Source organism: Floridaenema fluviatile BLCC-F154 (assembly GCF_041929135.1).
GTDB lineage: Bacteria > Cyanobacteriota > Cyanobacteriia > Cyanobacteriales > Aerosakkonemataceae > Floridanema > Floridanema fluviatile.
Map to the genome: position 1 here is coordinate 1 of NZ_JBHFNS010000036.1, position 98,797 is coordinate 98,797.

The following is a 98,797-nucleotide window of genomic DNA, read 5'->3' on the forward strand; positions in this document are numbered from 1 at the left end:
CTCCCAGAGCAATGTAAGCAGCACCCAGATTTCCCAGTGCTGTTCCTTCACCTTTGCGATCGCCAATTTCTCGATAAATAACTAACGCTTGTTGCCAAGACTGTAATGCTTCTCTAAATTTACTTGTTTGAAACTGCTGAATCCCTTGCTGTAAAAGTCGATCTGCTTCAGCTTTCTTTTCACTATTAGTCTGCGCCAAAACTTTTGGCACTGGCAAACTTGTCAAGGAATAGAAACTAATAGAAGTATCTGCAACAACAGTGAGTAAAGCAATAAATGTAGCAATTGAGAGTTTTGGTAAACGCATAGCGGTTAATTAAAAAGCTCCTCAGTGGCATATATATCTAGCACCTGAGAACTTATGCAGTTAAAAAGATTTTCCCAAAAGTATAAATTATTAACCCGTCTCTGTCATCCGTAATCTACTTCAAATCCCCTTGCCAAAAGGAATTTAGATTCAAGTCCCCCTTACCAAAAGGAATTTAGATTCAAGTCCCCCTTGTTAAGGGGGATTTAGGGGGATCTCTTTCGCTGAAATCTTGCCCCTACGATTTTAGCTAATAGCAGTAAACAATACGGGCGGGTTTTGTTGTGAGGTTATCTGTAAGAAACAAAATATACTTTCTAAACCCGCCCCTACAACTAACTATAAAAATCAATCCACCTAAGTTTTCCCAGAATTATTATTATGTTCTCGAACTTTTGCCAAAGCTTCCTCAGCTAACTGTTCCAACTTCGCATCTTTAAGTTCCCTAGCAATAGCTAAACCCTGCTGCGCCGATAAAAGAGCTTTCTGATAATCACCCAATTTAGCATAAGTAAAACTCAGCAAAACCAAAAGAGTTCCTTCCCGTTCGCGATCGCCAATCTCTCGATAAATAGCTAACGACTGTTCCCAAAACTGCAATGCTTCTTGAAACTGATCAACTTTAGACTTTTGCAGACCTTGATAAAACAGTTGAAAAGCCTCTTTGTCCTTTTCCGTATTCGTCTGCGCCAACACTTTCGCCGCTGGCAAACTTGTCAAGGAATAGAAACTAACAGAAGTATCTGTAATAACTGTGAGTAAAGCAATAAATGTAGCAATTCCGATTTTTGTTAAACGCATCGTTATTAATCAGAGAAGTTAGTATTAGTTTACTCAAATTTTGCAGCAATCCCAACCTCCCCCAGTACGTTGTTGGGCTTTAGCCCTACAGTAACGCTAAAATTCTAGAACCCCGAATTCTTCAATAAGTCGGGATTTGAACAAAAAATAAGCTGTATAATAAAGTAATTACAACTCATTTTCTATGCGAATTACCTTAAACTTATGACCGAAATATTTACTAAATCTGATATACCTCCAGCATTTCCAGACCATACTCAACTACCAGAATCAGACGGTACATTCGTGAAGAATTTTCAAGAACATCCCCAGTGTATTATTCTCACTGAATCAATTACTCCTGTGTTGCAAAACTTACATCCAGATGGACAATATTGTATTGGTCAAGATTGCGGAATTTACTGGCGAGAAACTGAACCACCGGAAAAAGGTGCTGAAGCGCCAGATTGGTTTTATGTCCCTGGAGTACCACCAAGATTAGAAGGACAAATTCGACGTTCTTACGTATTTTGGCGCGAATATACACCGCCAATGATTGCTATTGAATTAGCTAGTGGAAATGGCGAGGAAGAACGAGATGCAACTCCTTTATCTCGCACTGGAGAAGGTACTCGTCCCGGTAAATTTTGGGTTTATCAACAAATTATTCGTATTCCTTATTACGCCATTTATGAAGTTAACAATGGTAAATTGGAAGTTTATCATTTAACTGATTTTACTTACCGGAAAATTCCCCCAAATGAGAGAGGTCATTACCCAATTTTACCATTAGGTGTAGAACTAGGTCTTTGGCAAGGAAGTTTTTTAAATAACCCGGAACAACTTTGGTTACGCTGGTGGGATTTAGATGGTAATTTGTTACTTGTAGGTCAAGAAATAGCTGAATTAGAAAGACAACGTGCCGAACAGGAAAAGCAACGTGCTGAACAAGAAAGACAACGTGCTGAACAAGCAGAAAGAAAAGCGGCAATTTTAGCCGAAAGGTTAAGGGCAATGGGAATAGATCCAGATATGGATATTTAAAAATACAATAATTAATCATTTATCTGTAGAGATGTTGCCTGAAACGTTTCTACAAAATTCACGCTTGCAGTATTTCTCTTTTCGCCAAATTCAACGATGATTAATATTGTAAATATTGCTGCTAGTGTTAATTTCGACCAATTCATAACTGTAAACAACTTTAGCTCTTCACTAATGTATATGTCTAGCCTTTGAGGACTTATGCAGCAATTAAGTTGATTTCTTTATTAGAGTTCTGGCAAAAGTCGGGAATTTAGGATTTTTTTTACCACAGATGTCCACAGATGAACACAGATGAACACAGATGAAGATGGAGATTGTCTATTTTTTCCAGAGGTTTATGGGTTATGATTATTTGCTAAAGGTGTGAAGGAGAGAGGTAGTAATGAAAGATTTAACTCGTCGGAAATTTATTATTGTTTCTAGTTTAGCTGCTGGTTTTGCTTTAGCTGTTCGCCCCATTTCTGCACAAGTTATCACCACAGATAGTAAAGGTTTAATGGCGGGAGAAGTGAAGATTCCGATTGCTGATGGCGAAATTCCAGCTTATCGCGCAATGCCTGCAACTGGGGAGAATTTTCCTACTGTTTTAGTGATACAAGAAATCTTTGGGGTTCATGAACATATCCAAGATATTTGTCGCCGTTTTGCTAAGTTGGGATATTTAGCTATTGCCCCGGAAATGTTTGCCCGTCAAGGCGATGTTTCCCAAATGTCAGACATCCAAGAAATCGTTTCTAAAGTGGTTTCTAAAGTTCCTGATTCTCAAGTTATGTCCGATCTAGATGCTACTGTAAAATGGGCTGCACAGTCAAGTAAAGGCAATACCAAAGAGTTAGGAATTACAGGTTTTTGTTGGGGTGGCAGAATTACTTGGTTGTATGCTGCACATAATCCCAGTGTGAATGCTGGTGTTGCTTGGTATGGGCGTTTAGTTGGGGAATCTACTGCTTTAACTCCGAAATATCCGATCGACATCGCTCCTAATTTAACAGTACCAGTTTTAGGACTTTACGGCGGAAGTGACGATTTAATTCCTAACGATACAGTTGAACAAATGCGAAAAGCTTTAAAAGCCGGAAGTAGCAATTCCGAAATTATCCTTTATCCCGATACTCCTCACGGTTTTCTGGCTGATTATCGTCCAACTTATCGCCAAGAACAAGCCGAAGATGCTTGGAACAAAATGTTAGCTTGGTTTCAAAAATATGGAGTTGCTTAAATAATTGCTTGTTCGGTTTACGAGTTGTCCACAAAGGAGGGAATGAATTATTGTTAATGACAACGATCCTGTTTTTGAATCAACTGAAGAAATAACTCGCGCCGTTGTAGTCAGAAATCCTGATGGAACGTTAAAGTCAGCCTATCCTGTAGATAATACTGTGACTTTGAAGCAAATTAAATAGGAGTAAAATCAATGAATTATTCCACTAGTTTTAATCTTAAAATAGAAGAACCCTGGATATGGGAAGGTTTAAAACCACCTGACGATCCACTTAATGAACTTTCGGATTTAGAAATCGGGTTAAGACTTTTTTGTTTTGAGTGGAATCATAGAATTTCACTAGAAGTTGGCGATGCTAAAAAAGATATATTTTTAGATCCTGATATTGTTTTGGTAATAGAAGAATTACCAAATAAAATTGCACAATTATCTAAAGGGAAAAAGGTTAATATAGACTTTCCCGAAAGCTATTTAATTCTGGAGTTAGTACCTTTAGAAAATACGATCGACTGCCACATCAGAAATTTTGGCTATTCAACTGAACAGAAAAGTTTTCCATTAAATAAGTCTCAAGTCTTGGAAGTTCTCACCAATTTTGTCACCGAACTTATTAACAAAGCTGTAGCAGGAGGTTACATCAAAGCAACAGAGGGAGAGGAGTTTCTCCAACCAATCTATCAAAATCGGATATTACCACAAAATATTTAAGTAATCAAATCTTTGGGCAAAAAATCTACTCGATTCAAATAAATTAACCTAATTTTGCCACCTTCAAAGTCAATTCTACTGATGGCAGCATTGTTCAAAATGAAAGAAAAACAATGTCCTGGGGGGAAATTTAAAACGGTTGCTAAAAAGCAATTGTAAAAACCTCCATGACTGACAATGGCTACTCTGTCATCGCTATTTCCATGTTTTTCTAATAGTTCTTGAAAAACTAACTTTGCCCGAACAAACCATTGTTCTGTTTCTTCGGCTGGACGATTCCACCAACCTTTTTCTCCCAAATAATCTGGTAAAATTAATTCGGGATGGTTGGCGGTAAAGTAAGCTCGGTTTTTCCCTTCGGTGGCGATCGTTTCATCAGTTCGATCGTCCCGAATATAAGGCCCTCGACATTCATGAATATCCACCCAAGCTGTTAAGGGTAAATTTAACGCTTGGGAAATGAAAGTTCCAGTAATAACCGATCGAATCATTAAGCTGGAATATAAATGAGTAAAGTGAAAACCTCTGGCATTTTGAAAGTCTCTTTCTAGGACGGGTATGGGAGAATAATTGTTCCTGAGAAATTCGGCTAAAATTTGAGCTTGTTCTTTACCTGTGGCGGTTAATTCTGGATCGTCCGATCGACCTTTACTTGAACCTCTCACCCGTCTGTTGTAATTATTTGTAGATTCGGCGTGTCTAATAAAATAAAGCTGCATACTGTAGTAGATATAATCAGAGAATTAATACATTAAATTACAGGATATCATAGATGGACAATGAAGAATGATTACTTTTGTTAATTAACGATCGCTAACCTTAAATAAGTATTTTTACAAATAATATTAGAGGATAATTTATAATTTTCATTGGGAACCTAAAATCAAGATATGCGTCAACCAATTTAGAAAGACTTCCCAATAAATTCAATAATTAACTAGCAAAAAATAGGAGGAAATTATGAAAAAGCTAGTAACTTTAGCTTTGGTAGGTTTGGCAGCTAGTTCCTTAGTAATAAGTAGTGCAGTTGTCCAAGAAACTGCGATCGCACAACAACCCAGTATTCGCAGCGTTAATCCTAACGTTGCTTTAGATGGAAATTGGCGTTTACAGTGGCGTGTTAGCGGCATTAACCATCAAGCCAGACTTTCCATGAATGGCAATTATGGTCGGATGATTGTCAATGCCAGAATGCCTAATGGACGAGTCATAAATGCCGAACAAAGAATGACACTGACACCAACGCGAGATGGTTTTATTTTGCGAGGTAGTAGACCAACTTATCCGGGAACTAACAGACGAGTTCCTAACTATAACCCTGACACATTTCGCATTCAACCTGTAGGGCGAAATCAGTTAAGAGTGACAAATTGTAGCAGTGGTGTCTGTGTTCCCGTTAATATGAGGAGAATCTAAGGCTAGAAAAATTACTAATTTTTGGGCTGGAATAAAATTTATTATCTAGATGTAGAGAGGTTTCCTGAAACCTCTCTACATTTTATTTAGCTAATTAAATTAAGTAAGAGTGCGCCTACTATTCTCTAAGAATAAAGTACCCCGATCGGGTACTGACGCAACTTATTTCAGAAATTTAAGATAAACATATTCAAAGAAAATCCGAGAAAGACTGACAAACAAATCCAAACATTAAACTTATAAAGAACTGGAGTAGGTTATGAAAAAATTTGCAGCTTTAGCTTTGGTAGGTTTAGCAGCTAGTACTTTAGCAATTGGCAGTACAATTAGCAAAGAAAGTGCGATCGCACAACAACCCGAAACACAACGTAGCATCCAACAACCCACAATCCGCCCCTATAGCGTTAATCCTAATGTTGCCCTTGATGGAAATTGGATATTACGCTGGCGTTTAAGCGGGATTACTCATCAAGCTAGACTTTCCATGAATGGCAATTTTGGCAGAATGAGAGTCAATGCTAGAATGCCTAACGGAAATTTAATCGCTGCGGAACAAAGAATGACACTGACACCAACGCGAAATGGTTTTATTTTACGCGGTAGCAGACCAACTTACCCAGGAAGTAGAAGACCAGTTCCTAACTATAATGCTGACGCATTTCGCATTCAACCAGTAGGGCGTAATCAATTAAGAGTGACAAATTGTAGCAGTGGCTTCTGCGTTCCCGTTAGTATGAGAAAATACTAAGGCTAGAAGAATTGCTGATTGTTTATGTTTAAATGTAGAGACGTTGCATGAAACGTCTCTACATTTGATTTAGGGAACACAGATTTATCAATAAAGAAAGAGGCTGAAGGTAAAAAAGCTTGATAAACTGAGCTTTGTAGCATTAATTTGAGGTGAAACCATTGTTAGACGAACAGGCAAAAAAAACGATACTGCGGATGATTCCTCATGGAATCTACGTTTGCGGCGTTAAAGATGGCGAAGACGTTAACGGTTTCACTGCTAGCTGGGTCATGCAAGCTTCTTTTGTGCCGCCATTGGTAGTAAACTGCGTCAAGCAGGATTCTAAATCCCACGCCATGATCGAGGCAAGCGGCGTGTTTAGTCTCAGCGTTTTGGCAGCTGGACAAAAAGACTTAGCACAGACATTTTTTAAACCTCAACGGCGGGTAGGAAATAAATTTGAAGATGTAGAATTTTACCTGGGACAAGAAACAGGTTGTCCAATTATTTCCGACGCTTTGGGTTATGTAGAGTGTAAAGTTGTCGGTGCGGTGCAAAAAGGAGATCACACCGTTTATGTGGGCGAAGTGATTGGTGCAGGTGTGCATCGAGAGGGAGAACCTCTGTTGCTGGAGAGCACTGGTTGGCAGTACGGTGGTTAGAAAAATTTATTAATTCTTTGTGGCTCTATCATTTGTTCCTTTGTTGACAAAGGAACAAATGATAGAGTCGGATTTTAATAGTAAGATTTTGTTTGTTCGATCGCTTAAATACCCCTTTTGAGATTTAAGTTATGCCTTTAATTAAAGTCCAAACCTCTGTCCCAGCACCAGAGAAAACCAAAATAGAAACCTTACTCAAAACCCTTTCCTCTGGATTAGCCAAACACTTAGGGAAACCAGAATCTTATGTAATGACGGCATTTGAACCAGATGTCGCCATGACTTTCGCAGGCACCACTGACCCAGTTTGCTACATTGAAATCAAAAGTATCGGCACCATGACTTCGGCACAAACTAAATCGATGAGCCAGGATTTTTGCCAGCAGATTAATCAAACGCTGGGTGTACCAGCTAATCGCATCTACATAGAATTTGCCGATGCTAAAGGCGCGATGTGGGGTTGGAATAACTCGACATTCGGCTAATGACTTATGGCTTATAATCGCGGTGAGTATTTCTGAAACCCTTTTTTTCGTGATTGCAATTTATCCTGGCAGCTTCGATCCAATAACCCTTGGACATCTGGATGTGATTTCCAGAGGCAGTAAGCTGTTTGAACGAGTCATAGTAGCTGTGCTGCGAAATCCTAGCAAATCACCTCTATTTACCATGCAAGAGCGAATGGACTTAATCCGGCAATCTACCAGCCATATTTCTAATGTGGAAGTAGATTGTTTTGATGGTCTAACTGTAAATTATGCTCAAATGCGAGGAGCTAGTGTTATTATTCGAGGTTTGCGGGTGCTTTCTGATTTTGAAAAGGAGTTACAGATGGCTCACACCAACAAGACTCTTTTAGAAGAAATTGAGACGGTTTTTTTGGCAACCTCGACGGAATATGGCTTTTTAAGCAGTAGCGTGGTAAAAGAGATAGCAAGATTTGGTGGCTCAGTGGATCATCTTGTCCCTAAGCACGTTGCTATTGATATATACAAAAAATGTTACGCCAAGATACCTCAAGAATCGACCCCGACAGTGACGAACCCAACACCGAAGAGCAATTAAACCAACAGGGAACAACAGGTGTAGACATTCAACGAGAACTCAATCGCCTAGAGGAGATGATTCTCGATAGTCCGCGAATTCCCATGTCTCGACGCACTTTGGTGGATGAAGAACAGTTGTTAGAACAATTAGATTTGGTGCGGCTAAATTTGCCAGCGGCTTTTGCGGAAGCGGAAACGATTGTCCGTCATAAAGATGAAATTATTTTGGCGGCTGAGCAGTACGCTCAACAAGTAGTGGAAGCGGCTGAGCAACGTGCTGCCCAAATTTTGGAAGAAAGCAGTGTGGTCAGACAAGCCAAATCAGAAGCACAGCAACTCTGGCAAACTGTCCAGCAGGAATGTCAGTCAGCGCAGGAGCAAACTTTGGCTGAAATTGAAAGTATGTACCGACAGGCGCAAGAGGAGTTACAGGAGGTACGTGCTAGAGCGATCGCTGAAGCCGAAGCCATCCAAAATGGTGCAGATGACTATGCTGACCAAGTTCTGTCTAATATCGAACAGAATATTAGCGAAATGTTGCGGATCGTCCGTAATGGTAGACAACAACTGCAACCTCCCGATTTTCCTCCCGCTGCTTCCATTCGGTCTTCTCCGATTCCACCGAAGAAGATTTGAGGCAGGGGTTTTGGTGCAGGGGTGCAGAGGGGCAGAGGGGCAGGGGGGCAGGGGGGCAGGGGAGACAAGGGGATGGAAAAGACATCTCGAATAACTCTTGTAGGGTAGGCATCCTGTCTGCCTTTGAGATTCTTTTTTGGAGAGGTCTAAAGAATTATTTAACTACCGCTTCCTCTCTCCTCACCTCCTTACCTCCCCACCTCCCTTTCTGCCTTCTGCCTTTTTTCGCCAAAAGCTTATATATTCAAAAATCTCTAGGTTGCTTTCAGGGGTGGTGATGAAGTTACTTTGTTTGAGTAATGGTCATGGGGAAGATGCGATCGCAGTAAGAATCTGCCAAGAATTACAACAACTTCCCACTTCTCCGAAAATAGCAGCTTTGCCGATCGTTGGTGAGGGACAAGCTTACATCGATCGGGGAATCCCGATGATTGCACCGACACAAAAAATGCCCTCTGGTGGCTTTGTTTATATGGACTGGCGACAGTTGTGGCGGGATGTTCAAGGTGGTTTGTTGGAATTACTATGGCAGCAATTCCAGGCGGTGCAAGCTTTTGCTGCACAAGGTGGGGCGATTATTGCTGTTGGTGATATTGTGCCGCTGTTTTTTGCTTGGTTGAGTGGCGCACCTTACGTTTTTGTGGGGACGGCGAAATCGGAATATTATTTGCGGGATGAGATTAAGAGTTTCCGCAGTTTTAAACGGCGTTGGGAAGGTTGGTCTGGTTCGGTTTATTTGCCTTGGGAACGTTGGTTAATGAGTCAACCTCGCTGTAAGGCGGTGTTTCCCAGAGATAGTTTAACGGCTGAAGTGTTACGGCAATGGTCGATCCCGGCTTTCGATCTGGGAAATCCGATGATGGATGATTTAGAATCTTTAACTCCTGAGTCGGTGTCTTCGCCTCTGGGTTGGCGAAGGGATTCGCTTACTGTTTGTCTTCTCCCAGGTTCTCGTACTCCTGAAGCTTACGAAAATTGGCGGCAAATTATTGCAGCTGTGGGGGGAATTTTGGATGGTTTTCGCGATCGCACAGTGTTGTTTTTAAGCGCGATCGCTCCTAGTGTAAGTTTAGACTTATTACAAGAAACCTTGGAAACTCAAGGTTGGCGATCGCGATCGACACAATTTTCCCCTGTAAAATTGCCCATTCAAGATGCAACGGCTTTAGTGTTTAGTCAAGGGAAAAATCAGTTAATTTTGACGCAGAAAGCTTTTAATGATTGCTTGCAAGCGGCGGATTTTGCGATCGCAATGGCGGGAACCGCAACCGAACAATTTGTCGGTTTAGGTAAACCTGCAATTACCATCCCTGGAAAAGGGCCCCAATTTACTTATGCCTTTGCTGAAGCTCAAAGCCGTCTCCTTGGCCCTTCGATATTATTAGTCGAAAAACCCAGCCAAGTTGCTCAAAGCTTAAAGTATTTGCTGAAAAATCCCGATCGACTCCAATTAATCGCCGCCAATGGCCCTCGCCGCATGGGAAAACCAGGTGCATCCCACCGCATCGCTGAATGTTTAGTGGAAAAATTAGAAAACAATTCGTAGTAACCACTTCAGTAGGAGTCGCGCTGAAGCGGCTACTACGAACATTTCCAGAAAACTTCGGATACAATACTGCTCGGTTTGCCAAAGCAACCTAAAATTTAACTCGGAGTTGATGTCAATTCTGAATTTAATTGTTTCTTACGCAACTTATGACTATAACTTCTTGGCTACTGGATATTCCCATTTTGCCCTTAGCATTTGAATTTGCTTCTCCAGGGCCAATAATCTTTAAACTAGGGCCATTTACCTTGCGCTGGTACGGTGTATTAATTGCTTCAGCAGTTTTGATTGGAGTTGCACTTTCCGGCTACTTAGCCAAACGTCGTCACCTCAACCCAGAAATTATTGCTGATTTAGCTATTTGGTTAGTGTTTGCGGCAATCCCAAGTGCCAGACTTTATTATGTATTATTTGAATGGCAAGAATATGCCCAAAATCCAGCAGATATCTTTGCCATTTGGAAAGGAGGAATTGCCATTCATGGTGCAATTTTAGGAGGATTAATTGCCAGTTTAATTTTTGCGCGAGTTCGTCAAGTTCCCTTCTGGCAATTAGCAGATATTGTCGCTCCTTCCTTAATTCTTGGTCAAGCAATTGGTAGATGGGGAAATTTCTTTAATTCCGAAGCTTTTGGTGCGCCAACAAATTTACCTTTGAAGTTATATATTCCTCCCCCACAACGTCCCCCAGAATACGCTAATTTTGAGTACTTTCATCCGACTTTTCTTTATGAATCTGTCTGGAATTTAATGGTTTTTGGGATTTTAATGTTTTTGTTCTTTCGCGGTTTACAGGGAAAGCCACCTTTAAAAGTGGGAACTCTATTTTTAACTTACCTGGTATTTTATAGTATTGGTCGGTTTTGGATTGAAGGGCTACGAACTGATAGCCTAATGTTAGGGCCATTGCGAATAGCGCAAGTAGTGAGTTTAGTGGGAATTATTTTAGGTTCAGCTGGTTTAGTTTGGCTTTACTTGTTTAAACGTAATTTGCCTGATGTCGTTTCAGCTAACGGTAATAATTTAGAATCAGACTCGGAAAATTACTAAGCTGAATTTTAGTTCGTTTCCTCCCCATTAAAATTTAAATTGCTGAGTTGTTTATCCACACACTTTCATGACTTATTGCCTTGGCATCATTACCAAGTACGGGTTAGTTATGGCGGCTGATTCCCGTACTAATGCAGGAGTTGATTACATTTCCACTTACCAAAAACTTTTTGATTTTTCTCAACCCGGAGAAAGGGCAATTTTATTATGTAATTCTGGTAATTTGTCTTTTACTCAGGGTGTACTTACTTTGATTCGGAAAGATTTAAAAGCTCAGGAAGAATCAAATCTTCATTCTTTGCCAACTATGTACGAAATTGCTCGTTATGTTGGCAACAAAATTCGCCAAATTCAAGAACAAGACCGCAGTTGGTTACAAAAGGATAATATTGATTACAAATGTAGCTTTCTTTTGGGTGGTCAAATTAAAGGCGAAGATATGGAACTTTATCATATTTATAGCCAGGGTAACTTTATTCAAGCTACTCCCGAAACGCCTTTTTTACAAATTGGAGAAACTAAGTACGGTAAACCAATTTTAGATCGAACGCTGAAGTATGATACTCCTTTGGAAGCTTGTGCTAAATGTGCGTTGCTTTCGATCGACTCGACTATGAAATCTAATATTTCTGTTGGTCCACCAATTAATATGGTTATGTATGAAAGGGATACTTTGGTGGTGGAGAATAAATTACAATTGCGTTTAGGAGATCCCTATTTGGTGAAAACTCGTAAGTGGTGGGAAGAGTCTTTGCGAAATGCTTTCGATCGAATGCCGAATATTGAATGGGAACATTATTCGCCAGACTCGCACGACAATGTAGAACTTGATTAATATGCTCACTTCTTTGTATGTAGTTGGGCTTTAGCCCTGATAAAGCTTGGTAAAACAAGTTAAAATCAACAGATGTTATCCTTGGGAGCATCGTTTCCCTAATGCCACGCAAAAAATCACAACCCAAAACTGCTACTCCTACCCCAGCAGCAACATTAGCACTGTCGGAACTTCATCTTCGTGTTGATGCTTTAGAGCAGGAAAATCAGAAGTTAATCAAACAGATTAAGAAAAAACGCACGGAACTGAATAATTTTGTCGAACAAATGCGATCGATAGCTACACAGATGTTCCATCGAACTATTCCGATTATGAAGCAAATGACGGAAATCGATCGACAAATTCATTCCCTATTTGATGAGATTTTTCAGCGGAAGTTTGGCAAACAAAGCAAGCGAGATATTGAGGAGGTTTATGAAACACTGCAAAACCAAGGAATAATTAGTCCTAAATCATCAGAATCTCAGGATATGCCTGAATTAGATGAACTTTTTGGCGCAGCAGGAAAAGGAAAAGGAAAAGCTGATTTTTTTCCAGGTGGTGAAACTCAAGAAGAACAATCTCCAATTTCTCAACCAGCTGTCAAAACTGAAGATTCCCAAAAAATTAGGCAAACCTTTTTGAAGTTAGCAGAGATCTTTCATCCTGATAAAGTGACAGACAGCGAAACGCAAATGCGTCACACAGAAATTATGAAAGAACTAAATAAAGCTTATCAAGAGGGAGATTTAGCTAAACTGCTAGAGATTGAACAACAACATTTAGCTGGCGAAGATATCGAGAATTTCAGCGAAGATGATTTAACGCGAAAGTGCCAGATCTTGTCGCAGCAAAATTCCTTATTGAAAAAACAGTATGAAAGTCTGAAAAAGGAACTAAGATTAGTCAAAAAAACACCGGAAGGTGCTTTGATTTCGGAATTTCGACAGGCAAGTAAAATGGGAATCGATCCGGTGGAAATGCTCTTGAAAGAAATGAAAAAACAAATCTTAGTTATTGAAGAACTTAGGGATTTTGTGCAAGAGTTTCGGGATAAGAAAATGACAATTAAAGAGTTTATTGAAGGGCCAGATTGCTTAGATACAATAATCAATCAGTCTCTCCACGACAAAATGATAGAAGAATTGTTTGAGATGGGAGTAATTAAGTTTTGAAGTTTGTTGTTCCCAATTAAGTGGGAACAACGAACCTAATTTTGGTTAGATTTAATGGAGATTTTGGGTGTCATGGAGAAGTGTGTTCCGGGGGGGGAAAAACTGCCGGAAATGGGGACGGTATAGTTGGGAAAGGCGCTGGCGACTAGGGGGATGTGGCGATCGCTAACTGCTAACCCATGCGTCGGATCGTAACCTCGCCAACCTGCTCCAGGCAAATATACTTCTACCCAAGCGTGTAAGTCTCTTTCTATTTGATCGGGATCTCCTTCTTGATAACCACTGACAAATCTTGCTGCTAAACCAACAGCACGACAAACTTCCATAAATAAAACGGCAAAGTCACGACAGGAACCAGCTTTTTGTTTCCAAGTTATTCCTGCTGGCAAAGGATCGCCTGTTTCCCGAATTAAATATTGACAAGTTTCGTAAATTTGTTGATTTAATTTACTTAAAAATGTCGTTGTTTGATGGGAACTAGCAACTAAAAGTTCTTGCGCTAATTGAGTTGCTATTGGGTCGATATTTCCGGGATATTGTCTTTGTAAGTACGGAGAAAGTAGCGTTAATAGCGATGCTGAGTAATCAATTGGCAATTTTAAAGCGAAGGATTCTAACAGGTAGTCAAAGGGATTTTCTCGAAAAGTTTCTACCTCTGAACTAACTTCTACTTTCAAAAAATTTGTCGGTTCTTTGAACCAAGTTTGGACTATTACATTGTTTTCTAAGTCGGAATTATAGCAAATTCCCAGTGGTTTTGGATCTATTTCTAAGGAAAATTTATGCAATTTTTGCTCGGCATCACTGCGGGGAACTAGTCTAATTGTGTGTGGTCTTAAAGTGACGGCTTCCTGATAGTTGTAAGTGGTAGTATGGACAATGTGGTAAAGCATTCTAACTTAATTCTCTGGAAAATTGTTGTTGTAATTCTGCGGTGCGAAGTTTGGTAAGTTCGTAACTCTTTTCGTGAATTGGTTTGAGGGCAAAGAAGGTTTCAAAAATATTGTTTCCTACGCCGTAAATTTGTTGTAATAAGTGGGTCAGATATTCATGTAATCCGTTTTGAATTATGTCTTCAGTGGTGATATAATCCAATTCGGAACGTAGGCGACCTAAAGAACGTTCCGCGGCATTTGTCCAATTACCTGAAGGAATTCCGGTGATGGCATTTAGCGATCGCTCTGCATGAATTATACAAAAGCGGATCGATCGAGGAAACTCCCGATCTAAAATTAAAAAATCGGCAATTCCAAAGGGCGTAATTCGATGTTCTCCCCGTTTGCGATACATCTCATAAGCACTCGCCGATCTTAACAAAGCTATCCATTGCAATTCATCCAAAGTACTACCAACATCTTTCACCGAAGGTAGTAACACAAAATATTTTACATCTAAAATTCGCGCCGTCTTATCTGCCCTTTCTAAAAATCTGCCAATTCTGCCAAAATGCCATCCTTCATTGTGACTCATTGTTGCATCAGTCACCCCAGCAAATAAATGGCTAGCCATTTTTACCTCGGCAAAAAATTCTTCTGCTTTAAAACTTTCTTGCTGGTGATAAGCATCTTGCACCATGAAGTAAAAAGAGTTGACTTGTTCCCACATTTCCGAAGAAATGATCTCGCGAATTGAACGAGCATTTTCTCTAGCTGAACGTAAGCAAGAAAGAATCGAATTAGGATATTCGCTATCAAATGTGAGAAATTGAATTACACTTTCTGCGGTAGCTTTGCCATATTTTTCTTTAAATCTGGGCAAGTCTCCGGTTGTAGTAATTAATGGTTCCCACTGTTGTTCTATCACAGCGGAAGAATCCAAAATCAATTTCAAATTCACATCAATGAATCGGGCAATATTTTCTGCCCTTTCCACATAACGATTTAACCAGTAAATAGCATCAGCAACGCGACTTAACATAGTTTTAATTGGGATTAGTAGGGACTGGGGATTGGGGACTGGGGATTGGGGACTGGGGATTGGGGACTGGGGATTGGGGAAGTTTTGAGTTGTAGGGGCGGGTTTAGCAGAAAATTCCCTGGTTACAGTAGAAGAGTTGACAACAAAACCCGCCCTTACAGAGTTTTGAATTCTCCTCCCCCCTGCCCTCTGCTTAGCAGAGTACCCAAGTATCTTTACTTCCGCCACCTTGGGAGGAGTTAACTACTAAAGAGCCTTTTTTTAAGGCAACTCTAGTTAATCCACCGGGATGAACGTAGATGTCTTTACCATATAAAATGTAGGGGCGTAAATCTACGTGACATCCGGTAAATTCTCGGTCTACAATTGTGGGAACTCTTGATAAGCAAATGGTGGGTTGGGCGATGTAATTTCGGGGGTTTGCTTTGATTTTTTCGGCAAATTCTTGTCTCTGTTCTAAGGTGGATTGAGTACCGACTAACATTCCGTAACCGCCGGATTCGTTAGCAGCTTTGACGACTAAAGTTTCTAGGTTAGATAATACATGACTGAGGTCTTTTTCTCGCCAACAAAGGTAGGTGGGAACGTTTTGTAAAATGGGGTCTTCTTGAAGGTAATAACGAATCATTTCGGGGACGTAAGCGTAGATGACTTTATCATCAGCTACTCCGGTTCCTAGTGCATTAGCGATCGCTACTTTTCCCGATCGATAAACATCCATTAATCCCGGTACACCTAACGTTGAATCTCGCCGGAAACTTAGGGGATCGATAAAGTCATCATCGATGCGGCGATAGACTACATCAACTCTTTTTAAACCCTTAGTAGTTCGCATTTGTAAATAACCATCAGCAACTACTAAATCTCGACCTTCCACCAATTCTACACCCATTTGTTGCGCTAAAAAAGAATGTTCAAAATAGGCAGAATTGTAAGTTCCGGGAGTTAACACTACTACCGTGGGATTTGGTAAACTTTCCGGGGCTAAATTCAACAAAGTATCTAACAAATGACTGGGGTAATCATCAACAGGTTTAATTCCCATTGTCTCGAAAACTTTAGGAAAAGCAGACTTCATTACCCGGCGATTTTCCAAAACATAAGAAATTCCCGAAGGACAGCGCAAATTATCTTCTAAAACGTACCATTGTCCATCTTTATCTCTGACTAAATCTGTGCCAGTTATATGACACCAAATTCCCCCAGGCGGTTTTAATCCGATGCAGGGTTTTAGCAATCCTTTGGAAGTGGCAATTAAGTCGGCAGGAATTACTCCATCTTTGACAATTTTTTGCGCGTCGTAAATGTCAGCAATAAAGCTGTTCAAAGCATAAATCCGTTGCTTCAATCCTGCTTCTAAAACTTGCCATTCTTGAGCGGAAACAATTCGGGGAATCACATCAAAAGGAAAAATTCTTTCTGTTCCTTGATTATCGCTATAAACATTAAATGTAGCGCCCAATTTAAACAAAGCTTGCTGTGCTACTTCTTGTCTTTGTAAAATCTCATCTGGTGGCAAAGAATTGATCCTTTCTATTAAAGGTATCACCTCTGGTCGGGGTTGATTTTTGGCAATAAACAATTCGTCGTAAAAGTCCCCTGGTTCGTAATGCTCAAAATTCATAATCTATTCAGTAATCTGTTGTTAATTTTTAACTGTTCCTGTGTTTTTGCGTCCGTTTCTTCTCAGTCCCCAGTACCCGATCGCCAGTCCCTATATATATTCTTGCTGGTTTGCCTGGGAATTCGTATACAGGGATACATTTTTTCCAGATTAATGTAACTTTTTGCTACTAATGGGCATCTTGGCTAATCGATCGGCAAATGACTGACCATTTAAGATTAAAGTCAGAATTGCTGAGAGTAGAGTATGTTAAAAATGTCTTAGCTTTCTGCAACTGTTGTATCTTGCTGCTTCGCCAATTAAGGATTTTTGGGAATGACACTGACGCAAGTTTGGGGTGTGTTGTTAATTTTCGTCTTTTGTCCCTTGTTGGGGGGACTACCCCTAGTTGCTTGGATTACTTATGCGCTGACCGGACGGAACTTGGCGAGACTGGGTACGGGAAATATTGGCGTACAAGCAGCTTTTTATCACGGGGGAACTGTTGTAGGAATTGTAGCAGTTCTTTCGGAAGCTTTTAAAGGAATTTTTGCGGTTGTGTTGGCGCGGTTGTTTTTTGCGCCGGAAATTTTTACTCAGACATCAACGGGATTTTTGGGTTTTTGGCAAAACTTTTTTCAGGTTTACCCATCAGAATGGGAGGTAATTGCTTTAATTGCTTTGGTATTAGGACGTTATTGGATTGGTAGAGGTGCGGGAACTACTAATGTTGTTTGGGGTTTTATTGTTCATGATTGGTTAGTGTCTTTTTTGGTGTTTGTGATTGGGGGAATTAGCTTTACAATTATCCGGGAAAGAAAGGCGGGAAAACTTAGTGTTTTAGTTTTACTGCCTTTGATTGTAATCTTGTTGTATCCCCAGGATCGATCGCGAATTATGGCAACGATCGCACTTGCTATAATTATCGGTTGGATCTATCAGAAACTTCCTGACGATTTAGACCTTCCGACTTCGGGGGGAAGACCGGAATCTCAAAAAATGTTTCGCTTTTTTCGAGGCGACAGATCGATGATTTCTTTAGACCAAAAACTGAATGCGGCAAAAGTTGGACAAAAAGCAGCGACTTTATCTCAATTAAAACGCTGGGGTTATGCGATTCCTGATGGTTGGGTGCTGTTACCTGGAGACGATCCTGAAGTAATAGTTGATTCGCTGCAACCTGATTTAGAAAATCCTTTAGTGGTGCGGTCTTCTGCTGTTGGTGAAGATTCCGAAACTGCTTCGGCGGCGGGACAATATGAGACGGTTTTAAATGTTAGCGATCGCACTACACTAAGACAAGCAATTATCAGTTGTCAAACTTCTTACGATCGACCAGGTGCAGTACAATATCGCTTAGACCGAAATTTACCAGAAGCAGCAATGGCGGTGTTAATTCAAAAACAGATTCGCGGTGCTTTTTCGGGTGTAGCTTTCAGTCGAGATCCCATTACTCAAACTGGCGATCTGGTAATCATCGAAGCTTTACCGGGTGGTGCTTCTCAAGTAGTTTCAGGACAAGTTACGCCAGAACAATATCGGGTAAAAATTGGCGATTTGGCAACTGCACAAAATTCTGATTTATCATCAATTACTCTCCAAGGAGAGGGGGATGTTCCATTAGGTTTAATTCGCCAAGTGGCAATTTTAGCGAGAGAATTAGAAAATCGTTATCATGGGATTCCCCAAGATGTTGAATGGAGTTATGATGGCGATCGCTTATGGCTTTTGCAAACTCGTCCAATTACTACTTTATCCCCAATTTGGACAAGAAAAATTGCCGCAGAAGTGATTCCGGGTTTGATTAGTCCGTTAACTTGGTCAATTAATCGTCCTCTCACTTGTGGCGTTTGGGGAGAAATTTTTACTCTAGTTTTGCGCGAAGGAGCGCAAGGATTAGACTTTAACGAAACTGCAACTTTGCACTATTCTCGCGCTTACTTTAACGCTACACTTTTAGGACAAATCTTTCGCCGAATGGGTTTACCTCCTGAAAGTTTGGAGTTTTTAACTAGAGGAGCAAAATTTAGTAAACCGCCGTTAATTTCCACTTTGCGAAATGTGCCCGGTTTACTCAATTTATGGGGAAGAGAAAGAGATTTAGAGGCGGATTTTGCTCGGGACGATCGCCAACACTTCGCCCCTGGTTTAACTAAATTAAAAAAATCCCAGAATACCACAGAATCTCAAGCTTTGTTAAACCGGATAGATTTAATTTTGACATTACTCCGCAAAGCTACTTATTATAGTATCCTTGCTCCTTTGAGTTTTGCCCTAAGAAAAGCAATTTTTCGGGTAAAAGATGCGGAATTAAATGCTGGGGAAGCACCAGAAGTTGCTTCTTTGCGGAGTTTAACTTCACTCGCTTTTGAGGCAAGAAATTTGCTGATTAATCAAGGAGTTACCCCGGAAGAAATATCTCAGATATTTGTCAGTTTAATCAAAACTGAAGCAGGACAAAAACTGTTACAACAGTTTGAGCAAATCTTAGAAAGTTATGGTTATTTGAGTGATGTTGCTACAGATATTGCGGTTCCGACTTGGCAAGAAGAACCCGATCATGTAAGAGAAATTTTCGCTCAATTTATTATTAATCCACCGCCAAAAGTAAGATTACCAAAAAAACAAAGATGGCAAGCAAAATTAGTGCAACGTCGCTTGGATTTAAAAGGTAGAGTTACGGAAATATATAGTCAATTCTTAGCTGAATTAAGGTGGAGTTTCTTAGCATTAGAAAAAAGCTGGTTATCATCAGGTTTACTTAAAGAACCAGGCGATATATTTTTCTTGGAGATAGCAGAAATTCGCCAAATTATCAATCAAACAGACAGCGAATTAACGAATCAAATAATCCGGTTAATTGCCAAAAGACGATCGCAATTATCCCAAGATCGACAATTAGAAACCGCACCTTTTGTAGTCTACGGAAATGCGCCGCCAATTACTATCCTCAAAACTGCTTCCTTACAACCAACAGAACTTTTACAGGGAATAGGTGCAAGTGCAGGACAAGCAGAAGGAAGAGTTAAAGTGTTAAGAAATTTGCAATCTGTGCCGGAAATTAATCGTGAAACTATACTCGTTGTGCCTTATACTGACTCTGGTTGGGCACCGCTTTTAGCTAGGGCGGGTGGACTAATTGCTGAAGTAGGAGGACGTTTATCTCATGGTGCGATCGTCGCTCGTGAATATGGTATCCCAGCAATCATGGATATTCAAGATGCAACCCGTTTGTTAAAAGATGGTCAGCTAGTGCGAATTGACGGTCAACTCGGAACTGTGGAAATATTATAATTTAGGTTGGCAATTTTTAATTAATTATGGCGAACGATAACATATCTTTGCAAGAATCTCAGCCAGTAGCTTTAGGAAGTGAGTCAAAAACGGAAACCGAATTAACGGTGAAAGATCCGACTTTTTTAAAGCAAGCATTGTTGGAAAAACTCAAAAGCTTGATGAATGTACAAGGGGAAATTTCTTTACCCTGTGTTCCAGCAATGTTAGATGAATACTTGCAGTTAGTTCAGAATTTGCTGAAAACATTAGGGCAAACTTTAACTGAAGATAATTTTAATAATTTAAAAGAATTAATTACTAAAGGTTTAGTAGAGGGATATAAAATTTCACCTCATGCACGTTTATTAGTGAGCTTTTTACCTGCGGAAGAAGCTAAAGGTTTGGCAAGTGGAATTACAATTAATACCAAAGTTTTAGTAGAATCAGTTGCCGATAAGTATCAAAAATGGCCGCAAATTCGCCAAGAACCTTTATTTGGTAGTCATCCTGATGCTAAAGTAATGAAAATTGCTGGGGAATTAGGCGATCGAGAAACGACAAAAATTTTAGATATTGGTGCGGGAACAGGTCGCAATACTATTCCTTTAGCAAAGTTAGGTTATCAAGTAGATGCGATCGAACTTACCCCCGCATTTATGGAAAAATTGACCGCTGAAGTAAACAACCAAAATTTACCTGTAAAAGTGATTCAAGGAGATATTTTAGAACCACTTTTACGCATGAAAGCAGCTTACTATAAATTAGCGATCGCCTCCGAAGTTTTATCCCACTTTCGCTACACCGATCAAGTCCGTTTATTCCTCGCTAAAATGTGCGACGCTTTACGCAGCGGCGGTTTACTTTTATTCAGCGTCTTTTTAGCAGTTGATGATTATGAACCAGATAATTTTGTGAAAGAAATGTCCGAAGTTTCCTGGTCTTATATTATCACTAGAAAAGAACTCCAAGCCGCAATGGAAGATTTACCATTAGAGCTTATTTCCGATGAATCAGTAATAGAATACGAACAAAAAAACTTACCTACAGAAGCATGGCCCCCAACCACTTGGTATGTCAATTGGGCAATGGGACGCGACTTATTTCCGATTAGTAAAAATCCGCCAATGGAACTCCGTTGGATACTTTTAAAAAGAACTTAAATAATTGGTTGTGTAAATGAGTCAGAAAACTAAAGGAATATTGGCTTACTTGGCGATCGCTTTTCTTCCAGCTTGGCTATACTGGACTATAGTTTACCTAGCCGGATTTTCAGGCACTAACCCCGCCTTTCAAGCAGTCGCCTTACCAGGAGCATTTGCCCCCGCATTAGCTTGTTTTGTAGTTCGCAAATGGGTAACTAAAGAAGGTTTTGCCGATGCTGGACTGTCACTCAATTTAAAAAGAAATTGGGGTTATTATTTATTTGCTTGGTTATTACCGCTAGGAGTAACCGCAGTCATTATTCTATTAGCAACTCTCTTTAATTTAAGTCAACCAGACTTTTCCTTACAGAGGTTTTTCACGAGTCTAAACTTACCAAATGGAACTCCAGAAACTCCCGATAATCTATTCTTTATCCTCTTACCTACCTTATTAATTCAAGCAATTATAATTGCCACACCTATTGTTTGGGGAGAAGAATTTGGCTGGCGAAGTTACTTACAAATTCGTTTATTTGCCGATCGTCCATTAATCGCCGCAATTTCTACGGGAATAATTTGGGGAATCTGGCATTACCCGCTAGTTTTTTTCGGCTATGAACGATATGAAAATCAATTTTTAGGACTGATAATTTTCACTGTATTTACAGTCTTGTTATCAATTATTTTCGGTTGGTTAAGGTTAAAAACTGGTAGTGTTTGGGCGGCTAGTTTAGGACATGGGGCGACAAATGCGATCGGCGGTTCATTAACATTAATGCTATTTTCTGGAGGAACAAATTGGCAATGGGTAGGCTATAACGGCATTCTCGCTTGGATTCCTTTAGGGTTGGTTTGTATTTGGATTATTTTTACTGGGCAACTTGGAGAGCGATCGTGATTTGAAAAAAGGTTTCAGAACTACTAAATATTGCGATCGAGGTTGGACAAAATATCTTCTAAATCCCTTAACTCATGTTTCTTGTTGATTTGCATTCAACACTGATGCCCGCAAATTCTGCCAATAAGTAGGTGTCAACATCGGATTTAATATGACAAAAAAATCACCCTTTTCCAAAGGTGATTTTAATGGCAAGAAGGTTTGATTGACTTGGCAAAAATTTAGGTATTTGGGGTGTAAGTGGTATTGTAATTGCGAGGACTGTGAGCGCCTACAGTTGCGCCAACTAATGATGCGATTAAACCTAGCAAAGAACCAAATAAAAACCACCAACTTGCTCTAGCAGCGTTACCTGCAATAGCTCTAGCTTCTTGAGCAGTAATATTAGTAGTATTAGCCGGAATATTTAACCTATTTCTAGCCGCTAATTCTCCCAGATTAGAAGCAGCAATTCCGAAAGTACCTGCTACGCCATTTGCAATTAACCAAGAGCCAATTGTCAGAGTTGCTGCCCAAAGAATTGCGCCGTTTAAAAGGGCTGTATTTCGATTCATCGGACCACTAGCACGGGCTGCTACCCAACCACCCACAAATAAGCCAATTAATAAGCTAATAATTGACCAAATTCCCACGCCAATACCAACATCATCTGCATTACTTCTAGGAGCGCCTGAATTAGCTAAACTAGTTAGACCGATCGCACTACCTAAAGCACTTAAAACTAGTTGCGTTGCTAAAGCAATTAAAATACCTGAAACGATCGGACCCCATCTGACGCGATCGTGATAATCAACAACTCGATTTGTTACCATTGGATCGGCAACATCAACTGGTCGATTTCCATAAGCCATAATTTATTCCTCCCTTGATTCCTTTGTGATAGAGTTTTTAAAGCAGATAGTATCAACTAATGTAGTTATACTTTAGGTCGATCAATGCTAAACAATATCTATCAAGGGTAGGAACTAGCTTCTCTATCGAAAGAAATAGGAAAAATAAGTTTACAAGAGTTTACTAAAAGTAACTATAAATACCCTTTAGTAAACTCCGAATAATTAAGAAAGTTAATCAGAAACAATTAACATTAAACAGGCAAAATTTATCGTAGTTTAACGGCAGTTCCGATCGCCGTAATCAGCAACAAAGCTCCTTTCTGATCCACATTAATTGTCCCCGTATCTATTTCGACACCGATCACGCCATTAGCGCCCATACTTTGTGCTCGTCTTTGCAATTCTGCGATCGCTTCCCTCTGACCTTTCTCAAAAATCTGCTCATAACTGCCAGTTCTTCCCCCAACAATATCGCGAATTCCCGCAAAAAAATCACGCAAAGCATTAGTGCCATAAACTACTTCAGCGGTCACAATTCCCAAGTAAGCATCAATCTGAGCGCCTTGAATCACGTCAGTTGTAGTAATAATCATTCCCCTACCTCAAACAGTAAAAAATATTACAATGAAAAATTTACTTAGCGACAAAAAGTAAAGATACTTTCCTCTCCAGGGTATCAAAATTTCACAATTTCTGATTCAATATCCCAAAGTGAACTCAATACTCTCGCAATGGCAGAATCCCAGGAAAAATCTACTATGCAAAAGCAAAAGCAGAGCTACTTGATGGTTAGTCTCTTGCTATTGGGAGGGTTAGCGGTAACGACGCCGCAATTAGCAAAAGCAAATGAAACTCTCCCAATTCCAGACAACCAAACTTCCCCAAATAGCGAAGTGGAAAAACTATTGCGCGAAGCTCAAATGTTGCAACGGACAGGAAATGTCGATCGCGCATTAGCCACATACCAACAAGCCGCTAAATTAGATAACACAAATCCGCGCATTTACTCAGCAATAGGCTTTATTTATGCGCGACGGCAAGATTTTCAACAGGCGATCGATCATTATCGCAAAGCAATTAAGTTAGATAAGAAAAACCCCGAACTACACTCGGCACTAGCCTTTTGTCTCGGTAAATTAGGAGATAACGAAGGTGCCGCAACTGCTTACCGACGCGCCACCGAATTAGACAAAAATAATGTCAATGCTCACATCGGATTAGCAACTGTACTCTTCCGTAAAGGAGATCTCCCAGGAGCAACAGCAGCTTATCAACAAGTAATTGCTCTCGATCCAAAAAACTGGCAAGCTTATCAGTTAATGGCAGCAATCTTAACTGAACAAAATCGTTACCCAGAAGCAGCAGATATTTTGCAGCGAGGGATCGCATACACCCCAAATAACCCAAAATTACATTTAAATTTGGGTGCAGTTTTATTCAAACAAGGCAATAAAACCGCCGGAATTGCGTCCTTACAACGAGCAATTAAATTAGCCAAACGCGACGCAAAAGTTCACTTACAAATCGCCAACGTTTTTCGGGCTAACAACCAACTTGTACCCGCTTTAAATGCTTATCGTCGGGTATTAGCAATTAAACCGAAATCCGTAGAAGCACTTTCTGGAGTTGGCGAAATTTACCTACTACAACAAAAATTCCCCGAAGCGATCCGGATTTATCGGCGCGTCATTGCGCTAGACAAACAAAATGCCGCTGCTTACTACAACTTGGGCGTAGTTTTCGCCAGACAAAGAAAGATTAAAGATGCCCTCTCGGTTTTTAACTATGTCCGCAGTCTCTACCTAAGCCAAGGCAACAACGAAAGAGCCCAGCAAGTAGAAGCCGCTATTCGGCAGTTACAGCAGTAGAGGCAGAGGGGCAGGGGGGCAGGGGGGCAGAGGGGCAGGGGGGCAGAGGGGACTTTTTAACTCAAAACTCAAAACTGAAAACTCTCCCAGTACCTAGTCCCCAGTACCTAGTCCCCAGTCCCCAGTACCTAGTCCCCAGTACCTAGTCCCCAGTCCCCTGCCTTTGGCGCAAAATGTATTCAGCGATCGCTAAATCTACAGGTGTCGTTACCTTTAAATTTGTCTCTTCTCCCTCGACAATTTTCACGGGTAAACGGCACTTTTCAAATAAAGCGGCATCATCTGTGACTTCCCAACCAGATTTATGTCCGGTTTCGTGACATTGTTTTAATAGCTGAACGTCAAAACCTTGGGGTGTTTGGGCGGCCCAAAGATTAGTGCGATCGGGAGTATCTTTAATTAAACCAGTGCGATCGACAACTTTAATCGTATCCTTCACGGGCACAGCCGCAATCAAACCCTGACATTTCTGTAAAGCTTCGGCACATCTGTCCAACAAATCAGGCGTTGCCAAACATCTTGCCCCATCGTGAATTAATACATGACGGGCATTGTGGGGTAATCCCTGCAAACCGTTGTAAACTGACTCTTGCCTGGTTTTTCCGCCTTGGATAAACCGCACGGGCTTAGTCAAAGCCATTTCTTCAGCGATCGCCTTTAAATCGGGCAAATCTTCCAATTGGCAAATTATCCCAATCCAATTAATGTGGCGAGAGGCACAGGCGGCTTGCAGAGTCCAAAAGATTAAAGGTTTGCCTAATAACGTCAGTAGGAGTTTGTTTCGATTACTCCCCATACGACGACCCATTCCGGCTGCTGGAATCAATAAATGCACTGCTTTCTCGATTTTTGCGCTACTTATTACTATATTCCACTAAAATGAGGTGCGGATAAGCCTATTTAGATCAATATGCGAATAGTAGCTCTTGTCCCTGGCGGGATTAGCGATCAAATTCTGTTTTTTCCTACTCTCGATGACCTCATTCAAAATTACCCTGAAGCTGAAATTGATGTAGTCGTCGAACCTAAGTCAGTAGGTGCCTATCGAGTCTGTAAGTCTGTCAATGATGTGTTTGCCTACGATTTTACAGACCGCAATAGTCTGGCAGATTGGGGCAATATCTTAGGTACGATCCGCGATCGCGAATATGATATCGCCATTTCTTTGAATCAAACTTGGTTAGCAGGTTTGTTAATTTGGTTGACTGGAATTCCGAAACGTATTGGCTATCGTGGTCAAGGTCAACTATTTCTCACTGATTCTATCCCCAAGAAATCAGAACAATACACTGCGGCGATGTACCACGATTTGCTACAAGGATTAAGCATTACTTCCGCTTGTCCTGAAGTAGCAGTTAATGTACCAAAGCAAGATATTCAATGGGTAGAAGCGGAACAGAAACGGTTAGGAATTTCTGATAGTGGCTATGTTTTAATTCAAGTTACTCAAGGTGAAAATTCTTACCCAACAGAAAGTTGGCGACAAATTATTCAAGATTTTCAACAGCGTCAGCCTTCTTTACCTGTGGTCTTAATCTTGGATGCTAATAACCAAGTTGTGGTTAGTCAATTGTTGCAAACTTTCCCAGATTTGAAGGTAACAGCCCCAGAAGATTTGGGTAAACTAGCGGCAATGATTGCTGGGTCGAGTTTGTTGCTTTGTACTGATGGTGCAGCAATGCAGTTAGGCATAGGAGTACAAACTTATGTGATTGCTCTTTTTGGTGCTACCGATCCAGAAAAGGTGCTGCCAAAAAGCGATCGCATTCTCGTCATTCAATCTCCCAGTGGAAAACTGTCAGATATCTCACCCAACACCATTTTAGAAAAGGTTTGGGCCGGATAAATCTATTTTGGATTTTGGATTTTGGATTTTCGATTTCAGCTAAAATCTGAAATTGATCAAGTCAAAGGAAGAATAACTTTTGCATCCTAACTCCGAAATCCAAAATTATCACTCTTCTCGACCTGCTGTTTTTCTCGATCGCGATGGTGTTTTAAATGTCGAAGCAGGTTACATTCACAATATTGCTGATTTACATTTAATTCCCGGTGTCGCTCAAGCAGTCCGTCGCTTAAATGATTTAGACATTTTTTGTTGTTTAGTTTCTAATCAATCTGGTCCTGCGAGAGGTTATTATCCAGTCGATCACGTAGAAGCATTACATCAGCGATTATGTCAATTATTGCAAACTGAAGCAGATGCTCATTTAAATGCTTTGTATTATTGTCCTTATTTGAGCCCACCAGAAGGAGGTACTAACCCAGAATTTAGCCTTTGGAGTACCTGGCGTAAACCTAATACTGGAATGTTAATCGCCGCTGCTTGGGAACATAATTTAGACCTCAGTCAAAGTTTTATGATTGGCGACAAAGCAACCGATGTGGATATGGCGCATAATGCGGGTTGTTGCGGAATTTTAGTGGAAACTGGTTTTGGTAGCAGGGTGTTAAGTGGCGCTTACCAACATCATACTCAACCGGATTATATTGCTACAGATTTAAGTGCTGCGATTGCATGGATCTGCGAACAATTGGGTAACTTAGAAATAGAGAGATAATTAAACAACTTTACGATGAATACTACCACAAATTTACCGAAAACTAGCCCGGTTGGTACTTGGACAATTACAGAGGCAAAAACGATCGATCTAACTCCCTATTCTGGTACGGTACAAATTCATCAGATGGGACAACTTTATAGTATGTCTTGGTTGACTACTTTGGGCGATTATCCGGGAATTGCTTTTTTTGAAAATGGCAATCTTTATGCTAGTTGTAGTTCTCATCCAGCTTACGGAATTAGCCTTTATCAGATTAATTCTGATGGGACTTTAGATGGAAAATGGTTTGCGGCTAATAATATTGGAATTGTTGAGACAGAAAAAGCTGTAGGTGGTATCCCTAAGCAAGTTGCAGGTACTTATAATGTTCGGGGCACAATGGGTAAATCTGGCAGTTACGAAGGTACTCTCCAAGTGACTCCTTTAGGGGAAATTTATCAGATTTCTTGGTTGGTGGGAGTTGAGTATCAAGGTGTAGGTTTGCAAGTTAACGATCGCTTAATTGTTGCTTGGGGTGAAGATGAAGTTTTTGGCTTACATTACCAAATTGAAGGTGATAAAGCTTTTGGTAATTGGGCAATGCGAGAACATTCTACTCTCGGTACAGAAACTTTATACCGGATTTGTTGAAATCAAGTCAAAAAAGGCATCATCCATTTCAATTCCAAAGGTTAATGCCATTGCTTTTAATTTGGATTTACTAGGTATGCTTTGATGATTTAACCAATCGGTTAAAACAAAGATTTTTTGCACGATAAAAAGTTCTAAGGCTTGGGGATTATATTGAATTTCATGGCTGCGAGGATGGAATTCATGGGGTACTAGCATGGCGGCGTAACGTGCTAGTTCTCCGTTTTGCCAGTTTAATAAAAAGGGTAGCCAAGGGTAAAGGGTATCGAGGCGAATAAACCACAATCTTACTTCGTCAATTTCGGAAAGTTCTCTGGGATCGTCATCTGAACGATCGTAGTTAATCTCGAAAGAAAGTTGTTGTTCGGATTTGGCGATCGCGTCTGTTTGCAATAGTTTTTCGATGACTGTTTTAGCGGGGGATAAGTCTAAGTTATTTATTTGTTCTGTGTTTAGGGTAATGGCGATCGTCATAAGAATAATTTACCAGAATTTTTCACTTTAAAATTTATTATCTACTATAACAGGTGACTGGTTATCTGCTGAAATAATCCGATTTCTCCCTTGAGATTTAGCCTGATATAATGCCCGATCTGCTAACTTAATCAAGTAAGTACACGATCGAGCGTGAATAGGAATAGTGCTGGCAATTCCTAAACTGAGAGTGACATATTTACTCACTGGCGATCTTTCATGGGGAATTTTTAAATTCGTCACCGCACGATGAATTTTTTCGGCAACATTCATGGCTCCAGTAATTTCCGTGTTTGGTAAAATGATGGCAAATTCTTCTCCGCCATAACGGGCGACTAAATCAGCTGGGCGGTTGACGGCTTTCCCGATCGTGCTGGCAATTTGTTGGAGACAAGAATCACCGACTACATGACCATAATTGTCATTGTAAAGTTTAAAAAAGTCAATATCACAAAGAATTAATGATATTGCTTCTTGTTGTCTGGTTAAACGCTGCCATTCCTCTTGTAAAACTATATCAAATTGACGGCGATTGGCTAAATTTGTTAAGCCATCTGTTGTGGCAAGAAGTTGTAATTTTTGATTGGCTACTTCTAATTGCTGGTAAAGTTCTGATTGTTGAATGGCGATCGCTATTTGATTAGCTAAGTGTTGCAAAAATTCTATTTCCCATTGTTGCCATTCTCTAGGACTTTGACAATGATGAACGCTTAATAATCCCCAAAGTAATGGTGTATTATCTGCTCGATCCCGATGAAATTCTAAAATTGGGATGACGATCGTTGCTTGAGTTTGCAATCTGGTGAAGATTTCCACATGGCAGGGATTTACTTCCGAGTCACGCAAGTCATTTATTACTTGAATTTCGCCTCTTTGATATCGAGCAATATAATTTTTCTTAAAACAAGTTTTGTTAATTTTAAACCCTAGTATTGACATGATTTCGGGGTTAACTGATTCCACAATCACTTCTCCATTCCAGTCAGAATTGAAGCGATAAATTACTGTGCGATCGGTTTGAAAAAATTGCCGTACTTCGGCTACAGAGATATTCAATATTTCTTCTATTTTCAATGATTGACGAATCCGTTCTAAGATTTTTCCTAATAACTGTTCTCGCTTTACTTGTTGGCGCAACTTTTCTTCGATTTGCTGACGCTCGATCGCATAATGGATCGATCGCACCAGTAAATCAATTTGCAATGCACCTTTAATTAAATAATCCTGTGCTCCCTGGCGTACTGCTTCAATGGCAACTTTTTGATCGTTGAGAGCCGTCAATACAATTATCGGTAAATCAGCTGCATAAGCTTTTGTATTCCTAATAGTTTCTAAACCTTTGCTATCTGGTAAACCTAAGTCTAATAACATGACATCAAACTTGGTTTCTGACAGTAAGTTTATTCCTTGATTCAGACGATTGACATTTGTTACTTGGAAGTTTATCCGATCGATCGAACCTAAGATGTCTTGGATTAATTCCGCATCAGCTAGGTCATCTTCTATTAAGAGAACTTTTAATGATTTTTGCTCTGTTTCCACAATCTCAGCTACTTCTGTCAATTGGTTGTTTGTCTAATTGCTTATGGAAGAATTTTTTTTTGCCAAAGTCTCAATCTTATCTTATAACAAGTTTAGCTAAACTAACAAACTGCGATCGATATCTCAAGAATACTTAATATACTCTTTAGCTAAAATTACTAAATGCCTGGTGGCAGAGAAACAATTTTAAACCAATAGTTAAATAAATCATTCATAATTGTAACTAATCTATCAAAAGTCATAGGTTTTACAATAAAGGAGTTAGCCCCTAAATTATAGCAGTCTCTAATATCACCTTCCTGGTGGGAAGTAGTGAAAATGACAATCGGAATGTGTCGCCAATTAGATGAATTAGATTTAAGTTGTGTCAACACTTCTTTGCCATTCAGCTTTGGCATATTTAAGTCAAGCAGAATTAAATGAGGAGTTGGGAGATTAGTTAAATTAGCATCGTCACCGCAACTATAAAGATAGTCCAATAACTCTTCGCCATTATTCACGAAAAAAATTTGCACTGCTAGGCGAATTTCTTGCAATGCTTCTTCAACTAGCAAATGAACTGAGCGATCGTCATTAGCCATTAAGATAGTAAAATTTGGGGAATATTTATTCATCGTATTTCCTCACAAATAGGATCTTTGTGAAGAGGAAACTGCCAAATTTTATTCATGAACACTTAAACACTTACCTCAAGAAATCTGAGAACTAATCGTAAAATAAAAAGTGGTTCCTTCGCCTAACTGTGACTCTACCCAAATTCGACCGCCATGAAGTTCCACAATCTTTTGGCAAATTGCCAACCCAATACCAGTACCAGAATATTCTTGAGGAGTATGCAAGCGTTGAAAAATCTGAAAAATCCGTTCAAAAGATTTAGAATCAATCCCAATCCCATTATCCTTCACAGCAAATAAGTATTCATTTTCCCTCAATTCGACACTAATCTCAATTTTCGGGGGTTCTTCTTGACGGTACTTAATTGCATTATCGATCAAATTTTGGAATAGTTGCAATAACTGAGAGCGATCGCCGATGAATGTTGGTAAATTGTTATAAACAATTGTTGCTTTATTTTTGCGAATTGTTGACTGTAAATTACTACAAACCGTAGCTAGTATGCTATTACAATCTACTGGGGAAAAACTTTTTTGGTTTCTACTAACTCGCGAATATTCTAATAAATCTTCAATTAAAGTTTGCATTCTTAAACAACCAGTGACAATATGTTGTATATATTTATTTGCTTGGTTGTCTAATTTACTTTCGTAGCGTTGCTGTAAAAGTTGTGCGTAACTAGCAATAGTTGCCAGAGGTGCTTGTAAATCATGAGAAGTAACGTAAGCAAATTGTTCTAATTCCGCATTAGAGTGTGCCAACTCTTTATTAGCTTTCTGCAATGCTTGTTCCGCTTGTTGACGAATCATAATTGCTTGTTGAAATAAAGCATTTTGTTCTTTGAGTTGTTTTTGTAGCTTGCGTAAACTTAAATGATTTTCAATTCTGGCTAATACTTCATCAACATGAAATGGTTTAGTGATGTAATCAACTGCTCCTAAACCAAAGGCTCTGACTTTATCTATTGTTTCATCTTTCGCACTAATGAAAATCACAGGTATTTCCCGGGTTTTTTCATTACTTTTTAGTTGTTCGCAAATTTCATAACCGTCCATTTCTGGCATCAGAATATCCAACAAAATCAAATCTGGCTGACTTGATTTAGCGGCTTTGATTGCCATTTGTCCACTAATTACGCCACGAGGTTCATATCCACGTTCACTTAATAAAGTAGATAAAAGCCTTAAGTTGTCCGGTTGATCGTCAACCAGTAAAATATATCCTTTATCGGCTGCTGTTTGATTAGCTTTCATTATAAATTTACTCGGTTGGGTCAGTATTTTTGTCAAGAAAAAGCTGTTTAGTCACTCTTTTAAACTTGCTAGCAAGGATACTAATGATAAGCTCTTCCGTAAAGATTGGGCAATAGTTTGAGAAAATAACCATCAAATAATTGACATTTTTATATCTATCCAAAATTAAATAATCATGATAAGTGACAGATTTGTTCCAGTTGAGGTTAGTAGCCCCAAAACTCGAGCATTATTGACCTTTTACCAGGCTATCAAAGTCTTCTGGCTTCTGGCACTAGTAGACATTTGCAGGGAGATTAAGCTAAAGTGGTAATGAGTTTGTTTTATTGGGGAAATTTTTGTAACTAACCCCAAAGCAGGAAACCTAAGTTGACAATTGGCTAGTTATATTAGCATAAGTAACATAGAAGACATAGAGTTATATGAGTGATTTACCTAATGAGGTAAGATCGGCAAATATGCAAAATCAAGCGACGGTTAAACCAATTCGGTCTTTAGAGGATGCTTTAGACAAGTGTCAAGCAATGGGAATGCGCTTGAGTCGTCAGCGTCGCTTTATTTTAGAATTGCTTTGGCAAGAACAAGAGCATTTGTCAGCCCGTGAGATTTACAACCGTTTAAATCAACAGGGTAAAGACATCGGTCATACTTCAGTTTATCAAAATTTAGAAGCCTTATCTGCCCAAGGAATTATTGAGTGCATTGAGCGATCGGACGGTCGTTTGTATGGTAATATCAGTGATTCTCACAGCCATGTTAATTGTGTGGACACTAATCAAATTTTGGATGTTCATATTGAACTACCAGAGGAGATTATTAAATTAGTAGAAGCACAAACAGGTGTAAAAATTGTCGATTACACGATTAACTTTTTTGGTTATCGTTCGCCTGAATCTTGTGAATCTGAATAATCAACTAAGTTTTTATTCCAAATACATAGTTTCATCGTTATCTAAATCGAGATTTTGCGGGATCATAGTCCGATCGCCTTGATCCTCAAGCACTAGTAATGTTGAATCAGGCTGTACAGTTTCAAAGCTAATATTAGCAGTGGAATTGACATTGCGGCGTATTCCTGTATCTAAATTAGCCAAGGCTAGTTGACAGGCGCGATATTGTTCTAAGGAGAATAAAGCACCACTTTTTTCGGCTAAATCTTGGGTTTCTTGCTCCATTTTAGCTTCAAACAAACAAGCATTAGTTAAACTGGCTAAATGAAAATTTGCGCCTAATAAATTAGCGCCAGTGAGATTCGCGCCAGTGAGATTTGCGGCTGAGAGATTCGCACCTGAAAGATTAGTTCCTGTGAGATTTGCCCAAGATAAATTAGCTTCTTGTAAGTTAGTTTTGGATAAATCTGCGCCGACTAATTCTGCACCAAAGAAGTTAGTTTTCCAAAAGTTAGCTTCGGAAAGCATGGCATTTTGCAGACAAGCTCCCGCCAAATTAAGTAACATTAAACTGTGGCGCGATCGCTCCCAAAAGGCGATCGGAGATAACACCGCAGTCCGACCAATTAAAGTTAATAATTGATCGGGATCGAACTCTTCAGGAATTGCGGGATCGCCACAGGGCCAAAATGGAATTCTCCCTTCTCTTTGACAGGTACATAATAAAAGAAATACATTCAGACCGACAGCGGCATCTATTTGCAGGACATTTAAACTATTACCTAAAGATTGAAAATAAGCGCGAGCATTGTGAGCGATCCCTTCATCTAACCAGCGACCGCGACTATAGGAACGGTAGAAATTATAAAGACGTTCTGTAAGTACTTGAAAAGAAAAAGTTTCGGGACTGCGTGCTTCTTCTCGGCGCAAACGTTCTCCGATCAATTCTTCGATTTCCGGGCTAAAAATCCCGAAACCTAATAATTTGTAAAGATGTTGGGCGACGCTAACGGATGAATTGAGGGTAAAAATAGTTTCTCCATAGGCATCGGCAACTTTTTGGGTAATCATTTTTAACTGTTGGGCGATCGCTTCGGCACAGAGGTATTCTCCTAATTTCGCATGAGAAAATTCTACGAAAGTTTTGCGATCCAGGGAACTCGAATCATGAGGAAATTGGCAATTAAAGTAATGAAAATAGAAAGGTGGTAAGGGATAATTTGAACCTAAGTAATCTGAGAGATTCGGAACATTTTCTGCTTCTACATTTTCGGCAATTTTTGTTTTTAATTCTAAAGTTACTTCCTGAGAGAAACGACCACTTTTGAGCAAAGTTAAAGCCCCTGTTTGCATTAATTGACGCAGTTGTTCGGGAGTGCGACCTTGGAGTAAATTAGCGATCGCTTCAGGAGAACGACAACTAGTAGCCAAACTATCTCCAGCTTGAATTACCCGATCTCCGGGGGACATTCCATCAGGAGATTCACCCAACAACCAGCGACAAAGGCGATCGTAAATTTCAAATCGCAATTGGGAAAACCTACTCATTGGCAACAAAGTTTCATCGATCCTGCCACTGCGAAATAAAATCCCAACCAGGAGCAAAATTAAAGGTTGATGTGTTAATGTGGCGAAACTTTTTACTTCTAAACGAAACTGAAACACGCCACTTTGCTTTAAAAAACTAAAGAAAGCTTGCGCTAAAGATTTAGATTGCAATTTCGACCAACGCTTAAACCATTCTTTCAGCTGTTCTTGATCTAATGGAGTAATTGCCATTCGCTCAAAAGAGACAGGTAAACTACGAGCTAAATTCCTGAGAGTTTCCGAACGACAAGTAATAAAAATTTTGTGGCGAGGTCGTCCAGAAGCACCCGCAAACTGCCGTTGAAAATCCTGCACTTGGTCGAAAAAAGCAGAAAATTGTCGTTCAGCAACAGGCGAAGCTGGTAACTCATCCAACCCATCTAAAATTAACAAACAAGGGGGATTTTGTGGTGAAAGCCAACCATCAGCACAGGTAAATTTAGCTAAAGGAAAAGCACTATCCAAGGTTTGAGTTAAAGTTCTGCCCAAAGTAGCATCGCGCAATCGAATGACGATCGGCATCCAAGAAGGATAAATTTCCTGAGCAATTTTTGCTGCCCAAATTTCACAGAAACTAGTTTTTCCAGACCCACTTTCACCTTCAATAATGGCAACGCTATCTAAGTTAGAAACTTGATTTATTGCCCATTCCATTAAATTAACTGCTGATGCAGAATTACTTGAAGAATGAAAAGAACTGCCGCTGGTTGTATAACGCAATTTAGTTTCTAATTCTGCTTCTACTGGTATGGCTTTCGGAGAAACAAAAATATCTTTTAGGGCGAAGAGTTCTCCTAATAAAGGTTCTGATAAAATTTTCAGGAGACTAGCTCGGTAGTTTTCCCGATGGAGATCGATGATAGTGGGAGTAGGTGGAGTAACAGCCGGAACAACAGAAAAAGTATGATCTTGATCTTGATCGAGGATTTCTAACTCTTCGCTGTCACTGATAATATTGTTTTCTAAATTATTGGCTAAATTACCCAAACGGACAAATCTTTGTAATTGGGCTAAAGCTAAAGGGTTTTCCGCAATCACAGTCAGCAAATGTCCGGGAAGTGCGTGGATTAATCTTTGGGCGACGAGTTTAGCGGGAATTTCTTCTAAGCCATTGCTGACAAACCAAGAGATCGCCAAATTATTCATTTGCTGAACTAAAAAAGACTCTCCAATTAGGGAAAGTGCTTGTTCCGCTTGGGTATCTGTTAGCCTCCCCGGACGCAAAGTTTTAATTAAAGCTTGCAACTGGGGATCGGATAAAGTAGATAATCGGGTATTATCTCCAGCAGCTGTAATGGGAACGCTGGCTCGGTCTAACCAAGGTCTTTTCAGGATATTTTCTTGTTCTAAAATCTTCTGAAACGACTTAATATAAGCAATTTGGAAAGCTAGCCATGTACCCTCATTGCGCTTCAGGGCGCGTTTGCGGCTCCAAATTCGTAACAATTGCACGCTAATCTGGGAAATTGGCTCAATTTGTTGCCAAACAATAGTTAAGGGCTGTTCCAGAAGTTCAGTTAAAGGACTAATATCAAAAGGCGTGAGGCTTTTCACCTCCATATCCTGCACCATACGAAAAGCAATACCTGCGGTTTGCGCTTCTGGAGTTTGCAGTTGAGAAAGTTCAATATTATGTTCTGTCAGCCAGTAACGAATGCTAAAGCTCATCCAACTCCTACGCCTACTTGGAAACTGCTCGCTATGGTTAACGTTAATAGATGAGGTATCTTTTTCAAAGATAAATGCTAACCATTTAAGATGTTAAGAAGCCTGGAGACTAAAAGAGAATCCAGACCTAACTCTGGAACGAAAAATGGGAGAACTACCAATTAGGAGATACAAATTCTCTCAATCCATCGCCCTATCCAGTTTAGCCTTTAGCCTTAGAAAAATGACAATTAAACTATCATGACCGAACTGGCAAATCCTGACCTGATATCACCCGATCGTCCAGTTAACTTAGTACTGGTAGATGATGAACCAGTCTTTCGTACCGGACTGCGCGTAATTATAGAACGGTTTCCCGATCTACGAGTAGTTGCAGAAGCCCAGTCGGAAGGGGATTTACGGGAAATTTCGGCGCTGCTTCGCACTTCTGTTGATTTAGTAATTTTAGATCTGGATTTGGATCGATCGCTACCCCCTGGACAATCGGGATTAGAACTTTGTCAACAGTTGAAAACTTTATATCCTCAGTTACCAGTTTTGTTGTTGAGTTCGTTCCAAGAACCTGTATTGCTGGAAGCGGCGCAACAACTCGGCGCTGAGGGTTTTTGTCTCAAGGGAACCGAAGTTTCTGAGTTAGTCAAAGCAATTCGCTTGGTTGCGGGGGGTGGAACGTACAGTTATTTGTCTTCTAATTTAGGGCAAGCAAGCCCCAATCAGCCTGAAAAAAGGGAAAGTAGCCCAAAACCGGGTTTATTCACTAGTTTGTTCGATAGAATGCGCCAGTCGGGACTGAGCCAAATTGAAGCGGCTTTGGCGGAAGTGAACGAAGAGTTAAAAGATTCGCGCCTGTCGGTGTTGGATCGGGCAATTTTGGCGGGAAGGCGGCGAGAGTTGTTAGCGGCGAGACGGTTGGTAAATGGGTTGTTAGCGCCTAGATTACCAGCTAGTGCTGCACCGAAGCAGCCAGGAAGAAGCCGGGGAGTAGCGTCGCAGCCTAGCCGGGAGCAGCGGGAGGCTAAAAGTTCGGCAATAGTGCGTCGAGAGGTGAGTTTGTCGTCTGGGCGATCGCAAATCTTTGAAAACAGCTTCGCCAAAATTCAATATGGTTTAAAAAACCTCACAGGTTCTCCTTTGGAAGTTGACATTTTTCGCGAAGACAAACGGCGCGAATTATTGAATATTGTGTTGCATAAATTAGAAGATCTGGTCGATGAATTACGATTTTCTCAAGTGCAATTGAGTCAACTACCAGAAAAAAGATTGCTGATTTTGCTGGACTTGTGGCGGTTGTCGGCTATAGAGTTTTTTGGTAAATATTACACTTTGCAACTGGGAAATCAAGATTTAGAAGTTGTCCAAGTGATTCTACAAGATGCCGAAATTGTCCAGTTAGAAATTTTGGTAAAACTTCCCCAAGTCACCGATCTATTAGCTCATTTGCTGTTTGACATTCCTTTAATAATTGATAATATTCCCTATTCGGTGGGAACAGTGGAAGCAATGGTGAGAGCCGAATTGTTATTACAAAATATAGTGATTCAAGTAGCTAATGCCGTAGTACAACCGCTGTTAAATCATTTAGCTGATGTGGAAGAAGTCAAGCAAAATTTTTACGATCGAAGACTGGTTTCGACCAGACAAATCGAAAAATTTAGAAATGAATTATCTTGGAAATATCGAGTAGAAAAATATGTAAATGAGCCAAAGGCAATTTTTGAAAGTCGCTATAATCTGTTAGTTTTAGATGGTTATGGCATCATTAAAGTGTTTATTTATGCACCTCGTAATTATGAGTTACGGGAACTTACGGGAATTCCTTACGCCGTGACTTTAGCATTAGAAACTAGAGATGCGATCGCCCCTCGCGTGCGATCGGTTGTTTCCTTAGTTGGTAGAGGTGCTGTTTATGTTTTAACTCAAGTAGTTGGCAGAGGTATCGGTTTAATTGCCAGGGGAATTCTTCAAGGAATTGGTAATGCTTGGGATGATACAAAATTGGGGAGAAATGGCGATCGAGGTAAGTAGGACAAGGGGACAAGGGGATGGGGGGACTCTGTAGGGGAGGGGCGGGTTTTGTTGTTAAGTTTTCTGTTGTGAGTATAAATTTACCTGCTAAACCCGCCCCTACAACTCAAAACTATCCTAGTACCCAGTCCTTAAATAAGGAGAGGTAAAAAAAGAGTGTGACTGAAGAAAGAAGTAATTTTAGAGAACAGGCGGTTAACAGATTTATTGAGTTTGTTTTGTCGAGGTTGGTAGATGCAGAATGTTTGCGAGTTCGGATTAAATGTAATCTGAAACAATTAAGACGTGGGGAACTGGATGGACTGAGTATTCAAATGTCTAATCTTTTGCTGCGTCCGTATTTACGAGTGGCAGAATTTCAGTTAGATATTGGTGCTGCTGCGGTAAATATGAAAAGCATAATTCGCCGGAAAATTGAGTTGTTACATCCTTCTGAAGGGAAGCTGCTAATGGCGATCGATCGGGAACAATTGACTGAAGTGTTGAATGCAGAATTAACAGATTCTTTAAAGGAGAAACAGCAGAGAGTTCAGTTGGAAAAGGTAAATTGTGAGTTAACAGAAGAGGGGGCGATCGCCTTTCATTTCCATTGGATTTTTGCGGGAAAAATCCAGTCAGGAACTTACATTACTTTACCGGAAATTGAGGCAAATGGTCAGGGAATTTTCTTAAATAAACAAAGTTTTGTAGGTGCAGAAGTACCAGGGGAGTTTTTGGATTTAGCGATCGCAAAAGTCAACAATATTTTAAGCTTAAACGACATTGCTCAACGAGGCACAAAGTTTGACATTCAACAAATTGAAATTGCCGCAGGTAAGCTAACAATTCAAGCTAATGCCAACATCGAACAATTTCCCTCAGCTTAAGTATGTAGTTGCGCTTCAGCGCCATCTTTAGTGCTCAAGCACAACAACATACCTTTGTTTAGAAATTGTTGGGATCTTCTCCTAACTCGCGTAATTTTGCCGCTAAACGTTCGGCTCGTAAACGCTCAGTTTCAGCACGCAGACGTTCAGCTTCAGCTTGCTGTTGAGCAGCTTCAGCTTGTTGTTGAGCAGCTTCTTCTGGTAACAGGACGAGGTTGCCAGAAGAATCGTAAAAACGCAACCAAATAGCGGCTTCTCGATCGATTGTTCCTTGCCAAGTTCCTAACCAAAAATTGAGCGTTTCACACCAAAGCCAACCTTGCTCATTTCGGGTTAATTCTTGATATTGAAACTCACTATTTAAGCGCCATCCTTGTAAGGAATTGGGATTAAAAGGATCGTAAACAAAGTAATCTCTAGTTCTGAATGTTCGTTGGTAGAGATCTTTTTTAATTCCTGTGTCTATTTGAGCAGTAGAAGGCGACATTAATTCCACAATTACATCAGGATAACGACCTTCTTCTTCCCAAACTACCCAACCTTGACGTTCTTTAATTCCATCAACATCGAGGACAGCAAAAAAATCTGGCCCCCGAAAGTCGCGGTTACGTGCTTGAGCACTACTGTAGTAGATGAACATATTGCCACCCGTGTAAAAGTCAGTTCGATCGCGCCAAGCTTGCTGTAGCGATCGAATTAAAACATTCATGGCAATACGATGGCGGTTACTTTCCAAGGGTACTCCATCATCAAATATTAAATCAGTGGGAGGCATCGGAGGTTCCCAAGTATCAGCCACCGAAGTTTCGATGATTGTTTCTTGTGTGGCTTCAACTGTCATGGCGTTGTTCTCCGTAATGACGATCGATATTTTTTAGAGTAGCTTTTTATCAAACATATAGTTACCTCGATATGTAGAGGCAATACAGAGCAAAATTAGCTACCATCATTTACTACAATCTACAATATTGCCTAGAGAATGAGTTCCGAAGTCAATAAAAATCGCCATAAAACTCAACAGGAGATGGTGCGATCGCTCACCAAATCCTCCCAAGAATACTTTCGCGGAATAGTTGGTGGCGTAATGTTTAGTTTGCCAATGCTTTACACAATGGAAGTGTGGTGGGCGGGTTTTTCTATTGAACCATTGCGGATGTTTCTTTATGTCATCGCCACATTTTCCCTACTACTTGGTTATAACCGTTATGCAGGTTTAAGAAGAGATGCCAGTCGCTTAGAAGTAGTAATTGATTCCGTTGAAGAATTGGGATTAGGAATCATTGTTGCTGCTGCTTTCTTGTGGTTATTAGGACGCATTACCGCAGAAATGAGCTTTAATGAAATTGCCGGAAAAGTTATAGTTGAAGCCATGACTGTAGCGATCGGAGTTTCGGTAGGAACCGCCCAATTAGGTGATAACAATAATAGTAAACCTGATACGGGAATGCACGGCGATAAAAACAAGTTAGAAATTCCTAGTCCAGCACACAAACATATTGACTTTTGGGGACAAGTGGTAATTGCTTTATGCGGTGCAGTACTATTTGCCGCTAACGTTGCCCCCACAGAAGAAGTAATTGTCATTGCTACACAAATTACTTCGGAAAGATTGTTTACTTTAGCGTTAGTGTCACTAATTTTTGGAGCATTAATACTGTTTTATAGTAACTTCATGGATGCCGAAAAATTTACTCGATCTTATAGCTTATTTACTATAGTTTCAGGAACTATTGTTACTTATGCAATCGCCTTAGTTGCTTCAGCATTAATTTTGTGGTTTTTTGGACGTTTTGATGGACTTCCACCAATTATAAATTTAGCAGAAACAATAGTTTTGGCATTACCAGCTACATTAGGCGCTTCGGCGGGGAGGATATTACTACAATGAGTAAATTAGAAAAAAATTGGTTAGAATGGATAATTTTCGCCGTGGGTTTAATTTTAGTTGTCAGCACTTTGGGATATTTAATTTATGATGCTACAACTGTCAGTGAAGCACCGCCTAATATTGAAGTTAAAATAGGAGAAACTCAACCCCAAGGACAAAATTTTTTAGTTCCGGTTATCGCAACAAATAAAGGAGAACAAACAGCTGAAACAGTGCAAATTGAAGTTATCTTAGAAAACAACGGGAAAGAAGAAGAAAGTGCCGAGATGGAAATTCAATTTTTACCTAGAGGCGCAAAGCGATCGGGTTGGGTTACATTTGAAAAAGATCCTCGCACTGTGGAAAAAATTAAAACTCGTGCTGTAGGATTTGAAAAACCGTGAATTCTTGGTAGATTTCGATCGCTTAGAACAAGAAGCGAGGAGAGTTTATTCAGGTGCGATCGGTTTTTTAGCATTAAACGGTTCGGCAGATTTAAACATTGTAATTCGCACCGCCATTATAACACCTGAACACACCTCGATCGGCATTGGTGGCGGAATTGTCGCCCTTTCCGATCCCGAAAAAGAGTTTCAAGAAATGTTACTCAAAGCAAAAGCTTTAATCCAGGCATTAGAGTTGACAATTGAACATTCTTATGAGTCTATTACTAACTTTTTTTAACCACTCCAGACGAAGAAAGAAGAAGAAAGTAGGGTGCGTTACGCTGCGCTAACGCACCATCTCACTACAGTTTAGATAATCGTAAAATCAGCGTTCGTGAGAGGAGTTTGTAAACCATTAAAAGCAGCGATCGCTTGATTTTGGAAACTAATTTCTATGCCATTAACCCCAGAATTAATTGTTAATTGTTCCACCGTTAAACCTCCGGTTAAACTAATTAAATCTTGACCAAGAGTGAAGTCAGCAATTAAGTCAAACTCAGTGTTACTAGATAACACAAAAATATCTTTGCCAGCGCCACCATTCAGCGTATCTTTACCAACACCACCATTCAACAAATCATCACCTTCACCACCGCGAAGAATATCATCACCACTCAACCCCGTAAGGGTATCATTTCCTCCTTGACCATTGATTACATCAGCGGAATTATTTTTACCTTTGACGTTGTTATCTAGGTCATTCAAGAAAGTTGCAGTGTTAGCATGATCGATTTGGTCAGTTATTTCATCGGCATTGATAACATCAAAACTATCGCTGTTTTTGATATCCTCATTACCATCAAATAAAATGTTGCCAATGTCTAAAGTCGCGCCTCTGGATTTCCAGATATTATCGATGTTTTCCAAGGCAACATTTTGCAGAATTACCTGGGTATTTGCTACGCCTTCAAAGCTGACAATTAAATCGCTTCCCGATTGAGTTAATAGCAGATTTTTGGCAGTTAACCCAGCGCCGATAAACTTCAGAGTATCGACTTCGGCAATTACTTCACCTGATGGTTTAATTCCCGTACCAACTGCACCAAAATCGGTAATTGTTTCGGTGCCATCTCCCGGTTTAATTACAATTAAATCTCGATCGCCACCGCCAGTCAAGGTATCGTTTTCTGTGCCACCAAATAAGGTATCATCGCCTTTGCCACCAAAGAGAAAATCTTCTCCAGAATTACCTTTGAGTGAGTCGTTCCCCAGTTCAGCAAATAAAGTGTCATTACCTGCATCACCTTTGAGATAATCATTGCCAACTCCCCCTAAAAGTGAGTCGTTACCTTCGCCACCGCGCAGGGTATCATTACCACTTAAACCACTCAAAGTATCATTGCCACCTTGACCGTTGATGACATCATTGGAATCGTTGTAACCTTTGGTGTTGTTATCCAAATCATTCAGGAAAGTAGCAACATTTCTATGAAAAACTTCGTTGATTTGAATATCAGCGTTCATGACATCAAAACGATCGCTTTCCCACAAACTTTCGTTACCATCAAAGAAGATATTGCTAATATCGATCGCCGCACCTTTAGAAGTGTGCAAGTTATCGATATTTTCTAAAGCAAAGTTTTGCAGAATGACTTGGGTATTGTCGATGTCCTCAAAAGTAATCGCTAAATCTTGACCTACTTGAGTCATCAATAAATTGACAAAATTTAAACCACTACCAATGAATTGAATTGTATCAACTTCGGCAACGATTTCTGGTACAGGATTACTGCCTCTACCGACACCGCCAAAATCAGTAATTACATCATTTCCATCACCAAGTTTAACGATAATCCAATCTCGATCGCCACCTCCAGTAACAGTATCATTTCCCGTTTGTCCGATTAAAGTATCCTTACCTAAACCGCCATCAATGCTGTCATTTCCTGCGCCACCATCGATGCTGTCTTGTCCACTTTGACCGAACAAAGTATCATTGCCATCATCACCGAAAATGCGATCGCTTCCCTTTCCACCTTCGATATAATCTTCACCATTACCACCAGAAAGGGTATCTTTATCTTCATCACCGAAAAGGCGATCGTTTCCTTCTCCCCCATCCAAAAGATCTTCCCCAGTGCGACCGATCAAAGTATCGTTATCGTTACCGCCTCTGAGAGTATCTTTGTCTTCCCCAGCATTCAGGTAGTCGTTGCCATTTCCCCCATCCAGCGTATCATTGCCAGCTTGTCCCCACAGCGTATCATCGTCATCGCCACCGGACAGGGTATCATTCCCTAAACCTGCATCCAGAGTATCATTGCCAAGTTCGCCATAAAGTTCGTCATTCCCTTCCCCAGCATCCAGGGAGTCATTGCCATTTCCCCCAGTTAAAGAGTCATTGCCAGTTTGTCCCCAGAGGATATCATCATCATCACCGCCAGAAAGGGTATCATTTCCCGAACCTGCATCTAGAGTATCATTGCCAGCTTCACCGTAAAGGCGGTCATCACCTTTCCCGCCATCAAGGGAGTCGTTACCAGTTCCGCCAAGCAGAGAATCAGCGCCAGTTTGTCCGAATAAGATATCATCGTTTTCGCCGCCGTCGAGAGTGTCGTTATTTTCGCCGCCGTCGAGAGTGTCGTTACCCGCATCGCCAGAGAGTCGATCGTTTTCAGTTTCACCAGTGATGGAGTCGTTACCTTCACCACCCCAAATTACATCATCACCCGCACGTCCGTGCAGAGTATCGTTACCTTCGTCACCGTAGATGATATCGTTGCCGTAACCTTGATCGCCAGAGACAAAATCATCGCCTGAACCAGCAACTATAACATCATCTCCATCACCGCCATATACCCAATCGTTTCCTTGTTCAGCGTAGATGCTATCTTTCCCTTGGTTGCCATAGATTACATCATCACCAATACCAGCAGAGATTGAGTCATTTCCCGACTCTCCGTAAATCTTGTCATTGCCATCACCGCTTTGAATAGTATCGTTGCCAGCACCACTGGTAATTACGTTATCTTTGAAGTTGCTAGTAATGCGATCGCTATGTTCCGAACCAATGACATTTTCAACAGTAGAAACCAGAGTATCATTGACAACTACCAAAGAGATAATGTCATCATCACCCCAACCATCAGTTGCTTTACCAGTTTCTAGATTAACTACAACACCTTTAGGATCGCGACGGTAACTAATGATATCGATATCAATTTCATCTCCACCATTAATCGTGTCATCACCTTCAGTACTAACAATGAAATCATTGCCTGCTAAAGCTTTGGTGTGATTATCTTCACTATTACCAATCAGAATGTCATCGTAAACAGACCCGATTATATTCTCTAAATTTTCTAGGGTGTCTACATTACCAAATCCATCGAAAGCTCTCCCAGAATTAATATCATATTCTGGTTCTAGATCTATATAGTATTCACTGGGATTATCCGAGTTAACAGCTTCTTCTTTTCTTTCTTCTGGATCATGTTCGTAACCCCGGTCTTCGTTGATATTTACAACTACGCCTGCGGGTGAGTTTTCGTAACTAACAGTATCGTTGCCAACGCCACCATGTATGAAGTCGTTACCTGCTTCTCCCATCAAAAAGTCGTTGCCACTATCTCCATACATTTGGTCATTGCCAAGATTACCAAATAGAATATCGTTGTTTTTCCCACCGTACATCAGGTCATTGTTGTCACCACCGTAGAGAACATCATCGCCAGTTTGACCATAGAGAGTGTCTGCACCAATGCTACCGTAGAGGTTATCCGCATCTGCACCACCTTCTAACCAATCATTTCCCGCATCGCCAAACAGGTTATCATTGCCTGCTTGTCCATAGAGAAAGTCGTTATTATCTCCACCTTCTAACCAATCTTCGTTATCGCCACCTTCGAGAATGTCACTACCAACTTGTCCGTAAAGCGAGTCATTCCCAGCTTTTCCGTAGAGTTTATCGTTATCTTCACCGCCTTCTAACCAATCTTCATTATCACCGCCATCAAGAGTATCGTTACCAACTTGTCCATAAAGCGAATCATTACCTGATTGTCCTAATAGCAAATCGTTATTTTCGCCACCTTCCAACCAATCATTTTCGCTACCGCCATCAAGGATATCGTTACCTCCATCTCCGTAGAGAGTATCATCGCCTTGTGCGCCGAAAAGTTGGTCGTTATCTTCTTCTGCTTTGAGTAAATCGTTACCTTCTTCTCCATTTAAGTAATCTTTGCCAATTCCACCATAAAGAGTATCGTTTTCGCTACCGCCATAAAGTGTGTCGTTGCCAGCTTCACCTCTTAAATCATCTGCATCTTTTCCGCCATTTAAACTATCATTGGCATCTCCACCGTAGAGAGTGTCAATTCCTGCACCACCATCGAGAATGTCATCATCATCTTCTCCTCTCAAGTCATCATTTCCATCATCACCTGTTAGATAATCTTTGCCTTTTCCACCATACCCTCGATCGTTATCAGCGCCGCCGGAAAATGTGTCATCTCCTCCTTGTCCCCAAAAAATGTCGTCGCCACCTTTTCCGTAAAAAATATCATTAGCTTCGCTGCCAGTCATAGTGTCAGCTGCTTCTGAACCACTGATAACATCAATATTTATCAGCGTGTCTATTGTATTCTCGCCTTTCACAACAAAGCTGTCTTCAACTTTGTAAACAAAGCCTTCACCAATGTTCTCTACCCAAACATTAATTCCTTTACTATCGTCGTAGTTAGCTGTATCTTCATTCCCATCACCACCATCTAAGACATCGTAGCCTACACCACCTTTTAAGGTGTCATTTCCAGCTTCGCCACGTAAAACATCGTTTCTTTCTTTTCCATCAATTATGTCTGAGTTTGTTGTTCCTTCAATCCAATCATCATCTGCTGTACTGTCACGCATTGATGTTTCTTTACTTGGGAAGTAATATCCCTTGGGATGAAGTTCATAAACAGTATTTTTGAAATAAGTTTGAACGTCAGGTCGACTTAAATATTGATCGATAGGATGCTGACCTATGCCTCCTATACCAACCACCAAATTAAAAATTTTGCCAATCTTATCCCAAACAAATGGCTCTGAATCAAATTGAAGGAAAGTTACCGGATCTCCTGAATTTTTAATATTATTCTCTGGAATACTCTCACCTTTATATAGATGAATGCCTCCAGCATTCAGATAACTTGTTGGTGACGCAAGTGCAAGAACTCTAATACGTGATGGGTTAGATTGTGCGCCCATGTCAATCAGCCCATCCTCAAGGAAAAAATTGCCTTGAGAATGACCAAGTAAAATCAAAGAATTATTTTTAAATGGGTTTTCTTTTTCAGAATTAAGCCATTTTTTTGCATCTTCTGTCCAAGTGTTATTGATTTCCTTAAATTTACTTTCCGCATACCAAAATTGCTCCAAAGCTTCTTTAATATCAGCAGGTGCAGCTTCTATTAGGCTATCTATTACACTAGAAATTTCTCCAAATCCAGGGATATAACCTGCAATTTCTTTTAAAAAAATTAATGCTTTTGCTGTGAAATCATCATCTTTTACCAAATCAATAGGATTCTCTAATTTTATAAAGCTTTCAGCTAAATCAAGCCCCGTTTTAATCGTGTCAAAGAAATCAACAACATCTCCGAGTTCATCAAGTTGTTTAACTAGTTCTGTAACATCTTTTCCTTCTTCTTTCAGCTTTTCTATTTGCTTTTTGAGTTCCTTATGTTTATTAACTTGCTCTAGAATTCCAGAAAAGGAAAATTTATCAAGAGCATAGTTAAACAAGAATTTACCAACAAAAACTCCAATATCTAGCCAATCATTACCAGTGCTATCAGTAGTATTTCGGTACTTTTTGTCTAAGTCTATTCCTCCTCTTGGAGGAAAGGTTTCAGGAATTAAAAGGTTATCATATAAGTTCCAAATTTTATCAAAACCATCTAAATTTTCTTTAAATTGCTGCTCAGTAGTACGAATTCCATTCATATAAACAACACGAATCTTTCCACCTTCTTCAATTAGATTTGTGAAAACTTGATTGAAATCAACTTTAGGATTAGCCATGATCATTTCTCCTTAAATTGGTAGACACAAATTCCTAAAAAAACAGAACAAAAAAATCCGATCGCACACCCATCCCATAAAAAACAGGTGTCGCAGCAAAACTTAGTCAAAAGCTTTAAACAAACTTTTAACTAAACCTAAATTCCCAAAAATCTCGATCGCTAAATCAAATCTTCATCATCCTCACCACCACCTTTTCACCCTCAGTAAAAACCTCTAAATGCCTATCGGATTTGACTTGCCACTTTTATGCAAAACCTCGGAATTTGTAACAGAACTTCATAAAAAAACCGTGAAGAAACCGCACAAACACTGAAGCAGATCCCCCCTAGCCCCCCTTACCAAGGGGGGAACAAGACTTGGTTTTCAGCCCCTTACAAAAGAGGGAAAAACTCTGAACTTTAAGTCCCCCTTATTAAGGGGGATTTAGGGGGATCTCCTCTTTAAGTAAGCAAAAGAGGAAAAAACTCTGAATTTTAAGTCCCCCTTATTAAGGGGGATTTAGGGGGATCTCCTCTTTAAGTAAGCAAAAAAAGGGAAAAACTCTGAACTTTAAGTCCCCCTTATTAAGGGGGATTTAGGGGGATCTCCTCTTTACTAATCCCAGTAATTTCACAATCTCTTTACAAAAGCTTGATGAAAGCTTCATAAACACTACGTAATTCAACATAGCAAAACTACAACTTGTAGTCAGCTAATTGAATTAGCCAAATCATTAGCAAATACATTAAAATATCCTTAAATAGCAAACGTAAATTTTATTACCAGAGTGATACCTACTAATAACAAATCTGATAACTTATTCTCCGAAGCTGAGAACATCTGGAACATAAATAAACTGTACAGTGACTTAGCTTGCGCCAAAGGAAACAGTCTCACACCCCGCGAAAAGGAATTTCTCAGAGGGTTACTCTGCGGTTACACGCCAGCGGAAATCTGCGCGAAAGTTAATGTTAATGCTAATTCTCTGCGCGTTTCTCTCTCTAGAGGTTTGTACAGGTATATTGAAAGGTTACTTTCGGAAAACTGCGAAAAGTCGGTTAAAGTTAACGCAACTCGGATACCTCACTTACTTGCAGAAGCAGGATATAAGTTACAATCTGCTTTGCCAATAACATCAATTCCCCAAAAAGTTGCTTTAATTCCACCTACTAATAAGCGCCAAGATTGGGGAGAAATGATTGATACCGATCGCTTTTCCGGCAGAACACAAGAAATCCAACAATTACAACAATGGATACTAACAGATGAATCGCGGATTGTCGCAATTTTAGGAATCGGTGGATTAGGTAAAACTGTATTAGCTGCTAAATTAGCACAGGAAATTCAAGGAGAATTTGATTATCTAATTTGGCGCAGTTTACGTTCCGATCCTTCTATCTCTGAATTAGTAATTAACTTAATTCAATTCCTCTCTCCGCAACCTTTAAATATAGAAGAATTATCATCAATAAACTTAGAAAATTTAATCTCTCAACTCTTAGAATGTTTGCGCCAAAATAAATGTTTAATCATTTTCGACAAAGCAGAATCAATTCGGATCAACTACGATGATTTTCATGAATTACTCCGACGCATTGGCGAAGAACGTCACCACAGTTGCTTACTTCTCACAAGTCGGGAAAATCCCAAAGAAATCATCTCTTTAACTGGGAAAAAACGCCCAGTGCAAACTTTACAATTATCTGGATTAAACCAAACTGAAGCTAGGGAAATGTTAGCTGCAAATGGTGATTTTATTGGCACAGAAAATGAATGGAAAGAGTTGATCGATCGCTACTCAGGACACCCCTTCGCCTTAAAATTAGCCGCCAGCAAAATTCAGCATAATTTTAATCGTAAAATAGCCGACTTTTTAAATCAAGAAATCGGACTCTTCCCGGAAGTCTGCGAACTATTAAAACAGCAATTTGATTTGATGTCTAACTTAGAAAGAAAAGTCCTGTATTGGTTAATTATTAAACCAGATCCGACATTCCGTTGCGCCATTACCGAAGGCGTGTTACCATTTGGAACCGAACAGCAATTTGCTTCTGCTTTGGAATTGTTGAGAGAGCGATCGCTAATCACCAAACAGGCGATCGAATTTGACCAATCAACCATCCTCAGCAAATACGTCACCAAACGACTAGTTGAACAAATTTTTAGATAAACAACCTAAAAAATTGCTTGAGTGTTTTTACAGATTTGCGATCGATCAAATTCTCTGATACTGTAATTTTACATAATACCTAATTATTCGTACTAGTAATTACTCGGAAAACTGTAATTCCTTATCCACAAATTTTACAATTTATTTCAGAGTGCTATAAAAAATTAAATTCTGGGTAACTTTTCAGGCAGATAATTAATATGAAATTTGCCAGAAAACTTTCCGGATCTGATATTACACCTAAGAAAAATATGGATAGGTTACATTTATCGATTCTGGACTGATTTAAGGATTAAAAATTAGACAGAAAAGATGAAGGACTAAAAGTAAAAAATCGCGGCAAACTTCCAGCATTTCCAATTAACTAACTTAATTTACCAGCGACTTGTTCGTTAACAAAGATGAATTTGGCAGAAATTTGCTGACTACCACTAAGGACAAAAACATTCTTTTATCCTTAACTCAATTTATTTCTCATTTCGCTAATTCAAGGAGAAATTATGGCTATTACCCCTATTTCTGGCACACTAGGACGATCGACTAATTATACCAACAATCCACTAGGTTTAACCAACTTTGAAAACGAATGGTTAACAGCCGCCGACAACCAAGGAATTACAATTAGCGGCAGTACTACCTCAACATTTAATAATACAGGTACCGCCGATCTTTCATTATTAAATTACTCAACAAATCCAGACCTAAACCTCTCCAATTTAAAATTTGATGTTACTGGTCAAGCAGGTAACGACACCTTTGGGAACATTTCTGGTATTGGTGTAGCTGATTCTTATGATGGTTGGTGGAACAGTGCCACTAAAGTTCGGGCAGAAATCAACTATAACCCAAATAACGGCGAATCTCAGGTATTAACCTTTACATGGGGGCCAAATCAAAGCGTACAAAGCGCCTTAATTGACCTGAGTTTATTTGCACCTAAATCTGGTGAAAAACACGGCGATGAAGTAGGTTTTCTGCAAGCATTTAAAGACGGACAAGAAGTAGATATCACCGCCACTCGTGTTGGCGGTGGACTTGCTTCTTCGATCGACAATTCCGGCATCGGCGTAAAATTCACAGCTGATGATGCCACAAATTACGATTACAAATTTCAAATTTCCAACGCCGACTTTGACGAACTAAGATTCACCGCCAGACCCTACGCTAACCCAACTGGTACTGTACCGATCGTCAACGGAATCATCACCGACAGTTCCGACTATCTAGTGCAGAAAATCGACTATACCGGAACAGTAGATCAACCTGTGATTGAGTTTAGTGACCCGCAATACACTGTTCTTGAAGATGGCACAGCTGTCATGGCAGTGACAGTAGTTCGTAGCGGTGGATTAGAAGGCCCAGCTTCCGCTACCATTAACCTCACTGATGGAACAGCTGTTGCACCAGACGACTACGATAGTACTCCAATTACTGTTAACTTTGCAGATGGAGAAACCACCCAAGTAATTACAATTCCTGTAGTTAACGACGGAATAGCAGAACCAACGGAAACCGTCAATTTATCTTTAGTCAACCCTTCCCCAGGCGCAGTTATTGGGACACAAAGTAGCGCCGTTCTCAATATTGTCGATCCGCCAACTCTTCAATTTAGCAACCCGCAATACGTAGTTAACGAAGATGGCACCCCCATTTTAGCCGTTACCGTGGTTCGCAGTGGTGATACTTCCGGGCCAGTTTCCGCTACCGTTAACCTCAGCAATGGTACTGCTACTACCCCAGATGACTACAACAACACCCCAATCACAGTTAACTTTGCTGCGGGGGAAACTTCACAAGTTGTTACCGTTCCGATCGTTGACGATACCTTAGTAGAACCATTACCACCGGAAACCGTCAATTTAGCCTTAGTTAACCCCACAGGCGGCGCAATCATTGGTACACAAGATACCGCAGTCCTGAACATCTTAGACAACGACGTTCCACCACCAGCAAAACCACTGGTATTTGTTGCTGCCCTTGACCCCACTGCTGGAGAACCAAGTCTTCCCGAAGGAACCGGAACTTTCCAATTTGCCCGTACTGGAGGCGACATCAACCAAGCTTTAACCATTCAGTACAGTATCACCGGAACCGCAACTGCTGGTACAGACTACACACCTTTGACTGGTACTGTTACTATTGCTGCTGGTCAATCTGTTTCCGATCCTGTTATCCTTACGCCATTAGATGATGCCTCTAATGAACCAGCTGAAACAGTAACGGTGAAAATCTTAGAAGATTTACCTTACCAAGTAGGTTCAGCTGACACTGCTACCGTCAAAATATTGGACAACGATCCATTAATGGGAACACCTACAAATGCTTCGCGGGTTCTTCGTTATAATGCAGCGGGGGCGTTTGTCGGCAGCCACAACACAATTACGGAAGCGGTAACTGCGGCAGTTGCGAATGATATTATTGTGCCGCAAGCAGGATTTTATGTGGAACCAAATACTGTCTTTATCGATAAAGCATTAACTATCAGGGGTGCGAATGCGGGTGTCAGTCCAGGTACTAGTACTGTTCCCCAAAGTGTTGTTTCAACGGCACCGAATATTCCAGTTTTTACTATCCTTCCTGGCGCTAATAATGTCACCATTGAAGGAATGACGATTCAGTTGGGTGGTGATAATTCTAATGGTATCCGGCTGCAAGGTGCTAGCGAGAATTTAGTGATTCGGCAAAATGTGTTTAATGGTCAAGGGCCATTTAATGGGGGAGTCATTTTCTTAGATAGTGGTGGTACTGGTGGTAGCGTAAGCGTGATTGATAACTTAATCCGTGACGTTAGTACAAATCCTGGCAGTACAACCAGTGGTTTGCAAGCTTTCCGACAAGATACCATCAGAGTTACAGATAACGTAATTGCCAACTTGACTGGCCCAGGTATTGCGGCTGATGCGATTATTAATCCCGACAGCGTAATTACTAACAATAAAGTGACTAATGCTGGAGAACAGGGGATTCAATTGGCTGGTGGTAATGCCACAATTGAAAATAACGAAATCGCTGATACTAATCTTAGCCAAGGTATCGATCGCGCAGGTATTCGTTTGCGAGATTCTGGTTTTGGTGCAGTTCTGTTAGGTGATGTCAATGTTCGCAGTAACTTGATTACCAACTCTTACAATGGTGTGGCTGTGCGTAGCGGTACAAATGTTCCTGCTACTTTGGCGGTCAATTTTAACAACTTGATTGGCAATACCAATGCTGCTTTGTATCATGATGGTACGGGAACTCTTGATGCTACTAATAATTGGTGGGACGATCCCACTGGACCTGTTGTTGGTGGTACGGGCAGAAATGCGATCGCAGGCCCAAGTGCTAATCTAGTTACATTCGACCCATTTGCAACCACTCCTTTCTAAACACTTGTAAATAATTAATTGCTAATCCCACAGCTAAACTCAGCTGTGGGATTTCAGTTTATGTTTGTAGTAACGACTTCAGTCGTTCCCTAATGTCGGAAAATAAGAAACAACTACAAATGTAAGGAACTTAAATATGGCTGCCAAAAAAATTTTAATGCTCGTTGGTGACTACGTGGAAGACTACGAAGTAATGGTACCTTTTCAAGCATTACAAATGGTCGGACATACTGTACACGCTGTTTGTCCAGATAAAACATCTGGCGAAAAGGTGCGAACTGGAGTTCATGACTTTGAAGGGGATCAAACTTACACGGAAAAACCTGGTCATAATTTCAGTTTAAATGCTACTTTTGCAGAAATAGATCCCTCAGCCTACGATGCTTTAGTTGTTCCTGGAGGAAGGGCACCGGAATATATTCGCTTAAATCAAAGGGTGTTAGAAATTACTCGCCATTTTGCGGAAACAAATAAACCCATCGCTGCTATTTGTCACGGGTTACAACTTTTAGCTGCTGCGGGAGTTTTAGAAGGAAAAAGTTGTACTGCTTACCCTGCTTGTGGCCCTGATGTTACTTTAGCGGGTGGACTTTATGTACATATTCCAGTTGATGAGGCGATGGTTGATGGAAATTTAGTAACTGCACCTGCTTGGCCCGCACATCCCCGTTGGTTGGCCGAATTTCTCAAGCTTTTAGGCACTCGAATTGAGCATAAAGAAATGGCAAATGTTTAAATAAAATAGTTGGTAGAGTAGGCATTTTCGCTTAAATCATTCATACTAGTAAAAGTCTCATAACTGACGAAAAAAGCCCCTTCTACCTTCTGCCTTTTACCAGAGGTATCAAAATGGAAAAGATTTTACTGCGCTTTGAATCTAAATTTGCTGAAAGTCGGGAAGATTTATCGGCAATGACTATGACTCCTGGGGAAGTTTTGTGGTTAGGATGTGATGAAAATACAAGTATTGAAAGGTTGACGAAAACTGACGACAAAAGTTTTGCCGAACATGAAATTTTTAATCTGACAGATTTTATCGATTTGCCGAATGATTCTGATGAGGAAATAGATATTGAGGGGATGGATTATGCTCACAATTATATCTGGTTGGTGGGTTCGCATAGTTTGAAACGTTCTAAGCCGAAATCTAAGCGATCGGACTTAGAAAATATTCAAAAAATGGAGCAGATTAAACGAGAAGACAATCGTTATTTGTTGGCAAGAATACCTGTGAAAGGTGAGGAATTATGCAAGTTATGCGAACATCCAGAAAACCCAGATGTTAAGTTAACAGCAGCTAAGTTGGAAACTACTAAAAATGGCAATCTGCTGATCGATGCTTTGCTAGACGATCCGCATTTATCGCCGTTTTTGGCTAGTCAAATTCCTTCTAAAGAAAATGGGTTTGATATTGAAGGTTTAGCGGTTTATCAAGATAGAATTTTTCTCGGTTTGCGAGGGCCAGTTTTACGGGGTTGGGCGATTATTTTAGAAATTTCGGTGGAAGAAAGTAGCCCAAATACTTTAAAGTTGAAAAACTTGGGAGATAAACTTTATAAAAAACATTTTGTTTATCTTTCTGGGTTAGGTGTTCGGGAACTTGCTGTTGATGGAGAAGATTTGTTAGTATTAGCGGGGCCAACGATGGATTTAGATGGTCCGGTGAGACTTTATCGGATCGAAAATGGGGTAAATTTGCCGGAAGAATCTCTGTTAAAACCTTCTCCAATTTTAGATATTCCTTTTGGGGAAGGTGTAGATCATGCAGAGGGATTGGCTTTTTGGCGGAAGGGAGAAAATGAAAAGTTACTGTTAGTAGTTTATGATTCTCCAAGTCAGGAAAGATTGCAAGGAGATGATGGAATTTTCGCCGATCTTTTCCCGCTTTAATGGCAGTTTATAAGTTAGTAGAAATTGCTTGAACGGGACAAATGGGGATACATTGTTCGCAAACTATGCAACGCGATCGCACAAATGTTAATTTAAATGTTTCTGGTTCCAATGATAATGCTTCTGAGGGACAAACGCCAGTACATAAACCACAATGAACGCAAACATCTTCGTCAATTAATATTTCACGACTGGCGAGGGAAATGCTGATATCTTGCGATCGCATCCAGTCCATTGCTGCCTCTAAAGCATCAATATCTCCCGATAATTCTACCACCAATTTACCAATTTGATTGGGGGCAACTTGGGCACGGATAATGTTAGCAGCGACGTTAAAATCTTTCGCCAGTCGATAAGTTACTGGCATTTGTACAGAACGTTTGGGGAAAGTTAAGGTAACTCGTTTTTTCATAATGGCGATCGCTTTTAGCAACTTCAGCTAAATTAAAAGTAGTGCGTAATCTTTTTTCAGCTATCCAATGATTAAAAATTCACCTAACTCTTCTTTAGAATCTCCCGAAAAATCAGCCTCCACCGTTGGCGCAAGAGTCAGAAATTTATTGATTGTTTTCGCCGCAATTATCCTTTCGGTTGCTTTCGTTTTTGGACTGCGAACTGAGACAAGTACTGCTACCTTAACCACTTTAGCAGAAAACTCCATGCCCTTAGACATAGCGATGAGCAATGGGAAACCAACATTAGTCGAGTTTTATGCTAATTGGTGTACAACTTGTCAGGCGATGGCGAGTGATATGAATGAATTAGAACAGCAATATACGGACAAGGTGAATTTTGTCATGCTCAATGTAGATAATAACAAATGGTTGCCAGAAATTGAGCATTATCGAGTTGATGGAATTCCCCATTTTGTCTTTTTTGAGAAAGAGGGAAATGCGATCGCGCAAACCATAGGCGAACAACCTAAAACCATTATGGCAGCAAATTTAACAGCTTTGGTAGCAGGTGAATCTTTACCTTATGCAAAAACTACCGGACAAGTTTCCAAATTTACCCCACCTGTTACCACAAATAAAGCTAATTCTGACGATCCCAGATTGCATGGTAGCCAAGTAAAAAGCTAAAAGATTATAGCAATTCTATTTGATATCATGTCCGGCTAATCAACCATAGTATTGTTAATCCAAAACCTTGTAGAGACGTTATATATAACGTCTCTACATTATCGGGTAATCAAGCGGACATGATATGAGTTAAGTACCTATGCAAAATTAAGGTGATAATCGCTTAATATTGCTGAGGATAGCAGCTATTTTGGTTTTATCATTTAGTTGTTGAAATAGGGGAAGAGATTGTTTGTAGTAATCAAGTGCTTTCTGCTTTTCTCCTAAACTATCGTAGATGTTGGCAATAACCCAAAGGTTAGCAGCTTCCCCTGGTTTATATCCCACTTCTCGAAATAGGGGGAGAGATTGATGAAAGTAATTAAGTGCTTTTTGCTTTTCTCCTGAATCATAATAAATAAGACCAAAGCCTACGAAGGTAGAAGCTATCCCAGCTTTACTCTTCATTTGTTGCCATAAAGGGAGAGATTGGTTGAAAGAATCAAGTGCTTTTTGCTTTTCTTTTAAATCTAAGTAAACAAAGCCAATGTAGTTGAGAGTAGTAGCTTCTTCTGTTTTATTTCCTACTTGTTGGAATAGGGGCAAACATTGGTTGTAGTAAGTGAGTGCTTTCTCTTTTTCTCGTTGGCGATCGTAAATTCTGCCCATATCTAAAAGGGTAAATGCTTCGATCGCTTTTTCACCAGCTGCACGGCTTAAGGGCAAAGATTGATTGTAATATTCTAATGCTTTTTGCTTTTCTCCCAAAGCATTGTATGTACGACCAATGCCCCAGAGGTTAGAAGCTTCCCATGCTTTGTTGTCTAACTCACGGAATAAGGGTAAGGATTGATTGAAGTACTCCAGCGCCTTTTGGTTTTCGCTTAAAGCATAGTAGGTCTGACCAATCTTGAGCAGATTTTTAGCTTCCCATTCTTTATTCCCCACTGTACGAAATAAGGGCAAGGATTGGTTAAAGTACGAGAGTGCTTTTTGCGATTCTCCTAAGTCTAAATAGGTACGACCAATGCCAAAGAGGATGACACCTTCTCCGGCTTTTTCACCCGCTGCGCGATAAAGTGAAAGTGCTTCTTCCCATTTTGCGATCGCTCGTCTCTTAGATTCTACTGTTCCTTGTTTAAATAGCTCTAATCCTTCCTGCATGAATCTTGCAGCAGCAGTTTTAGTCTTCTCTTGCTCGCTACTTTGGGCAATCTGCGAGGATTTCTCTGGAAAATCAGGTGATAATTGTCTCGGTGCGGCAACTACTGATTCCGATAACAATAAAATACAAGTGAATACCGCTAAACTGTAATGCCCTAACCCGAATAATGGCGATTTCTGGGAGATTTTATCTGTTTGATTCTGTTTAGCCATCTCTGCACCTACTTTTTGTTCACTTTGTCTTCTTATATGTCCGGGATGCAGGAGGTTATGCAGTATTTACTAGCGAGTTTGAAAATCTGATTAATGAGTCTTTTATTATCTCTGACGCGGATCATCTTGCGGAGGATACCATCCCCCTCGCAGCCATAAACGTCTTGCTCTAACAATCGAGCCTTCATTATGATAGTCATCATTGAGGTCGAGGCGATTACAAGTAGCGCGACCAGTGGGAGTAATGCCTTCAATTCTTAAACCGTCTGCTGTCCAAATAAAATGATCGGCCCACTTGTCTTGACGAGGATTAAATAAAGGAATTTCTTGTTGAGTTTGCGGGTCAATTCCGGTTATAAAATTGTAACGATATCCATTACAACGCTGACAAGCTAAGGCTAAATTACTAAGTTCGTCTGAACCGCCGAGTGACTGAGGCAAGATATGATCGATCGCAAACTGTGCCGCACTTGCTTCTTCCAAAGAATGGCAATATTCGCAGAGATAATTTGCCCTTTCTCGAACTAACTGCCGGGTGTTATTACTAATTGTCATGACTCGGCAATAATTCTGGCATTTATTAAGGTAAAAATCCTGTCTAATTCTAAAATTCCAGTTAATTCTGCCTCTTCTTCTGAATTTAACAATCCATTTTTGTTTTTCTCTGCTAGTTCATCTAAACGAGATTGAAGTTCATCCGTAAACTTAAATAAATTTAGGTTTCTCACTTGACTGATTTTAATTCCCGACTCTACCCAAGAGGAAGGTTGAACCATTAGTTTAGTAATCATTTTCACTTTCCTGCTTGTAATACCTGAATTGCACTCAAGTTTAATTCTGGAAAACTCCCAGAAATAATCCTTTCTTCACCGCGAAAGGAAACTGCATCATAAAAACCTTCGATTAAAGAACATAGTATTACTACTTCATCTATTGGATCGACAATCCAATATTCGGAAATACCCAATACAGCATATTCAGAACGTTTAGCACGATAATCAGTAGTTTTAGTAGATTCACTAACTACTTCTACTACTAAAATTGGGGAAATTTCATTTTTGTCAATTACTAATTCACGATTAGCAAGTGATTCCCATTGTTCTATTGTTAATACTGTAATATCTGGAATCCGGGAAGTATCCCAACGTCCTCCACGAGGCGATCGCACACCAACAGCAAATTTTTGCGCCGTACAATTAATTCCAATTCTGGAAATTTCATCATCAAAACTTCGTTCTAAAAATTTAGTAATCGCCCCATGTTTCCCAGTTCCTAAACTCATGGGAATTAACTCTCCATTGACTAATTCATACTTCGTATCTGTGCCATCATTATACTTGAGATATTCAGCAAAAGTTAGTTTTTTGGTGGTTGTAACCATTGCGATCGCTCTCCTTATTCGCCAATTTTAAAAATTTGTTCTGCTGTTAAATTCAACTCTGGAAAAATCGCCGATTGTATCCGTTCTTCACCTTTAAACTGAGTCACCATATACTCGCCTTCAACCATTTGGTAAACCGAAATAGTCGGTTGTTTCGGGTTTCCAATATAACGCCTACCACCCAAAGCTAAATAATCAACAATCCAATATTCAGGAATACCTAATTTTTCGTATTCTCCTAACTTTAGTAGATAATCATCTTGCCAATTAGTACTCACTACTTCGATAACTAATTTTGCTGTTTCACCTTTGGTAATTAGCGATCGCTTTTTCCACATTGGTTCATCTTTCAGCGCATTCCAATCCAAAACAGCTACATCTGGAATATAACCTGACTTATCAGAATCAATCGGTTTAATTATACATTGTCGAGGAATAAAATAAGGAAGTTTTAAGCGACGAATTTCGATCGCTAACTCAGTACCAAATTCTCCAGCTACCTGTTCGTGTGTTCCTGTTGGTTGCATTTCAACAACTACTCCATCATATAATTCAAAACGACCGTAACCATCTGGATACCAGTCCAAGAATTCCTCCAGATTCATGGTTTTTGATTCTGTTTGCAGCATGGCAATTTTTCCTCGGAAATTCTGACTTAATTGTAGCAAGGTGCGATCGATCCTAGCGACAAATGGCTTTTTAAAACCGCAGATGAACGCCGATGAACGCAGATGTTACCGTTAACTTTTCTGTTGGGTGCAATAAGTTTGGTTTTTTACCACAGATATCCACAGATGAACACAGATGGACACAGATGTTAACGTTATCTTTTCTGTTGGATGCCAAGATAAAAGTAGATAGATATTGGTTTTTTAACAGATATCCAGCTACTCTTTCCCAATCCCCAATCCCTAATCCCTAGTCCCCAACTTACTCCAAAAATTGCCGCACTAATTTCGCTAACCTCTCAGCACTATCTTTCACAGCTAAACTCAACGCAGCTTCTGACATTCGCTGTAATTTATCCGGTGATTCTAATAAGCTTGAAACTTGTTTTCTTAAAATTTCCGGCGTTAATTCAGATTGCTTAAATACTAAAGCTGCACCAGCATCGGCAAAGATTTTGGCATTGTAAGTTTGATGATCTTCCGCTGCAAAAGGATAGGGAATTAAAATTGTTGGTTTCCCCATTACTGCTAATTCTGTTAAAGAACCTGCACCTGCACGACTAATTACTAAATCCGCCCTTTGTAAAAGTCCTGCCATATTGTTGTAAAATGGCGCATGGAAATAATGAGGATGTTGTAAATTGCCTACATCAGGATCGTTTTCTCCCGTTTGATGCACCACCCAAGCACCATTATCAAACCAACTTTTGGCACTTTGACGCACAAATTTATTCACCGCCACAGCGCCTTGACTACCACCAATTACCGCAATTAAAGGTACATCATCGGGAATAGCTAAATCGTGTTTTTCGGGGGCGAGAAATTGCGATCGCACAGGCGTACTAGTGTAAACTGTCTTAGAACGAGGCAACAACTTCGCCGCAGGTTCAAAACCTACCGCTACAGTATTACACCAAGAACCAAAAAATCGCGTGACTTTACCCGGAATCGCATTCGCTTCATGTAAAATAGCAGGTAAACCTAGCGATCGCGCCGCAATAATCGCAGGTGCCGCAATATACCCCCCAGTAGTAAATACACCATTAAACTTTCCCCGTTTCAGCAACTCCCGACAACTGCGAATCGCTGTGGTAAACTTACCAACAATCTTCACCGTACCCAAACCAAAACGCTCTTGGAAACCTTCCACTGCGATCGTATTTAAGGGATACTCAGAAGGAATCAAATCTTTTTCTAACCGATTCGGGACACCCAGCCACTCAATTTGGTAATCTGGCAATTGTTCCGCTAAAGCTAGCGCCGGAAACAAATGTCCCCCAGTGCCACTAGCAGCAATTAACAGTCGTCGTGGTACTGAAGCATTACCTTCTAAGGAAGCAGCTTGGCGATCGAAATTCTGTTTCTCAGTTAACATCTAAAAAAACCTGGTGTTTTAGGCTGATTCTCAAAATATCAAAATATGCCACATCCTCTGAAATTTCGACCCACAACTTTACCCGTAGCTTTCCTACTAACATTAGGGTTATCCGCCGGGTGGACAACTGCCAAAGCTGCTAGTCCTGACTCCGCGCCACCAGAATTGAAAAACACTTTAGCGCAAATTGATGCCGCAGCCAATAGCCACAACGTTCAAGCAGTAATGCAATTCTATGGCGCTAATTTTAGCAACAGCGACGGCTTAAATCACGCCGGAATGGAAAAAACCCTAACCCAACTTTGGCAACGTTATCCACAGTTAAAATACCGCACTGAATTAAAATCTTGGCAAAATCAAGGTAATGGCATAGTCGCTGAAACAGTCACAAATATTACAGGAACTCAGCCAGTAGATGGCAGAACTTGGAATTTTAACGCCACAATTCGTTCCAAACAACGCTTGGAAAACCAAAAAATTGTTAACCAAGAGATTTTGAGCGAGAAAACTCTATTAACCTCTGGCGAAAAACCCCCCTCAGTTGATTTTAAATTACCCGAACAAGTCCGCACAGGTCAGGAATTTAATTTCGATGTAGTAGTTAAAGAACCACTAAAAGATAACTTGTTAGTCGGTACAGCTTTACTCGAACAAATCAGTCCCGACAAATATCTTAATTCGCCAAAAATTCAATTAGAACCACTAAATGCAGGTGGCATTTTTAAAGTAGGTCGTGCCCCAAATGACCCCGGTAAATATTGGATTTCCGCTGTCTTAGTTCGCTCAGATGGTATTACTATTGTTTCCCAAAGATTACCAGTAATCGCCGGAGGGAAAAACAACCAAAATCCCAATCGTAACCGTTCTAATTCTCCTGCACCAGCACGTCCCTCTCGTCCCGGCAGAACTTCCGGTTAAGAAACTTGCGTTAATTACTCGTAGGGCAGGCATCTTGCCTGCCATTACCATTATTCGTGACAGGCAAGATGCCTGTCCTACATCTCAGAATTGATTAAATATGATTTCAGTTCAAAACCAAATTGTTCTAATTACTGGTGCAAGTAGCGGAATTGGTGCATCCTGTGCTCAAGTATTTGCTCAAGCTGGGGCGAAGCTAATTTTAGCAGCAAGACGTAAGGAAAAACTGCAAGAAATTGCAGATTACCTCAGCAAAGAGTTTACTACTCAACTTTACTTGATAGAATTAGATGTACGCGATCGCCAAGCTGTAGAAACAGCAATCAACTCTCTCCCCGAACCTTGGCAAAACATCGACATTTTAATCAACAATGCTGGCTTAAGTCGCGGTTTAAGTAAACTCCAAGAAGGCGACTTCCAAGACTGGGAAGAAATGATTGATACCAACGTCAAAGGATTACTTTATCTGACCCGTTATGTAGTTCCGGGAATGATCGATCGAGCCAAAGGTCACGTAGTAAATATAGGCTCAATAGCAGGTCGGCAAACTTACCCAGGTGGTAACGTTTATTGTGGTTCCAAAGCCGCAGTAAGAGCAATTTCCGAAGGCTTAAAACAAGACCTTTTAGGAACACCAATTCGCGTTAGTTGCATCGATCCAGGTTTAGTAGAAACCGAATTTAGTCAAGTCAGATTTCATGGCGACAGCGAACGCGCCGAAAAAGTTTACCAAGGGCTCACACCTTTAACCGGAAATGATGTCGCAGATGTCGTTTTCTTCTGCGTCACTCGCCCAACTCACGTTAACATTAGCGAAATTCTACTAGTACCAGTAGACCAAGCAACTACTACCTTAGTCCACCGTCACAACTAATAAAAAGTTCGTTGTAAGGACTTCAGTCCTTCATTTAACAAACTACGACTGAAGTCGCTACAACAAACATTTATTCCTCTATTTGTTTAGCCGACACTTCTACAGCTTGGACATCAATTGTTCCTGGTGGTGTTACCCTTTGAAAGTGTCCTTGTTCAATTAATAGAGGTTCGCTACAACTAGGACAGCGCATTTGAGTTTGATTTAACCCAGTAAATTCATAACCGCAAACGGGACATTTATCTTCTACCAGATTACGCTTTAACCACCAGCGAAACACAAAAAATGCGATCGCAGGTAGCGTCACCAAACACACCATGAGAATCAACACCGATTTCGCCAACCAGCCAAGCCCGATCGCACTTAGCAGCCAAAACGACAAGAAAACACTCAGGGCACAGCCTAAACCCGGAACATTAAACTGAAAATTTTTGATGCTCATTTCCTGCATCTCAATCTTGGTCTGAATCTAGCATAGCGAGTTCAAAGAGGGTATTGGGGATTAGGGACTGGGTACTGGGGACTGGGTAAGTTTTGAGTTTTAAGTTTTGAGTTTATGAGTTAAGAAAAAGTTTTAAGTTAAAGAATTTTTCCTAGTCCCCAGTCCCCAGTCCCCAGTTCCCAGTCCCCAATCCCCAGTTCCCACTATAGAGCACGGTCTGTCGCACTTAACAATTCTTGCAGCTTTTGGCGAAAAGCATCTCTACCAAATTGAGCTAAAGCTTCCTGTCGTAACCATTCCCCGTCACAACGTCGCTCTTCACCTTGGAGAATTTCTTGACAAGCTGCGGCTACCGCTTCTGGGTTACGATGGGGAACTCGCCAACCTAAACGTCCATCTTGTAAAGGGTCAGCCGAACCATCAGCGTCACCAGACAACACGGGAACGCCGCAAGCCATCGCTTCTAAGTAGACAATACCAAATCCTTCTTGAGAAGGCATGACATAAGCATCAGCAAGGCGATAGTGTTCGACTAATTGTTCTGTAGGTACGAAACCTGCAAAAATTACTCTATCAGCGACACCTAAATCTTTGGCTAATTGCGCTAATCTTGGTTGGTCGTCACCTCGTCCGATGACTAAATATTTTACATTGGGGAAGGCTTGCGCGATCGCAGGTAACGCCCGAATCGTCACATCCACACCCTTATAAATATCCCCAGACCACAGTCGCGCCACAGTCATCAACACCCTAGCACCCGCCAAATTATACTTTTCCACCAAAACTGGATTCTTCTCTCCCGGAGTAAACACATCTCCATCTACACAACAAGGCAGAAATTCCACCAATTTGGGATTAATCTGATTAGCTAGACAAGCTCGATCGCGACTATAACGACTAATTGTCCAAATCCCCGCTGCTTTTTGCAAAGCTTTTTTATATTTGGGTGGTAACGGTTCCCAAACTTCTTTACCATAAGTCAAAACTGTATAAGGAATTCCCCTCATTTGGCAAAGTGTTTGTATCAACGGTGCCAAATTAATGTGACCGCAAAAAACATGATCGGGACGATATCGCCAAAGATAAATTACTAAAGCTGCAATCATCCAAATCCGCCCCAGCATCGGGTTTATAGTTTTAAAATAATGGAATCTCAGTTTTTTAGATGCAAAAGGATTATTTTTTACTGGTGCATCTCGGAGTAAAAAAATATCCGCAATGGGTTGTTCAGACAATCCTAAATAACCTCGCCAAATATCCTTAATATAGGACTGAATCCCACCTTCCACACCAACAATTTCTAAGAAAACAAATAAGTACCGTTTGTCACCGTTCATTTTCTGCTTATCCTTAAATCATATTAATAGAATTCCCCAGATCTCACCGGGAAACTCTAACTAACTCTTAATTTTTCTTTACTGCACCCTTGCACCCTTGCACCCTTGCACTTTTGCCCCTAGACTCCCCATACTTAGGGCTTACCAGTAGCCGCAATTGTCCCATTCTGCAATCGCTCTAAATCTTTGTGTACCATTTTTTCTAAAAGTTTTTCCAAGCTCAATTGCGGTTGCCATTTTAGTTTTTGTTTAGCTTTTGTGGAGTTAGCTACTAAGAGAAAATGTTCGTCAGGTCGGACTAAATTCGGATTTACTACCACATAGCGAGTCCAATCTAATCCCACAGATTCAAAAGCGGTAGCGACTAATTCCTTGACGCTGTGCAGTTTTCCTGTGCCAATTACGTAATCTTCAGGTTGTTTTTGCTGCAACATTAACCACATTGCTTCGACGTAATCTCCGGCATAACCCCAATCGCGTTTGGCATCTAAGTTGCCTATTTCTAAGCGATCGCTAATTCCCAATTTAATCGCTGCTACTCCTAAACAAACTTTTCTAGTCACAAACTGTGGCGATCGACGAGGAGATTCATGATTGTATAAAATACCACTGCAAGCAAACAAATTATAATATTCGCGATGATGTACGGTTGTCCAATGGGCGTGTAATTTCGCCGCAGCATAAGGATTCATTGGTCGAAAGGGAGTATTTTCATCTTGAGGCGAACAGTCCACTTTGCCAAACATTTCCGAACTGCTAGCTTGATAAAATCGAATTGCCAAACCTGTTTGGCGCACTGCGGTTAAAAGTCGGATTGCCGTTCCCGTAACTAAATCCAGAGTACCCAAAGGATCGTCCCAAGAATCGGGAATAAAACTAGGAGCAGCCAAGTTATAAATTTCTTGAGGTTTTACTTGTTCCAGCAAACCGGAAAGCACTTTAGTATCAGTCATATCAACGGCATAAACCTCTAGTTTGTTAACTAGAGAACCCAACTTAGCCAGATTACTTTGCCGTTGCGGTAATACCAATCCGACCACACGATAACCCTTTTGCAAAAGTAATCGACTTAAGTAATAGCCGTCTTGACCTGTAACTCCTGTAATTAGTGCTGTCTTAGTCATTAGTAATTAGTCATTAGTCCTTAATTTTTAATCCCCAATCCCTTACCAAATCCCCCGTTTTCCGGTAGGGCGTACTGTCATCCAGTTAGTTTTAGCCATTGCTAACTGTTCTTCTGTAATTCTGGCACCTGTGAGGTTAGCGCCACAGAGATTTGCCCCTCTTAAGTTGGCATTCATCAGATGGGCGTAACTCAAATCTGCGCCACGCAAATCTGCTCCTTCTAAATCGGCAAAACTCAGATAAGCTCTCCCTAAGTTAGCATCGCGGAGAATTGCTTGATTTAAACTTGCCCTACCAAAATCGGCATGAAATAAATTTGCTCCTTGAAGATTGGTACGATTTAATCTAGCTTGATGGAAAATAGCTTCTGATAAATTAACTTTTTGTAAATTGAGTAAACTGAGATTTTGTTGAGCGAAGTCCCTTCTGCCTTTACTGTAGGAAGTTTGTACTTCTTGCGCGTCTAATTTGCGCTTCACATTTCTAGCCTTACTGCTGCTAAAGTTATCACTACTCGGTACGTTTCCCACATTTCTGTTACTACTAGCTCGATAGCCAGTAATTCCTGAATGAGCATCAGTTCCTTCTAGCCTAGTACGTCTAGCACGAATAGCCATTGCGGCTTTAACTACCGAATTGGCGGATACCGATCCTTTGGAACCACTTCCAGAATTTAGGGAATTTGGGCCAAACTTACTGGCTGGGGATGGAGAAAATCCTGGTGGTGGGCTAGCAATCATGCCTTGAGCTAAACTATCAAGGTATGGTTCTAGGTCTAAGGCTCTCAGGACATCGTTGGCGGATTGGTAGCGATCGCGCACTGATACTTCTAACATTTTCCGCAGCACAGCGGCAAAATGATCGCTCAAATTATTGACCATGCGAACGTGCTTTTCCCAAAGCATTTCCCCTGTTGAGGGGTTGTAATCTAAATCTTTGGGAGATTTAGCGCACAACAGATAAATACAAGTGACTCCCAAGGCATAAATATCACTAGCATAAACTGGGCGCATTGCCATTTGTTCTGGTGGGGCGAATCCTGGTGTCCCGATCGCATAAGCTGTTAATGCTGTTTGGTCTGAGCTATTAGCTGCGGCTTGGTTGACTTGGTTTTTTACCGCCCCAAAGTCGATTAATACTAGTTTGCGGTCTTGGTTGCGGCGAATCAAGTTCGCTGGTTTTATGTCCCGATGAATTACCTTTTGGCTGTGAATGTACTGTAGTACTGGCAGCATTTCGCTCAAGAATTGTTTGACACCTTCTTCGCTAAAGGGGCCATTTTGTTTGACTTCTCTTTGTAAAGTATCCCCAAACACATATTCTTGTACCAAGTAAAATTGCTGATGGTCTTCAAAGTAGTCCAACAGTCTTGGTACTTGGGGATGATTACCAATTTGTCCCAGTGTTTTTGCCTCTCGTTCAAATAACTCGCGTGCCATTTGAAAAACGTGAGGTGCGGTAGCGGTAGGACGGAGTTGTTTAATCACACAACTGGGTTCTCCCGGCAACATTTGATCGTTAGCTAGAAATGTAGCTCCGAAGCCACCCTGACCCAGAGGTTTGATTACACGATAGCGATCGCGCAGCAAGAGTTGTGAACCACAAGCTTGGCAACTTTCTACGTGGTCTGGGTTTTCTGGATTAGGACAGGCTGGATTTAAGCAATAGCTCATTCAGCGTCACTCGCAAAGAGGATCATTCAGTATTCTTTGAGCGCCCTATTTTTATTATCCGGGCTAAAATCAACAATTACAGTGTTATGTATGCAATAAATCAATTAAAGACTTGATTAAGCAACATCTAATTGTGTGAAGTCTTCTTAAATTCTTCTACATTCACCCCCGTTTAAATTACATAAAAACTAACCTATCCATAGTTAGAGTACCCCTTGGCAATGGAAAACTAACAAATAAATTTAGCAATGTTAGGGGTGAAACTGAGAAAATGATACATTGAACCTTTCTTTTGGCGCTTCTTTTTCGGCGGCTTGCCCACTGGCAGGACAAAAAAGATTAATTGATTAACATTTAAACAAATGGGGGCTTCTGATGTGAGAGTTATCACTGACCCACTAAGTACACCCATATACATTATTTCTTATCTTAACAAGATGGGCGATCTTCTGATAGAGATGTAAAATAAACAGTCTGATAATGGTAAAAACATTTTAGCAATGCGGATCTCTCTGAACTGGTTGCGGGAACTGGTAGATTTCACCATCACCCCGGAAGAATTAGCCCATAAGCTAACTATGGCTGGGTTTGAAGTAGAAGACATTGAAGACCGTCGCACTTGGGCTGATGGTGTGGTAGTGGGTAAGGTACTGAGTTGTCAACCCCACCCCAACGCCGACAAGCTGAGAGTTTGCGAGGTGGATATTGGCTCAGGTACACCTTTAAATATTGTCTGTGGCGCGGCTAATGTCAAGACCGATCTGTTTGTGCCAGTGGCAACTATTGGCACATACTTGCCGAAGGTGGATTTAAAATTGCGATCGACTAAATTACGCGGTGTGCGATCGGAAGGGATGATTTGTTCTTTAGCAGAATTAGGCTTAGAAAAAGAATCATCGGGAATTCATAGTTTTGACCCAGAAAGTGGGCCATTAGGCGGCGATGTTCGCCCACTGTTAGGTTTAGATGATGTGATTCTAGACTTGACAGCAACCGCTAATCGTGCTGACGCTTTAAGTATGATTGGCATAGCGCGAGAAGTGGCAGCTTTAACTGGGGCAACTTTGAAGTTACCGGAAGTTCCAGAAAGTAACATTCCTGGAGGAAACAAAGAGGTTTTAAGTTTAAAAATTGCAGAACCCCAAGCTTGTCCGGCTTATATTGGTACAGTAATTGAAAATGTCAAAATTGGTCCTTCCCCAGATTGGTTACAACAAAGGTTACAAGGGGCAGGAATTAGACCGATTAATAATGTGGTAGATATTACCAATTATGTACTTTTGGAATGGGGACAACCTCTGCACGCTTTCGATCGCCAAAGTTTACAGAAAGTTACGGGCAAAGATTCTCTAACTATTGGAGTTCGTTTGGCTAAAACTGAGGAATCTTTAAAAACATTAGATGGACAAACGCGGAATTTACAGCCGCAAGCTTTGTTAATTACTGCTAACGATCGACCAGTTGCTTTAGCTGGGGTAATGGGTGGTGAAGAAACGGAAGTTTCCGCACAAACTCAAAGTATCATGTTAGAAGCGGCGTTATTCGACCCTACAGCAATTCGGCGTTCGGCACGCAGTTTGGGAATGCGAACGGAAGCTTCGGGACGTTACGAAAGAGGTGTAAATCAGGCGGAATTAGAATTAGCTTGTCGGCGGGCGATCGGTTTAATTTCGGAATTAGCTGTAGGGGCGGGTTTAGTGAATAACCTTTCTTGCTCGACAGAAAGCATAAAATCAAAACCCGCCCCTACGTCCATAGCACAAGAAATCGCCGATAATCGTCCGAATCAATCTGCTTGGACTAGATCGATCGAATTACGGCTCGATCGCGTCAATCAAATTTTAGGCCCTATAGATTTAGGCGAAGAACTTGGCGAATTACAACCAGAAGATATTCGGACAATTCTGACATCTTTGGGATGCGAAATTAAACCCACTGAAGAAGAAGGAATTTGGTTAGTTACTGTACCACCTTACCGTTATCGAGACTTGGAACGGGAAATCGATTTAATCGAAGAAATTGCCCGTCTTTACGGTTACGATAATTTCAGTATAGAGTTACCAGAAGAAACGGAACCTGGGTATCTTTCTATTGACCAAATGTTAACTCGTAAATTGCGGGAAGCTTTACGAGGTGCAGGGTTAACTGAATTAGTCCATTACTCTTTGGGTAAAGCTGAAGGTGACGGACAAATCAAATTGCGTAACCCAATGTTTAGCGAATACTCCGCTTTACGCAATGATTTAATTTCGGGATTAATTGATAGTTTCCAATATAATTTAGAGCAAGGAAATGGCGCTTTAAATGGCTTTGAAATCGGGCGGATTTTCTGGAGTGAAGAAGATGGATTAATGGAAGCTGATTCTTTAGCGGGAATTATCGGTGGCGATCCTACAGTAGGTCGTTGGGTAAATTCTGGAAAGTCAGAACCAATGACTTGGTATGAAGCCAAGGGTATGTTAGAAAGTGTGTTTCAAAAGTTAGGAATTAATGTTGAATATCAACCTGATTGCCGTGATTCTCGCTTACATCCGGGACGAACTGCTTCTTTATGGGTACAGGGCGATCGCTTAGGAACTTTCGGACAACTTCATCCCCAAATACGTCAAGAAAAAGGTCTTCCTGATGCAGTTTATGTGTTTGAATTAGACCTGGATGTATTACTAGATCAGATGAATCAAGATGAAATTCTGACTCCGGTTTTAAAACCCTATTCTAGTTATCCAGCATCCGATCGCGATATTGCTTTCTTCGCCTCCACAAAAGTTTCTGTAGCAGAAATGGAACGGGTAATGGCAAAAGCCGCTGGTACTTTATTAGAATCAGTGGAATTGTTCGATCAATATCTCGGTGAAAGTGTGCCCGAAGGACAACGAAGTTTAGCATTTCGGTTGATTTATCGGGCGGGCGATCGAACTCTCACAGAAGAAGATATCGAATCTGTACATCAACAAGTTCGAGAAGCTTTAACCGAAAAATTCCAAGTCACTCTCAGAAGTTAGTGATTAGACAGATCCCCGACTTCTTCAACAAGTCGGGGATCTCGCTTGTGCTATATTACACCTGATTTCTGGAAATTTAGATTATGACAAAATACGTGATGTGGGGAAGTTATTGTGAGGATGTTCTGGAAAAAAGAGCACCCTATCGACAAGCACATTTAGACGGTTTAGCAAAACAAAAAGAGTCAGGTGTTTTAATTACAATTGGTCCAACTCAAGACTTAACAAAAGTGTTTGCCATTTACGAAGCAGCAGACGAAGCTACCGTTCGCCAGTTAGTTGAAACCGATCCTTATTGGCAAAATGGTATTTGGACAGAGTACGAAGTTAAAGAGTGGATTCAGGCAATTTAGTCATTTGTCATTGGTCATTTGTCATTGAAAGAAAGAGAGATTTAAATTTAACTTTCTATCCACTAATGACCAACGACAAATTGTTCGTTGTAGCGACTTCAGTCGTACATTCTGCTTAGTGGAACACTGAAGTGTTCACAACGAAAGAGGAGGAGAATTTAAAAAGGAATATCATCTACATCTGGTGGATTTACCGGAGTTGTAGGCTTTGGTGTAGAGGTGGTAGGAACAGCGGGGAAAGGTGCATCATTTTCTTCGGAAATAGTGGCAGTATTGGTAGTAGCAGTAGCAAAAGATGTGTTGTTTTTAGTTGCTACATTGCTGGAATGATAATAGTCTCGATCGCTATTTGTAGCTTCATTTCTAGCTGTTGTGGTATCTGTTGTTGCCGCAGCAAAATTGTTAGTAGCACCTAAATAATGAACTTTCTGGGCGGTTAATTCTGCACGTTTTTCTTTAAAACCTTCTGGTTTACGTTCGTAGTTGATCATTCCTAAACGACCTTCAATAACTACTTGCAAACCGCGGTGACAGCGTTCGTGAATTTCTGTGGCTAAATTTCCCCATCCGATTACTTTTAAGTTAGCTGGAGGATCGTCAGGTTTTAAACCAGAAAACTGAACTAACATTTCAGCAACAGGGAGGTTATCGGGTGTATATCTTAGTTGCGGATCTTGTACGACCTCAGCCATTAAAATGCAGCTATTCATAACTAAATTTTGGGTAAGGATTCTGGGATTTTTTCGGCATTATTCCTATTTTACAACTTTTTTGGTCGATCTACTTGGTAATTGATAATTTTCGGAATTTTTTTACCAATTACCAACTAGGAATTACCGATTACCAAACTAACTATTTAATTGCTTGTTCTCGCTGTTCTTGGTCAACAAAGTTTTGCACTTTAAAGCGGTAGTCTTTTAAGGTCCGATCGACCCAACTGCGATCGCTACTGTTGACGAAAATATGCACTAATGGTTCGCCAGCATCAGGTAAAAGTAACACCCAACTATCATCTGTTAATGAGCAAATTTTCACCCCATCAATTAATTCTAAAGATTCAGCGGGATGAGTTTCTACTAAGTAGCGCATTAATGCTCCTTTCACTGTCCAAGGGCAACGCACTGTTTGATTTTTATGGTAAACTAGCGGCAAGTCTTCGCGAATTGTGCCGAGCGATCGTTCTTGAATTGTTAACATTTCAATCAGCTTAGCAATGCAGAACATGGCATCAAATCCCGGATGCAATTGCGGGAAAATAAATCCCATTTCTGCGGAACCACCTAACACTACATGAGAATTAGTTTGACAAGCTTCCATTAAAGCACTCGGATTAGCTTTCGTCCGAATTACTTTACCATCATGTCGGCGGGCAATTTGTTCTACAGCACTGGAAGTATCAACGGGAACTACTACAGTTCCTCTTGGATTAGCGGTGAGAATCATATCTACCATTAAAGCAGTTAACATTTCTCCGCGAATTGGCGTACCAGTTTCATCAACTAAAATTAACTGTTCGCCATTTCCCGATACTTGTACGCCAAAATTAGCTTTTAATGCTTCTACTACATGACCGAGTTGATGTAACAATGCTTCTCTTTCCACTGCGGAAACAGCTGTTTGATTCAAGGAAGCATTTAATACTACTGCATCGCAACCAAACTTAGCTAACAATTGCGGCAATACTGCCCCAGAAACCGCATAAACATAGTCAATTACTACTTTGGAATTACTATGGCGAATTGCTTGAGTTGTGAGGTGTTGTTCAAAACTGGTGCTGTAAATATCCATCACCTGACTGGGATAAGCCATATTGCCAATTTCATCTATTTGGGCACGGCGTAAATCTTCTTTAAAATATGCTCCTTCGATTTTCTTTTCTTGGGCTTTGGAAATATTAATTCCTTTCAAATCTACGAACTCAATCAAAATATGATCGGGACGTTCGGGATGAATTCTAATGTGAACTCCGCCGACTACTGGCAAGGTAGAAATTACGGTGCGAGTAATCGGAATCGCTGTAGCTTCTAAGTTTTGTACATGAACTCCCACTGACATTAAACCCGCAATAAAAGAACGTGAAACCATGCGGGCAATGCTACGTTGATCGCGGGAAACTGCTACTTGCGATCCGGGTTTTAAAGTGGAACCGTAAGCGGCACCTAATTTAACCGCAAATTCTGGAGTAATATCAATATTTGCTAATCCAGAAACGCCTCTTTGACTAAATAAATTTCGGGTGGCTCTTTGTCCCCAAATTAAGTTAATGTTCAAGGTAGCGCCAGATTCAATTTGTTTACTGGGCCAAACTCGAACCCCTGGACTAACTAAGCTTTCTTCTCCGACTGTGGACAAAGAACCAACCACTGCGCCTTCTAAAACTTGGGCGCGTCGATCGACTCTTGTCCCTCTAGCGAGCACGCAAGCACTCAGTTGTGCTTCTTCTCCAACTATTGCGCCATTCCAAATTATTGGGCGTTTTAAGTTGGCTTCTGCACCAATAGTTACTTTGTCGCCAATGACGGTTCCGGCTTCTATTTGTACTCTTGGCCCAATGCGGCTGTTGTCTCCAATTAATGCTGGTGCTTCAATTTGAGCGGTAGGATCGATGTAGGAATTTTGTCCGATCCAAATTCCTGATTCTCCGGCGTAGGTCGATCGCGGTAATGTAGCGGAAGCGTATCGTTCTTCGTAAGCTTTTTCTAATTTAACTTTGCCACATAATCCATCGTATTGTGCTTCTCGATAAGCGTCTAAGTGACCGACATCGCACCAGTAACCTTCGGCAATATAGCCATACATTGGTATTCCTTGTTCTAGTAACAAGGGAAATAAATCTTTGGAAAAATCGCTCTCTTGGTTAGGTGGTAAAAATTCTAAAACTTCTGGTTCTAAAATGTAAATACCTGTGTTGACTGTATCGGAAAAGATTTCACTGGTAGAGGGTTTTTCTAAAAATCGCTTTATCTGTCCATCTTCATCTGTAATTACTACACCAAATTCGATCGGATTAGGTACGCGAGTTAGAACTATGGTAGCTTTTGATTGATTCCTTTTATGATAGACAATGGCGGCGCTTAAGTCGAAGTCAGTAATACAATCACCGCTAATTACCAGAAATGTTTGGTCTAAAAGTTCGGCAATATTTTTGACGCATCCCGCGGTTCCTAAAGGTTGGTCTTCTTCTACTGCGTAGGTCATTTGTACGCCAAATTCGCTACCATCATGAAAGTAATCGCGAATTACATCTGGTAAATAATGTAAGGTGGCAATTACTTCTGTAATTCGATGTTTTTTCAGTAAGTTAATGATATGTTCTGCGATCGGTCTATTAAGTATCGGAACCATTGGTTTTGGGAGATCGCAGGTTAGCGGTCTTAATCTTGTTCCCGATCCGCCAGCCATCAGCACTGCCCGCATAAATCCTCCTATTTTATCTGGTTAATTACTGTTTAGAAATTAGGGCGGGTTTAGTGATAGTTAGGTTTCCCCACTAAAGTTTTGATTCACTTTGCCCCTGATGTTTTGTCTGTTTGTGATTAATTACATCTGGACTGTTAGATAAGTTTAACTAATTTTCTCGGACTTGGTTCAATTCCTATCAAGTATTTTTGCTCATTACTAACGAATTATTAGAATCACCTCTCTGTTTAGTTAGCTTGTCCAGTTCTCTTTTTGGGCAGATTGCTTTTTATAATTTTTCCGCACAAATATTACTAACTTTTAGGTTAGATGCTGAGCTTGGCTTTGAGTTTTTAACTAACAGAGAAGTTACAGCTAGCGTCGCAATCACCATTATCTCTCTGGTTTCCCCACAGAGAGTTTTTGTTAAACATTTTTTAGCAAATCAGTTAAGTCGTCGCAATTACGATTAAATAGGTCTAAATCAATAATTGATCCTGTTGATTTGTCCGCCAAAATTTGGAGCGATCCTAAATTACTTGCTTTGTTTGCATCTCATAAAACTTTCAGGGAGAGTAAAGCAAAAATTTATTTAATCAGTTACATTTTAATTGAAGGCTGCGTTCTGATTATATCAAAGTCGTCAGTTAAATATCCTATTTGCTATCCTGGGTAAAGAATGCTACTTTCAGATGCAGAAATTAAGATATAAGTAGAGTTGTAGGAGATGATATGGGTAAGTTAATTCTTGTAGCATTAGTGGTGGTTTACGTGGGAGGCGTTTGGAAGTTCTGGACTGGTTTTGAAAGAACAAACTTCCAACGCAGTTTGCCGACTCGTATCTCTTTAGCCTTATTATGGCCTGTGTTAATGGTGAATAGATCTTTTCGCCGCAATTTTACAAAAGCCCTGAAAGGTTAACTGAGAGAGTCAGCTGTTGCAACTTAATTCAGAAAGTCACAAACGAATCTGGTTAATTGGTGGCACTGGGGAAAGTGCTAAATTGGCAAAGGCACTGCTCTCAGTTCAGCTGCCTTTGCTAATTTCTGTGACTACTGAAAATGCTCGATCGCTCTATCCAATTTCGCCTTTGCTGCAAGTTTGGGTAGGGCGTTTCAATTTATCTCAAATCAATCAATTTTTAGCCGAACAAAATATTATTGCGGTTTTGGATGCGTCTCATCCTTACGCAGCGGAAATTTCCCAAAATGCGATCGCCGCTTGCTCTCAAAAAAATATTCCTTATTTGCGTTTTGAGCGCCCCAGGTGTGGGCTGGGGGGCAGGGGGGCAGAGGGGCAGAGGGGCAAATTAATTTATTTGGATAGTTTTGAGAGGTTAGTAACGGGGGAATATTTAGTAGGGGAAAGGGTGCTTTTTACTGTGGGGTATAAGGTTTTGCCTTTGTTTAGAGATTGGCATGAGCGATCGACTTTATTCGCCAGAGTTTTACCTGCTACAACTTCTATTGCAGCTGCTTTAACAGCTGGTTTTACCCAAGATAAATTATTTGCTATGCGTCCGCCAATTCCGCTGAATTTAGAAAGAGAACTTTGGCGACATTGGCAAATTTCAATGGTAGTAACCAAAGCTTCTGGTACGCCTGGGGGAGAGGATATTAAACGGCAATTAGCAGCAGAATTAGGAGTTAGTTTAGTAATAATTGAACCGCCAATTATCACTTATCCTCAAGTTACTAGTGATTTGGGGGAAGCGATCGCTTTTTGTCAGCAACACACGGGGAAACTCGCCTAAAAGTGACAAATGATGACAGGTAGAGAAATCTTAGGGAAACAATCTCTTAATTATTTCCCTAAAAGCATTATGGATATTGAGTTTAGGTGATTGTGACCGCCTGTACGCAATAACAGGCGGTCACAATCACCTAATCACCAGATAGGTGTTCGGAATTAAGTCTAAGGGATTTCTTGGTCATGCTGGATTCTCCTTACACTATTTCTTGATTAAAGATTAAAATCAGTATTTATAGACATAGTTTATGCCAAAATAATAGTATGCTTCAAATACAGAATATATGTTTAGCTTTGTAATAACAAAAATTGGAGAAAACAATGAGACAAAATTTAATAACAGCTATTGAGAGAATAAAACATGAAACTGCTTACAAAGAAAATATAGAAGGAATTTTAAGTACTTTAGAAGCACTTATCAATAAGAAGAGTGAAGCACCCGAAGGATTTGTTGACGAATCAAAAAAAATTTGGGAAACGATAATTGAATTTAATAATTCTAAAGAATCATTGATTGAGTTACTACCAGGAGCTAGGAAACTAGAAAATTTAGCCCAATTGAGTCATAATTTTCTAGAAAAATATCGAGATTTTCTTAGCGATGAAGACTGCCGATTACTTAAAGAGATTTACTTAATTAATTATACACAATCACAACTCCGGTTAGGTCTATATTTTCTTTACGATATAGACAAACATGAAACATATATGGATTACTTACTCAATATTTCATCAGGTATAGACTTAATAGTTAAAGGAGTTACAAATTACCCCAGCAATATTGATTTACAAAATCACGAAGAATTGAAAGCTTTGGGGTACGACGTACTTCAATTAAGTGAAGAAATTAAAAAACAAATAAACCAAAATGAGGTACAAATAGAACAGACATTAAAAGAAGATTATGAAAAAATTAGACATTACATATATGTAAGTGCTGTCACACTTATTTGGTTAGTAGAACAATTTGAAAAAACAGTAGAAACAAAAAAAGAAAAAAATAGACCGACCATTAAAAACATTCTGAAGTTTCTGGAAACTTCAGAAGGAGGTTGGGCTGGGGATGACCTCGAAGAATGTTTAGAGTTTGTCAACGAAATTCGTTAATTAGGAGTAGTTGTGTATTTGTTGGACACTAACCATTGTACTTTTATTTTTATACAAAGAGATTCTAATGTGCTGAATCACTTAATGAATCTACCGGAGGACAGTAAAATATTTATAAATAGCATAATTTATGGAGAATTAATACTTATGGCACAGAAGTCTGAAAGAAAAGCAGAAAACTTAAACAAGGTAGAAGAGTTTGTAAAAAAATTCACTGAATTTATTTATCCAGTAGATAAAGAAACATCGAAGATATAGGGAGAACTATATGCAAGTATTTTTAATTTCTTTGCCCCTAAAGACAAAGCAAAACGTAGGAAATTTAAAATAGAAGATGCTGGCGTAAGACTGAATGACTTATGGATTGCTTGCACTGCAATACAGCATAATCTTACAATTGTGTCTGAAGATTCCGATTTTAAACAAATATCCAAAGCAAGGCAACTAAACGTTGAATGTTGGAAAACCACATAATAAGAAGCTTTATCCTCACCACAATACTCACTTGTACCGTTTACAGTACACTCATTTAAGGAAAAGTCGGGGATCTATCTGGGTAGCTAATTAAAATGCGATCGCCATTCCATCAGCACGAGGTTCCGAACCTGCAATAAATACATCGTTTTCCCGTAGGATAATTTGACCTTTGCCAAACAAAGACGTATTTTTAGTTACTCGCACTTCATGACCTTTTGCTAATAATAATTCAGCTATTTTTGGCGAAACACTTTTTTCTAATAAAACTCTATTTCCAGCTACAAAAAACCAGCGTGGCGCATCTAAAGCTGCTTGAGGATTCATGCCATAATCCGCCATATTTAATATTACTTGTAAATGTCCTTGAGGTTGCATTGGCCCTCCCATAACTCCAAAGGGGCCTAATGGTCGATCGCCTTTTGTTAAAAATCCAGGGATAATAGTATGAAATGGGCGTTTTTCTGGGGCAATTTGATTAGGATGTCCCGCTTCTAAAGTAAAACCCAATCCGCGATTATGCAAAGCAATTCCCGTTTCAGGAACTAATATTCCACTACCAAAACCTTCAAAATTCGATTGAATAAAAGAAACCATTAATTCCCCATCTGCTGCTGCTAAATAAACAGTTCCACCTTTCGGAAGTCCAGGTTCAGCTAAGGGAATCGCAGTATCATTAATTAAATTTCTACGTTCAGCAGCATAGCTTTTATCTAACAAGTGTTCTGCTGCAACTGTCATAAATCTGATATCAGCAACATGGCGACGAACGTCAGCAAATGCTAATTTCATCGCTTCAATTTGTAAATGATAACTCTCGACAGATTCACGGGGATATTGAGCAATATCAAAACCTTCTAAAATATTTAATGCCATTAAAGTAGCAATTCCTTGTCCGTTGGGAGGAATTTCCCAAACTGTTAAATCTCGATAGTTTGTCAAAATTGGTTCTACCCAATCTGCTAAATGGTTTCGCAAATCATCTGTAGTTAAAAAACCGCCAGTATCCGCCGCAAAATTAGCAATTTTTTGGGCAATTTCTCCATTGTAAAAGCTTTCGCCGCCAGAATTTGCGATCGATCTCAAAGTCCTCCCATGCAACTCACTCCCCCAAATTTCCCCCGCTTTCGGTGCCCGGTTTTTGGGAAAAAATACTTGTTTAAAATGTTGAAATTCAGGACGATTTAAAGGTAAAAATATTCTTTCCGCACGTTGCCAAGCTTCTGCTGTTACTGGAGAGACAGGAAAACCATTTTCAGCATAGCGAATTGCCGGAGAAAATAACTGTTCAAAAGGCAATTTTCCCCAACGTTCCCATAAGTTTCGCCAAGCAGAAACCGCGCCGGGAACTGTTACAGGCAACCATCCATTTGAGGGGATTTCTGTTAAGTTTGTAAATGCTGCTAAAGGTAGAGATTTGGCGCTTTTTCCTGAAGCATTTAAACCATGTAATTTGCCATCCCAAACTATAGCAAAAGCATCAGAACCTATGCCGTTAGAGGTGGGTTCTACTACGGTGAGTGCGATCGCCATTGCTACAGCTGCATCCACCGCATTTCCCCCAGCTAATAACATTTCTATTCCCGCTAAAGTTGCGAGGTTTTGACTCGTCGCCACTGCACCTCGCTTTCCCATTATTACTTTTCTTTGTGATGGGTAAGGGTAGGTAGTTAAGTTTTCTGTGTTTTCTAATTTTTGAGACATAATTCTATATTATATAAATGAATGCTTGCTATTAACAGTCAATGCCAGCTAAAGATATTTATCACAATACAGTTAAGAATGCTCTTTTAAAAGATGGTTGGAACATTACTGACGATCCTTTTATTTTAAAATGGGGAACCAGAGATTTATATATTGATTTAGGAGCAAAAAAACTCATAGCTGCGGAAAAAGGTGAGCAAAAAATCGCAGTTGAGATTAAAAGCTTTATTGGTGCTTCTCCAGTAGCAAATCTAGAGAACGCTTTGGGACAATACATTCTATACTATGATATTCTCAATCGTTTAGAACCAAATCGCCGCTTATACCTGGCAATTCGTCAAGAAACTTTTTCTGATTTATTTGAAGAACCTATAGGAAAAATTCTCTTAGAAAATCAGCGTCTTCGTTTACTGGTTTTTGATTCGGAACAAGAGGTGATTCTCCAATGGATACCTTAGATAATTATCGGCAAATTCTCCAAAACATACTCATTGAATATGCTCAACTTCCTTATGCTTATGGACAACTAGAAAGACAGTTAATTATTGATGAAAATAAAAACCATTATTTGTTACTAACTCTCGGATGGGAAAACAAAAAACGGGTGCATGGTTGCCTAATCCATATTGATATTATTGACGAAAAAATCTGGATTCAGCGCGACGGAACCGAAGATGGAATTGCTAACGATCTCGTCAACGCTGGTATTCCTAAAAACCGGATTGTTCTTGCCTTTCATCCCGCTGACATTAGGCAATTTACGGAATATGCAGTCAGTTAACTGATATCCAATTTAGATTTTATTTACCACCGTAAAAGAAGGCAATTTCTTTGTCTTTTAAAGGTGCAAAACCTGCATCAATTAGCTTTTGGTTGAGTTCATCTTGGGGAATGTGTTTTGCGCCAATTCTGACAATTCGCGATCGCATTGTATTGCTAACTCCGCTACGTTGTCTCCCCGCTTCCAATCCCATAACTTGATTATAAAGATCTAACTTTTCAGTAGGAATGGGAGATCCATCAAAATCTATTCCTTTAGCAATAGCTTCATCGATCGCATCTGCACCTTTAGTACTGGGTGATTCTGGGGTAGTTTCAGGAGACATGAGAAAGTAGCAATTAACGACAGGAATATTTTACCAGAATTGCGATCTCTATATTTCGGTTGATGTTTAATTTGGTAATGTTAACACAATGTAACAAATAGAGGTGTAGCGAAATCGGAGCAAAATTTTGGCAGACGAATTAAAAAAAGGCGACAAGGTGGAATGGAAGACTTCCCAAGGGAAAACTCAAGGCGAAGTGAAAGAAAAACTGACTTCACCAACAGATATTAAAAGTCATCATGTTGCTGCTTCTGAAGATAACCCAGAATACTTGGTAGAAAGCGATAAATCCGGGAAAGAAGCGGCACATAAACCCGAATCTTTGCAGAAAATTGAGGAATAAAAATGAGTAAAGACTCGCAAACTGTGATTGATGAATTTCAACAAAACGTCAATATGACGGCGAAAGAAATGGAAAATTGGCTCAAAACAGATGAGTCAAAATCAGTTGGACAAAAAGACGGAAATAGCGAATCAATTGGACATGAGTCTGGTAGATATATTGTCGATATTTTGCAAAAGAAAGAAGCAAATTACACCGATGATGATATCTCCCAAATGCAGCGAGTTGTGAGTTACATCAAACGTCATTCCGCGCAAAAACCATCAAGTGATATTGAAGATTCTCGCTGGCGATATTCTCTAATGAATTGGGGACACGATCCGCTAAAATAAGTAATTTTCTTTACAGATAAGAATGACCAAATCAGTAGGGGCGGGTTTAGCAAAAGGGTGCGAAAACCCAGCAATAAAATTTAAGTCAAAACCCGCCCATCCCAAGCATCTGTAGCAAAAATTTAAGTAATTGATATAAAGGAGTAAAATAAAAATGGCAAGCGAAACTGCTGAGAAATTTATGCAAACTCTTCAGCAAATCGAGGAAAACAAGAATGTTGAACCTTTGGTTTCTCTGTTTACTGAAAATGCGGAATTAAGTAATCTGGCAACTCCATCGCCGCTACAAGGAAAAGATGGTGCTAGACGCTTTTGGCAAAAATATTTGTCAGTTTTTCAGCAAATTCATTCTAAATTTACCAATGTGGTAGAAAGTAATGGTTCTGCTGTGTTAGAGTGGACTTCTGAAGGTAGTTTAACATCAGGTGAACCGCTAAAATATCAAGGTGTGAGTATTATCGAAACAGTAGATGGAAAGGTACAGCGTTTCCGTACCTATTATGATTCAGCTGCTTTTTTACCCCAAGGCGCGAAACAATGAATTTGAGCACAAAAAACGATCGCACAACCACCTTACCAAACTTAGGTTTAGTCTGCATTACTTCATCCGATAAAGTGCGTTATCGAACTGTTACTCGCAAAAGATTATTATCATTAACACCAGATGAACAAGCAAAGGTGTTAAGAGAATTATATGCAGACAACTTGCAGCGACTCAATAGTGCGATCGCTTTTTGTGTAGCTAACAACATTAAATTATATCGGATTACTTCTGCATTATTTCCCTTTGCTGACGACACCCTTGGCGAAGATATCTTAACAGAATTTACAGAAGAATTGGGCAAAATTGGCGATCGCGCCCAGCAATTAAATATTAGAATTGTGATTCATCCCGATCAATTTGTCGTTTTAAGTTCCGACAAACCAGAAGTTATTGAAAACAGCATTAAAATTCTGAATACTCATGCCAGAATTTTAGATTTATTAAGTTTACCACGTTCCCCTTGGACAGTAATGGAAATACATGGCGGAAAAAGCGATCGCGCCGAAAGACTAATTAATGTAATCACCAATTTACCAGAAACAATTCGTTCTAGAATCGCCTTAGAAAACGACGAATACGCCTACAGCGCCAGCGAAATATTCGACATTTGTCGCGCCGCAAATATCCCAATGGTTTTTGATGCTCACCATCATCTAATCCACGAAAAACTTGATAGTTACGACCATCCCAGTATAGCCGAAATGTTAGCCAAAGCCCAAACAACTTGGCCTAAACCAGAATGGCAACTAGTTCATATTTCCAACGGCAAAGAATCCTTCAACGATCCACATCATAGCGACTTAATCACAGTAATGCCAGATGCTTATAAATCAGCACCTTGGATCGAAATAGAAGCAAAACTCAAAGAACAAGCGATCGAAAAATTACGCCAAGAATGGTTGCCATTAGTCATCAGTCATTAATCATTGGCACATCACAAAAAACATCTGTGTTCATCTGTGTTCATCTGTGTTTATCTGTGGATATCTGTGGTTAAAAAAACAAAATTTCATCTGTGACAATAACTCCAGTTTACCAATGACAATTAACCAAATAATTTAACCATTCCATCCTGAAAAACTAACAATTCTCCTGGTTTAATTTGCGTCCAAACTTCATTATCAGTTAAAGGAGTAGTGGCAATAATTGCTACACGATCGTTCGGAGTAGTCAACTTTTGAAAATCCACCGTCACATCTTGATCGATTAAATGAGCAGCAGCAAAAGGCGCTTGTCTTACAATGTACCAAAGATTCGTCGAACAATGAGCAAAAAAATCTGAACCATCAGAAAGTAAATAATTAAAAGTTCCCTTTTCTGCCAAACTTGCCGTCACTTCCTTTAACACCGGATAAAGTTTTGCCAAAGGCGGTTTTGCTTGGGGAAAATACGATCGCAACTCATTCAAAATCAAACAAAAAGCTTTCTCACTATCCGTCTCACCAACTGCGCGATAAAACCCATTATTTTCGGCATGAAAATTTTCTAAATTCCCATTATGAGCAAACACCCAATATTTCCCCCAAAGTTCGCGCCGGAAAGGATGACAATTTTCTAAAGCAACTTCCCCTTGAGTTGCTTTGCGAATATGAGCAATCACATGAGTAGAATGAATCGGATAACATCTGACTACATCCGCAATTGGAGAAGCAACAGCAGGTTTAGGATCTAAAAAAATCCGACATCCCAAACCTTCAAAAAAAGCAATTCCCCAACCATCTTGGTGAGTATCTGTTCTTCCCCCTCTAGCAGAGAAACCTTCAAAGGAAAAACAGATATCCGTCGGTACATTGCAATTCATTCCCAAGAGTTGACACATAGTAACTGGGGATTGGGTACTGGGTACTGGGTACTGGGTAAAATTTTACCTTGTTCCTTTTACCTCAATATTTATTTTTCTTTCCTTCTTCCTTAATTTACCTTCTGCCTTTCCCTCAAGCAGGACCTATCGCATCAATCGCCGCCTCAAGTGCGATCGCAACGTGAGTCCAATGTGTCCCACCCTGGCAATAAACAATGTAAGGTTCTCTCAAAGGCCCATCTGCCGAAAATTCCAAAGTACTACCTTCGATAAAAGTACCACCAGCCATGACCACCTGACTTTCATAACCGGGCATTTCCCAAGGTATAGGTTCCACGTAAGAATCAATAGGCGAATATTGCTGAATCACCTGACAAAAAGCAATCAATTTTTCCGCCGAACCCAATTTAATCGCTTGAATCACATCCCGTCTAGGTGCTAAAACGGGAGGATTCACCGGATAACCCAACTTATCGAATACGTACCCAGTCAAATAAGTTCCCTTCATCGCCTCCCCAACCATTTGGGGTGCTAAAAACAAACCTTGGAATAGCAAACGGTGTTGGTCAAAACTTGCACCCCCCGCACTGCCAATTCCGGGGGCTGTCAGGCGACAGGCAGCCGCTTCCACCAAATCTGCCCGCCCAGCGACGTAACCCCCCGCCGTGACCACCGTACCCCCCGGATTTTTAATCAATGACCCGGCTATTAAGTCAGCACCCACATGGGTTGGTTCTTGGGTTTCAATAAACTCGCCGTAACAATTATCCACAAAGCAAACAGTGTTAGGGTTTTGCTGCTTCACAAGGTAGATAATCTTTTCAATTTCCTCAATAGAGAGGCTAGAACGCCAAGAATAGCCACAAGAACGTTGGATCAACACCAGGCGTGTTTTTTCACCTACCGCACGAGGGAGAGCTTCCCAATCTACATTTCCTTCTTTCGTCAGAGGTAATTCTCGGTATTTAATGCCAAATTCAATAAGTGAGCCTTGACCCTCACCGCGCAAGCCAATCACTTCTTCGAGTGTGTCGTAGGGAGAACCGACGACAGCCAGCATTTCGTCACCGGGACGCAGGACACCGAATAAGGCGCAAGCGATCGCATGAGTACCGGAAACAAACTGCACCCTTACCGCAGCAGCTTCCGCACCCATCACATCCGCGAACACCTTGTCTAAAGTTTCTCGCCCCAAATCATCATGTCCATAGCCCGAAACTCCTGCAAAGTGATGGGCTCCGACGCGATGACGACGAAAAGCCGATAATACTCTTTTGAGATTTTGCTTGACCTGAGCGTCAATTCCAGAAAAAATCGGAAATAGTGCCTGTTCTGCTTCAAGCAGCTTTAATAAGCTGTTCATTCATTCCTCATTCACGATATAAGTATGCGGATTTTCAGATCGCGCAGATAGGCCAGATAGTTCGTTTTAAGGTTACAAATGACGCTTGCCACCTCAACCAAACTTCGCCTAGATTGGCCCGTGATCCTGTTCATGTCTGCGATCCACATTGTCGCTATCTTTGCCTTCTTCCCTGGCAATTTTAGCTGGGCAGCAGTAGGTGTAGCCGTACTTCTCCACTGGGTAACAGGCGGTTTAGGAATCACATTAGGTTTCCATCGCTTAGTTACCCATCGTAGTTTTCAGAGTCCCAAGTGGTTAGAATACTTCTTGGTTTTCTGCGGCTGTTTAGCCTGCCAAGGCGGGCCTATAGATTGGGTCGGTCTGCACCGCATCCATCATTTACACTCAGACCACGATGGCGATCCTCATGACTCCAATAAAGGATTTTGGTGGAGTCATTTGAACTGGATGCTTTACCAAATCCCCGAACGGGAAGAAATTCCTCGATTCACCAAAGATATTGCCGAAGATCCAGTTTATCAATTTTTGCAAAAGTATTTTATTCTAATCCAAGTAGGATTAGGTATCGTACTTTACTTACTCGGCGGTTGGCCTTTTGTTCTCTGGGGCATCTTTGTCCGCCTAGTTGCTGTTTATCACTGCACTTGGTTGGTTAACAGTGCTACCCACAAATTCGGCTATCGTACTTATGAATCTAGCGATCGCTCTACCAACTGCTGGTGGGTAGCTCTACTAGTTTATGGCGAAGGTTGGCACAATAATCACCATACTTTTCAATATTCCGCCCGTCACGGTTTAAAGTGGTGGGAAGTTGACATGACTTGGATGACCATTCAATTGTTACAATTCCTTGGTCTAGCCACCAATGTCAAACTAGTAGAAGAGGAGAAACTCGTATAGTTTTCCGGTTTTTAAGATAACTAGCGAATTCCCTTAAAATCTGCCATTTCCCTGTACGATGTGTTTTAACGTTGTCAGGGCTTCCATGCTGATTAAGCCGCGGCGCTGTCCTTTTTGGTTAGACATTCCGAGAAAGATAGCGTCTCCTCTTCCCGGATTTCGGGAAAATCTCGGACTAGCATTAATGTAAGTTGAGGCACTATTTACACCTAAAGCAAATTGGCGGCTTTCTTGGTAAGATTCGGTCACTATGCAGTCGGCATGACCGCTGCTGTATTGGTTAATCCAAGCGATCGCACTTTCCACACTATCCACCAGCTTAAAGGCTACTGTGTTAGTCAGGTAAGACTCACTCCATTCCGAGTCATTAGTGCTTCTCAACTCAGGAAACTCTGCCACTAAGTTGGCATCACCTTTTAAAGTAAAGCCCTTTTCCTTCAAGCTATTAAATAGGGTGACTAAGGAAGAGGGTTTTTGATTGGGATGAATTAAAACTTTTTCGATCGCATTCACTGGATCGGGCTCACTTTGATGACTATCCATAATCATCCAACGCGCTACTTCCAAGCTACCCGAAGGCGACCAAAATAGGTAACAGTTACCCATTCCCGATTTTAAAACTGGGGCAGTTGATTGCCGAACTACCTGCTGTACTAAACTGGGACGACCGTAGGGAATCACTAAATTAATATAGCGGTCTTGAGTAATTAAGTCTCGCAAAGAACCGCCTTGATCGGTTGGCAAAAGTTCCAAGCTTCCCTCTGGTATTCCTACTCCCTGTAATGCTGACTGCAAAGCTTGAGCAATTACACTATTGGAATGACTCGCCTCAGTTCCACCCCGGAGAATTAGAGTATTTCCGGTTTTCATACATAACCCAGCTGCGATCGCTGCCAATTCAGGAAATGCTTCATACACTAAAGCTATTACCCCCAAAGGCATCAGCTGGGAGTATGTTTGGGAATGTTCCAACTGATAACTCGCTGTCATTACTCGCCGCATCGGATCTGGTAGTTCCCCTAACCTTTGCAGCATTTGGATCGTAGTTTGCAGCCGTTCCGGTGTCAGTTTCAGCCACTCTAAAATTAATTCTGGTATTGCCATTTCCCGACTTGCTTCCAAGTCCAAGGTATTGGCTTCCAAAATATCATCGGAGTAGCTCTTTAGTGCTTGTGCCATTGCTTGCACGGCACGCGATCGATCGACTCCTTTAATGGTACTCAGTCCAAAAGATGCGTGATAGGCACGCTGAACTGTCGCCATTAAATTCGCATTCACTGAAGCATCAAACGTTTCGGTGGTCATAAAGCTAACGTCTGTAAGCTAGCCAGTACATCAGGACTATCAACATCAACGCCACCACTGCTCCCATAATAAATCCAATCACGATGGGAGGTTTATCTGGCAAGCCAGACTGGGCCAAGATTACCCCCACTACAAACACTACTACAATGATTAGCAGCGCCACAGGTAGGTAGCTGTCTCTGATCCGCGGATAGGCTTTACTCCATTTCGTACCTGTCCAGTGCCAGGATCTTTTGTAGGGGTAGGTCGTCGAGAGTTGCTCGATCGCATGACCATTTTCCTCTACTACAAAGATTTGCTGACATTTATTGCAGCCAAAGGCTTCTGTCAGGACAATGGGCATTAGTCGCCCCCTTCGTCCACAGGGACATGGATAATCACTATTTAAATCTATCTTTTGGGCTTTTGGAGATGGCACAAGCGGTCTTATATCAAACCGAGTTTATCAAAGGTTTACTTATAAATATTCCCGTCATGAACAACTTATTATAAGGTATTTTCACCATCTGCGATCTAGCAAGTTCACTCCCATAGGAAAATTTTTCTAGTAATTTTGATCGGCGTTCCAGTACCAGTGTTTCGGCTGAGTGCCAGAAGAAAGGATCTCCGATCCCACCAACTACGAAAAATTAACGCCCCACCTCCAGCATCATGAAAGCGGAACTTAATCTTGGCTTTCCTAGTTGATTACCAATCTCAAATTCTTTTCTCAATTTTCTAAGCGGGCAACGCGATTCGAACGCGCGACATTCACCTTGGCAAGGTGACGCTCTACCGCTGAGCTATGCCCGCAACCTCTTGACTTTTACTAGTATGTCAGGAAAATCTCGGTTTGTCAACTAAAAAATCAGAAAATTTTATGGTTGACCTGGGAACGACCTACTCTAGCTCAGTTGAGGATTTAGGAGCGATCGTACTATTCCCTGCCGCGGGTAAAGGTTGGGTAACAGCTGCTGGTCCGACAACTTTACCGCTGTAGGGTTCCATATTGCCGTTACCCCTAATTTGACGCATCAAACTAGCCATTTCCAAAGCACTCATAGCATAATTCCAGCCATGATTACTTTTAATTCCTGCCCTTTCTAGAGCTTGCTGCATATTGTCTGCTGTAATAATGCCAAAAATCACTGGAATTCCAGTTTGAAATCCAGCAGCAGCAATCCCTTTCGCCACTTCAGCCGCGACATAATCAAAATGAGGTGTTTGACCTCGAATCACCGCACCCAAGCAAATTACCGCATCATAACGCCCGCTGAGTGCCATTTGCCGAGCTACCAAAGACACCTCGAAACAGCCTGGTACCCAAACGTAATCTACCTGAGTGCCGTGAAAATCAGTATCGATGCCGTGGCGTTTCAGACAATCTTGACAACCCTCCAAAAGTTTGTTTGTCACTAAGTCATTAAAACGACCAATCACAATCCCAAACTTTAGGGTTTCTGTCTGAGTAAACGTTCCCTCAAAAACTGCCATGTCAATCTTTTTGCGTCATAAGTCAATTGTTCTTTCTCCATTGTCTCAAAGCCAATCACTTCTGACCTACTGAGCAAGGAATTTTTGACCAATGACTAATTGACTCAGCTTAGACGACGAAGGAACTTAACGCAGCTACCACCAATACTAAAGCTACCCAAATCCCAGAACCCAAAAACAGCAATCTCTTAGATTGATCCCAATTTTGGGGTGAGGCATAAGCAACGGGTACCCAAACTACTAATACGAAAGATAGTGCTACCAGAGCAAACAGCGCAAGTTGAAACAGGATTGTCATTTTTTGCTTCTCCCAAGACAGCAGACAGCTGATTAAGTAATTAACCTTTTCACCCACAAGGGGCGAGATTTTAAATTCCTATCTTGCTAAACTACCATGAAGCGGTCATGTTTCAGCAAGAAAGGCAGAGGACAAGGGGACAAGAAAGAAAGGTGAAAGGGAAAAGGTTAAGATTTTACCAGTACCCAGTCCCCTATCTCCTGAAAGCAATGGATTTGATTTTGTGCCATACAACTGCTGATTTTGATGCTTTGGGAGCAGCTGTTGGGTTAACAAGGTTGCTTTCGGGTGCGAGAATTGTGTTAACTGGTGGTGCTCATCCGGCGGTGCGGGATTTTTTGGCGTTGCATCGGGATGAGTATGCTTTGATTGAAAGGCGATCGGTTAATCCCAAACGAATTCGATCGCTTACAGTAGTAGATACGCAACAGAGCGATCGTTTAGGTAAAGCAGCTGAATGGTTAGATTTACCCAACTTAACCGAAATTACTTTATACGACCATCACTTAAATCAAGCTTCTGATATCCCAGCAACGCAAGTCACTATTGAAGCTGTAGGCGCTACTACCACATTGATAGTAGAACAGTTGCAAAAAATCGCCGGAAAAAACTTTTTAACACCTGCGGAAGCAACGGTGATGGCATTAGGAATTCATGTTGATACAGGTTCTTTAACTTTTGACCATTCTACAGCTAGAGATGCAGCTGCTTTAGCTTGGTTAATGTCTCAAGGTGCATCTTTACCAGTTATTGCTGAATATATCGATCCGGGTTTATCGCGTCAATTACAACAATTACTTCCTGTTGCTTTAGATAATTTGCACCGAATAAATCAGTGGGGTTATACCTTAGCTTGGACTTTAATTGATACTCCCGGTTTTGTGCCTGGTTTATCTAGTTTAGCTTCGCGGTTAATTGATTTAACAGAAAGCGATCTTTTGTTGTTAGGAGCAAGATACAAGAGTGATAGTTCTGCGGAAAGTTTAACAGTAATTGGTCGATCGCGTATTAATGGCACAGATTTAAATCAATTATTTCAAGATTTAGGTGGTGGCGGACATTCCCAAGCTGCATCTCTCACTATGAAAACAGTTTCCGCAGAACTAATTTTACAACAGTTAATTGAACGCTTAACCGGACAAATTCCTCATCCTCCCACCGCTAGAGAATTAATGTCTTCTCCCGTGCGAACTATTCGTCCAGAAACTACAATTGGACAAGCACAAAGGATTTTATTAAGATATGGTCATTCGGGATTATCGGTAGTTGATGCTAACGATCGATTAGTCGGAATTATTTCTCGTCGAGATATCGACATTGCTTTACATCATGGTTTTAGTCATGCTCCAGTTAAAGGTTACATGACTACTAATTTAAGGACAATTTCTCCCGATACTCCTTTGCCGGAAATTGAATTATTAATGGTAACTTATGATATTGGTAGGTTGCCAGTTTTACAAGAAGGTCAATTAGTAGGAATTGTTACTCGCACTGATGTTTTACGACAGTTGCATCAGGAAAATCGCCGGGGAGAAAGAGACAAAGAAACAGGGGGAAATCCTGCTTATTGTACTTTACCAATTTCTCGGTTGCGCGATCGCCTAACTCCACCTTTATGGAAATTATTACAAAAAGCATCTCGCCAAGCGGAAAAACGCGGTTGGCATCTTTACTTAGTTGGCGGCGCAGTACGCGATTTACTCCTAGCCGATCGACAAAAACAAGTATTATTAGAAGATATAGATTTAGTTGTAGATGGGTTTCATAAATCTGCCGATGTTGGTGCAGGTGTAGAATTAGCTAAAGCCTTACAAACAATTTATGCAGGGGGTCGTTTAGAAGTTCATGGACAATTCCAAACTGCTGCTTTATTGTGGCATAAAAACCCAGATTTAGGTTCACTTTGGATCGATATTGCTACAGCCAGAACTGAGTTTTATCCTTATCCAGCAGCTAACCCAGAAGTAGAAGCAAGCTCAATTCGTCAAGACCTTTACAGAAGAGATTTTACCATAAATGCTTTAGCCATGAGACTAACAAATCCTCGTGTTGGTGAATTGTTAGATTTCTTTGGCGGTTTATTAGATTTACAATCTCAACAAATTCGGGTTTTACACGCTAATAGTTTTATCGAAGATCCAACCAGAATTTATCGTGCAGTGCGCTTTGCCGTGCGGTTAGGTTTTGAAATTGAACCGCAAACAGAAAGTTATATTAGGTATGCTATAGCTAGCGGAATTTACGAACAAATTCAAGGCAAAAATGGCAGAGCGCCAGCTTTAGAAACTCGGCTAAAATCAGAATTAAAATATATTTTACAAGCTCCTTACTGGAAACCAGCATTACAACTTTTAGCAAATTTAGAAGCTTTGCGCTGTATTCATCCCAGTTTAGAGTTAGATGAAAACTTGTGGTGGCAAGTGCGGTTGTTCGATCGCTGTCTCCAAAAATTCGACCCGCAAAAAACTTTAGAACATTGGCAAATGCGCCTCGAAGTTTTAATCGCTTATTTAGCCCCAGAATTTCGCGGTAAAGTAGCAAATAATTTACAATTATCAGCAGATAGTATTGAGCGATTACAGAATTTAGACAAAGCCGAAACTAACATTACTAAAACTTTGTCAGCATTGGAGTTAAAAAGTGAAATAGTCCAGTTAATGCGCCAGTATAATTTACCTACTTTGATTTTAATTGCCGTAAAAACTTCTCGCCCAATTAGACAAAAAATTTGGCGTTATCTCACCGAATGGAATTACATCAAAACGCCTTTAAATGGCAATGATTTGAAAGCTTTAGGATATAAACCAGGGAAGCAATTCAAAGAAATTTTAGATACTTTGTTAACTGCGACATTGGATGGAAAAATTGATAATCGAGAGTCCGCCGAGGCTTTTATTGCCGAACATTTTCCTTTGACATAGCTTTCGTGATTAATACATTATTCTTGAGTCCGCGTAGGCGGACTTTGTTTGTGTAGTAGTGATTTCAATCGCCCTTGATATCAGAGATCAAACAAAAAGTGAGACTCAACATTCTGATTCATTTGTTGAGTCTCACCTTTAATCAATTAGGACTCTCGTTATAGAGAAACTCTCTCTAGTTGATTACTTGGGTTGTGAGCTAATCCATTCCAGAATTTGATCGACCTTCTGTTGTAAAGTGGCAACATCAACAATGACCTTACCAATGCCCACATTTTCATCCCGAACTTTAAACTGACGAACATCCCGACCAAAGCCCATCAGAGACGGACGTTCCACATAAGTCACACGATGTAACACCCGCCAGGTTTTATTCGGTTTACCCGCTTGGGCTTGACGCAAAGCCCGTGCTTCTTCATCATTGCTACGCAACCATTCTGGGTCAACCACATAGTTAAAGAAGTCTTGGAAGTGTTGGGTACTCGATTCGAGATAGAAACTCATAAACCGATAACGATCGACTTTTTCCCCAGGCAAAATGGGGTTATCGTTGTAGTCCGTCACCCCTTTATTTTCCATGCCACTCAAATCAATATTCAACTCAAAACCCTTGCTGCGAGATTCGGTTTTACTTATGGTTTGAGTCAGATTAACTGTAGCTTGGGCAGTTAGTTCTGATTCCATACCGCCCGCCTCGAATTTACTATGAACCCCAAACCCCCCAGTCATAGCAAAAGAGCCACCAATGGTATGTTCGACGGTATTGGCAAAGCTTTGGGCTTCCGTTCGCAGTCCACCGTCAGCATCCCAAACGTAGGTGTTCACAATATTGCGTTTCCCGGCTCGAATTTGGATATCTTCCATCCGTTTTTGCCATCCGGCAAAACTGTATGTGGCGTGTACTTGTTTCTGTTGCTCAGTAATCTTACTTTGGATTTCCGCCTGTTTAGCTTGAGAAGCCACAGTTTGCTGTTGGGCCTTTGCATCCGCCTGAGTTTGGAGGCTTTTCGCTTCAGCTTGTTGTTCCTCAGCCGTCATTTCGGTAGTCGGTTGATCTTCTTGCCGTTGGATTCCAATGGTGGTGGGTGCATTACCGTTGTCGATCTGATTCGACAACGACGTTTCATCCACTCCAATCACATTATAGTTAGAGAAGTAAGATTCCCGTCGCTTGTCCTCCGCCTCGATTTGACGTTTGAGTTCGTAAGCTTCTTGCAAACGATAGTAACTGGCAGGATAGAGGGAACCATACTGACTACGCATTTCGGGAACGTGCTTAAAGAAGCGTTGGCTAGTGGCAGAGCTTCCGGTCATGCCATCTAAACTGCCATTCATGGTGTAAGCCGGATTCATCAAGAAGGTGATCGTGTTGACATCGGGGGGAATACCATCCACAGGTAGCACTTGGTAGCCAATCATTTTCTTACTACGAGCCAATCGGCTAACAAACACATCTGCTAATGCGGAAACTACTAACGCATAGCCGATATTTTTGGGAATAAAGCGGTTGCCTAAATGGGGGAATTTCGGATTGTCTTCAAATGTACCGCGCAATTCCAGTTTGTCGGTCATGCTCAGGGATGAGCTAGAGGTGATACTGGTCTCGTTTTGGTGGCTGTGGCTGAATTCTAAGTTGGCCTTGACACCCAATTTCGCTTCTACTTTTTTAGAAACGAACGCACCAATATTGAATTCAAATCCCGTACCCACGATTGTCTCAATGTTTGCGCCGCCGCCAGCTTCTTGGTTTCGCATCCAACTAAACTCCACATCTTCAGTCATGGTTAATTCCACTGAAGTTGCACCGTTATAATCATCGGCTAAAGTGAGGTTTTCACTGGGTACAGGGGGCGCACCTTCGATGTAACCGAGCAAAGTGGGAGCAAATTGGGCATTACCAATCCATTTTAATTCCAGGGTTTCGAGGGGTTTGTCGGATAATAGGTTGACACCATTAACAGCAGGAGCAGCAAACAACCGCCGCATCATCGCCGTTTTTCGCCCCGTCATTGGGTCTATGTTAATCGTGCTATATTCTGCACTCACCACAGCACTGCCAATCCCTCCCCAGGGGACATTACTTTCTTCGACGATAGTAGCGGCGGTGACAGTGCCATCATTAGCTCCCGCGTAATCTACAACTTTGTTGGTCGAAATTGCATCTAAAGGCAAATAGATTGCCAAACCCGGCTCTTGACCCGCCATCCGTTTATACAGATTATCCTTAATTTCGGCCTCGGTACGCGCTTGATTCCAGATGCGAAATTCCGCCATTTGTCCGTCAAAATAGGCATCACCAGCCCACTGACTCCGTCCGATGTAATTAAGCGTGCGGTTGACGTTATTGGGCAGATGACAAGTCCCCGATTGGATTAACTGACCATTCTTGTAAATTTTCGTATTACCAGAAGGATCTTGGGTGACAGCAATGTGCATCCATTTTCCCAGGTCTAGGAAACCAGGAACTTGTATATTTTGTCCAGTAGTTCCCCGATAAACGTAGAATCCCAGTGTATTACTCGTGCCTGCATTGGTTAAGAGAATGTTATCAGCAGGAGCTCCATTGGCGAAATCAATAATTCTCGAGTAATTTTTAAAGCTGTTGTAACGCACCCACACTTCTAGGCTAAATCCTTGGGTGTAATTGATGTTCATGGCGGGTAACGAGATGTGACCGCTAACTCCATCAAATTTCGTCACCAGATTACTCGGTTTGAGATAACTCAGTTCACCAATAGGTGCGGCACAAGCCCACCAAAGAGCATTAGTCAGCGTCCCGTTCTTACCATTACCCGAATTATCACGGATGTCAGTGCCGTTGGCTTCATTTAGGGGATAGTAAGCCAATAAACCGGATTCATTTCCACTAATCAGGGTACGGCTATTGGCTTCAATTTCTTCATCACTCAGAGCCATTCCCCAAATACGGACTTCTGCGACTTTGCCAAATTGCTCGCATTGGGATATAGAAGTCAGTGGTAAGGTTTGATCTGTTACGTTCGTGGCTTCAGTCACAGTGCCATTATTTCCAGCCACCAGGTCTAAGACTTTTCCGCTTTCCACCTTATTCAATGGATAATAAGCCACTAAGTTTGCTTCTTTGCCCGTCAGTCGCTTATCCATATCTGCTTGAATTTCTGCTTCGGTACGGGCGACTTTCCAGATTCGAGCCTCGGCGATTTGACCCTTGAAATAGTTAGTGTTGGTACCATCTAAACTACGACCAATGTACAGAGGTGTTTTATCTACAACCAAACTGCCACCTGTAGGTCCTTGTACGATCAGTTTGCCATTAATGTAGGTTTTGGCGGTAGTACCATCGTTGGTAATAGCGATGTGATGCCATTGATTCCATGTGATCGAACCATTGGGTGTATCAGGAGATCCAGCACTAGTTGATAACGAAGTATGGAAACGATGATGAATAAACCCATTACTGTTTAACCAGATATTAAAACTACGACCTGGTTTGCCGATGATTCCTTGCCAAGGATCAAGAGGAATATCAGGTTTAATCCAAGCTTCCACAGTGTAGGTGGTAATCTGCAAGTTAAGATTATCTGTGGCAGTGATGTAATCATTGACCCCATCAAAATTCACCACCCCATAGTCGGTGGCAGCCTGACTAGCAACGAGATGATTATTACCGATCGCATAAACATCGCTGGTGACTTTCAAGGTTGCTTGTTTAATATCTTCTAGCTTTTGCTTGAGTGTGGCATTATTGGGTTCAACACTGAGATTAACTTGAGCATCTAAGAGGGCTTTCGCTTTGGTATCGCCCACTTCCTTACCATCAATGTAGAAGCGGGTCGTGTCTCGTTCACCAACAACGGTAAGATGATGCCAACCTGTGGATAGGGTTCCCATGTTGAAACCACAGTCGTAAAAGTATTGTTTGATGGGGTCATTGGTGAGGTAAATGCCTAATTTTTTGTCACGACTAACGACAATGTGCTGATCGGCATTTTGTCCTCGGATCAGAGTATTCCATTGTACTGTTGCGGGTAAAGGATAACAGAACCAAGCCTCCATACTCCAGTCTGGTGTTAGAGACAGGGGTTGATTTAACTTAACTACACTGTTGTCATTACGAAAATTCAAGCAAGGACGTTGACCATTAGGAACCCACTGTTCAAAAGAACTATTCAGGCTGTCGGCTGTGGCATCATAGTTAGTACGCCGCATCCGTCCTTGTTTGTCAAAGTAACTCAATTGCACATTCCCTTCACAGGTTTCAATGGCACTCAGTCCACTAGCGGGACGCACAAAGCCTAATAAAGCTCCTTGTGTCACCAAACCCTTAGCATCTTTGGCAATTTGGGGCATGGTTTGGGGTGTTTGTTGGACTGCTCTGACACCACTGAGAAAGTCATTATTTAAGGTGTTGATCTCCGTCTGAATGGGGGTAACTAGGGCGATAACCTGTTGCAGACGAGTTTGTAGTGCGGTTTTCTGTGCCGCGAGGTCAGTGCTAGGGGTTTCTAGGATTTTCAGTTCATTTTGCAACTGAGTTAACTTTTCTTGCGCTCGTTGTAGCTCAAGGGTTTTATTATCCCAGGCTTGTTTGGCATTGGCAATGTTATTATTGCTAACTCGACCGAGACTGACAATTTTCCACTCTTGCCGCCAATTCAAATAGGCTGGCCAACTCACAATACGCTGGTCGTAACTCGTATTGCCAAAGTCCGCGACCATAGTATTGTTTTCCCGACTCTGAAGACCCCAGTAACCATCAGCATTTTTTGCCAATTTCCAATGGTAAACCGCCGAGTTAGGGTCAGCATTGAGTTCCCCTTTAACGGGATCGCCTTGGGGTGGAAATTTGAGTAACCGATTCTCGTAGGAACTCACAATACGATAATAACCGGAGTCCACTAATTCAAATTTAAAGTCAATGGCTTTGTCAGTGACCTTATCACTAGCGCGTAGTATTTTCGTGTCACGATCCAAAAAGGCTGTCCACAGTTCACCCCAGTCTCGCACGATGATTTTACACCAGTAGTTAAACATATTGCCAACTTCTGCATCGTGATTAGTCTTACATTGAGCCTGTTGATTTTGTAAGTTACTAATGAGACTTTGTTGATTACTGATTTCAGTTTTTTTGGCACTGATTAAAGTGGGAAGTTGGGTGGCTGAAATTTTTTCCTGAGCGATAATAGCCGCAATTTTGCTTTCTAAATCCCGTTTTTCGACCAGTAAACTTCCTTCTTGTTGCTCTTTGACTTCTAATAGGGTTACTTTCCCTTCTAAGGATGCTTGATTATCTGCCAAAGTTGTCAAGCTAACCGTATCGGTGTATCGAGCTTCGGTAATCACATCCGAGATTAACTGAATGCTTTGTTTGCGAATATCTAAAGTCGTCCAAGTTCCTTTGAGATTACCAATACCAAAAGAACGCACTAAAGACACCCCATCAGGGATCACAAAACGGCATTTTGCTTGATACCAGCCGCCACCAATATCGGTAATTACAGTGTCACCAGGCGTAATATTAATCCAGTCTAAAGAACTGCGATTATTTTTACCTTTGTAGCTAAGGGCAAAAATTTTGCCCTTAGCTCCATCAACATTATTAGGGTTGAGTGTCGGAGTGACTTTAAACTCAAATTCTTCGGTGTAAGTCCCACATTCAGAAACCGCAAAAAGTTCCTCATTTTCGTATTTAATTGCCGGAGTTGTTGTACCCGGAATGTTACGAGATATAGACACCGCACTGACATAAGCACCGCCATAAACAATGCCATCATTGTTATTAACTGAAAAATCAATAACTTGACGATCTTTCCCTTCTTCAACCACTGCACCTAAGCGCCAGTAACCCATTAAACCGACTTCTTTACCCGTCAGTTGCATATACATGGTATCTCGGATCTGGGTTTCTGTACGAGCGACTTTCCAGATCCGAACATCAGCCATTTGTCCAGCAAAAGGATGCGTTGATCCTCCACTCCAAACTCCAGCACCTATAGTAAACTTATCGGCTGAAGTTCCATAATTAGAAATGGATGTTCCTCCTTGCACTTTTTTTACACCGTCAATGTAAATACGGAGTTGTTTACCATCACCAACTAACGCAACATGATGCCACTCATTCATTGGATATGAATAGATAGTTTTGGTGGCTCCACCATTGCTTGTCCAAACTTCAATTTGATTAGATAAAAACCCAAATTCAATCAAATCATTTTGGCCAAAAAGGCTAGTTCGACTACCACTTATTAGTGAGGCAGGTTTAATCCAACCTTCGAGAGTGAAAGCAGAACAATTATTGAGGATGCTAGATCCTGTGGAAATATAATCATCCACCCCATCAAAAACCAAACCGCGCCGTTTTTGCGATTCCATTTTCAGGTTAACGGCGGTTCCGGTTTGCCATTTAATGTCTTCGAGACTGAAGGTGTTATCGTCAATTTTCTTGACGGTGTAAGTACCGTTATAATCACGGGTATCCACAACTTGTACCGCTTCTCCAGTATTTAAACCGTGATTTAGGGCGGTAATTCTTAATTTCCCGGTACTGGTAATTTCACAAGCTGTTACCGCACCATTAAAGACTAACCCTGTTTGTTCTTCGGGGATAACTTCCCAGTTTCCTAACACCGGACTTGGGGGAGTTACTTCAAAGACATTTTCATCAATTTTGGTGATGCCTTGTTGGAAACTATTGTAGTTGCGAGTGCCACTAATTTTAACTTGGTTAATTTTCGTAGCATCCAGGTTTGTCACCGTTGTAGAAACCACGTTAACAGCATCTTCTTCTCCCTGTTCTAAACGAGTAATTTGTCCTTGGGGAGGTGGCGTTGTTGTGCCAATGATTTTGACGTTATCTAAGGTGTTTAACGGTAATAAAACTTCCCGCGCCGTATTACGCCAAATTTTCTCGGTGGCGCTCGAAGAAATTTGGGTTCGTTAACTGCTCCTAAAATTTTACCTAAACCTTTCTAGACCTACTCAAAAGATGTGCTAAACTGCCATTATGAGTAAGCTAACCAGATCGGAAGCAGCAAAAATCAAAGGGGTGTCAGTTTCCACGTTGAGAAGGTGGGAAGCCGAAGGAAAACTTACACCCGAACGCACATTGAATGGTCACAGGCGTTATAACTTGGCTCAATTATTAGGAATCAAGTCAGATAATGCTATAACAATTGGCTATGCCAGAGTTTCTAGCCATGACCAAAAATCAGACCTAGAAACACAAAAGCAAGTGTTAGAGCTTTTCTGCGCTCAACATGGTTGGCAATATCAAGTAATAGAAGATCTGGGGTCTGGGCTGAATTACAGCAAGCGAGGTTTACAGCGATTAATCAGAATGATTACCGATAATCAAGTAGAAAGATTGGTGTTAACTCATAAGGATAGATTGCTGCGATTTGGCTCGGAATTAATCTTCAGTTTGTGCGAACATTTTGGCACAGAGGTAGTAATAATTAACCGCACAGAAGATGCTAGTTATGAGGAGGATTTAGCCAAAGATGTCCTAGAAATTATTACTGTGTTCTCTGCCAGACTGTACGGCAGTCGCAGTCATAAAAATAAAAAAGTTGTAGAGGAGTTAAGAGAAATTGCTCAAAAGCTTTAAGACAAGACTAAATCTAAACAATAAACAACGCACTTTAGTAGCAAAACACGCTGGAGTAGCTAGACACGCTTGGAATTGGGGATTAGAAATTTGCTTGGACGCTTTGGCTAACAATCTAAAACTGCCAACAGCTATTGACTTACACAAAAGGTTGGTAGCCGAAGTGAAATCAGTAAATCCTTGGTACTACGAAGTATCCAAATGCGCTCCTCAAGAAGCATTGCGACATCTTCAAAAAGCGTTTCAAAGTAGTTTCACAATTCTAGGAAGAGGTAAACCAAAGTTC

Annotated in this window: 86 protein-coding genes, 1 tRNA gene and 2 pseudogenes; 50 read left to right on the forward strand and 39 right to left on the reverse strand. The window is 40.7% G+C overall.

What is annotated here, in order from left to right; genetic code table 11:
* Both ACE1B6_RS07890 and ACE1B6_RS07895 read right to left on the reverse strand, forming a co-directional pair.
* Positions 1–307, reverse strand: a pseudogene (locus tag ACE1B6_RS07890) (Fis family transcriptional regulator); the annotation flags it as partial.
* A 357-nt stretch (positions 308–664) separates the two neighbouring features.
* Entirely contained in the window at positions 665–1,108 is a 444-nt protein-coding gene (locus ACE1B6_RS07895; protein WP_413256704.1) for a tetratricopeptide repeat protein, read from the reverse strand.
* Positions 1,109–1,312: 204 nt separating this feature from the next.
* Between ACE1B6_RS07895 and ACE1B6_RS07900 the strand changes: the two genes are divergently transcribed.
* The 3 genes from ACE1B6_RS07900 to ACE1B6_RS07910 all read left to right on the forward strand — a co-directional run bounded on the left by ACE1B6_RS07900 (position 1,313) and on the right by ACE1B6_RS07910 (position 4,064).
* Positions 1,313–2,131: a Uma2 family endonuclease gene (locus tag ACE1B6_RS07900; protein WP_413256705.1), complete on the forward strand. Its 819-nt coding sequence runs from the start codon at positions 1,313–1,315 to the stop codon at positions 2,129–2,131.
* A gap of 385 nt (positions 2,132–2,516) precedes the next feature.
* Positions 2,517–3,353 carry a dienelactone hydrolase family protein gene (locus ACE1B6_RS07905; RefSeq protein ID WP_413256706.1) on the forward strand — a complete coding sequence of 279 codons (837 nt, stop codon included), beginning with the start codon at positions 2,517–2,519 and terminating at the stop codon, positions 3,351–3,353.
* Between the two features lie 195 nt (positions 3,354–3,548).
* Positions 3,549–4,064 carry a hypothetical protein gene (locus ACE1B6_RS07910; RefSeq protein WP_413256707.1) on the forward strand — a complete coding sequence of 172 codons (516 nt, stop codon included), beginning with the start codon at positions 3,549–3,551 and terminating at the stop codon, positions 4,062–4,064.
* Here the strand turns inward: ACE1B6_RS07910 and ACE1B6_RS07915 are convergent.
* Complete coding sequence (locus ACE1B6_RS07915; RefSeq protein WP_413256708.1) at positions 4,061–4,783, reverse strand: histidine phosphatase family protein; 723 nt, start codon at positions 4,781–4,783, stop codon at positions 4,061–4,063. The genes ACE1B6_RS07910 and ACE1B6_RS07915 overlap by 4 nt on opposite strands.
* Before the next feature lie 241 nt (positions 4,784–5,024).
* On the opposite strand from ACE1B6_RS07915, the gene ACE1B6_RS07920 reads away from it, so the two are divergent.
* The 10 genes from ACE1B6_RS07920 (at position 5,025) to ACE1B6_RS07965 (ending at position 13,138) form a co-directional block, all read left to right on the forward strand.
* Entirely contained in the window at positions 5,025–5,480 is a 456-nt protein-coding gene (locus tag ACE1B6_RS07920) for a hypothetical protein (RefSeq protein WP_413256709.1), read from the forward strand.
* Positions 5,481–5,739: 259 nt separating this feature from the next.
* Positions 5,740–6,228: a hypothetical protein gene (locus ACE1B6_RS07925; protein ID WP_413256710.1), complete on the forward strand. Its 489-nt coding sequence runs from the start codon at positions 5,740–5,742 to the stop codon at positions 6,226–6,228.
* Between the two features lie 161 nt (positions 6,229–6,389).
* Complete coding sequence (locus ACE1B6_RS07930) at positions 6,390–6,872, forward strand: flavin reductase family protein (protein ID WP_413256711.1); 483 nt, start codon at positions 6,390–6,392, stop codon at positions 6,870–6,872.
* 131 nt (positions 6,873–7,003) lie between these two features.
* Entirely contained in the window at positions 7,004–7,357 is a 354-nt protein-coding gene (locus ACE1B6_RS07935) for a phenylpyruvate tautomerase MIF-related protein (RefSeq protein WP_413256712.1), read from the forward strand.
* Between the two features lie 49 nt (positions 7,358–7,406).
* A complete protein-coding gene (gene coaD, locus ACE1B6_RS07940; RefSeq protein WP_413256788.1) occupies positions 7,407–7,937 on the forward strand; it encodes a pantetheine-phosphate adenylyltransferase in 531 nt (176 codons plus the stop codon).
* Positions 7,871–8,554: a DivIVA domain-containing protein gene (locus tag ACE1B6_RS07945; protein WP_413256713.1), complete on the forward strand. Its 684-nt coding sequence runs from the start codon at positions 7,871–7,873 to the stop codon at positions 8,552–8,554. Before coaD ends, ACE1B6_RS07945 begins: the two co-directional genes overlap by 67 nt.
* A 277-nt stretch (positions 8,555–8,831) precedes the next feature.
* Positions 8,832–10,100, forward strand: coding sequence for a lipid-A-disaccharide synthase-related protein (locus ACE1B6_RS07950; protein WP_413256714.1), 1,269 nt, complete (start codon positions 8,832–8,834; stop codon positions 10,098–10,100).
* Between the two features lie 149 nt (positions 10,101–10,249).
* Positions 10,250–11,149, forward strand: a complete 900-nt coding sequence (gene lgt / locus ACE1B6_RS07955; protein WP_413256715.1) for a prolipoprotein diacylglyceryl transferase — start codon at positions 10,250–10,252, stop codon at positions 11,147–11,149.
* Positions 11,150–11,216: 67 nt separating this feature from the next.
* Positions 11,217–11,984 carry a peptidase gene (locus tag ACE1B6_RS07960; RefSeq protein WP_413256716.1) on the forward strand — a complete coding sequence of 256 codons (768 nt, stop codon included), beginning with the start codon at positions 11,217–11,219 and terminating at the stop codon, positions 11,982–11,984.
* Positions 11,985–12,085: 101 nt separating this feature from the next.
* A complete protein-coding gene (locus ACE1B6_RS07965; protein ID WP_413256717.1) occupies positions 12,086–13,138 on the forward strand; it encodes a J domain-containing protein in 1,053 nt (350 codons plus the stop codon).
* A gap of 35 nt (positions 13,139–13,173) precedes the next feature.
* Here the strand turns inward: ACE1B6_RS07965 and ACE1B6_RS07970 are convergent, their stop codons facing one another.
* The 3 genes from ACE1B6_RS07970 to ACE1B6_RS07980 form a co-directional block, all read right to left on the reverse strand.
* A complete protein-coding gene (locus tag ACE1B6_RS07970; RefSeq protein WP_413256718.1) occupies positions 13,174–14,031 on the reverse strand; it encodes a transglutaminase family protein in 858 nt (285 codons plus the stop codon).
* Between the two features lies 1 nt (position 14,032).
* The gene (locus ACE1B6_RS07975; RefSeq protein ID WP_413256719.1) at positions 14,033–15,055 is read right to left on the reverse strand and encodes an alpha-E domain-containing protein; all 1,023 of its coding nucleotides are present in this window, start codon (positions 15,053–15,055) and stop codon (positions 14,033–14,035) included.
* A 193-nt stretch (positions 15,056–15,248) separates the two neighbouring features.
* Positions 15,249–16,679 (reverse strand): circularly permuted type 2 ATP-grasp protein, encoded by a 1,431-nt coding sequence (locus ACE1B6_RS07980; RefSeq protein ID WP_413256720.1) that lies wholly within the window; start codon positions 16,677–16,679, stop codon positions 15,249–15,251.
* 315 nt (positions 16,680–16,994) lie between these two features.
* Here ACE1B6_RS07980 and ACE1B6_RS07985 point away from each other — a divergent pair, with 315 nt between their 5' ends.
* Genes ACE1B6_RS07985 through ACE1B6_RS07995 form a run of 3 tightly spaced genes read left to right on the forward strand, consistent with a single transcriptional unit; the run spans position 16,995 to position 21,974 of the window.
* Complete coding sequence (locus ACE1B6_RS07985; protein ID WP_413256721.1) at positions 16,995–19,952, forward strand: glycerol-3-phosphate acyltransferase; 2,958 nt, start codon at positions 16,995–16,997, stop codon at positions 19,950–19,952.
* 26 nt (positions 19,953–19,978) lie between these two features.
* Positions 19,979–21,094, forward strand: coding sequence for a class I SAM-dependent methyltransferase (locus ACE1B6_RS07990; protein WP_413256722.1), 1,116 nt, complete (start codon positions 19,979–19,981; stop codon positions 21,092–21,094).
* A gap of 16 nt (positions 21,095–21,110) precedes the next feature.
* Positions 21,111–21,974: a CPBP family intramembrane glutamic endopeptidase gene (locus ACE1B6_RS07995; protein ID WP_413256723.1), complete on the forward strand. Its 864-nt coding sequence runs from the start codon at positions 21,111–21,113 to the stop codon at positions 21,972–21,974.
* A gap of 221 nt (positions 21,975–22,195) precedes the next feature.
* On the opposite strand, the gene ACE1B6_RS08000 is transcribed toward ACE1B6_RS07995, so the two are convergent.
* On the reverse strand, positions 22,196–22,825 hold the full coding sequence (locus ACE1B6_RS08000; protein ID WP_413256724.1) for a hypothetical protein: 630 nt from the start codon (positions 22,823–22,825) through the stop codon (positions 22,196–22,198).
* Positions 22,826–23,073: 248 nt separating this feature from the next.
* On the reverse strand, positions 23,074–23,400 hold the full coding sequence (locus tag ACE1B6_RS08005; protein ID WP_413256725.1) for a YbjQ family protein: 327 nt from the start codon (positions 23,398–23,400) through the stop codon (positions 23,074–23,076).
* A gap of 138 nt (positions 23,401–23,538) precedes the next feature.
* Here ACE1B6_RS08005 and ACE1B6_RS08010 point away from each other — a divergent pair, with 138 nt between their 5' ends.
* The gene (locus tag ACE1B6_RS08010) at positions 23,539–24,675 is read left to right on the forward strand and encodes a tetratricopeptide repeat protein (RefSeq protein WP_413256726.1); all 1,137 of its coding nucleotides are present in this window, start codon (positions 23,539–23,541) and stop codon (positions 24,673–24,675) included.
* Positions 24,676–24,817: 142 nt separating this feature from the next.
* Here the strand turns inward: ACE1B6_RS08010 and ispD are convergent, their stop codons facing one another.
* Positions 24,818–25,510, reverse strand: a complete 693-nt coding sequence (gene ispD, locus ACE1B6_RS08015) for a 2-C-methyl-D-erythritol 4-phosphate cytidylyltransferase (RefSeq protein WP_413256727.1) — start codon at positions 25,508–25,510, stop codon at positions 24,818–24,820.
* 75 nt (positions 25,511–25,585) lie between these two features.
* On the opposite strand from ispD, the gene ACE1B6_RS08020 reads away from it, so the two are divergent.
* The 3 genes from ACE1B6_RS08020 (at position 25,586) to ACE1B6_RS08030 (ending at position 27,869) form a co-directional block, all read left to right on the forward strand.
* Positions 25,586–26,521: a glycosyltransferase family 9 protein gene (locus tag ACE1B6_RS08020; RefSeq protein WP_413256728.1), complete on the forward strand. Its 936-nt coding sequence runs from the start codon at positions 25,586–25,588 to the stop codon at positions 26,519–26,521.
* Between the two features lie 79 nt (positions 26,522–26,600).
* Positions 26,601–27,236: a D-glycero-alpha-D-manno-heptose-1,7-bisphosphate 7-phosphatase gene (locus ACE1B6_RS08025; protein ID WP_413256729.1), complete on the forward strand. Its 636-nt coding sequence runs from the start codon at positions 26,601–26,603 to the stop codon at positions 27,234–27,236.
* A gap of 15 nt (positions 27,237–27,251) precedes the next feature.
* Entirely contained in the window at positions 27,252–27,869 is a 618-nt protein-coding gene (locus ACE1B6_RS08030; protein ID WP_413256730.1) for a hypothetical protein, read from the forward strand.
* Here the strand turns inward: ACE1B6_RS08030 and ACE1B6_RS08035 are convergent.
* The 4 genes from ACE1B6_RS08035 to ACE1B6_RS08050 form a co-directional block, all read right to left on the reverse strand.
* Complete coding sequence (locus tag ACE1B6_RS08035) at positions 27,852–28,343, reverse strand: CRR6 family NdhI maturation factor (RefSeq protein WP_413256731.1); 492 nt, start codon at positions 28,341–28,343, stop codon at positions 27,852–27,854. The genes ACE1B6_RS08030 and ACE1B6_RS08035 overlap by 18 nt on opposite strands.
* Before the next feature lie 27 nt (positions 28,344–28,370).
* On the reverse strand, positions 28,371–29,906 hold the full coding sequence (locus tag ACE1B6_RS08040) for a diguanylate cyclase domain-containing protein (protein ID WP_413256732.1): 1,536 nt from the start codon (positions 29,904–29,906) through the stop codon (positions 28,371–28,373).
* A 137-nt stretch (positions 29,907–30,043) separates the two neighbouring features.
* Positions 30,044–30,499 (reverse strand): response regulator, encoded by a 456-nt coding sequence (locus tag ACE1B6_RS08045; protein WP_413256733.1) that lies wholly within the window; start codon positions 30,497–30,499, stop codon positions 30,044–30,046.
* Positions 30,500–30,574: 75 nt separating this feature from the next.
* On the reverse strand, positions 30,575–31,753 hold the full coding sequence (locus ACE1B6_RS08050) for an ATP-binding protein (RefSeq protein ID WP_413256734.1): 1,179 nt from the start codon (positions 31,751–31,753) through the stop codon (positions 30,575–30,577).
* A 458-nt stretch (positions 31,754–32,211) separates the two neighbouring features.
* Between ACE1B6_RS08050 and ACE1B6_RS08055 the strand changes: the two genes are divergently transcribed.
* Positions 32,212–32,664 carry a Fur family transcriptional regulator gene (locus ACE1B6_RS08055; protein WP_459562988.1) on the forward strand — a complete coding sequence of 151 codons (453 nt, stop codon included), beginning with the start codon at positions 32,212–32,214 and terminating at the stop codon, positions 32,662–32,664.
* Positions 32,665–32,676: 12 nt separating this feature from the next.
* Here the strand turns inward: ACE1B6_RS08055 and ACE1B6_RS08060 are convergent, their stop codons facing one another.
* On the reverse strand, positions 32,677–35,898 hold the full coding sequence (locus tag ACE1B6_RS08060) for an NACHT domain-containing protein (protein ID WP_413256736.1): 3,222 nt from the start codon (positions 35,896–35,898) through the stop codon (positions 32,677–32,679).
* A 240-nt stretch (positions 35,899–36,138) separates the two neighbouring features.
* On the opposite strand from ACE1B6_RS08060, the gene ACE1B6_RS08065 reads away from it, so the two are divergent.
* Complete coding sequence (locus ACE1B6_RS08065; RefSeq protein ID WP_413256737.1) at positions 36,139–37,923, forward strand: DUF3685 domain-containing protein; 1,785 nt, start codon at positions 36,139–36,141, stop codon at positions 37,921–37,923.
* A gap of 158 nt (positions 37,924–38,081) precedes the next feature.
* Entirely contained in the window at positions 38,082–38,789 is a 708-nt protein-coding gene (locus tag ACE1B6_RS08070) for an LmeA family phospholipid-binding protein (protein ID WP_413256738.1), read from the forward strand.
* Positions 38,790–38,847: 58 nt separating this feature from the next.
* Here ACE1B6_RS08070 and ACE1B6_RS08075 read toward each other — a convergent pair whose 3' ends face one another.
* Positions 38,848–39,630: a Uma2 family endonuclease gene (locus ACE1B6_RS08075; RefSeq protein ID WP_413256739.1), complete on the reverse strand. Its 783-nt coding sequence runs from the start codon at positions 39,628–39,630 to the stop codon at positions 38,848–38,850.
* A gap of 138 nt (positions 39,631–39,768) precedes the next feature.
* Here ACE1B6_RS08075 and ACE1B6_RS08080 point away from each other — a divergent pair, with 138 nt between their 5' ends.
* The 3 genes and pseudogenes from ACE1B6_RS08080 to ACE1B6_RS08090 all read left to right on the forward strand — a co-directional run.
* Positions 39,769–40,677, forward strand: a complete 909-nt coding sequence (locus tag ACE1B6_RS08080) for a TIGR02587 family membrane protein (protein ID WP_413256740.1) — start codon at positions 39,769–39,771, stop codon at positions 40,675–40,677.
* Positions 40,674–41,060 carry a hypothetical protein gene (locus ACE1B6_RS08085; protein WP_413256741.1) on the forward strand — a complete coding sequence of 129 codons (387 nt, stop codon included), beginning with the start codon at positions 40,674–40,676 and terminating at the stop codon, positions 41,058–41,060. The genes ACE1B6_RS08080 and ACE1B6_RS08085 overlap by 4 nt, the downstream gene beginning before the upstream one ends.
* Before the next feature lie 16 nt (positions 41,061–41,076).
* Positions 41,077–41,340: pseudogene (locus ACE1B6_RS08090) on the forward strand (chorismate-binding protein); the annotation flags it as partial.
* Positions 41,341–41,411: 71 nt separating this feature from the next.
* Here the strand turns inward: ACE1B6_RS08090 and ACE1B6_RS08095 are convergent.
* Positions 41,412–47,108 (reverse strand): calcium-binding protein, encoded by a 5,697-nt coding sequence (locus tag ACE1B6_RS08095; protein WP_413256743.1) that lies wholly within the window; start codon positions 47,106–47,108, stop codon positions 41,412–41,414.
* 769 nt (positions 47,109–47,877) lie between these two features.
* Here ACE1B6_RS08095 and ACE1B6_RS08100 point away from each other — a divergent pair.
* The 4 genes from ACE1B6_RS08100 to ACE1B6_RS08115 all read left to right on the forward strand — a co-directional run bounded on the left by ACE1B6_RS08100 (position 47,878) and on the right by ACE1B6_RS08115 (position 54,518).
* A complete protein-coding gene (locus ACE1B6_RS08100) occupies positions 47,878–49,260 on the forward strand; it encodes an NB-ARC domain-containing protein (RefSeq protein ID WP_413256744.1) in 1,383 nt (460 codons plus the stop codon).
* A 500-nt stretch (positions 49,261–49,760) separates the two neighbouring features.
* Positions 49,761–52,628 (forward strand): Calx-beta domain-containing protein, encoded by a 2,868-nt coding sequence (locus tag ACE1B6_RS08105; protein ID WP_413256745.1) that lies wholly within the window; start codon positions 49,761–49,763, stop codon positions 52,626–52,628.
* A 136-nt stretch (positions 52,629–52,764) separates the two neighbouring features.
* The gene (locus tag ACE1B6_RS08110; protein WP_413256746.1) at positions 52,765–53,364 is read left to right on the forward strand and encodes a DJ-1/PfpI family protein; all 600 of its coding nucleotides are present in this window, start codon (positions 52,765–52,767) and stop codon (positions 53,362–53,364) included.
* A gap of 113 nt (positions 53,365–53,477) precedes the next feature.
* On the forward strand, positions 53,478–54,518 hold the full coding sequence (locus ACE1B6_RS08115; RefSeq protein WP_413256747.1) for a DUF3616 domain-containing protein: 1,041 nt from the start codon (positions 53,478–53,480) through the stop codon (positions 54,516–54,518).
* Positions 54,519–54,525: 7 nt separating this feature from the next.
* On the opposite strand, the gene ACE1B6_RS08120 is transcribed toward ACE1B6_RS08115, so the two are convergent.
* Positions 54,526–54,930, reverse strand: a complete 405-nt coding sequence (locus ACE1B6_RS08120; protein ID WP_413256748.1) for an NIL domain-containing protein — start codon at positions 54,928–54,930, stop codon at positions 54,526–54,528.
* A 67-nt stretch (positions 54,931–54,997) separates the two neighbouring features.
* Here ACE1B6_RS08120 and ACE1B6_RS08125 point away from each other — a divergent pair, with 67 nt between their 5' ends.
* Positions 54,998–55,600: a thioredoxin family protein gene (locus tag ACE1B6_RS08125; RefSeq protein WP_413256749.1), complete on the forward strand. Its 603-nt coding sequence runs from the start codon at positions 54,998–55,000 to the stop codon at positions 55,598–55,600.
* A gap of 147 nt (positions 55,601–55,747) precedes the next feature.
* Here ACE1B6_RS08125 and ACE1B6_RS08130 read toward each other — a convergent pair whose 3' ends face one another.
* From ACE1B6_RS08130 to murG, 6 genes are all read right to left on the reverse strand, one after another.
* Entirely contained in the window at positions 55,748–56,956 is a 1,209-nt protein-coding gene (locus ACE1B6_RS08130; protein WP_413256750.1) for a tetratricopeptide repeat protein, read from the reverse strand.
* A 105-nt stretch (positions 56,957–57,061) separates the two neighbouring features.
* Positions 57,062–57,511: an HNH endonuclease gene (locus tag ACE1B6_RS08135; protein ID WP_413256751.1), complete on the reverse strand. Its 450-nt coding sequence runs from the start codon at positions 57,509–57,511 to the stop codon at positions 57,062–57,064.
* Positions 57,508–57,747 (reverse strand): hypothetical protein, encoded by a 240-nt coding sequence (locus ACE1B6_RS08140; protein ID WP_413256752.1) that lies wholly within the window; start codon positions 57,745–57,747, stop codon positions 57,508–57,510. The genes ACE1B6_RS08135 and ACE1B6_RS08140 overlap by 4 nt, the downstream gene beginning before the upstream one ends.
* 2 nt (positions 57,748–57,749) lie before the next feature.
* Positions 57,750–58,337 (reverse strand): Uma2 family endonuclease, encoded by a 588-nt coding sequence (locus tag ACE1B6_RS08145; protein WP_413256753.1) that lies wholly within the window; start codon positions 58,335–58,337, stop codon positions 57,750–57,752.
* Between the two features lie 14 nt (positions 58,338–58,351).
* Positions 58,352–58,966, reverse strand: a complete 615-nt coding sequence (locus tag ACE1B6_RS08150) for a Uma2 family endonuclease (RefSeq protein WP_413256754.1) — start codon at positions 58,964–58,966, stop codon at positions 58,352–58,354.
* A gap of 301 nt (positions 58,967–59,267) precedes the next feature.
* A complete protein-coding gene (murG, locus tag ACE1B6_RS08155) occupies positions 59,268–60,380 on the reverse strand; it encodes an undecaprenyldiphospho-muramoylpentapeptide beta-N-acetylglucosaminyltransferase (RefSeq protein ID WP_413256755.1) in 1,113 nt (370 codons plus the stop codon).
* A 45-nt stretch (positions 60,381–60,425) separates the two neighbouring features.
* Here murG and ACE1B6_RS08160 point away from each other — a divergent pair, with 45 nt between their 5' ends.
* Together ACE1B6_RS08160 and ACE1B6_RS08165 are read left to right on the forward strand one after the other, a co-directional pair.
* Positions 60,426–61,298: a nuclear transport factor 2 family protein gene (locus ACE1B6_RS08160; protein ID WP_413256756.1), complete on the forward strand. Its 873-nt coding sequence runs from the start codon at positions 60,426–60,428 to the stop codon at positions 61,296–61,298.
* 100 nt (positions 61,299–61,398) lie between these two features.
* The gene (locus tag ACE1B6_RS08165) at positions 61,399–62,172 is read left to right on the forward strand and encodes an SDR family oxidoreductase (RefSeq protein WP_413256757.1); all 774 of its coding nucleotides are present in this window, start codon (positions 61,399–61,401) and stop codon (positions 62,170–62,172) included.
* Between the two features lie 70 nt (positions 62,173–62,242).
* Here the strand turns inward: ACE1B6_RS08165 and ACE1B6_RS08170 are convergent, their stop codons facing one another.
* From ACE1B6_RS08170 to ACE1B6_RS08185, 4 genes are all read right to left on the reverse strand, one after another.
* Entirely contained in the window at positions 62,243–62,614 is a 372-nt protein-coding gene (locus ACE1B6_RS08170; RefSeq protein WP_459562987.1) for a hypothetical protein, read from the reverse strand.
* A 203-nt stretch (positions 62,615–62,817) separates the two neighbouring features.
* On the reverse strand, positions 62,818–63,951 hold the full coding sequence (locus ACE1B6_RS08175; protein WP_413256759.1) for a glycosyltransferase: 1,134 nt from the start codon (positions 63,949–63,951) through the stop codon (positions 62,818–62,820).
* 134 nt (positions 63,952–64,085) lie between these two features.
* Positions 64,086–65,075, reverse strand: coding sequence for a GDP-mannose 4,6-dehydratase (locus ACE1B6_RS08180; protein WP_413256760.1), 990 nt, complete (start codon positions 65,073–65,075; stop codon positions 64,086–64,088).
* Between the two features lie 42 nt (positions 65,076–65,117).
* On the reverse strand, positions 65,118–66,749 hold the full coding sequence (locus tag ACE1B6_RS08185; RefSeq protein ID WP_413256761.1) for a serine/threonine-protein kinase: 1,632 nt from the start codon (positions 66,747–66,749) through the stop codon (positions 65,118–65,120).
* 500 nt (positions 66,750–67,249) lie between these two features.
* Here ACE1B6_RS08185 and pheT point away from each other — a divergent pair, with 500 nt between their 5' ends.
* A complete protein-coding gene (gene pheT / locus ACE1B6_RS08190; RefSeq protein WP_413256762.1) occupies positions 67,250–69,751 on the forward strand; it encodes a phenylalanine--tRNA ligase subunit beta in 2,502 nt (833 codons plus the stop codon).
* An 83-nt stretch (positions 69,752–69,834) separates the two neighbouring features.
* Positions 69,835–70,104 carry a YciI family protein gene (locus ACE1B6_RS08195; RefSeq protein ID WP_413256763.1) on the forward strand — a complete coding sequence of 90 codons (270 nt, stop codon included), beginning with the start codon at positions 69,835–69,837 and terminating at the stop codon, positions 70,102–70,104.
* A gap of 158 nt (positions 70,105–70,262) precedes the next feature.
* On the opposite strand, the gene ACE1B6_RS08200 is transcribed toward ACE1B6_RS08195, so the two are convergent.
* Both ACE1B6_RS08200 and ACE1B6_RS08205 read right to left on the reverse strand, forming a co-directional pair.
* The gene (locus ACE1B6_RS08200) at positions 70,263–70,814 is read right to left on the reverse strand and encodes a single-stranded DNA-binding protein (RefSeq protein ID WP_413256764.1); all 552 of its coding nucleotides are present in this window, start codon (positions 70,812–70,814) and stop codon (positions 70,263–70,265) included.
* Between the two features lie 142 nt (positions 70,815–70,956).
* Positions 70,957–73,521 (reverse strand): sugar phosphate nucleotidyltransferase, encoded by a 2,565-nt coding sequence (locus tag ACE1B6_RS08205; RefSeq protein WP_413256765.1) that lies wholly within the window; start codon positions 73,519–73,521, stop codon positions 70,957–70,959.
* Between the two features lie 714 nt (positions 73,522–74,235).
* On the opposite strand from ACE1B6_RS08205, the gene ACE1B6_RS08210 reads away from it, so the two are divergent.
* From ACE1B6_RS08210 to ACE1B6_RS08225, 4 genes are all read left to right on the forward strand, one after another.
* Positions 74,236–74,424 carry a hypothetical protein gene (locus tag ACE1B6_RS08210; RefSeq protein WP_413256766.1) on the forward strand — a complete coding sequence of 63 codons (189 nt, stop codon included), beginning with the start codon at positions 74,236–74,238 and terminating at the stop codon, positions 74,422–74,424.
* Between the two features lie 16 nt (positions 74,425–74,440).
* The gene (locus ACE1B6_RS08215; RefSeq protein ID WP_413256767.1) at positions 74,441–75,256 is read left to right on the forward strand and encodes a cobalt-precorrin-6A reductase; all 816 of its coding nucleotides are present in this window, start codon (positions 74,441–74,443) and stop codon (positions 75,254–75,256) included.
* Positions 75,257–75,573: 317 nt separating this feature from the next.
* On the forward strand, positions 75,574–76,359 hold the full coding sequence (locus ACE1B6_RS08220) for a hypothetical protein (protein WP_413256768.1): 786 nt from the start codon (positions 75,574–75,576) through the stop codon (positions 76,357–76,359).
* A 327-nt stretch (positions 76,360–76,686) separates the two neighbouring features.
* Positions 76,687–76,833, forward strand: coding sequence for a PIN domain-containing protein (locus ACE1B6_RS08225; RefSeq protein WP_413256789.1), 147 nt, complete (start codon positions 76,687–76,689; stop codon positions 76,831–76,833).
* Positions 76,834–76,923: 90 nt separating this feature from the next.
* On the opposite strand, the gene ACE1B6_RS08230 is transcribed toward ACE1B6_RS08225, so the two are convergent.
* A complete protein-coding gene (locus ACE1B6_RS08230) occupies positions 76,924–78,537 on the reverse strand; it encodes a gamma-glutamyltransferase family protein (RefSeq protein ID WP_413256769.1) in 1,614 nt (537 codons plus the stop codon).
* A 41-nt stretch (positions 78,538–78,578) separates the two neighbouring features.
* Between ACE1B6_RS08230 and ACE1B6_RS08235 the strand changes: the two genes are divergently transcribed.
* Together ACE1B6_RS08235 and ACE1B6_RS08240 are read left to right on the forward strand one after the other, a co-directional pair.
* Complete coding sequence (locus ACE1B6_RS08235) at positions 78,579–78,995, forward strand: element excision factor XisH family protein (RefSeq protein WP_413256770.1); 417 nt, start codon at positions 78,579–78,581, stop codon at positions 78,993–78,995.
* Positions 78,983–79,318: a XisI protein gene (locus ACE1B6_RS08240; protein WP_413256771.1), complete on the forward strand. Its 336-nt coding sequence runs from the start codon at positions 78,983–78,985 to the stop codon at positions 79,316–79,318. The genes ACE1B6_RS08235 and ACE1B6_RS08240 overlap by 13 nt, the downstream gene beginning before the upstream one ends.
* A gap of 19 nt (positions 79,319–79,337) precedes the next feature.
* Here the strand turns inward: ACE1B6_RS08240 and ACE1B6_RS08245 are convergent, their stop codons facing one another.
* Entirely contained in the window at positions 79,338–79,643 is a 306-nt protein-coding gene (locus tag ACE1B6_RS08245) for a small RNA NsiR4-regulated ssr1528 family protein (RefSeq protein ID WP_413256772.1), read from the reverse strand.
* Between the two features lie 127 nt (positions 79,644–79,770).
* Between ACE1B6_RS08245 and ACE1B6_RS08250 the strand changes: the two genes are divergently transcribed.
* The 4 genes from ACE1B6_RS08250 to uvsE all read left to right on the forward strand — a co-directional run bounded on the left by ACE1B6_RS08250 (position 79,771) and on the right by uvsE (position 81,785).
* Positions 79,771–79,986: a hypervirulence associated TUDOR domain-containing protein gene (locus tag ACE1B6_RS08250; protein WP_413256773.1), complete on the forward strand. Its 216-nt coding sequence runs from the start codon at positions 79,771–79,773 to the stop codon at positions 79,984–79,986.
* 2 nt (positions 79,987–79,988) lie between these two features.
* Positions 79,989–80,318, forward strand: coding sequence for a DUF3140 domain-containing protein (locus ACE1B6_RS08255; protein WP_413256774.1), 330 nt, complete (start codon positions 79,989–79,991; stop codon positions 80,316–80,318).
* 154 nt (positions 80,319–80,472) lie between these two features.
* Complete coding sequence (locus tag ACE1B6_RS08260) at positions 80,473–80,859, forward strand: nuclear transport factor 2 family protein (protein WP_413256775.1); 387 nt, start codon at positions 80,473–80,475, stop codon at positions 80,857–80,859.
* The gene (gene uvsE / locus ACE1B6_RS08265; RefSeq protein ID WP_413256776.1) at positions 80,856–81,785 is read left to right on the forward strand and encodes a UV DNA damage repair endonuclease UvsE; all 930 of its coding nucleotides are present in this window, start codon (positions 80,856–80,858) and stop codon (positions 81,783–81,785) included. Before ACE1B6_RS08260 ends, uvsE begins: the two co-directional genes overlap by 4 nt.
* 122 nt (positions 81,786–81,907) lie before the next feature.
* Here the strand turns inward: uvsE and ACE1B6_RS08270 are convergent, their stop codons facing one another.
* A complete protein-coding gene (locus tag ACE1B6_RS08270; protein WP_413256777.1) occupies positions 81,908–82,681 on the reverse strand; it encodes a class II glutamine amidotransferase in 774 nt (257 codons plus the stop codon).
* A gap of 115 nt (positions 82,682–82,796) precedes the next feature.
* Positions 82,797–84,026, reverse strand: coding sequence for a methionine gamma-lyase family protein (locus ACE1B6_RS08275; protein WP_413256778.1), 1,230 nt, complete (start codon positions 84,024–84,026; stop codon positions 82,797–82,799).
* 78 nt (positions 84,027–84,104) lie between these two features.
* Here ACE1B6_RS08275 and ACE1B6_RS08280 point away from each other — a divergent pair, with 78 nt between their 5' ends.
* Positions 84,105–84,929, forward strand: a complete 825-nt coding sequence (locus ACE1B6_RS08280; RefSeq protein WP_413256779.1) for an acyl-CoA desaturase — start codon at positions 84,105–84,107, stop codon at positions 84,927–84,929.
* A 33-nt stretch (positions 84,930–84,962) separates the two neighbouring features.
* Here ACE1B6_RS08280 and ACE1B6_RS08285 read toward each other — a convergent pair whose 3' ends face one another.
* The 5 genes from ACE1B6_RS08285 to psbZ form a co-directional block, all read right to left on the reverse strand.
* Positions 84,963–86,234, reverse strand: coding sequence for a glutamate-5-semialdehyde dehydrogenase (locus tag ACE1B6_RS08285; RefSeq protein WP_413256780.1), 1,272 nt, complete (start codon positions 86,232–86,234; stop codon positions 84,963–84,965).
* Between the two features lie 4 nt (positions 86,235–86,238).
* Positions 86,239–86,652, reverse strand: coding sequence for a hypothetical protein (locus ACE1B6_RS08290; RefSeq protein WP_413256781.1), 414 nt, complete (start codon positions 86,650–86,652; stop codon positions 86,239–86,241).
* 302 nt (positions 86,653–86,954) lie between these two features.
* Positions 86,955–87,026, reverse strand: a tRNA-Gly gene (locus ACE1B6_RS08295).
* 87 nt (positions 87,027–87,113) lie between these two features.
* Positions 87,114–87,707, reverse strand: coding sequence for a 6,7-dimethyl-8-ribityllumazine synthase (gene ribH / locus ACE1B6_RS08300; protein ID WP_413256782.1), 594 nt, complete (start codon positions 87,705–87,707; stop codon positions 87,114–87,116).
* 109 nt (positions 87,708–87,816) lie between these two features.
* A complete protein-coding gene (psbZ, locus tag ACE1B6_RS08305; protein WP_413256783.1) occupies positions 87,817–88,005 on the reverse strand; it encodes a photosystem II reaction center protein PsbZ in 189 nt (62 codons plus the stop codon).
* 209 nt (positions 88,006–88,214) lie between these two features.
* On the opposite strand from psbZ, the gene ACE1B6_RS08310 reads away from it, so the two are divergent.
* A complete protein-coding gene (locus ACE1B6_RS08310; protein ID WP_413256790.1) occupies positions 88,215–90,926 on the forward strand; it encodes a CBS domain-containing protein in 2,712 nt (903 codons plus the stop codon).
* Between the two features lie 183 nt (positions 90,927–91,109).
* On the opposite strand, the gene ACE1B6_RS08315 is transcribed toward ACE1B6_RS08310, so the two are convergent.
* Entirely contained in the window at positions 91,110–97,658 is a 6,549-nt protein-coding gene (locus ACE1B6_RS08315) for a LamG-like jellyroll fold domain-containing protein (RefSeq protein ID WP_413256784.1), read from the reverse strand.
* Between ACE1B6_RS08315 and ACE1B6_RS08320 the strand changes: the two genes are divergently transcribed.
* From ACE1B6_RS08320 to ACE1B6_RS08330, 3 genes are all read left to right on the forward strand, one after another.
* Positions 97,609–97,845 (forward strand): hypothetical protein, encoded by a 237-nt coding sequence (locus tag ACE1B6_RS08320; protein ID WP_413256785.1) that lies wholly within the window; start codon positions 97,609–97,611, stop codon positions 97,843–97,845. The genes ACE1B6_RS08315 and ACE1B6_RS08320 overlap by 50 nt on opposite strands.
* Positions 97,846–97,908: 63 nt before the next feature.
* On the forward strand, positions 97,909–98,511 hold the full coding sequence (locus ACE1B6_RS08325; protein WP_413256786.1) for an IS607 family transposase: 603 nt from the start codon (positions 97,909–97,911) through the stop codon (positions 98,509–98,511).
* Positions 98,495–98,797 (forward strand): helix-turn-helix domain-containing protein (locus ACE1B6_RS08330; protein ID WP_413256787.1); only part of this gene is annotated, 303 nt, incomplete at its 3' end. The genes ACE1B6_RS08325 and ACE1B6_RS08330, both read left to right, overlap by 17 nt.

Excerpts from the sequence above, each read along its gene's own strand:
- ACE1B6_RS07895 (WP_413256704.1), bottom strand. The coding sequence starts at position 1,108 with ATGCGTTTAACAAAAATCGGAATTGCTACATTTATTGCTTTACTCACA.
- ACE1B6_RS07900 (WP_413256705.1), top strand. The coding sequence starts at position 1,313 with ATGACCGAAATATTTACTAAATCTGATATACCTCCAGCATTTCCAGAC.
- ACE1B6_RS07905 (WP_413256706.1), top strand. The coding sequence starts at position 2,517 with ATGAAAGATTTAACTCGTCGGAAATTTATTATTGTTTCTAGTTTAGCT.
- ACE1B6_RS07910 (WP_413256707.1), top strand. The coding sequence starts at position 3,549 with ATGAATTATTCCACTAGTTTTAATCTTAAAATAGAAGAACCCTGGATA.
- ACE1B6_RS07915 (WP_413256708.1), bottom strand. The coding sequence starts at position 4,783 with ATGCAGCTTTATTTTATTAGACACGCCGAATCTACAAATAATTACAAC.
- ACE1B6_RS07920 (WP_413256709.1), top strand. The coding sequence starts at position 5,025 with ATGAAAAAGCTAGTAACTTTAGCTTTGGTAGGTTTGGCAGCTAGTTCC.
- ACE1B6_RS07925 (WP_413256710.1), top strand. The coding sequence starts at position 5,740 with ATGAAAAAATTTGCAGCTTTAGCTTTGGTAGGTTTAGCAGCTAGTACT.
- ACE1B6_RS07935 (WP_413256712.1), top strand. The coding sequence starts at position 7,004 with ATGCCTTTAATTAAAGTCCAAACCTCTGTCCCAGCACCAGAGAAAACC.
- ACE1B6_RS07945 (WP_413256713.1), top strand. The coding sequence starts at position 7,871 with ATGTTACGCCAAGATACCTCAAGAATCGACCCCGACAGTGACGAACCC.
- ACE1B6_RS07950 (WP_413256714.1), top strand. The coding sequence starts at position 8,832 with ATGAAGTTACTTTGTTTGAGTAATGGTCATGGGGAAGATGCGATCGCA.
- lgt (WP_413256715.1), top strand. The coding sequence starts at position 10,250 with ATGACTATAACTTCTTGGCTACTGGATATTCCCATTTTGCCCTTAGCA.
- ACE1B6_RS07960 (WP_413256716.1), top strand. The coding sequence starts at position 11,217 with ATGACTTATTGCCTTGGCATCATTACCAAGTACGGGTTAGTTATGGCG.
- ACE1B6_RS07965 (WP_413256717.1), top strand. The coding sequence starts at position 12,086 with ATGCCACGCAAAAAATCACAACCCAAAACTGCTACTCCTACCCCAGCA.
- ACE1B6_RS07970 (WP_413256718.1), bottom strand. The coding sequence starts at position 14,031 with ATGCTTTACCACATTGTCCATACTACCACTTACAACTATCAGGAAGCC.
- ACE1B6_RS07975 (WP_413256719.1), bottom strand. The coding sequence starts at position 15,055 with ATGTTAAGTCGCGTTGCTGATGCTATTTACTGGTTAAATCGTTATGTG.
- ACE1B6_RS07980 (WP_413256720.1), bottom strand. The coding sequence starts at position 16,679 with ATGAATTTTGAGCATTACGAACCAGGGGACTTTTACGACGAATTGTTT.
- ACE1B6_RS07985 (WP_413256721.1), top strand. The coding sequence starts at position 16,995 with ATGACACTGACGCAAGTTTGGGGTGTGTTGTTAATTTTCGTCTTTTGT.
- ACE1B6_RS07990 (WP_413256722.1), top strand. The coding sequence starts at position 19,979 with ATGGCGAACGATAACATATCTTTGCAAGAATCTCAGCCAGTAGCTTTA.
- ACE1B6_RS07995 (WP_413256723.1), top strand. The coding sequence starts at position 21,111 with ATGAGTCAGAAAACTAAAGGAATATTGGCTTACTTGGCGATCGCTTTT.
- ACE1B6_RS08000 (WP_413256724.1), bottom strand. The coding sequence starts at position 22,825 with ATGGCTTATGGAAATCGACCAGTTGATGTTGCCGATCCAATGGTAACA.
- ACE1B6_RS08005 (WP_413256725.1), bottom strand. The coding sequence starts at position 23,400 with ATGATTATTACTACAACTGACGTGATTCAAGGCGCTCAGATTGATGCT.
- ACE1B6_RS08010 (WP_413256726.1), top strand. The coding sequence starts at position 23,539 with ATGGCAGAATCCCAGGAAAAATCTACTATGCAAAAGCAAAAGCAGAGC.
- ACE1B6_RS08020 (WP_413256728.1), top strand. The coding sequence starts at position 25,586 with ATGCGAATAGTAGCTCTTGTCCCTGGCGGGATTAGCGATCAAATTCTG.
- ACE1B6_RS08030 (WP_413256730.1), top strand. The coding sequence starts at position 27,252 with ATGAATACTACCACAAATTTACCGAAAACTAGCCCGGTTGGTACTTGG.
- ACE1B6_RS08035 (WP_413256731.1), bottom strand. The coding sequence starts at position 28,343 with ATGACGATCGCCATTACCCTAAACACAGAACAAATAAATAACTTAGAC.
- ACE1B6_RS08045 (WP_413256733.1), bottom strand. The coding sequence starts at position 30,499 with ATGAATAAATATTCCCCAAATTTTACTATCTTAATGGCTAATGACGAT.
- ACE1B6_RS08050 (WP_413256734.1), bottom strand. The coding sequence starts at position 31,753 with ATGAAAGCTAATCAAACAGCAGCCGATAAAGGATATATTTTACTGGTT.
- ACE1B6_RS08055 (WP_459562988.1), top strand. The coding sequence starts at position 32,212 with ATGCAAAATCAAGCGACGGTTAAACCAATTCGGTCTTTAGAGGATGCT.
- ACE1B6_RS08060 (WP_413256736.1), bottom strand. The coding sequence starts at position 35,898 with ATGAGCTTTAGCATTCGTTACTGGCTGACAGAACATAATATTGAACTT.
- ACE1B6_RS08065 (WP_413256737.1), top strand. The coding sequence starts at position 36,139 with ATGACCGAACTGGCAAATCCTGACCTGATATCACCCGATCGTCCAGTT.
- ACE1B6_RS08075 (WP_413256739.1), bottom strand. The coding sequence starts at position 39,630 with ATGACAGTTGAAGCCACACAAGAAACAATCATCGAAACTTCGGTGGCT.
- ACE1B6_RS08080 (WP_413256740.1), top strand. The coding sequence starts at position 39,769 with ATGAGTTCCGAAGTCAATAAAAATCGCCATAAAACTCAACAGGAGATG.
- ACE1B6_RS08085 (WP_413256741.1), top strand. The coding sequence starts at position 40,674 with ATGAGTAAATTAGAAAAAAATTGGTTAGAATGGATAATTTTCGCCGTG.
- ACE1B6_RS08095 (WP_413256743.1), bottom strand. The coding sequence starts at position 47,108 with ATGGCTAATCCTAAAGTTGATTTCAATCAAGTTTTCACAAATCTAATT.
- ACE1B6_RS08105 (WP_413256745.1), top strand. The coding sequence starts at position 49,761 with ATGGCTATTACCCCTATTTCTGGCACACTAGGACGATCGACTAATTAT.
- ACE1B6_RS08110 (WP_413256746.1), top strand. The coding sequence starts at position 52,765 with ATGGCTGCCAAAAAAATTTTAATGCTCGTTGGTGACTACGTGGAAGAC.
- ACE1B6_RS08115 (WP_413256747.1), top strand. The coding sequence starts at position 53,478 with ATGGAAAAGATTTTACTGCGCTTTGAATCTAAATTTGCTGAAAGTCGG.
- ACE1B6_RS08120 (WP_413256748.1), bottom strand. The coding sequence starts at position 54,930 with ATGAAAAAACGAGTTACCTTAACTTTCCCCAAACGTTCTGTACAAATG.
- ACE1B6_RS08125 (WP_413256749.1), top strand. The coding sequence starts at position 54,998 with ATGATTAAAAATTCACCTAACTCTTCTTTAGAATCTCCCGAAAAATCA.
- ACE1B6_RS08130 (WP_413256750.1), bottom strand. The coding sequence starts at position 56,956 with ATGGCTAAACAGAATCAAACAGATAAAATCTCCCAGAAATCGCCATTA.
- ACE1B6_RS08135 (WP_413256751.1), bottom strand. The coding sequence starts at position 57,511 with ATGACAATTAGTAATAACACCCGGCAGTTAGTTCGAGAAAGGGCAAAT.
- ACE1B6_RS08140 (WP_413256752.1), bottom strand. The coding sequence starts at position 57,747 with ATGATTACTAAACTAATGGTTCAACCTTCCTCTTGGGTAGAGTCGGGA.
- ACE1B6_RS08145 (WP_413256753.1), bottom strand. The coding sequence starts at position 58,337 with ATGGTTACAACCACCAAAAAACTAACTTTTGCTGAATATCTCAAGTAT.
- ACE1B6_RS08150 (WP_413256754.1), bottom strand. The coding sequence starts at position 58,966 with ATGCTGCAAACAGAATCAAAAACCATGAATCTGGAGGAATTCTTGGAC.
- murG (WP_413256755.1), bottom strand. The coding sequence starts at position 60,380 with ATGTTAACTGAGAAACAGAATTTCGATCGCCAAGCTGCTTCCTTAGAA.
- ACE1B6_RS08160 (WP_413256756.1), top strand. The coding sequence starts at position 60,426 with ATGCCACATCCTCTGAAATTTCGACCCACAACTTTACCCGTAGCTTTC.
- ACE1B6_RS08165 (WP_413256757.1), top strand. The coding sequence starts at position 61,399 with ATGATTTCAGTTCAAAACCAAATTGTTCTAATTACTGGTGCAAGTAGC.
- ACE1B6_RS08170 (WP_459562987.1), bottom strand. The coding sequence starts at position 62,614 with ATGAGCATCAAAAATTTTCAGTTTAATGTTCCGGGTTTAGGCTGTGCC.
- ACE1B6_RS08175 (WP_413256759.1), bottom strand. The coding sequence starts at position 63,951 with ATGAACGGTGACAAACGGTACTTATTTGTTTTCTTAGAAATTGTTGGT.
- ACE1B6_RS08180 (WP_413256760.1), bottom strand. The coding sequence starts at position 65,075 with ATGACTAAGACAGCACTAATTACAGGAGTTACAGGTCAAGACGGCTAT.
- ACE1B6_RS08185 (WP_413256761.1), bottom strand. The coding sequence starts at position 66,749 with ATGAGCTATTGCTTAAATCCAGCCTGTCCTAATCCAGAAAACCCAGAC.
- pheT (WP_413256762.1), top strand. The coding sequence starts at position 67,250 with ATGCGGATCTCTCTGAACTGGTTGCGGGAACTGGTAGATTTCACCATC.
- ACE1B6_RS08195 (WP_413256763.1), top strand. The coding sequence starts at position 69,835 with ATGACAAAATACGTGATGTGGGGAAGTTATTGTGAGGATGTTCTGGAA.
- ACE1B6_RS08200 (WP_413256764.1), bottom strand. The coding sequence starts at position 70,814 with ATGAATAGCTGCATTTTAATGGCTGAGGTCGTACAAGATCCGCAACTA.
- ACE1B6_RS08205 (WP_413256765.1), bottom strand. The coding sequence starts at position 73,521 with ATGCGGGCAGTGCTGATGGCTGGCGGATCGGGAACAAGATTAAGACCG.
- ACE1B6_RS08210 (WP_413256766.1), top strand. The coding sequence starts at position 74,236 with ATGGGTAAGTTAATTCTTGTAGCATTAGTGGTGGTTTACGTGGGAGGC.
- ACE1B6_RS08220 (WP_413256768.1), top strand. The coding sequence starts at position 75,574 with ATGAGACAAAATTTAATAACAGCTATTGAGAGAATAAAACATGAAACT.
- ACE1B6_RS08230 (WP_413256769.1), bottom strand. The coding sequence starts at position 78,537 with ATGTCTCAAAAATTAGAAAACACAGAAAACTTAACTACCTACCCTTAC.
- ACE1B6_RS08235 (WP_413256770.1), top strand. The coding sequence starts at position 78,579 with ATGCCAGCTAAAGATATTTATCACAATACAGTTAAGAATGCTCTTTTA.
- ACE1B6_RS08240 (WP_413256771.1), top strand. The coding sequence starts at position 78,983 with ATGGATACCTTAGATAATTATCGGCAAATTCTCCAAAACATACTCATT.
- ACE1B6_RS08245 (WP_413256772.1), bottom strand. The coding sequence starts at position 79,643 with ATGTCTCCTGAAACTACCCCAGAATCACCCAGTACTAAAGGTGCAGAT.
- ACE1B6_RS08255 (WP_413256774.1), top strand. The coding sequence starts at position 79,989 with ATGAGTAAAGACTCGCAAACTGTGATTGATGAATTTCAACAAAACGTC.
- ACE1B6_RS08260 (WP_413256775.1), top strand. The coding sequence starts at position 80,473 with ATGGCAAGCGAAACTGCTGAGAAATTTATGCAAACTCTTCAGCAAATC.
- uvsE (WP_413256776.1), top strand. The coding sequence starts at position 80,856 with ATGAATTTGAGCACAAAAAACGATCGCACAACCACCTTACCAAACTTA.
- ACE1B6_RS08270 (WP_413256777.1), bottom strand. The coding sequence starts at position 82,681 with ATGTGTCAACTCTTGGGAATGAATTGCAATGTACCGACGGATATCTGT.
- ACE1B6_RS08275 (WP_413256778.1), bottom strand. The coding sequence starts at position 84,026 with ATGAACAGCTTATTAAAGCTGCTTGAAGCAGAACAGGCACTATTTCCG.
- ACE1B6_RS08280 (WP_413256779.1), top strand. The coding sequence starts at position 84,105 with ATGACGCTTGCCACCTCAACCAAACTTCGCCTAGATTGGCCCGTGATC.
- ACE1B6_RS08285 (WP_413256780.1), bottom strand. The coding sequence starts at position 86,234 with ATGACCACCGAAACGTTTGATGCTTCAGTGAATGCGAATTTAATGGCG.
- ribH (WP_413256782.1), bottom strand. The coding sequence starts at position 87,707 with ATGGCAGTTTTTGAGGGAACGTTTACTCAGACAGAAACCCTAAAGTTT.
- psbZ (WP_413256783.1), bottom strand. The coding sequence starts at position 88,005 with ATGACAATCCTGTTTCAACTTGCGCTGTTTGCTCTGGTAGCACTATCT.
- ACE1B6_RS08310 (WP_413256790.1), top strand. The coding sequence starts at position 88,215 with ATGGATTTGATTTTGTGCCATACAACTGCTGATTTTGATGCTTTGGGA.
- ACE1B6_RS08325 (WP_413256786.1), top strand. The coding sequence starts at position 97,909 with ATGAGTAAGCTAACCAGATCGGAAGCAGCAAAAATCAAAGGGGTGTCA.